General features: G+C 73.9%; 96 protein-coding genes, 5 tRNA genes, 1 pseudogene and 1 riboswitch (2 of these 103 cut by a window edge). Of the genes and pseudogenes, 48 read left to right on the plus strand and 54 right to left on the minus strand.

The window, feature by feature from the left end; translation table 11 throughout:
• Nucleotides 1–1,184: the 5' portion of an amidase gene (locus ACFCLZ_RS18150; protein ID WP_380285957.1), read on the minus strand. 265 nt of this gene lie to the left of the window's left edge; 1,184 of the gene's 1,449 nt are visible here — the first part of the coding sequence; the start codon lies at nt 1,182–1,184; the stop codon falls past the left edge of the window.
• Between the two features lie 288 nt (nt 1,185–1,472).
• Here ACFCLZ_RS18150 and ACFCLZ_RS18155 point away from each other — a divergent pair, with 288 nt between their 5' ends.
• The 4 genes from ACFCLZ_RS18155 (at nt 1,473) to ACFCLZ_RS18170 (ending at nt 5,082) form a co-directional block, all read left to right on the plus strand.
• A complete protein-coding gene (locus ACFCLZ_RS18155) occupies nt 1,473–1,895 on the plus strand; it encodes a MerR family transcriptional regulator (protein WP_380285958.1) in 423 nt (140 codons plus the stop codon).
• A 35-nt stretch (nt 1,896–1,930) separates the two neighbouring features.
• The gene (locus ACFCLZ_RS18160) at nt 1,931–2,764 is read left to right on the plus strand and encodes an alpha/beta fold hydrolase (RefSeq protein ID WP_380285959.1); all 834 of its coding nucleotides are present in this window, start codon (nt 1,931–1,933) and stop codon (nt 2,762–2,764) included.
• 479 nt (nt 2,765–3,243) lie between these two features.
• Nucleotides 3,244–3,645 carry a DUF5994 family protein gene (locus ACFCLZ_RS18165; protein WP_380285960.1) on the plus strand — a complete coding sequence of 134 codons (402 nt, stop codon included), beginning with the start codon at nt 3,244–3,246 and terminating at the stop codon, nt 3,643–3,645.
• Nucleotides 3,646–3,813: 168 nt separating this feature from the next.
• A complete protein-coding gene (locus ACFCLZ_RS18170) occupies nt 3,814–5,082 on the plus strand; it encodes an ATP-binding protein (protein ID WP_380285961.1) in 1,269 nt (422 codons plus the stop codon).
• A gap of 49 nt (nt 5,083–5,131) precedes the next feature.
• On the opposite strand, the gene ACFCLZ_RS18175 is transcribed toward ACFCLZ_RS18170, so the two are convergent.
• From ACFCLZ_RS18175 to ACFCLZ_RS18190, 4 genes are all read right to left on the minus strand, one after another.
• A complete protein-coding gene (locus tag ACFCLZ_RS18175; protein WP_380285962.1) occupies nt 5,132–5,383 on the minus strand; it encodes a hypothetical protein in 252 nt (83 codons plus the stop codon).
• Nucleotides 5,384–5,558: 175 nt separating this feature from the next.
• The gene (locus ACFCLZ_RS18180) at nt 5,559–5,804 is read right to left on the minus strand and encodes a hypothetical protein (protein WP_350564968.1); all 246 of its coding nucleotides are present in this window, start codon (nt 5,802–5,804) and stop codon (nt 5,559–5,561) included.
• A 264-nt stretch (nt 5,805–6,068) separates the two neighbouring features.
• Nucleotides 6,069–7,274, minus strand: coding sequence for a PP2C family protein-serine/threonine phosphatase (locus ACFCLZ_RS18185; protein WP_380285963.1), 1,206 nt, complete (start codon nt 7,272–7,274; stop codon nt 6,069–6,071).
• Nucleotides 7,275–8,181: 907 nt separating this feature from the next.
• Nucleotides 8,182–8,403, minus strand: a complete 222-nt coding sequence (locus ACFCLZ_RS18190; RefSeq protein ID WP_380285964.1) for a hypothetical protein — start codon at nt 8,401–8,403, stop codon at nt 8,182–8,184.
• 444 nt (nt 8,404–8,847) lie between these two features.
• Between ACFCLZ_RS18190 and ACFCLZ_RS18195 the strand changes: the two genes are divergently transcribed.
• The 3 genes from ACFCLZ_RS18195 (at nt 8,848) to ACFCLZ_RS18205 (ending at nt 11,730) form a co-directional block, all read left to right on the plus strand.
• Nucleotides 8,848–9,051 (plus strand): cold-shock protein, encoded by a 204-nt coding sequence (locus ACFCLZ_RS18195; RefSeq protein ID WP_030918248.1) that lies wholly within the window; start codon nt 8,848–8,850, stop codon nt 9,049–9,051.
• A 386-nt stretch (nt 9,052–9,437) separates the two neighbouring features.
• Nucleotides 9,438–10,874 (plus strand): DEAD/DEAH box helicase, encoded by a 1,437-nt coding sequence (locus ACFCLZ_RS18200; protein ID WP_380285965.1) that lies wholly within the window; start codon nt 9,438–9,440, stop codon nt 10,872–10,874.
• Between the two features lie 100 nt (nt 10,875–10,974).
• Complete coding sequence (locus tag ACFCLZ_RS18205) at nt 10,975–11,730, plus strand: hypothetical protein (protein ID WP_380285966.1); 756 nt, start codon at nt 10,975–10,977, stop codon at nt 11,728–11,730.
• A 461-nt stretch (nt 11,731–12,191) separates the two neighbouring features.
• Here the strand turns inward: ACFCLZ_RS18205 and ACFCLZ_RS18210 are convergent, their stop codons facing one another.
• Genes ACFCLZ_RS18210 through ACFCLZ_RS18220 form a run of 3 tightly spaced genes read right to left on the minus strand, consistent with a single transcriptional unit; the run spans nt 12,192 to nt 13,937 of the window.
• Nucleotides 12,192–12,473, minus strand: a complete 282-nt coding sequence (locus ACFCLZ_RS18210) for a helix-turn-helix domain-containing protein (RefSeq protein ID WP_380285967.1) — start codon at nt 12,471–12,473, stop codon at nt 12,192–12,194.
• Nucleotides 12,457–13,245, minus strand: a complete 789-nt coding sequence (locus ACFCLZ_RS18215) for a hypothetical protein (RefSeq protein WP_380285968.1) — start codon at nt 13,243–13,245, stop codon at nt 12,457–12,459. Before ACFCLZ_RS18215 ends, ACFCLZ_RS18210 begins: the two co-directional genes overlap by 17 nt.
• Nucleotides 13,242–13,937, minus strand: coding sequence for a toll/interleukin-1 receptor domain-containing protein (locus ACFCLZ_RS18220; RefSeq protein WP_380285969.1), 696 nt, complete (start codon nt 13,935–13,937; stop codon nt 13,242–13,244). Before ACFCLZ_RS18220 ends, ACFCLZ_RS18215 begins: the two co-directional genes overlap by 4 nt.
• Nucleotides 13,938–14,206: 269 nt before the next feature.
• Here ACFCLZ_RS18220 and ACFCLZ_RS18225 point away from each other — a divergent pair, with 269 nt between their 5' ends.
• Nucleotides 14,207–18,508: a hypothetical protein gene (locus ACFCLZ_RS18225; RefSeq protein ID WP_380285970.1), complete on the plus strand. Its 4,302-nt coding sequence runs from the start codon at nt 14,207–14,209 to the stop codon at nt 18,506–18,508.
• Nucleotides 18,509–18,600: 92 nt separating this feature from the next.
• On the opposite strand, the gene ACFCLZ_RS18230 is transcribed toward ACFCLZ_RS18225, so the two are convergent.
• Complete coding sequence (locus ACFCLZ_RS18230; RefSeq protein ID WP_380285971.1) at nt 18,601–20,793, minus strand: MMPL family transporter; 2,193 nt, start codon at nt 20,791–20,793, stop codon at nt 18,601–18,603.
• Between the two features lie 258 nt (nt 20,794–21,051).
• On the opposite strand from ACFCLZ_RS18230, the gene ACFCLZ_RS18235 reads away from it, so the two are divergent.
• Both ACFCLZ_RS18235 and ACFCLZ_RS18240 read left to right on the plus strand, forming a co-directional pair.
• Complete coding sequence (locus ACFCLZ_RS18235; protein ID WP_380285972.1) at nt 21,052–22,311, plus strand: sensor histidine kinase; 1,260 nt, start codon at nt 21,052–21,054, stop codon at nt 22,309–22,311.
• A gap of 5 nt (nt 22,312–22,316) precedes the next feature.
• The gene (locus tag ACFCLZ_RS18240; RefSeq protein ID WP_380286205.1) at nt 22,317–23,015 is read left to right on the plus strand and encodes a response regulator; all 699 of its coding nucleotides are present in this window, start codon (nt 22,317–22,319) and stop codon (nt 23,013–23,015) included.
• A 25-nt stretch (nt 23,016–23,040) separates the two neighbouring features.
• Here the strand turns inward: ACFCLZ_RS18240 and ACFCLZ_RS18245 are convergent, their stop codons facing one another.
• Both ACFCLZ_RS18245 and ACFCLZ_RS18250 read right to left on the minus strand, forming a co-directional pair.
• Nucleotides 23,041–23,457, minus strand: coding sequence for an RNHCP domain-containing protein (locus tag ACFCLZ_RS18245; protein ID WP_380285973.1), 417 nt, complete (start codon nt 23,455–23,457; stop codon nt 23,041–23,043).
• A 28-nt stretch (nt 23,458–23,485) separates the two neighbouring features.
• On the minus strand, nt 23,486–23,857 hold the full coding sequence (locus ACFCLZ_RS18250) for an RNHCP domain-containing protein (RefSeq protein WP_380285974.1): 372 nt from the start codon (nt 23,855–23,857) through the stop codon (nt 23,486–23,488).
• Nucleotides 23,858–24,152: 295 nt separating this feature from the next.
• On the opposite strand from ACFCLZ_RS18250, the gene ACFCLZ_RS18255 reads away from it, so the two are divergent.
• Entirely contained in the window at nt 24,153–25,145 is a 993-nt protein-coding gene (locus ACFCLZ_RS18255) for a restriction endonuclease (RefSeq protein WP_380285975.1), read from the plus strand.
• A 21-nt stretch (nt 25,146–25,166) separates the two neighbouring features.
• On the opposite strand, the gene ACFCLZ_RS18260 is transcribed toward ACFCLZ_RS18255, so the two are convergent.
• Nucleotides 25,167–26,726 carry a histidine decarboxylase gene (locus ACFCLZ_RS18260; RefSeq protein WP_380285976.1) on the minus strand — a complete coding sequence of 520 codons (1,560 nt, stop codon included), beginning with the start codon at nt 26,724–26,726 and terminating at the stop codon, nt 25,167–25,169.
• Nucleotides 26,727–26,888: 162 nt separating this feature from the next.
• On the opposite strand from ACFCLZ_RS18260, the gene ACFCLZ_RS18265 reads away from it, so the two are divergent.
• Entirely contained in the window at nt 26,889–27,377 is a 489-nt protein-coding gene (locus ACFCLZ_RS18265; RefSeq protein WP_380285977.1) for an Lrp/AsnC family transcriptional regulator, read from the plus strand.
• A 179-nt stretch (nt 27,378–27,556) separates the two neighbouring features.
• On the opposite strand, the gene ACFCLZ_RS18270 is transcribed toward ACFCLZ_RS18265, so the two are convergent.
• Together ACFCLZ_RS18270 and ACFCLZ_RS18275 are read right to left on the minus strand one after the other, a co-directional pair.
• Nucleotides 27,557–28,393: an isocitrate lyase/phosphoenolpyruvate mutase family protein gene (locus tag ACFCLZ_RS18270; RefSeq protein WP_380285978.1), complete on the minus strand. Its 837-nt coding sequence runs from the start codon at nt 28,391–28,393 to the stop codon at nt 27,557–27,559.
• Entirely contained in the window at nt 28,390–29,811 is a 1,422-nt protein-coding gene (locus ACFCLZ_RS18275; protein ID WP_380285979.1) for a hypothetical protein, read from the minus strand. Before ACFCLZ_RS18275 ends, ACFCLZ_RS18270 begins: the two co-directional genes overlap by 4 nt.
• Before the next feature lie 64 nt (nt 29,812–29,875).
• Between ACFCLZ_RS18275 and ACFCLZ_RS18280 the strand changes: the two genes are divergently transcribed.
• Nucleotides 29,876–30,580, plus strand: a complete 705-nt coding sequence (locus ACFCLZ_RS18280) for an ArsR/SmtB family transcription factor (protein WP_380285980.1) — start codon at nt 29,876–29,878, stop codon at nt 30,578–30,580.
• Between the two features lie 50 nt (nt 30,581–30,630).
• Here the strand turns inward: ACFCLZ_RS18280 and ACFCLZ_RS18285 are convergent, their stop codons facing one another.
• The 7 genes from ACFCLZ_RS18285 to ACFCLZ_RS18315 form a co-directional block, all read right to left on the minus strand.
• Nucleotides 30,631–31,167 carry a DinB family protein gene (locus ACFCLZ_RS18285; RefSeq protein ID WP_380285981.1) on the minus strand — a complete coding sequence of 179 codons (537 nt, stop codon included), beginning with the start codon at nt 31,165–31,167 and terminating at the stop codon, nt 30,631–30,633.
• Entirely contained in the window at nt 31,164–31,967 is an 804-nt protein-coding gene (locus ACFCLZ_RS18290) for a VOC family protein (protein WP_380285982.1), read from the minus strand. Before ACFCLZ_RS18290 ends, ACFCLZ_RS18285 begins: the two co-directional genes overlap by 4 nt.
• Nucleotides 31,968–32,132: 165 nt before the next feature.
• On the minus strand, nt 32,133–34,652 hold the full coding sequence (locus ACFCLZ_RS18295) for a germacradienol/geosmin synthase (RefSeq protein WP_380285983.1): 2,520 nt from the start codon (nt 34,650–34,652) through the stop codon (nt 32,133–32,135).
• Nucleotides 34,653–34,792: 140 nt separating this feature from the next.
• Nucleotides 34,793–36,013: a hypothetical protein gene (locus ACFCLZ_RS18300; protein WP_380285984.1), complete on the minus strand. Its 1,221-nt coding sequence runs from the start codon at nt 36,011–36,013 to the stop codon at nt 34,793–34,795.
• Nucleotides 36,014–36,339: 326 nt separating this feature from the next.
• On the minus strand, nt 36,340–38,283 hold the full coding sequence (locus ACFCLZ_RS18305) for a hypothetical protein (protein WP_380285985.1): 1,944 nt from the start codon (nt 38,281–38,283) through the stop codon (nt 36,340–36,342).
• Entirely contained in the window at nt 38,280–39,113 is an 834-nt protein-coding gene (locus ACFCLZ_RS18310) for a toll/interleukin-1 receptor domain-containing protein (protein WP_380285987.1), read from the minus strand. Before ACFCLZ_RS18310 ends, ACFCLZ_RS18305 begins: the two co-directional genes overlap by 4 nt.
• An 82-nt stretch (nt 39,114–39,195) precedes the next feature.
• A complete protein-coding gene (locus ACFCLZ_RS18315; protein ID WP_380285988.1) occupies nt 39,196–40,551 on the minus strand; it encodes a multiprotein-bridging factor 1 family protein in 1,356 nt (451 codons plus the stop codon).
• A gap of 364 nt (nt 40,552–40,915) precedes the next feature.
• Between ACFCLZ_RS18315 and cyaB the strand changes: the two genes are divergently transcribed.
• The 3 genes from cyaB (at nt 40,916) to ACFCLZ_RS18330 (ending at nt 42,944) form a co-directional block, all read left to right on the plus strand.
• Nucleotides 40,916–41,470 carry a class IV adenylate cyclase gene (cyaB, locus tag ACFCLZ_RS18320; RefSeq protein WP_380285989.1) on the plus strand — a complete coding sequence of 185 codons (555 nt, stop codon included), beginning with the start codon at nt 40,916–40,918 and terminating at the stop codon, nt 41,468–41,470.
• A gap of 401 nt (nt 41,471–41,871) precedes the next feature.
• Entirely contained in the window at nt 41,872–42,492 is a 621-nt protein-coding gene (locus ACFCLZ_RS18325; RefSeq protein ID WP_380285990.1) for an HhH-GPD-type base excision DNA repair protein, read from the plus strand.
• Between the two features lie 161 nt (nt 42,493–42,653).
• Nucleotides 42,654–42,944: a DUF2087 domain-containing protein gene (locus ACFCLZ_RS18330; RefSeq protein ID WP_380285991.1), complete on the plus strand. Its 291-nt coding sequence runs from the start codon at nt 42,654–42,656 to the stop codon at nt 42,942–42,944.
• Between the two features lie 31 nt (nt 42,945–42,975).
• Here ACFCLZ_RS18330 and ACFCLZ_RS18335 read toward each other — a convergent pair whose 3' ends face one another.
• Nucleotides 42,976–43,188, minus strand: a complete 213-nt coding sequence (locus tag ACFCLZ_RS18335; RefSeq protein ID WP_380285992.1) for a KTSC domain-containing protein — start codon at nt 43,186–43,188, stop codon at nt 42,976–42,978.
• 78 nt (nt 43,189–43,266) lie between these two features.
• Nucleotides 43,267–44,688, minus strand: a complete 1,422-nt coding sequence (locus ACFCLZ_RS18340; protein WP_380286206.1) for an MFS transporter — start codon at nt 44,686–44,688, stop codon at nt 43,267–43,269.
• Nucleotides 44,689–44,874: 186 nt separating this feature from the next.
• Here ACFCLZ_RS18340 and ACFCLZ_RS18345 point away from each other — a divergent pair, with 186 nt between their 5' ends.
• Nucleotides 44,875–45,855 (plus strand): helix-turn-helix transcriptional regulator, encoded by a 981-nt coding sequence (locus tag ACFCLZ_RS18345; RefSeq protein WP_380285993.1) that lies wholly within the window; start codon nt 44,875–44,877, stop codon nt 45,853–45,855.
• Here ACFCLZ_RS18345 and ACFCLZ_RS18350 read toward each other — a convergent pair.
• Together ACFCLZ_RS18350 and ACFCLZ_RS18355 are read right to left on the minus strand one after the other, a co-directional pair.
• Nucleotides 45,843–46,730, minus strand: a complete 888-nt coding sequence (locus ACFCLZ_RS18350) for a hypothetical protein (protein ID WP_380285994.1) — start codon at nt 46,728–46,730, stop codon at nt 45,843–45,845. The genes ACFCLZ_RS18345 and ACFCLZ_RS18350 overlap by 13 nt on opposite strands.
• A gap of 5 nt (nt 46,731–46,735) precedes the next feature.
• Nucleotides 46,736–47,254 (minus strand): YbhB/YbcL family Raf kinase inhibitor-like protein, encoded by a 519-nt coding sequence (locus ACFCLZ_RS18355; protein WP_380285995.1) that lies wholly within the window; start codon nt 47,252–47,254, stop codon nt 46,736–46,738.
• Nucleotides 47,255–47,370: 116 nt separating this feature from the next.
• Here ACFCLZ_RS18355 and ACFCLZ_RS18360 point away from each other — a divergent pair, with 116 nt between their 5' ends.
• Complete coding sequence (locus ACFCLZ_RS18360; RefSeq protein ID WP_380285996.1) at nt 47,371–48,060, plus strand: rhomboid family intramembrane serine protease; 690 nt, start codon at nt 47,371–47,373, stop codon at nt 48,058–48,060.
• A gap of 89 nt (nt 48,061–48,149) precedes the next feature.
• Nucleotides 48,150–49,313, plus strand: coding sequence for a hypothetical protein (locus ACFCLZ_RS18365; protein WP_380285997.1), 1,164 nt, complete (start codon nt 48,150–48,152; stop codon nt 49,311–49,313).
• Nucleotides 49,314–49,502: 189 nt separating this feature from the next.
• Here the strand turns inward: ACFCLZ_RS18365 and ACFCLZ_RS18370 are convergent, their stop codons facing one another.
• Complete coding sequence (locus ACFCLZ_RS18370; RefSeq protein ID WP_380285998.1) at nt 49,503–51,083, minus strand: helicase HerA-like domain-containing protein; 1,581 nt, start codon at nt 51,081–51,083, stop codon at nt 49,503–49,505.
• A 172-nt stretch (nt 51,084–51,255) separates the two neighbouring features.
• Here ACFCLZ_RS18370 and ACFCLZ_RS18375 point away from each other — a divergent pair, with 172 nt between their 5' ends.
• Both ACFCLZ_RS18375 and ACFCLZ_RS18380 read left to right on the plus strand, forming a co-directional pair.
• Nucleotides 51,256–51,552, plus strand: coding sequence for a type II toxin-antitoxin system VapB family antitoxin (locus ACFCLZ_RS18375; RefSeq protein WP_030061387.1), 297 nt, complete (start codon nt 51,256–51,258; stop codon nt 51,550–51,552).
• Between the two features lie 276 nt (nt 51,553–51,828).
• Complete coding sequence (locus tag ACFCLZ_RS18380) at nt 51,829–52,500, plus strand: LytR C-terminal domain-containing protein (protein ID WP_380286208.1); 672 nt, start codon at nt 51,829–51,831, stop codon at nt 52,498–52,500.
• Between the two features lie 71 nt (nt 52,501–52,571).
• Here the strand turns inward: ACFCLZ_RS18380 and upp are convergent, their stop codons facing one another.
• A complete protein-coding gene (gene upp / locus ACFCLZ_RS18385) occupies nt 52,572–53,207 on the minus strand; it encodes a uracil phosphoribosyltransferase (RefSeq protein WP_380285999.1) in 636 nt (211 codons plus the stop codon).
• A gap of 175 nt (nt 53,208–53,382) precedes the next feature.
• Here upp and ACFCLZ_RS18390 point away from each other — a divergent pair, with 175 nt between their 5' ends.
• The 8 genes from ACFCLZ_RS18390 to ACFCLZ_RS18425 all read left to right on the plus strand — a co-directional run bounded on the left by ACFCLZ_RS18390 (nt 53,383) and on the right by ACFCLZ_RS18425 (nt 58,327).
• Nucleotides 53,383–53,619, plus strand: a complete 237-nt coding sequence (locus ACFCLZ_RS18390) for a hypothetical protein (RefSeq protein WP_380286000.1) — start codon at nt 53,383–53,385, stop codon at nt 53,617–53,619.
• A 242-nt stretch (nt 53,620–53,861) separates the two neighbouring features.
• Complete coding sequence (locus ACFCLZ_RS18395; protein WP_380286001.1) at nt 53,862–54,410, plus strand: hypothetical protein; 549 nt, start codon at nt 53,862–53,864, stop codon at nt 54,408–54,410.
• Between the two features lie 57 nt (nt 54,411–54,467).
• Nucleotides 54,468–54,977, plus strand: coding sequence for a tRNA adenosine(34) deaminase TadA (gene tadA, locus ACFCLZ_RS18400; protein WP_380286002.1), 510 nt, complete (start codon nt 54,468–54,470; stop codon nt 54,975–54,977).
• Between the two features lie 81 nt (nt 54,978–55,058).
• Nucleotides 55,059–55,148 (plus strand) — tRNA-Ser (locus ACFCLZ_RS18405).
• Between the two features lie 460 nt (nt 55,149–55,608).
• Nucleotides 55,609–55,773, plus strand: coding sequence for a hypothetical protein (locus ACFCLZ_RS18410; protein ID WP_174315669.1), 165 nt, complete (start codon nt 55,609–55,611; stop codon nt 55,771–55,773).
• Nucleotides 55,774–55,833: 60 nt separating this feature from the next.
• On the plus strand, nt 55,834–56,127 hold the full coding sequence (locus ACFCLZ_RS18415) for a Dabb family protein (RefSeq protein WP_380286004.1): 294 nt from the start codon (nt 55,834–55,836) through the stop codon (nt 56,125–56,127).
• Between the two features lie 300 nt (nt 56,128–56,427).
• Nucleotides 56,428–57,297 (plus strand): RNA polymerase sigma factor SigF, encoded by an 870-nt coding sequence (locus ACFCLZ_RS18420; RefSeq protein WP_380286005.1) that lies wholly within the window; start codon nt 56,428–56,430, stop codon nt 57,295–57,297.
• Between the two features lie 175 nt (nt 57,298–57,472).
• Entirely contained in the window at nt 57,473–58,327 is an 855-nt protein-coding gene (locus ACFCLZ_RS18425) for an RNA polymerase sigma factor SigF (protein WP_380286006.1), read from the plus strand.
• 34 nt (nt 58,328–58,361) lie between these two features.
• Here the strand turns inward: ACFCLZ_RS18425 and ACFCLZ_RS18430 are convergent, their stop codons facing one another.
• The gene (locus ACFCLZ_RS18430; RefSeq protein WP_380286007.1) at nt 58,362–59,198 is read right to left on the minus strand and encodes a tyrosine-protein phosphatase; all 837 of its coding nucleotides are present in this window, start codon (nt 59,196–59,198) and stop codon (nt 58,362–58,364) included.
• Between the two features lie 411 nt (nt 59,199–59,609).
• On the opposite strand from ACFCLZ_RS18430, the gene ACFCLZ_RS18435 reads away from it, so the two are divergent.
• The 8 genes and pseudogenes from ACFCLZ_RS18435 (at nt 59,610) to ACFCLZ_RS18470 (ending at nt 70,014) form a co-directional block, all read left to right on the plus strand.
• Entirely contained in the window at nt 59,610–61,994 is a 2,385-nt protein-coding gene (locus tag ACFCLZ_RS18435) for a hypothetical protein (RefSeq protein ID WP_380286008.1), read from the plus strand.
• 104 nt (nt 61,995–62,098) lie between these two features.
• Nucleotides 62,099–63,607 (plus strand): GT4 family glycosyltransferase PelF, encoded by a 1,509-nt coding sequence (pelF, locus tag ACFCLZ_RS18440; RefSeq protein WP_380286009.1) that lies wholly within the window; start codon nt 62,099–62,101, stop codon nt 63,605–63,607.
• A gap of 73 nt (nt 63,608–63,680) precedes the next feature.
• A complete protein-coding gene (locus ACFCLZ_RS18445) occupies nt 63,681–65,195 on the plus strand; it encodes a hypothetical protein (protein WP_380286010.1) in 1,515 nt (504 codons plus the stop codon).
• 153 nt (nt 65,196–65,348) lie between these two features.
• Complete coding sequence (locus ACFCLZ_RS18450; protein WP_380286011.1) at nt 65,349–66,341, plus strand: SDR family NAD(P)-dependent oxidoreductase; 993 nt, start codon at nt 65,349–65,351, stop codon at nt 66,339–66,341.
• Between the two features lie 71 nt (nt 66,342–66,412).
• Nucleotides 66,413–67,120 (plus strand): annotated as a pseudogene (locus tag ACFCLZ_RS18455) (NDP-sugar synthase); the annotation flags it as partial.
• A gap of 155 nt (nt 67,121–67,275) precedes the next feature.
• Entirely contained in the window at nt 67,276–68,181 is a 906-nt protein-coding gene (locus tag ACFCLZ_RS18460) for an NAD-dependent epimerase/dehydratase family protein (RefSeq protein WP_380286012.1), read from the plus strand.
• Nucleotides 68,178–68,882 (plus strand): spherulation-specific family 4 protein, encoded by a 705-nt coding sequence (locus ACFCLZ_RS18465; protein ID WP_380286013.1) that lies wholly within the window; start codon nt 68,178–68,180, stop codon nt 68,880–68,882. The genes ACFCLZ_RS18460 and ACFCLZ_RS18465 overlap by 4 nt, the downstream gene beginning before the upstream one ends.
• Nucleotides 68,883–68,904: 22 nt before the next feature.
• The gene (locus tag ACFCLZ_RS18470) at nt 68,905–70,014 is read left to right on the plus strand and encodes an endo alpha-1,4 polygalactosaminidase (protein WP_380286015.1); all 1,110 of its coding nucleotides are present in this window, start codon (nt 68,905–68,907) and stop codon (nt 70,012–70,014) included.
• A gap of 57 nt (nt 70,015–70,071) precedes the next feature.
• Here the strand turns inward: ACFCLZ_RS18470 and ACFCLZ_RS18475 are convergent, their stop codons facing one another.
• Nucleotides 70,072–70,269, minus strand: a complete 198-nt coding sequence (locus ACFCLZ_RS18475) for a hypothetical protein (RefSeq protein WP_380286016.1) — start codon at nt 70,267–70,269, stop codon at nt 70,072–70,074.
• A gap of 127 nt (nt 70,270–70,396) precedes the next feature.
• On the opposite strand from ACFCLZ_RS18475, the gene ACFCLZ_RS18480 reads away from it, so the two are divergent.
• A complete protein-coding gene (locus ACFCLZ_RS18480) occupies nt 70,397–71,362 on the plus strand; it encodes an aldo/keto reductase (RefSeq protein ID WP_380286017.1) in 966 nt (321 codons plus the stop codon).
• Nucleotides 71,363–71,437: 75 nt separating this feature from the next.
• Here ACFCLZ_RS18480 and ACFCLZ_RS18485 read toward each other — a convergent pair whose 3' ends face one another.
• The 6 genes from ACFCLZ_RS18485 to ACFCLZ_RS18510 form a co-directional block, all read right to left on the minus strand.
• Complete coding sequence (locus tag ACFCLZ_RS18485) at nt 71,438–72,418, minus strand: C40 family peptidase (RefSeq protein ID WP_380286018.1); 981 nt, start codon at nt 72,416–72,418, stop codon at nt 71,438–71,440.
• Complete coding sequence (locus ACFCLZ_RS18490) at nt 72,415–73,707, minus strand: SPFH domain-containing protein (protein WP_380286019.1); 1,293 nt, start codon at nt 73,705–73,707, stop codon at nt 72,415–72,417. The genes ACFCLZ_RS18485 and ACFCLZ_RS18490 overlap by 4 nt, the downstream gene beginning before the upstream one ends.
• A gap of 185 nt (nt 73,708–73,892) precedes the next feature.
• A complete protein-coding gene (locus ACFCLZ_RS18495) occupies nt 73,893–76,280 on the minus strand; it encodes an Ig-like domain-containing protein (RefSeq protein WP_380286020.1) in 2,388 nt (795 codons plus the stop codon).
• Between the two features lie 273 nt (nt 76,281–76,553).
• Nucleotides 76,554–76,629 (minus strand) — tRNA-Arg (locus ACFCLZ_RS18500).
• Between the two features lie 31 nt (nt 76,630–76,660).
• A tRNA-Arg gene (locus tag ACFCLZ_RS18505) sits at nt 76,661–76,736 on the minus strand.
• A gap of 162 nt (nt 76,737–76,898) precedes the next feature.
• Nucleotides 76,899–76,992 (minus strand) — tRNA-Ser (locus ACFCLZ_RS18510).
• 179 nt (nt 76,993–77,171) lie between these two features.
• Between ACFCLZ_RS18510 and ACFCLZ_RS18515 the strand changes: the two genes are divergently transcribed.
• Nucleotides 77,172–80,936: a PAS domain-containing protein gene (locus tag ACFCLZ_RS18515; protein ID WP_380286021.1), complete on the plus strand. Its 3,765-nt coding sequence runs from the start codon at nt 77,172–77,174 to the stop codon at nt 80,934–80,936.
• 84 nt (nt 80,937–81,020) lie between these two features.
• Here the strand turns inward: ACFCLZ_RS18515 and ACFCLZ_RS18520 are convergent, their stop codons facing one another.
• Nucleotides 81,021–82,682, minus strand: coding sequence for a long-chain fatty acid--CoA ligase (locus ACFCLZ_RS18520; protein WP_380286022.1), 1,662 nt, complete (start codon nt 82,680–82,682; stop codon nt 81,021–81,023).
• Nucleotides 82,683–82,913: 231 nt separating this feature from the next.
• Here ACFCLZ_RS18520 and ACFCLZ_RS18525 point away from each other — a divergent pair, with 231 nt between their 5' ends.
• Nucleotides 82,914–83,111, plus strand: coding sequence for a hypothetical protein (locus tag ACFCLZ_RS18525; RefSeq protein ID WP_380286023.1), 198 nt, complete (start codon nt 82,914–82,916; stop codon nt 83,109–83,111).
• Nucleotides 83,112–83,190: 79 nt separating this feature from the next.
• On the opposite strand, the gene ACFCLZ_RS18530 is transcribed toward ACFCLZ_RS18525, so the two are convergent.
• Complete coding sequence (locus ACFCLZ_RS18530; RefSeq protein ID WP_380286024.1) at nt 83,191–84,072, minus strand: DUF1906 domain-containing protein; 882 nt, start codon at nt 84,070–84,072, stop codon at nt 83,191–83,193.
• A 362-nt stretch (nt 84,073–84,434) separates the two neighbouring features.
• Between ACFCLZ_RS18530 and ACFCLZ_RS18535 the strand changes: the two genes are divergently transcribed.
• The gene (locus tag ACFCLZ_RS18535; protein ID WP_380286025.1) at nt 84,435–85,319 is read left to right on the plus strand and encodes a DMT family transporter; all 885 of its coding nucleotides are present in this window, start codon (nt 84,435–84,437) and stop codon (nt 85,317–85,319) included.
• Between the two features lie 82 nt (nt 85,320–85,401).
• On the opposite strand, the gene ACFCLZ_RS18540 is transcribed toward ACFCLZ_RS18535, so the two are convergent.
• The 7 genes from ACFCLZ_RS18540 to ACFCLZ_RS18570 all read right to left on the minus strand — a co-directional run bounded on the left by ACFCLZ_RS18540 (nt 85,402) and on the right by ACFCLZ_RS18570 (nt 93,918).
• Nucleotides 85,402–86,163: a pyridoxal 5'-phosphate synthase gene (locus tag ACFCLZ_RS18540; RefSeq protein ID WP_380286026.1), complete on the minus strand. Its 762-nt coding sequence runs from the start codon at nt 86,161–86,163 to the stop codon at nt 85,402–85,404.
• 890 nt (nt 86,164–87,053) lie between these two features.
• The gene (locus ACFCLZ_RS18545; protein WP_380286027.1) at nt 87,054–88,418 is read right to left on the minus strand and encodes an FAD-binding oxidoreductase; all 1,365 of its coding nucleotides are present in this window, start codon (nt 88,416–88,418) and stop codon (nt 87,054–87,056) included.
• Complete coding sequence (locus ACFCLZ_RS18550; protein WP_380286029.1) at nt 88,411–89,820, minus strand: MFS transporter; 1,410 nt, start codon at nt 89,818–89,820, stop codon at nt 88,411–88,413. The genes ACFCLZ_RS18545 and ACFCLZ_RS18550 overlap by 8 nt, the downstream gene beginning before the upstream one ends.
• 62 nt (nt 89,821–89,882) lie before the next feature.
• Nucleotides 89,883–90,713 carry a MerR family transcriptional regulator gene (locus ACFCLZ_RS18555; protein ID WP_380286030.1) on the minus strand — a complete coding sequence of 277 codons (831 nt, stop codon included), beginning with the start codon at nt 90,711–90,713 and terminating at the stop codon, nt 89,883–89,885.
• 82 nt (nt 90,714–90,795) lie between these two features.
• Complete coding sequence (locus ACFCLZ_RS18560; protein ID WP_380286031.1) at nt 90,796–91,905, minus strand: peptidoglycan-binding protein; 1,110 nt, start codon at nt 91,903–91,905, stop codon at nt 90,796–90,798.
• Between the two features lie 232 nt (nt 91,906–92,137).
• Nucleotides 92,138–92,225: transfer RNA gene (locus ACFCLZ_RS18565), tRNA-Ser, on the minus strand.
• Between the two features lie 67 nt (nt 92,226–92,292).
• Nucleotides 92,293–93,918 (minus strand): S1C family serine protease, encoded by a 1,626-nt coding sequence (locus ACFCLZ_RS18570; RefSeq protein ID WP_380286032.1) that lies wholly within the window; start codon nt 93,916–93,918, stop codon nt 92,293–92,295.
• Nucleotides 93,919–94,244: 326 nt separating this feature from the next.
• A riboswitch (TPP riboswitch) is annotated at nt 94,245–94,392 on the plus strand.
• Between ACFCLZ_RS18570 and ACFCLZ_RS18575 the strand changes: the two genes are divergently transcribed.
• The 4 genes from ACFCLZ_RS18575 to ACFCLZ_RS18590 all read left to right on the plus strand — a co-directional run bounded on the left by ACFCLZ_RS18575 (nt 94,386) and on the right by ACFCLZ_RS18590 (nt 98,955).
• Nucleotides 94,386–95,846, plus strand: coding sequence for a purine-cytosine permease family protein (locus tag ACFCLZ_RS18575; protein WP_380286033.1), 1,461 nt, complete (start codon nt 94,386–94,388; stop codon nt 95,844–95,846). It overlaps the preceding riboswitch by 7 nt.
• A gap of 95 nt (nt 95,847–95,941) precedes the next feature.
• Nucleotides 95,942–96,862, plus strand: a complete 921-nt coding sequence (locus tag ACFCLZ_RS18580) for a glycerophosphodiester phosphodiesterase family protein (RefSeq protein WP_380286034.1) — start codon at nt 95,942–95,944, stop codon at nt 96,860–96,862.
• 483 nt (nt 96,863–97,345) lie between these two features.
• Nucleotides 97,346–97,807 carry a hypothetical protein gene (locus ACFCLZ_RS18585; protein WP_380286035.1) on the plus strand — a complete coding sequence of 154 codons (462 nt, stop codon included), beginning with the start codon at nt 97,346–97,348 and terminating at the stop codon, nt 97,805–97,807.
• Nucleotides 97,808–97,968: 161 nt separating this feature from the next.
• A complete protein-coding gene (locus ACFCLZ_RS18590) occupies nt 97,969–98,955 on the plus strand; it encodes a DUF5926 family protein (protein ID WP_380286036.1) in 987 nt (328 codons plus the stop codon).
• A 249-nt stretch (nt 98,956–99,204) separates the two neighbouring features.
• Here ACFCLZ_RS18590 and ACFCLZ_RS18595 read toward each other — a convergent pair whose 3' ends face one another.
• On the minus strand, nt 99,205–99,861 hold the full coding sequence (locus ACFCLZ_RS18595) for a bifunctional DNA primase/polymerase (protein WP_380286037.1): 657 nt from the start codon (nt 99,859–99,861) through the stop codon (nt 99,205–99,207).
• A 721-nt stretch (nt 99,862–100,582) separates the two neighbouring features.
• Here ACFCLZ_RS18595 and ACFCLZ_RS18600 point away from each other — a divergent pair.
• Together ACFCLZ_RS18600 and ACFCLZ_RS18605 are read left to right on the plus strand one after the other, a co-directional pair.
• Nucleotides 100,583–102,145, plus strand: coding sequence for a PP2C family protein-serine/threonine phosphatase (locus ACFCLZ_RS18600; RefSeq protein WP_380286038.1), 1,563 nt, complete (start codon nt 100,583–100,585; stop codon nt 102,143–102,145).
• Nucleotides 102,146–102,292: 147 nt separating this feature from the next.
• On the plus strand, nt 102,293–103,792 hold the full coding sequence (locus ACFCLZ_RS18605) for an aminopeptidase P family protein (RefSeq protein WP_380286040.1): 1,500 nt from the start codon (nt 102,293–102,295) through the stop codon (nt 103,790–103,792).
• Between the two features lie 94 nt (nt 103,793–103,886).
• On the opposite strand, the gene ACFCLZ_RS18610 is transcribed toward ACFCLZ_RS18605, so the two are convergent.
• The 9 genes from ACFCLZ_RS18610 to ACFCLZ_RS18650 all read right to left on the minus strand — a co-directional run bounded on the left by ACFCLZ_RS18610 (nt 103,887) and on the right by ACFCLZ_RS18650 (nt 113,620).
• On the minus strand, nt 103,887–105,332 hold the full coding sequence (locus tag ACFCLZ_RS18610; protein WP_380286041.1) for a hypothetical protein: 1,446 nt from the start codon (nt 105,330–105,332) through the stop codon (nt 103,887–103,889).
• Complete coding sequence (locus tag ACFCLZ_RS18615; RefSeq protein ID WP_380286042.1) at nt 105,329–106,015, minus strand: RNA polymerase sigma factor; 687 nt, start codon at nt 106,013–106,015, stop codon at nt 105,329–105,331. The genes ACFCLZ_RS18610 and ACFCLZ_RS18615 overlap by 4 nt, the downstream gene beginning before the upstream one ends.
• A 117-nt stretch (nt 106,016–106,132) precedes the next feature.
• Nucleotides 106,133–107,398, minus strand: a complete 1,266-nt coding sequence (locus ACFCLZ_RS18620; RefSeq protein WP_380286043.1) for a hypothetical protein — start codon at nt 107,396–107,398, stop codon at nt 106,133–106,135.
• A 265-nt stretch (nt 107,399–107,663) separates the two neighbouring features.
• On the minus strand, nt 107,664–108,446 hold the full coding sequence (locus tag ACFCLZ_RS18625) for a MerR family transcriptional regulator (RefSeq protein WP_380286044.1): 783 nt from the start codon (nt 108,444–108,446) through the stop codon (nt 107,664–107,666).
• Nucleotides 108,447–108,521: 75 nt separating this feature from the next.
• Nucleotides 108,522–109,745: a hypothetical protein gene (locus tag ACFCLZ_RS18630; protein ID WP_380286046.1), complete on the minus strand. Its 1,224-nt coding sequence runs from the start codon at nt 109,743–109,745 to the stop codon at nt 108,522–108,524.
• Nucleotides 109,746–109,917: 172 nt separating this feature from the next.
• Nucleotides 109,918–111,201, minus strand: coding sequence for an LPXTG cell wall anchor domain-containing protein (locus tag ACFCLZ_RS18635; RefSeq protein ID WP_380286047.1), 1,284 nt, complete (start codon nt 111,199–111,201; stop codon nt 109,918–109,920).
• Between the two features lie 244 nt (nt 111,202–111,445).
• Nucleotides 111,446–112,330, minus strand: a complete 885-nt coding sequence (locus ACFCLZ_RS18640) for an NAD(P)-dependent oxidoreductase (RefSeq protein WP_380286048.1) — start codon at nt 112,328–112,330, stop codon at nt 111,446–111,448.
• A 114-nt stretch (nt 112,331–112,444) separates the two neighbouring features.
• Nucleotides 112,445–112,858 carry a hypothetical protein gene (locus ACFCLZ_RS18645; RefSeq protein WP_380286049.1) on the minus strand — a complete coding sequence of 138 codons (414 nt, stop codon included), beginning with the start codon at nt 112,856–112,858 and terminating at the stop codon, nt 112,445–112,447.
• 198 nt (nt 112,859–113,056) lie between these two features.
• Nucleotides 113,057–113,620 carry a heme-binding protein gene (locus ACFCLZ_RS18650; protein ID WP_380286050.1) on the minus strand — a complete coding sequence of 188 codons (564 nt, stop codon included), beginning with the start codon at nt 113,618–113,620 and terminating at the stop codon, nt 113,057–113,059.
• A gap of 234 nt (nt 113,621–113,854) precedes the next feature.
• Here ACFCLZ_RS18650 and ACFCLZ_RS18655 point away from each other — a divergent pair, with 234 nt between their 5' ends.
• On the plus strand, nt 113,855–113,910 hold the beginning of the coding sequence (locus ACFCLZ_RS18655) for a sensor histidine kinase (RefSeq protein WP_380286051.1). It continues 1,249 nt past the right edge of the window; only the first 56 of its 1,305 coding nucleotides appear in the window; the start codon lies at nt 113,855–113,857; the stop codon falls past the right edge of the window.

Genomic DNA, 113,910 nt, shown 5'->3' on the forward strand with positions numbered 1-113,910 from the left:
TGGGGGAAGGCGGCCGTAGGGCTCACCGGGCAGATGAGCACGTCGACGTCGCGGAAGAACTCGGCCCAGCGGCGGCGGGAGTGCTGCCGGCGTTCGTCGAGCGCGTGCCAGTCACGGAAGCGGATCGTCAGGTCCGACGCGAACCCGCCCGCCGCCCCTTCCGCCGCGGCGCGTTCCACAAGCCCGGCATACGACTCGTCCGGCTCGACCAGCCCGCTCTGCGCCATCAGCAACGGCTGGTAGAGAGCCATCGTCTCTTCGAGCCCGACCGGTCCCTCGCCCTCGACCACGACAGCGCCCTCGGCCCGCACCGCCTCCAGCACCGTCCTCATGATCGCGACCAGCTCGCTGTCGACGGGGCAGAACGGGTCGTCGAGCCATGCCGCGACCCGGAACTCCCGCAGAGTGCTCGACCTGGCGGGGGGCAGCTCCAGCCGCCACGCCGGGGCGCGGTCGTGGTCTGCTCCCGCGAGGACGTCGAGGCCCAGGTCGAGGTCATCGGCGTGCCTGCCGAGCGGGCCGAGTACCGCCATGTCGAAATCCGCCAGCGTCCCAGGAGCATGTCCCGAGACGCTTCCGTACCTCGGCACGATCCCGAACGACGGGCGCAGCCCGTAGACGCCGCAGAAGTGGGCGGGCACCCGTATCGAGCCTGCCGAGTCGCCGCCGAGCTCCAGGCCGGTCAGCCCCGCGGCGAGTGCCGCGGCGGACCCACCGGACGAACCGCCGGGTCCGCGGGTCGGGTCCCACGGATTGTTCGTGGTCCCGTAGACCTCGTTGTAGGTCTGCCAGTCCCGGGCGTCGGGCGGCATGTTGGACTTGCCGAACACGATCGCTCCCGCGTTCCTGAGCCGCGCGACCGACTCGGCGTCGCTCGTCGAGACATGGTGTCCCCAGCGGGTCGACCCCCCGGTGGTCCGCATGCCCGCAACCTCGAGACTGTCCTTGATCGTCACGGGGACGCCGTGCAGGCGGCCGAGCGGCTCGCCGCGGGAGACCGCGCGGTCCGCCGCCAGTGCCGCGGCCCTCGCACCCTCCTCGTCCCGGGCGACGACGGCGTTCACCTTCGGATCGAGCCGCTCCACCCGGGCGAGGTAGTGGTCGAGAAGCTCGACGCTCGATACCTCCTTCGCCGCGACTGCGGCGGCGAGCTGACCTGCGGAGCGAAATGCCAGATCGGTCATGCAATTCTCCAGGAAAGGCCAGACCCGCGGCGGTCACATCGCTGTGGCCGACGCAAAATCCCTGTTCAGGGCGGATCTGAGTCGACCCTAACGGACGTGGGGGACCATGTCGGGGTGTGGCTTTCCTCACTTTCGGCGGCAGCTTCGCTCACACGAACGAGCGCCGCCCCGCCCCCGGGAAGGCGTGCCGTCGGCCGGTGAGGGCGGTGGCCAGGGCAGCGGCGAGGAGGACGAGGGCGGACCAGGGCAGGGCGGTCGGGCCGGCGTGGTCGAGGAGGAGGCCCCAGAGTGCGGCGGCCGCGTAGGCGGGCCGGCCGGACCCGGCGGGCGGAGACCACTCCGCGCCTGCTGCGCTACTACGAGAAGCAGGGGCTGATCACGCCGCGCCGCGAGGCGAACGGCTACCGCGCGTACGACGAGTACCTCGTGGACCGGGTGCTGCAGATCCGCGGACTGCTGGAAGCGGGGCTGCCGACCCGGATCATCAAGCAGGTCCTGCCCTGCCTGGGCACCCCGCGGACGATCCACTTCGCCGAAGCCACAGCGGAGATGCTCGCCACCCTGGAGTCCGAGACGGACCGGATGAGCCGCCGGATCCTGTGCCTGACGCGCAACCGGGACGCCATCCGGGAATACCTGGAGGTGGTCAAGGGCCTCTCCGATTCCGCCGAGGCTCCGCCGAGCATCCACCGCTCGAACTCCGCCGCTTGACCTTGCCACGGGTGTCATGGTTGGACGCTGTCGTCATGACCGACACGACCGGCACGACCGGCCCCGCGATCCACCACACCGCCTTCGGCGACGGCACCCCGATCGTCCTGATCCACGGCTACACCGTCGACCACCGCGTCCTGCTCCCACTGGAGGCCGCCTTCGCCGACCGCCCCGGCTGGCGGCGCCTCTACCTCGACCTCCCCGGCCACGGCGCCAGCCCCCGGCTGCCGGGCACCACCTCGGCGACCGCCCTGACGGAGGCCGTCTGTGGGTGGATCGAGGATCAGGTCGGCCGGCAGCCCTTCGCCGTCGTCGGGCAGTCCTTCGGCGGTCAGCCGGCCCGGGCGGTGACCGCGCGGTTCGGCGAGCAGGTGCTGGGCTCGGCACTGCTGGTGCCGGTGGTGCGCTGGGGTGCCGAGCGGGCCCTGCCCGAGGAGTCCGTGGTCGAGCGTGACGACGACCTCCTCGCCCGCCTCCCGGCCGCCGACCGCGAGCTGTTCCGGTACGTCATGGCCCGCCACACCGAGCCGAGCTGGGAGCTCTTCGAGCGGTACGTCCGGCCCGGCTGGCAGGCGCACGACCAGGCGGCCGCCGCCGAGCTCGAAACCGACTTCCTGCTGCCGCACTGGCCCGAGCACCGGGCCCCGCAGCACCGCGGCCACCACCTGCTGGTCACTACCCGGCAGGACGCCCTGGTCGGCTGGCGCGACCAGCTGGCCCTGCTCGACCACTACCCCCGGATGGCCGCCACCGTCCTCGACGGCGCCGGCCACAACCCCCAGATCGAGGCCGCCGAGGCCGTCCGCGCCCCGTTCGGCCACTGGCTCGACCGGCTCGCGAACGGACTCGGGAACGCCAACGCGTAGGAGGTGAGACGCCGACGGCCGAAGTAGGCCTCCCGGCCGCCCTGGGCTGCCACAGCCGGTCGCCCGGTCTCGGTTCCGGTCTCATTCACCCCCGTCCGGCCGGGTCCGGCTGCCACTCGGAGGTTCGCTCAAGCGTGTTGGGGGCAGCCCCCTCACGAGTTCGAATCTCGTATCCTCCGCCTCTGCCCAGCAGGGCACGTGGCGTCGGCGACCGTGAGGCCGTGGCCGGGCCGTGGCCGGGCCGTGCGGGCCGGGGGACCGGGATGCGGGATGCCCCGATGTCTCCGAGAACTGCTCCCGTGGTGGGCGGCCCGGGGAGGCTACGGCGGAGTAGCGTGGGAGGCAGCCGAGGACATTCCGCACACCGGCATCAGCGTCGACGTCGCCCTGGGTCATGACGGGTCCCTCGTGGACCGGACGGGCGGCTTCGCATGATGCCGATCCCCCTCCCCGTTCCTCTCTCCTCCGGGTCGTGGACCGTGCCCGGTGTCCCGCTGCTGCCGCGCCTGGAGCTGGAGCCGACGATGTCGCGGGAGGGCGTCTTCGACGGGGCCTGGTGGCCCCGCACGCATCACGTCCTCGCCGAACTGCCGGACCTGATCACCGCGCTCGGCGCCCACTACGGGCGCATCCTGCGGGTCGGCCTCGACACCTCGGCCTGGGACGGCGTGCCCCGCTCCGTCGCCGCTAACGGCCTGGTGATCAGGATCAACTGGTTCACCGGCAGCGACGCGACGATCAGCGTCACCCGGGGCCTCCAGGACCACTTCCTCCTGCTGGTGGTGCCGCCCGGCACCGACCCGGCAACGGCCGCCTCCGCCATGGCCGGCGCCTCCGCGACCGGAAACCACACCTCGGCCGCGGAACTCCTGGTCGGCTGAACGACCCCGGGCGCGTCGGCACGGCGCGCGCCGCAGCGGGGAGACGTCCGTCGCGCATGCCGGGCCTCCGGTGTGAACCGGCCGTCGTCGCTCGTCCGGGCAGGCGGCCGCACCGGGGTCGGCCGATGATGGGTCCAGGGGGCGCGCGACGTTCGATCGGGGCGGCGTATGGCTGTATGGCAGGTCCGGGACTTCACACCGGACGACCTCGAAGCGGTGGTCCGGCTCGACGCGGAGAGCGCCGCCACGGACCGCGCCGCCGTCTTCCGCCTCTCCGACGTGGTCGCCGCGTTGCAGGCTCGTGATCCGAGCGTCGTCGTGGTCGCCGACGGGCGTCTCGTGGGCGCGGCGGTGGGCCGGGTGGACGGGGACCGGGCATGGGTGCTGCGCATCGCCCTGCACCCCGGCTGGCGGAACCTGGGCGTCGGCACCGCCTTGCTGTCCGCACTGGAGCACCGTCTGCGGGACGCCGGTGCCAGGATCGTCGCAGCGGTGCTGCCCGAGGAGGAGACCGGCGCCACCGCACTGCTCGACTCCGGATTCCACCCCCACCGCGGGCTCACGTACTTCGAGAAGTCGGAGGTCGTCAGCCCCCAGATCCCGACGGTCCTGGCGATGCTGGGCGCGGTCATGCCCGAAGCCCACCTCTGGGAACGGCTCACGGGCATGGCGGACGAGAAGCGGCTCATCGAACGGCGGTTGGTGCTGCCGCTGGCGAACCCCGAGCTCGCGGACGCCCACGGGGTGGAACCACCCCGCGCGGTCGTGCTGTTCGGTCCGCCGGGCACGGGCAAGAGCACCTTCGCCAAGGCCGTGGCCGGTCGGCTCGGCTGGCCGTTCATCGAGCTCTTCCCCTCCCGGCTCACCTCCGAGGACGGGCTGGCCACCGAACTCGGCCGCCGCTTCGAGGAAGTGGCTCAACTCGACCACGTGCTGCTCTTCATCGACGAGGTCGAGGAGGTCGCCGGCACACGCAACCCCGCCGCCCCCTCGTCGGTCGGCGTGGTCAACGAACTCCTCAAGTCGATCGTGCGGTTCCGTGACCGCGACGGGCGGCTCCTCGTCTGCGCCACCAACTCGGTGGCCGCCCTGGACCCGGCGTTCCTGCGCCACGGCCGGTTCGACTACGTCCTACCGGTCGGGCCACCCGACTCCACCGCCCGTGACGCGCTGTGGGCCGGCTACACGGCGAAAACGGGTACCTCGGCCGACACGGCGGCCCTCGCCGAAGCCAGTGAGGGCTTCACCCCCGCCGACATCAGGCAGGTCGCCATGGCGGTCGCCCAGAACACCTTCGAACACACCCTCGACACGGGGAAGCGGACCCGACCCGGCACCCAGGACTATCTGGACGCCATCCACCGCACGCGTCCGACCGTTTCCGAGGAGATGGCCCGGGAACTCGCCGACCAGGCGGTCCGCTACGGGCGCGTCTGAGCAGCCGCCCCGCCCGTTCCGGCCGGTAGGGCAGGCGAACGGGCGGACGTCACTCGCGTGACCATTCGGTCTCGGCCTGGGGTCGGCCGGCGGCATCGGCCCCCTCCCAGAGGCGGATCCTGACCGCCCGGGGGCCGGGCGCGGGCCGGGAGAGCGTGCGCACGAACACGTCCCGCAGGTGGTTGGCCGCCCGCTGGGGCGTCCCGTCGTACTCCAGCGGATTCCGCATGGGAGCGCCGTCCTGCCGGGACCAGCGGCCGTCGTCGTCCTGCGTCTCCAGAACCCACCGGTAGTGCCGCATCCTGACCTCCCGTGCCGACGGTCCCGCCCCCGGACAACGACGGTATGGGCGGGGCGGGTCAACCGCGACCGGTGGACTCCGCGACCGGTGGACTCCGCCCCGGCCACCGCCGAGCAGCCGGGCAGCCGCCGCCGAGGGCCCGCGGTTCGCCCGGAACGGATCGCCGTCGGTGCCGTCAGTACTCGGCGCCGCTTCGCAGGTAGCTGCCCACGACCTGGAGCCACGCCCCGGGGCCGAAGCAGACCTCGATCCGGTACGGCGTGTCCTCGAAGACCCGCAGGACGCGCAGCGCACCGCTCGGGTGCAGGTCGTACTCGAAGGTGACGCCGTCCGCACCGTCCTCGTACTGCATGTCCAGCGGCCCCTTCGACGGTTCCGCCGGCGCCCGGGCGTCGGCCGAGAGTTTCACGTAGACGGACATCTCTCCGCCCCGCCTTTCCTGTCTGCCCGAGGAGCCCGGCCCACGAGGTCCAGGTGTTCGGTCAACGCCCCGACCGGACGAAGTCAGCGGCACCGGTTTCGTCCGACCTGGCTAGCCCCCTGTCCGCGGGCACAGGCCGGGCCCGCCGAGCGAGGGCCGACTTCCGGGGAGCGGCGGGATCGGGCCGCTCCGACATCCCCACCGTACTCCGGCCCTACGGCGCCGACCTGGCGGGTGACGAAAGCCGTGGTCGGGGCCGGTGCGTCAGCACCACTCGATCAGGAAAAGGGTGGCGTCATCGCTCGTGCGACCGCCCCGCTTCTCCTTCAGGACGTGGGAGAGCGCGCGCACCACCGCCCGCACCCCGGCCTGCGAACGCTCGACGCGGTTGACCCAGTCGATGAGCTGTTCCTCCCCGAACTGCTCCCCGCCGGGCTCGCGCTCCTCGACCAGGCCGTCGGTGAAGCACAGGACCCGGTCACCGTGCCGCAGTACCCGCTCGCTGATCACCGGCTCTTCGCCGCCGAAGCCGACCGGCAGGGTGGTCTCGCTCTCCAGCCGCTCGACGACGACGTGGTCGCGGATCAGCAGCGGCTGGGGATGGCCGGCGTTGACCCACTGCAGGTGGCCGGTCAGGGTGTCCAGTCGCATCATCTGAGCGGTGACGAAGTGGTCCGGACCGAACTGTTCGGCGATGGCCCGGTCCATGAACGCGTAGATCTCGGCCAGCCCGATGTCGGCGCGCCGGGCGTGCCGGTACGCGCCGATGGCGACGGTCGCCATGGTCGCGGCGTCGAGCCCGTGGCCCATGGCGTCGATCGTGGCCACGTGCAGGAGGTCGTCGTTGAGCGCGTAGTCGAAGCTGTCGCCGGCCACCTGGTAGGCGGGTTCGAGGATGCCGGCCACGGCAACCCGGTGGACGGTCATCGACAGCGGCGGCAGCAGCGACCACTGGATCTCGGCGGCCACGCTCATCGGTTCGAGGCGCCGGGCCTGGAAGATCCGGTCGGTGTAGCCGCTCTTGGTGATCAGCAGATCGGCGACCAGGGCGGCGAGGCGCCGCAAGAACCGCCGGTCCTCGTCATCGACGGCATCCAGCGTGAGGGCCAGTACCCCCGCCTCGTCACCGCCGTCCAGCAACGGCAGGTACACCCGCACCCCGTCGGCCCGCCGTTCCTCGACGGGGACACCCCTCAGGAAGGCCGCACCCGCCGGGGAACCGTCGATCGGCACCGGCTCCCCGGCCGCCAAACCCCGCCCGAGCAGCGGCACCAGCACCAGCTGGCCGTAGTCCTGCAGCAGGAGCGCCGGGTCATGGCCTCCGAGCCCGCGCACCACGTCGGCGACCAGCGGGGCGATCAGTTGGGGCGGCAGCTCATGGGCCCGATCGAGCAGCGCACCCAGCAGACGTTCGCCGCGCACCTCCGACCGGTCCGGCCCCGCTGCGCCGGACGACCGCTCACCGCTCATCCTCGCTCACCGCCGTCCTCCTCCGGTCGCGGCACTCGGCACCGGCTCGATCGGCCCCGACACCCCGCGCAGCCCGCCGGGGCGGGTCCTTCCATTACGCCCGACGGCAGTGCATTGCGCCCCCGCTCCGGTTGCGGTTCTGGTTGCGTCCGCCTCCGTCCATTGCCGTTCAGAGCCTTGGTGGCGGGACGCTCCGCCGCAGGCCAGGACACATGCGGACCATGCCGGACAGCCGGACAGCCGGACAGCCGGACGAACATGTGGAGAGCGCGTTGGGTTCACCCCCTCACGAGTTCGAATCTCATATCCTCCGCCTCTGCCCGGCAAGGCAGCCGAAGGCCCCGACCGGGTTCTTGGGTTCTCTTGGTCGTCGCAACACCCCGGCTGAAGGGATGCAATGGACTTCTAGATCCGCAGTGACCGGAAGCCGCAGGGCCGTAGGAAGCTCCGCGCCGAGCAGGAGGCGGGCGGGCGAGGCGGTGTGGCGGGCGTCATGGGGGCGGGCGTCATGGGCGGCCGTCGCGGACGCCGGCCTCGCGCAGCGCCCGCCGATGGCGCCCTGCGCGTGCCCGGCACACCGGGCCGGAGGAGGTCCCTTCTCTCCGTGCCTGCCGCCGGACCGTTTCAGCCACCACCCCCGTCGCCGGGTGAAGCCCCGGTGATGGCCTGCGTCTGCCGCCCGGTGTACGGGTAGATGTTCCAGCTGGCGCCGACACCGGGGTTGCCACCGCCGCGCCCGAACACCCACTGGCCATGGCCCCGAACGACGAACCGCTGTGGGGGATCCTGGCCCCGGTGAGCAACTCGGCAACCGGGCCGGCTCCGGCTTCGCGAGCAGCCGGAACCGATCCGGCGCCCGGGAGAACCCCCGGGTCCGACGGCCGGGTCCGCCCCGGCGGCGGCCGGATCAGAGGTTGAACATCCCGGTGTACGGCTGGGTGATGCGCTCCTGTCGTGATCCGAAGTCGACCAGTACAGCGGCGTCGCCTTCGACGCCGATGACCCGGCCGAGGCCGTAGGCGTCGTGGGTGACGCGGTCGCCGACGGCGAAGTGCTTGCGTGGCGCTTCGGCCCTGGCTTTGAAGGGGCTGGTGGGAAGGTGCCGACGGACTGCTTCAGGTTTTCTCATCCGTGCCAGTATGCGCCGCGGGGACCGGGGTTGGGTCTTCCGCAACACTCGAATTCCGAGGAGTCCGATATGCCGGGTGTGTCGCACGCCACCCCTCGGGGCGCGCGCACGGGAGACGGCCGCCGGGCGACCGCCGCACCGGGGGGACGGCCCGCAGCCAGATCAACTGCCCAGCCAGCGCCACCCGTTGACGGATCCGGCGGCCCAGGTCCGACGGCGCCGGGGACGGCCCCTCCGAAACTGGGACGAAATTTCCGCCCACAGCGGGCCCGGGGCTGCTACAGTCGAGGTAGTTGCAGTAGTGGTTCCCATGAACTTTGTGTGCGCCTGCTTGTCGCGGGCGCATTTTTGTTTTCCGGACATATTTCCGGGCGGGCGCTCATCGCGGCGACTCAGCGCCCGCATCGTGCGGGTGCCGGAAGGTCCTTGAAGGAGATTTTTCACATGGCTAACGGCACCGTGAAGTGGTTCAACGCGGAAAAGGGCTTCGGCTTCATCGAGCAGGAGGGTGGCGGTCCGGACGTGTTCGCCCACTACTCGAACATCAACGCCAATGGCTTCCGCGAGCTGCTCGAGGGCCAGAAGGTCGAGTTCGACGTCACGCAGGGCCAGAAGGGCCCGCAGGCCGAGAACATTCGCCCGCTGTAGTTCCCACTGCCACGGCACTCGCCTGGCAGCGAGAGGCCCGCACCGGATACCTGATGCCCGGTGCGGGCCTCTCGGCATTGCGCCACCATGCCTCCACGGTTGTTCCGGCCCCAGGCCGTCCGGCCCAGCGGCCCCGCCACCGAGGGCCCTCCCGCACGGGACGCACAGCGCCACGTCCGGATCCGCGCCTCGCCACGGCAGTCCATGGTTCGAGGTCTTCCGCTCCCGTCCTTTCGGTGAGTGCCGACCACACGTGACGTGCCGCACGGTTCCGACCGTCCACGCCGCACCCGTCACATCTCCGGCCCGTTCCCTGCGGTCTTCTGCGGTGCCCTGCGCCGCTGACGCCTCCCCCGCGACGCGCCGCCCCGAGGAAGGCCTCCCGCATGAACCGTTCCAGTCGCTCGCCGCGCCACGCCGGCTCCCGATCCGCGCCGGGCAGCAGCACGGGGTCCTCCTCCCGGCGGGAGTTCGCGGTGCCGGTGAGCGTCGTGCCGGCGCTGCCGGCCGTCGAGTCCTTCGACGAGCTGGACATGCCGAAGGAACTGCTGTCGGTACTCACCCGAAAGGGCGTCACCTCTCCCTTCCCGATCCAGGCCGCGACGCTGCCGAACTCACTGGCCGGACGCGACGTGCTCGGACGGGGCCGCACCGGCTCCGGCAAGACCATCGCGTTCGGTCTCGCCGTGCTGGCCCGCACCGCCGGGCAGCAGGCCGAGCCCCGGTGCCCGGTGGCGCTGATCCTGGTTCCCACCCGCGAGCTCGCGCTGCAGGTCACCGAAGCCCTCACCCCCTACGCCCACGCGTTGCGCCTGCGGATGACCGCCCTGGTCGGCGGGATGCCGGTCCGCCGCCAGGCGCAGGTGCTGAACCGCGGGGCGGAGATCGTGGTGGCCACGCCCGGCCGGCTCAAGGACCTGGTCGAGCGTGGGCTCTGCCGGCTGGACGGGGTCGGCGTCACCGTCCTCGACGAGGCCGACCAGATGGCCGACATGGGCTTCCTGCCGGAGGTCACCGAGTTCCTCGAACGGGTTGCCGAGGACGGCCAGACGATGTTGTTCTCCGCCACTCTGGACCGCAACGTCGACCGCCTGGTGCGGCGCTTCCTGAAGGACCCGGTCACCCACTCGGTGGACCCGTCCGCAGGAGCGGTCAGCACCATGGAGCACCACGTGCTGCACGTGCGGAACTCCGACAAGAACGCCACGATCGCCCACATCGCCGCCCGCGACGGCAGGGTGATCATGTTCATCGACACCAAGCACGGCGCGGACCGCCTGGTCGAGAACCTGCTGGCGAGCGGTGTGAAGGCCGCGGCCCTGCACGGCGGCAAGTCCCAACCGCAGCGCACCCGCACCCTGGAGCAGTTCCGCACCGGGCAGGTGGCCGCGCTCGTCGCGACCGACGTCGCCGCCCGGGGCATCCACGTCGACGGCCTCGACCTGGTCGTCAACCTGGACCCGCCCGGCGACCACAAGGACTACCTGCACCGCGGCGGACGCACCGCCCGGGCCGGCGAATCCGGCACCGTCGTCACCCTGGTCCTTCCCAGCCAGCGCCGCGGGATGAACCGGATGATGACCACGGCCGGCATCACCCCCGTCACCACCGAGGTCCGGGCCGGCGACGAGGAGCTCACCCGGATCACCGGTGCTCGCGTCCCCACCGGCGTGCCCGTCGTGATCCCCGACCCCGTCGTCGAGCGGCCGCGCCACAGCCGGCCGACCGGCCGGAACCGTCACAGCCGCCCCGCCCCCGCCGCCCGCGTCCGGCAGACCGCCGACGGCTCGCGCGGCACCTCCTCCCGGTCGCGCAACGGATAGTCGCGAACCACCCGGCGCGCCCCGTCATGGAGAGCAATCCGATGACGGAGCCATCACGAATCGGCGAACGTCCCTCTCGTCGGCGCAGCCCGAGGCTTTGATGTCCACCACCCCCGCCCGGGCCCCGGGCCGCGAGCCCGGCGGCCCGCCCCGTGCCGACCCGTTCTCCCAGAAGGGTGCCGCGCCCATGGCCTCCGGAGCAGTAGTCCTGACGAAGGCGTCCCCCACCGTCTCCCTGGACAAGCACGGCGTGACGTCCGGTCTCGTCCGGGTCAACCTGAACTGGACCTCGGCACAGGCCGCCGCACAGCGGGAGGCCGCAGAGGCGCGAGGCCTGTTCCGGAGGGTGCGGGCCTCGCTGCGGGCGGGAACGGCCAAGGACGTGGACCTCGATCTCGGCTGCATGATCAGGTTCACTGACGGCAGCAAGACCGTCGTCCAGGCACTGGGAAACTCGTTCGGCGCGGTGGAACACTTCCCCTACGTCGCGCTGGACGGGGACGACCGGACCGGCGCGCGGGCCACGGGCGAGAACCTCGTGATCAATCTGGATCACCAGGCCGAGTTCTCGAAGCTGCTGCTCTTCGTCTACATCTACGAGGGCTCCGGGGACTTCCGCGGCCTCGACGCGGTGGTGACCCTCAGCTCCGACCGCGGCGACCGGTTCGAGGTACGCCTCGACGAGTGCCCGCCGCAGGCACACGCGTGTGCGATCGCTCTGATCAAGCGCCAGAAGGGCGAACTCGTCGTCGGGCGCGAGGTGAGGTGGTTCACTCCGCAGGACGGCCCGGGCATCCAGGACGTGATCTCCCGGGCGTACCGGCTCGGCATGAAGTGGACGCCCGGACGCAAGTAGTCGGCCGACTGCAGATCCGAGCCCGCCGGGATCCGGCCCGGGTGGACGCCGAAGCGCAGGCCCGACGGCAGGTCGAGCGCGGCGGCGGCCATGCGGTCGGCGTCGCCCGTCTCCCGCGCCCGCTCGTTTGTGAGGTCCCGGCGTCACGGTGTGAGCTCACAGCCAGGACGATATGGACGAACCTTTCTCCATATCCCCCAATCCGCTCCGATTCCGGAATCAGCCGGGTCTGCCACCCGATCGTTTGCGGTGCGCCCCGATACCCCGCGGATCGCCGCTCGGGCCCTGAACGTCCGACCCGCCGACCCGCCGACCCGCCGACCCGCCGACCCGCAGGACACCTACCTCCGCGGGGGCGACACCGTCCACCGCCGGAACACCTACGGCGGCAACGGCGGGTTCCTGGAGACCAACGGCGTGACCACGGCAGGCGGCGGCCCGGGCCTTGGCCGTGTCCCTCGTCAGTCGTCGATCATCCCGCCGGCGAATCGTGCCCCCGCTTCGATGTCGTCGTGATGCACCCGTACGTCCTGGATGCGGAGCGCACGCATCAGGTCCACGGTCCGTATGACGTACGTCCGCCCGACCTTGCGCAGAGCACAGGGGAAGTCACCGCGTCGGATCCGCCGGTACGCGGTGGCCACGCTCAGGCCCAGTGCGTCCGCGGCGATCCGCAGCCCGACCTCCGACGGGAGGCCGAACAACACCGAGAACGGCACGGACTCGTCACGACAGCCCCTCACGGGCGGACCCTCCTGTCTCCGGCATCTCGAACAAGGCAGGCTGCTCGCCCAGCACACGACCGGCTCCACGGTGCGGCTGCCCGGCGCGGGACCGGCTGGACCGACGGACCTCGCGCACGTGCGGCAGGAGGCCCAGGCGATGGGCCAGCGCGCCCAGGCGTTCGCCCTGCGCCCGTTGGAGCAGCCTCCCGGACATCGCACCGACGGACACGACATCGTGGGCCGTACGGGCCGCGAACAGGGGCTCCGCCGCTTCCCCCACCGCTTCCCACTCCCCCACCGGAATCTCCTTGGACCCTCGCCGCCCGGTCCGCCATCCGGCGGCGAACGCCGCGTCCATCAGATCCTGCTCGATGTCCTCCGACCTCTCCCCGATGGTCCGCGCGCCTTCCAGGACCCCCACCAGAAGCGCGGATCCCACATCGGCACGTTCGGCCCCCGTCCGACGGACGATCGCGTACGCCGCTCCGCGCAGCCGGGGCGCGAGCAGCCACACGGCGGTCAGCGTCCAGATCCGTTCGCCGTCGGCCTCCGACTCCTCGCGGACGTGGTACCCGACATGACGCCAAGCGGCGATCCGGCCGGGGTCACCGGGCGTGCCGTCGCAGGCACGGCCCTTGAGGTCGTCCGGTGAAACGGGCACACCGGCCTCGCACGGTGTTGTCGGCCCGCACGGCAGCACCTTGTCGACGCGATATGCCTCGACGCGCCTGCGGACACCCGCGAGGACGTCGGAGGTCGGTGACACCTGGGAACAGCCGCGAGCAGTCATGGGTGCTCGTCACCGCTTCCGTCCTCACCGGCCGCGTAGAGGTGGCCGCTGCCCGTGTGGACCGGCCCCCGGGACTCCCCGACGAAGGTCCCGGAGAAGTCGCCGTTGACGTTCCCGATTCCCCCGTGCTGCAGGTGCTGGATCACCTGAACGCCCTCGGCCTGACGCCGGGCCTCCTGCGGCAGGGCCGGGGCCCGCCGGTACCCGTTGCTCCGCGCGGCCGCGGTGAGTTCGGGCAGCAGTTCCACGAGGTCACCGGCCAGCTTGCCGAGGTCCGCGTCCGCGTTCCGGTGGTCGAGCCTGCGGTACTGGCAGTCGGCGAGCTCCGCGATCTCCGCGGGAAGGTCCTCGCGTCGAAGCCGCTTCGCTCCGCCGACCAGCAGGGGAACGACGACGGCACCGGTTTCGAGGGCCTCGGAGATCTCCCGCCGGGTCCAGTCCTCCGCGTCCTCCAGCAGGCTCCGCCCACCGGAGTCCTCCGCCTCCAGCCACCGAGGACCGATCACCGCGAGCAGCACGCTGCTGCGCCGGACGGCCGTGAGCAGTTCCCGGGGGAAGCGGCTCCCCGCTCCGATCGACTTGCTCGCCCGGAAGACGTTCGCGGTGCCGAACACCCGCGACAACTCCCGGTCCACGAGTGTGGCGGTCGCCTCCTCGTCACTGGTCCGGTAATTCACAAAGATCAAAGGCATGCAGAATTCCGTCCTGCTCGCACAGCAGTGTCCTTATGGGCTGCCGACGTTCCCCCGGCCGCCCCTGTCGCACACTCTGGCACCGCCGGGCAGCGACCCGCAGGGTAATTCCGTGTTTCCCGTTTCCTTCTTCCCGGCAGCCGGTGATGTCCACCGGTCCACGGCCGCGACCACGGCAAACACCCCTCCCGCAAGCCGCGTTGAGGAGATGGCCGCAGTGGAGGGCGGTCTCGCCGAATTCCCTGCACCGACAGACCCGACCGGCTATCGTGACGACGACCGACCAAAGGGAAAGCATGCTTTCGGAAACCTTGCACGCAATCGCGACAGAGGCCGGTTTCGCCGTCGTGAAAACAGCTGGAACCGCCCACTGGCCGTCGTTTCTGCACCACCTGGCCTGCTGGCTCGCCCGGGAGGGCGGACAGGACGAACGGTCGGAGCGGGCCCGGCTGGCAGCGACCGCCGTCGAATTGCGGACGGCGGACGACACGGAGGCATGGGCCATCACCACGCGTCGCATCGTGGCCTGGCAAAACCGGTTCATCGACCTGCTGGAGCAGCTCGATGCCGGCGAGCGCGAGGCGGCGGCATCGCGTCTGCGGCGTCTTGTGCGCGACCACTCGGTGGGGAGCACCGGGGCGGCCGCCCGCCCCGCCGCCACCACGCGCCAGAACCTCCACCTGCAGGCCCACGGCAACCTGTTCGCCGTGGGCGCCGGCAACCTCACCGTCCATGTCCCTCCCGCCCCGGATCCGCCGGGCGGGCCGGGACATCCGGACCTGTTCCACCCGGACACCGCCGACAGGGACCGGCAGGCCGTTCACCGGGTCAAACGGCGCTTCCTGCGGCGCGCGGACCGGGAACGACCGGCGTTCGGACTGGCCACCAGCCCCCATGCGCAGGGCCTGTTCGGGCGGCTGGTCGCGCAAGACGCGCCGACGACCATCGTGTGCGAGGGCTCCGCGGGCATGGGGAAGTCGACCGTGGTGGGCGAAGTCGTCGCGCTGGCGGAGGATCAGGGCTGGCCCGTCCTGCCCTTCCGCATGGACGAAACAGAGGCGGACGACCGGACGGCCGAGGCGGTGGGACGGCGCCTGGGCCTCCCCGCTTCACCTGCCACGCTGATCGCCCGGGTGGCGAGCGGCGCTCCGGCGCTGCTCGTCGTGGACCAACTCGACGCGGCGAGCAGCTACAGCGGTCGCATGCCCGATGTCTTCGAGGCCGTGGACGAGATGCTGGAGACACTGGCCGAAGCACCCAACGTCAAGATCGTCCTGGTGGCCCGGACCGTCGACGTCGAGAACGACCCGCGCCTGACGAGCCTGGTCAGGCAGGAGAAGACGACCGAGCGCTTCCGACTGGGACTCCTCGATGACGAGGCCGTGCACACCGTCCTCGAAGCGGACGGCACATCACCGCAGACACTCGGCGGGGACACGCTGGAGCTCCTCCGCACCCCTCTGCACCTCGCGGTCTTCGGCAAACTCTCGAAGAACGCCCGAACGGCGCCCTATCAGAGCCTCCAGGGGCTCTACGCCACGTACACGGAGGAGACGCGCCGCGAGGTCGAACGGTCGCTTCCCGCCCAGGTCTGGTCGGACATCACTGGCCGGCTGGTCGACGAGATGAGCCGACGCGAGACCCTCACCGTCCCCTATCCGCTGCTGGACCGGTTCGCGAGGGGCGATCTGGCCGTACTCGTCTCGGCCGGAGTCCTGTTCCGAGCGGACAACGACCGCATCGGGTTCTTCCACGAGACGTACTTCGACTACCTCTTCGCCCGTTCCTTCGTCGGGTCCGGTCACGACCTCCACGACTTCCTCGCGGCGAGCGGCCAGGCCCTGTTCCGCCGGGCACAGACCCGGCAGGTGCTGGAGCACCTGCGGAACACCGACCGCGCGGAGTTCCGGCGCACGGTGGTCCGCCTGCTGACCTCGGGCCTGGTCCGACCGCATCTGCATTTCGTCGCCCTCTCCGTGCTCGAGGACCTCGACGCCACGAGCGAGGACTGGGCCGTCCTCGACCCGCTCGCGTGGGGCGAAGGAGTCACCGCGGAGCGGTTACGGGGCCTGCTGGGCCGGCCCGCGTGGTTCGACGCGGCCGATACGGGGAGGTGGGAACGGTGGCTCGCCGACCCGCGGACGGTCCCGCTGGTCTTCCGGCAGCTGGAATGGTGCACCGAGCGGCGACCCGAGCGCGTCCTGGAACTCCTCGAACCGTATGTGGATGCCGACGATGCGTGGCGTCAGCGGATCCGCGACTGGGTCGGCAAGTGGCCCTCACCGTGTTCCGTCGACCTGGTCCGCAGGCTCATCGACCGTGGCGACTTCGACGACGACACCGACTGGCGTTCGGGCACCGGTGTGCGGTTCTGGGACCTCTTCGAACAACTCGCCCAGCAGGACGCGGCCTCCGCAGTCCGGATCCTGGGGTCCTTCCTCACCCGGGCGCTCCGTCGGACCGCCGCTGCCGGCTACAGCGACCCGTTCGATTCCGGTCACCTGCCCACGCCCGGCGGATCCCGGGTGGGCGCCCTTGTCTCCGAGACGGCTGCGGCTGTTCCCAGAACGACGCTCGACCACGTGCTGCCGTTCGTGATCTCCGTTGTGGAATCGAGCCACGCCGCCGATCCGGAGGCAGAGATCCCGCAGTCCCGATGGACGCATCCGCCTTCCCCGTTCGAACCCGACATCAGCGATGCCCTGTACGCGGCAGCGCACGATGCCCTGCGGACGCTGGCTGAACAGGAACCCTCCGCCGTCGCGGAGGTGATGGGAGTCCTGGCGGCAGGTGAGGGGTGGGCCCTGAACTTCCTCGCCTGCCGGACCTATGCCAGGTGGAACCGGCCGGACGAGGCCCTGATGTGGTTGACGGCGGCCTCCGAACGCCTCCGTCTCGGGTGGCTGGACAGTCCCTACTGGGCTTCGCGTGAACTCATCGCCGCGGCAACTCAGCGCTGCCGGGACGAAACGCTGGTCCAACTGCTCCGGACCCTTCTCGGTCATTACCCGGAGCACGAACGCACCCTCAAGCACCGGGGCCTCTTCGGGCGCGCACAGTATGTGCTCCTCGAAGCCGTCGACGGGAGACGCCGGACCCCTGAGGCAACGAGACGCCTCGAGGAACTGAAGCGCAGATTCCCCCAGAATGCCCTGCGCGAGCCACGCCCGGTGGAGGCCGACTTTGTCGGGCCACCGATCGACTCCTCCGCCGGCAACCACATGACGGATACCCAGTGGCTCCGCGCGCTGAGGAAACACGTCCAGGAAGGCATCGACTGGAGCAGCGACCGTCCAAGGGGCGGGGCCACCGAGCTGGCTTCGCTGCTCGAGACCGCAGCCCGCCACCGGCCGCAACGGTTCGCCCGCCTGGGGTGCCGGTTCGACGGGAGCATCCCGCCTCCCGCGTTCGCCGCCGTCATCGACGGAGTCGCCGGAAAGGTGCAGCCCGGCCACCTGATGGATCTCTGCACGCATGCCCGCCTCCTCGTCGGCGAGTACGTGGGCCGGACGATCTGCAGGGCGATCCTCAACCGGGCGGCGGACGTAGCGAACCATCCTGCCTCGATCAGCCTCCTGGCCGATTGCGTCGATGACCCCGACCCCGCAGCTGAATCGGCCCGAACCGAGTCGTACCGCGGGAAGTACTACTACGGCGGAGACCTCCTGACAGCGGGGATGAACTCCACACGAGGGGCAGCCGCCCTTGCCGTCGGGGCGCTCCTCAGAACGACGGACGCACCGGTACAGGCTCTTCTACCACTACTGGACCAGCTCGTCCGCGACCCGATCACGGCCGTACGAGTATGCACAGCGGATGCGGTGACCGCGCTCCTGTGCCTCGCTCCAGCAGAGGCGTTGGAGTTCTCCGAACGTCTCTTCACCGGAGCCCCGGTGGATATCCACGGTGCTCTGACCACTCAGAAACTCCTCACCCGCGCCCTGCTCCACGACACCGAGCGCTTCGCGCCGGAGCTGATCCGGGCACTCGAAGGCCCTGAAGGAGCGGCCCGTCACGCCGGAGCCACCTGGTCTGTGCTGGCGATGCAAGGCCGTCTGCTCCCACGCCTGCCCCAAGGGCCGGCCGCTCTGACCCCTGCCGCCCGCCGGGGCGCCGCCGAGATGGCCGCCAGTGATCCGGCCAATGGCGCACCGCTGCTCCGACAGATGTTCCATGACGGCGATGCGGCGGTGCGTGAGGCGGCAGCGCGCTCGATGCGGGCTGCCGCCTCGTTGCCCCCGGAAGCCTCGGAGGAGCTGGTCGATTCGTTCCTCTCCAGCCCCGCTCTCTCCGAACACCCGGAGACCTTGGCCGTGTCACTCTCGCAATCGACTCTGCGTCTGCCTTCCTGGACGCTCCAAGCGTGTCAGGCGCTGGCAGCCGTCTCGGCGGAGGGCAGCAGGACAGGTCAACGCGGATACGCCCTGATCCAGCGGTACCTGATCAAGACGGTACTGCGCCTGTACCGCCAAGGCGGACCCGCGACCCGTGCCCAGTGCCTCGACATCATCGACGGCCTCTACCGCGTGAACGCGCACGACCTGAGCACCGCGCTCCACGGCGAACGCTGAGCTCACAGGCCGGAGGCCCGGCCCTCGGGGTGGGGGTCGGGCCTCCGTGGGCGCCCGGGGCAGGCGGGCGCCCGGTCGGGGGGGTGGGGTGGTCAGGGGGTGAGGACGCGGGAGGCGGTCGGGTCCGGGGAAGGGGACGCGGGCGGGGACGGGGTGGGGCGGAGGGGCCACCAGAGGGCGCGGCCGAGGAGGGTGGCCAGGGCGGGCACCAGGGCGAGGGAGAGGACGACGGCGGAGAGGAGGATGCCGAGCGTCAGCGCGAAGGCGATCTGTGCGCTGCCGGGGGTGGTGGCGAGGGTGGCGAAGGAGCCGGCCAGGACCAGGCCGGCGGTGGCGACGGCGGGGGTGGTGTGGCGGACGGCGCGGGCCACGGCGGCCCGGGCCGGGCCGGGGCGGTGCATCTCCTCGCGGATCCGGTCGGTGATGAGGATGTTGTAGTCGGTGCCCAGCGCCACGACGAACAGGAACAGCACCAGGGGGAGGGTGAAGTTGACGCCGGGCTCGTCCAGCACGTGCTGGAACAGCAGGGCGGCGGCGCCGAGGGTGGCGGCGAAGCCGAGCCCGACGGCGAGCATCAGCACCACCGGGGCGAGCACGCTGCGCAGCAGGAGCAACAGGATCAGGGCGATGAGGACGGCGGCGACCGGGAAGACGATCCTCAGGTCGTGGTCGACGGCGACGGAGATGTCGGCGAAGATCGCCGCCGTGCCGCCGACGTGGGCGCTCGTCCCGGCAGGCGTGTGGGCGGCGACGGCGGCGCGCACCGGGCCGGACACCAGCTCGCGGGCCCGTGCGCTCTGCGGGTCGGCGGTGAGGAAGAGGTCGATCCGGGCGGCGCGGCGACTCTCGTTCAGGACGGTGCCGCCCACCTGGCCGACGCCCTCGACCTCGGCGAGGGCGCGGGAGAGGCCGTCGAACCGGGCGGGGTCGAGGGTGCCGCCGTCGTCGGCGGTGACGTAGACGGTGGTCGGGTCGGACACGCCGGCCGGCAGGGCGCGGGAGATCTCCGCGGCGGTGGCCGCGGCCGCCGTCCCGGAGCCGCCGCCCTGGCCGTAGTCCATCCGGATCCCGGTCATCCCGGCGGCGAGGGCGCCGAGCAGCGCGACGGAGCCGAGCAGCAGGACCCCCGGACGCCGGGCGACGAAGGCGCCGTAGCGGGCGGCCGCGCCCGCGCGCGGCTCACGGTCCAGGCTGCGGGAGGGCCAGAACATCTTGCGGCCGCAGGCGGCGAGCAGGGCCGGCATCAGGGTGAGGCTGCCCAGCAGCATGACCAGGACGGCGACGGCGATCGCCGGGCCGAGCGAGCGGAACTGCCCGAAGCTCGCCACGCCCAGGGTGGCGAAGGCGGCCACGATGGTCAGCGCGGCCGAGGTGATCGCGGTGCCCACCCGGCCGGACACCTCGGCGGCCGCCTCGCGGGCGGGCTGGTCGGGCCGGGCGCGCAGGTGCTCGCGGAACCGGAAGAGCAGGAACAGCAGGTAGTCGACGCCGATGCCGAGCAGCACCACGGAGATCAGACTCGGGGTGGAGGTGTCCAGCTTGAGGCCGGTGAGCGCCGCGGCGCCGGCCACCGCTCCGGCGGCCACGCCTCCGATCAGGGAGACCGCGAGCAGCGGCAGCACGGCCGCGAGCACGCTGCGGAACACCAGCACGTTGAGCAGGACGATCAGCACGGCGACCAGGCTGCTGCCGACGAGCGCGGCGGTCCGGTTGTCGTCCGCGGTGTCGACGGCCTCGGCCAGACCGCCGGTGAACCCGGTGCGCATCCCGGCGTCGGCGAACCGCGCGCGGGCGGAGTCCCGGAAGGTCCGGTAGACCTCCTGGACGCCCTCGTCCGCGGCGCTGCCGGTCAGTTCGACAAAGAGCAGCTCGAAGGTCCGGTCGGGCGCCGTCATCGCCGGGGCCACCCGGGGCGTCTGCGAGCGGTCGGGCCGGAGGAACGCCGGCTCGTCCTTCTCCCTGGGCATGACGACCCGGTGCTTGCCGAGCTCCGCCGCCTCGGCCTCGACCCGCCGCCGGTCGCCGTCGGTGAGCGCCTTGCCGTCGCTCCGGGCGACCAGCACCGTGACCGTGGTGGCGTCGGGCTTCACCCCGAACTCCTCCTCGGCGATCCGCAGGGCGGCGGCCGAGTCGTAGCTCTTCGGCAGGAAGTCACCGGTCTGGGACTGGGTGACCGGGCCGAGCAGCATCGGGCTCAGCCCGGCCAGTGCCAGTCCCAGCACCGCCCAGAGGGCGATGACCTTCCACGCGTGTCTGGTGGAGAATCCGGTCAGTGCGCGGATCACGGTGCCCTCCGGCTGATGGACGCGAACGTCGGCCTTGTCGCCGGGGGTTCCCGGCAGGCTTCCAGACCATCAGGCGAAGGCGGTGCCGGGCGTCCGGGCAGCGGACGATCCGGGCCGGGGCCCCCGGTCCCCCCGGCGGTCCGGAACCGGGACCGTGCTCCTGGTCCGCCCGCCCGTCCTCGGCCGGAGGGAGCATCCGGGGCCGGGCGGGCCGGTGCCAGAATGGGGCGTCAACGCTGGTCGGCCGGGAGGACGAGGATGGACGGGCGTCAACACCCCGGCGCGGCGGTGGACGAGGCGCCGCCGAACCGGATGGGCGGCCTGCCGTGGACCCAGGCCGACGCGCTGGTGGCCGTCGGCGTCGGCACGCTGGACCTGCTCGCCCACCTGCTCGTCAGCGAGGTGTCGGGCACCCGGGGCGTCGGCGTGCCGGGCTTCGTCCTGCTCGTACTGTCCGGCGTGCCGCTGCTCGCCCGGCGCCGCCACCCGGTGCAGGCGCTCGCCGCCGTCCTGGTGCTCCAATCCGCGATCGACCTGTCGACCCCGATGGGCATCCACTTCGGCGCCGTCCTGACGGTGGCGGTGTACTCGGTCACCCGGAACCGCACCTGGCAGGTCGCCGCGGGCGCCGCCGCGGCGACGGCGCTGGTGACGATGCTGAGCCAGAGCGACTTCCCGGTGCCCTCCGCGGAGGCGGGCATCGCGGCCGTCGCCTCCACCGCGCTGGTGGCCGGCGCAGGCCTCGCGGTCGCCCGCTGGCAGCGCGAGGTGGACGCCAACCGCCGGCTGCTGGCCGACCGCGCGGTGGCCGAGGAGCGCCGCCGCATCGCCCGGGAGCTGCACGACATCGTGGCCCACCACATCACCACCATGCAGCTGATGGCCGGCGGCGCCCGGGCCAACCTCGCGAACCCGGAGGTGGTCCGGGAGGCCCTGGTCACCCTGGAGTCCTCCGGGCGGCTGGCCCTGCGCGAGATGCGCCAGCTGCTGGACGTCCTGCGGGCCGGTGACGAACCGGACGTCTCCCCGGCCTCGCCCCAGCCCGGGGCGGACGACCTCGGCCGGTTGGTGGACGAGTCCCGCCGGGCCGGGCTGCCGACCGCGTTCAGCGTGCACGGGCCCCGCCGGCCGCTGCCGCCGACCGTCGGCCTGACGGTGTTCCGGATCGTCCAGGAGAGCCTGACCAACGCCCGCAAGTACGCGGGGCCGGCCAACGCCTCCGTCCTGCTGACCTACCGCCCGGACGGGGTCACCGTCGAGGTGAGCGACGACGGCAGGGGCGCGCCGTCCCAGGGCGCCGAGCACGAGCCCGGCCGGGGCGGGTACGGCCTGATCGGCATGCGCGAGCGGGTCGCCCTGCACGGCGGCACCCTGGCGGCCGGCCCGCGGCCGGAGGGCGGCTTCGCCGTGGTGGCCGAGCTGCCGCTGGCGGCGGATGAGGCGGCGGAGGCGGCCGTCCAGCGCGGGGAGACCGCCGAGCGCGCCGGTGGGCTGCGCGGGGAGGCGGTGTACCGGTGACGGCCGTGACACCCGGGATCCGGGTCCTCATCGTGGACGACCAGCCGCTGGTCCGGCGCGGTCTGTCGCTGATCCTCTCGCCGGACCCCGCCTTCGAGGTGGTGGGCGAGGCCGGGGACGGGGAGCAGGCCGTCGCGCTCGCCCACCGGCTGAGCCCCGACGTCGTGGTGATGGACATCCGGATGCCCGTCCTGGACGGGGTCGCCGCGACCGAGGAGCTGGCCCGCACGCTGCCCGGGTGCCGGGTCCTCGCGCTGAGCACCTTCGACATGGACGAGTACGTGGTGGCCGCGCTGCGCGCCGGCGCGTACGGGTTCCTGCCCAAGGACGTCTCGCCGGAGGACCTCGCCGCCGCGATCCGCACCGTCCACACCGGGGAGGCGGTGGTCGCCCCGCGCCTGCTCACCCGGCTGATCTCCGCCTACGTCCGGACGCCGGTCGGCGCCCCGCCGCCGCCCGACGTCACGGCGGGGGAACTCACCCCCCGCGAGGTGGAGGTCTGGCGGCTGATGGCCACCGGCCTCGACAACACCGCGATCGCCCGGGCCATGGACATCAGCCACTCCACGGTGAAGAACCACATCACCAGCCTCTTCGGCAAGCTCGACGTGCGCGACCGCGCCCAGGCGGTCATCGCGGCGTACGAGTCCGGCCTGGTCACCGCCCGTTCGGTGGGCGGCGACCAGGCCGGCGGGAGGGGTTAGGGCGCGGCGCACCGCCTCCTCGGTGCTACAGGTCGCGCAGGGTGCGACGGGCGAAGCCCGCGTCCTGCAGCGGCTTGAGAGCGAGCCGCAGCAGCGGCAGCGGATTGTCGTCACCGGCGATCCGGTTGGTGCTCAACTCGCCGCAGGACAGGCACTGGTGGACGATCATCCACTCGCCGTCCGCGCGGACGGACATGCCCAGGGCCTCCATCCGCCCACGGCAGTCGGCGGCGCGGTCGCCGGGGACGCGGCGGTCCACATGGAGGCTGGCCAGGCAGTTCGGGCAGTGGTTGCGGTGCGCGGTCCCGGGGGCGTCCAACGGGACGTCCAGCCGGCAGCCGACGCACCGGAAGTCGTTCGCCCGGTGCCCGCCCCGGGCGTGCAGGACGTCCTTGGGCCGCTGCCGGCGCCGGTGGCCGTCGCGGTTCTTCTGTCGTGACACGGTCGCGTCCCCTTCTCGCACGGCCGGTTCAGAGCGATCCGAACGCTTCGAGCGGGAACGGCGGTTGTGCCAGCGGCCGCACGGCGATGCGCATCAGGATGAGCTGGTTGTCGTCCGGACAGACCGGATTGGACGTCAACTCGTCACAGCGCACGCAGCGGTGGACGACCATCCAGTCGCCGGTGCGCAGCACGGCGATGGCGATCGGCGTCATCCGCCCGCGGCACTCGCTCGGGCCGCCCTCGACATGGTCGGCGACGTGCTGCGAGTGCAGGCACGACGGGCAGTGGTTGCGCCGCGCGCCGTCGCCGGCGAACGTGGACACGGTCAGACCGCACCACGCACAGGGGAAGGTGGCGGTCTTCAGGGTGTTGCTGGTGCTGTTGGTGGTGCTGGACACCCGGGGTGCTCCTTGCTGGAGGTCAACGATGACAGCAAGAGCAGGCCGAGCGGCCTCGACGACGATCCGTCAGGCAGTGTGGCGAGGCGCACTCGGCGCGGTCCGGGACATCAAGACACCCTCTCGAAGGGCACGGCGGCCCAGAACGGACGGAAGCGAACGGAGCGGCGAGCGTAACAACCCGGCCGGCGCCCGGACCAGCGATTTTCTCCGCCCCGGACACGTGCGCGCCCTGGAGCCGGGACGGGCCGACGCCGGCGCCCGCTGTCGGTGTGGCCCGGTAGCCTCTGCCACCGTGGGTGACCCGACAATCGACCTGGTGAGCCGTCTGGCGGCTCTCGACGACCACGATGTACTCAACCGCTATGCGGCGGAGGCCGCAACGATCGCCAGACACGGTGAATTCCTGCCGCTGGTGCTGACCTTTCTCCACCGCGCCGCCGAGGGCGGTCCGAGCGCTCACTCGCCGTGGCAGTACCGCGAGAGAATCCACGCCGCTTCGGCGTCGATAGAGATGCTCCTCCAGATCATCGACGACACGAGGGGCCATATCGACCTCGTCCGCAAGGACGCCACTTCGGTGATGAGCGCATGCGCGATCCCCCTCGCGGACTGCCGAACGCTGCTCACCTACTTCCTGGCCAAGGAGGAACGAAGGCTCGTCGGCCTCCGCCGCGGGCTCGCCGAACTCGAGTGGGACTACTGGGACTCACGCCTCAGGCATTGCCCGGACGCGGCCGAGAACCAGCCTCCGCTGCGCAAGGCACCGCTGATCGAGCGGCCCAAGACACTCCACCGGATAGCCGCCGAGATCACCCACAGCTCCACAGAGATCGTCGATCTTCTCAAGAAGCAGCCTCCGGCCCTGTTCGAACCGACAAGCTCCGTGCCGATCGCACTGGTCGACAAGCTCGAACCGAAGCCCTTCGAGCGGCTCGTCTCCGCTCTGATGCAACGGGACGGCTTCAGCATCCTCCGGGCGAACGGCTTCAGCGGCGACCACGCCGCCGACGTCATCGCCCTCTGGCCGATCAACCAGCGCTTCGTGGTCCAGGTGAAGCACACCACCCGTGGCCGCAAGGTGGATCGCGGCGTGGTCATGGAGTTCGAGTCCGGCGCCAACCGCATCCACCACGCCGACTTCGCCGTCATCGTCACCAACGGCGACTTCACCCAGGGCGCGATCTCCACCGCCGAGGACCTGGAGGTGCTCATGGTGAACCGCATCGACCTGGTCCGCTGGGTCGAGCTCGGCGACTCACTGATCGACATCCTGACCAGTGACTGATCCCGGACGGGGATCGGCCGGTCAGGAGGGGGTGGCGAGGATGGCCGGGTCGTGGGCGAGGTCGGTCAGGAGGGCGTCCAGCTTGGCGCGGTCGACCGAGGGCATCAGGAAGACGTGCGCGTAGCCGCGCAGGCTCGTCGGGTCGCCGGGGGTGGTCAGGACGTTCTCGCAGGACAGCGACCACTTGGCGACCAGCGCGGCGCTGGGCTTGCGGAAGCGGACGGTGATGGCGCCGGGGGTGCGGGCCGGCCAGAGGGCGGCGCCGGTCTCCTCCTCCAGCTCGTGGAGGCGGCGGTCCAGGTAGCCGGCCAGCTCCTGGGAACGGCGGATCCGGTCGACCTGGTCGCGGTAGGAGTGCCGGGACAGGTGGTCCCAGAGCACCAGGGGCGAGAAGCCGTTGCGGGATCCGGCGAAGGTGCTGTCCGGTGCGCCGATGTACTCGGGCTGGGTCGGCGGTTCGAGCTGGTACTTGGCCTTCGTCATGAAGACGCCGCACGGCCACGGCACCCCGGCCCACTTGTGGCCGCTCATGGCGATCGACGCGACCATGTCGACGTCCCCGGACGCCCCGCCGGGCAGGGTGAGGCCGAAGTCGAACTCCGGGGAACCAGCGCCGGGTTGGGGCGCCCAGCCGTACGCCGCCGGGTCGTCGGCGGCCATCCGCAGGAACGGCGCGTAGCCGGCGCCGAGCGCGCCGTCGACGTGGATCCAGAAGCCCCGGCGCTCGCCGGTCCCGGCGCGCGGCAGCAGGCCGTGGCGTTCGAAGACCGGCAGCAGCCGCTCGCACGCGCCGCGGACGTCGTCGTGAGCGCCCTTGAAGGTGCTCCCGAGGTTGAAGTTGACGAAGACCGGGTGGCCCTTGGCCGCGAAGAACTCCACCAGGACCGCCAGCGCGTCCGCGTCGACCGCGCCGGGCCCGTCCCAGGAGTGGCCGGACGGCCCGGGCAGTGAGGGCACCTCGGCGGGCCAGTCGCCGCCGAGCGGGCACTCGCCCGGGTAGTCCGCCGTGCCCACCGCGTGGAAGGTGTCGACGCCCAGCACCCGGACGGCCTTGGCGAAGGAGTAGTGGGTGTCCTCGGAGTAGAACGCCACCGGGCGGGGCGCGCCGGGGCGGGTCAGGTAGTCGCGGGCGTTCCAGAGGGCGTACATGTTGCCCTCGGTCGAGCCCATGGAGAGCATGTAGCCCCAGTAGGACTCGGGGTCGGCCGGGTCGTACGGGCGCCCGGCGTGCCAGAGGCGCGCGTAGTAGTCGAGCACGGCGCGCTCGACGACCTTGGTGTTCGGCTTGTAGCCGCCGCTCTGGAACGGGTCGCCGAGGTTGTTGATGTTGCTCAGCATGAAGCGGGCGAGGTCGAGGGCGCTGCCCGCGAGCTCCTGGGTGGCCTGGTAGCCGACCAGGTGGCGGCGCTTGCGCGTCAGGTACCCGTCCATCCGGTCGAGGGCGCGCAGCCGCTCGCCGTCGGTGAGCCCCTCGGCGGGTATCGCGAAGTCCTCGCTCTCCGGCGCCGCATCGACGTGAGCCGGGGCGGTGTGGACCGGGGCGGCGTGAGCCGGGGCGGCGTGGACGGTCGTGGGGCTCATGAGGGGGCGGCGCTCCGGGTTCGCTGGGATGGGTCGGCCCAGGGCCGCTTCGCCCGTCAGGATGGAACTTTCCATCATGTGATGGAAAGACTTCCGCAGAAGATTCGGAGAGGAGTGTTTTCACCTTGCGAATCTGCTGGATGGTCGGGGACTCTGAGCGGCGTGCCGAATTTTCCGCAGGCCCACCGGGCGCCCATCGACGACACCGACCGCGCGATCCTGCGCGTCCTCGCCGAGAACGCCCGCACGCCGAACAACGCGCTCGCCGAGACCGTGGGCATCGCCCCCTCGACCTGTCTGGCCCGGGTGCGGGCGCTGCGCGATCGCGGCATCATCCGCGCCTTCCGCACCGAGATAGACCCCGCCGCCATCGGGCTGCCGCTGCAGGCGATGATCTCGGTCCGGCTCCGGGCGCACACCCGCGAGCAGAACGAGAGCTTCCGGAGCAGCGCCCCCGATCTGCCGGGTGTCCTCGCCGTGTTCCACATGGCCGGTTCCGACGACTACCTGCTGCACGTCGGCGTGGCCGGCCCGGAGGAGCTGCGCGACTTCGTGGTGGACCACCTCACCACCCACCCCGCGGTGGCGCAGACCCGGACCAACCTGATCTTCGAGCAGATCCCGGGCCGCCGTTACCTGACCGGCGGCTGACGTCGGCCGTCGACCGTCGGCCGTCGGCCAGGTGTCGGCGCCCGGGCGCGTCCTGCGAGGTGGTCTGTAGACCGGTCTACAGATTTCAGGCCTGAATTATGCAGACCGGTCTACTGATTTCAGTAGACCGGTCTGCATAGTTTCTGCCACTCGCCCCCCTCCCCCGCAGCCCGCCCTCCCTACCGCCCGTCGGCGTGCAGGGCCTGGACGGTGCCGTAGGCGGGGGTGTCCGCAGCCGCGCCGGCCACAGGGGCGCCGGCGCGGATGGCGAGGGCCGTGGAGACGGCGGCGGCGAGGGCGGTGCGGTAGAGGTAGGAGCCGAGGCTGACGCGGGCGACGCCCAGGGCCGCTAGCTCGGGGAGGGTGGGCCCGGTCGGGGTGTAGAGGATGTTCAGCGGGAGGTCCAGGCCGCCGCAGAGCCGCGCGATGGCGGCCGGATCGGCGAGGCCGGGGACGAACAGGCCGTCGGCGCCCGCCAGTTGGTACGCGGCGAGACGGCGGTCGGTCTCCTCGGCCGGGTCGGGCAGGGCCAGCCAGTAGGTGTCGGTGCGGGCGTTGACGAACAGGGCCGGGACGGCGGCCTTGATCGCGCCGATCTTGGCGGAGTGCACGGCGGCCGGGGTCAGCGTGCCGTCCGGACGGCCGTCCTCAAGATTGATGCCGACGACCCCGGCGGTCGCCAACTCGGCGGCGAACGAGGCCACTTCGTCCGGGTCGTCGCTGAAGCCGTTCTCCACGTCGACGGAGAGCAGACAGCGCCCGGAGCGACCGAGGCGGCGGGCCAGCCGGAGCGTCTCGTCGCGGGTCGCCGCGGCGCCGTCGGGCAGCCCGGCCGCCGCCGCGACACCGAGGCTGGTGGTGCCGATGGCGGCGAAGCCCTGCTCGGCGAGGACGGCGGCGGAGGCGTGGTCCCAGGCGTTGGGGAGCAGCAGCGGCTCACCGGAGCGGCGGTGCAGTGCAGCGAACGGCGTGTCGAGCGACGTGCCGAGCGGCGTGCCGAGCGGGGTGCGGCTCATCGAGCGGTGGTCCTCTCGTGCGGACGGAGGTCGCCGACGGCGTTCGCGTAGTACGCGGACTCGGCGACGTGGAAGGCGAGCTGACGGAACGACCAGCCGGTGCCGGGCGAGCGGTCGAGTTGCTCGGGGGTGAGCACGGCCAGGCGGACGGACCAGATCCGGGCCAGCCGGGTGAGCCGGCTGCGGGCCTCGTCCAGGTCGGCCGGGGTGAACGGCGCGAGGTCGGCGGGGGTCGTGGCGGCGGAGGCGTGCCAGTGGTCGGGCTGGGTCGGTTCGCCGGCCAGCCGGGCCTCCAACTCCGCAAGGTGGTCGAGGAGATGGTCGGTGACCCGGCGAACCGCCTTGTGCGGGGTGTACATACGGCCGTCGGTGGTGGCCGGATGGCCGTCCCACCCGGTCCAGGTCGCGGCGAGGGCGAGGACCTGCTCGACCATGGCGGGGACGAGCCCGGCGGGATCCCGGTCGTCGGTGGCCGGCGCGTCCTCGGTCGGGACGGACTCCGCCGACGCATCCTCGGCCGACGCGCCCTCCGCCGACGGCAGGACGCCCGAGGCTCCGTGCAGGACGCCGGCCGCGATGGCGAGCGCGTGCGTCCGCCCGGGGCAGAGCCTCGGCGCGGCCCCGAAGGTCAGCGGCGGCAGATCGGGACGGCCGGCCTGGGCGGCGGCGACGTCGAGCAGGACGGCCGTCCCGGCCACGACGGGCACCCCGCCCACCACGGTCGCCCGCACGGCGCGGCGGCGCATCACCCGCACCGGCGGGTCGTGCCGCAGAGCGGCGGCCACCGGATCCGCCCCGCCCACCCGGCGCGCGTGCTCCACCAGGGTGACGGTGGCGTCGCAGGCCTGGACGAGCAGGCCGATCCGGTTGGCGGCCCGTTCCACGTCCCCCGTGTCCCCCGCACGCCCCACGCCCCCCGCCCCGGCCGGTATCCCGGGAAGCATCCGGGGCAGCAGCCAGGCCACCGCCGCGTCGGCCTCCGGGTCCTCGGGCCGCTCCACGAAGTACGCCCGCGCGACCACCCCGACCGCCCGGGCCACCGCCCCCGGTTCCGCGAGCCCGAGCGCCTGCGCGAGGACGCGCACGGCCCGCACCCGCACATCCGCCTCGAACCCGGCCGCCGCCGCGAGCCGCAGCGCCTCCGGATCGAGCCCGGCGAGGTCCGCCTCGACGGACGCCCGCCGGGCGGCGTGCCGCTCGCCCGCGCTGAACCGGGCCACCGTGGCGCGCAGCCAGGCCATACCGCCGACCGGCCCGGCCCCGGCGGGCGGCGGCACCAGCGCCGGATCCGCGAGCGCGGCGGTGACGTCCTCGTACCGGTCGAAGGAGACCGCAGGAGCGGCGGCGCCAGTGGCATCGGCGCCGGTGGCATCGGTGGCGGTGGAATCGGTAGCGGTGGGACGGGTGGGATCGGCCATGGCCCCACGCTAGGACCGGAACGTTTCGGCGCCCGCCGAACCGTGTCCGCGGCACCATGGACACATGTCACTCGCCCACCTCGCCGGTCTGCTCGCCGACCCGACCCGCGCCGCGTTCTGCATGGCCCTGCTCGACGGCCGCGCCTGGACCGCCGGCGAGCTGGCCCGGCACGCGCGGGTGGCACCGTCCACGGCGAGCGAGCACCTCTCCCGGCTGATCGCCGGCGGCCTGCTGGCCGAGGAGCGCCAGGGCCGCCACCGGTACGTCCGGCTGGCCGGGCCGGACGTCGCCACCCTGATCGAGGACCTGGCCGCCTTCCCGGTCCCCGCCGCCCCCGACGACCGGCCGTCCGCCCCCGCCCCCGGTTCGCTGCGCGAAGCCACCCGGACGAGCGCCGAGGCCCGCGCCCGCACCTGCTACGACCACCTGGCCGGCCGCCTGGGCGTGGCCGTCCGCGACGCCGTCCTCGCCCGCGGCCTGGTGACGGACGAGGACGGCCCGGCTCTCACCGACCGCGGCCGGTCCTGGCTGGCCGAATTGGGCGCGGAACTGCCGCCCCAGACCGGACGCGCCGGCGGCCGCCCGGTGGTCCGCACCTGCCTGGACTGGACCGAGCGGCGCAGCCACCTGGGCGGCGCGTTCGGCGCGGCGCTCTGCCGGACGGCGCTGGAGCGGTCCTGGGTGGAGCGGATCGGCTCCGGCCGCGCCCTGCGGGTGACGCCGGACGGCGAGCGCGCCCTGCGCGACCTGCTCGGTCTCGCCCTCTAGGCGCGCCCGCCCCGCCCACGCTCAGCCCATCGTCCTCGCCCCGTCCACGCTCAGCCCATCGTCCTCGCCCCGTCCAGCGACTCCCGGATGATGTCCGCGTGCCCGGCGTGCTGCGCCGTCTCGGCGATGACGTGCAGCAGCACCCGCCGCACCGACCAGGTGGCCCCGGGCTCGAACCAGGGCGCCGCCGGCAGCGCGTGGGCCCGGTCGAGGTCCGGCAGGCTCGCCACCAGCGCGTCCGTCTCAGCGGCCACCCGCTCGTAGGCGGCGAGCAGCCCGGCCAGGGTCTCGCCCTCGGCCATCCGGAACTGAGCCGCCCAGTCCGCCGCGGCACCCGCCCCGCCACCCGGCTCGGCGGCCTCCATCGCGGCCGCGCCGCCGACCGCGAACCGCATCCAGCGCGCTTCCACCGCACTGACGTGCTTGATCAGCCCGCCCAGGCACAGTTCGCTGGCCGTGGTGCGCCGGGCGGCCTGCTCGTCGCCGAGGTCGCGGACGGTGTACCGCAGGAAGCCCCGGTGCGTGTCCAGCGTCTGCAGCAGGTCCGCCCGCTCCCCGTCCGGCAGCGCGGCGCCGCCCGAGGTCACTCCGCCTCCATGACCGGCATGTCCCCGGCCGTCTTCCCGAGGTCGATCACGCCGAACGCGGCCCCCTGCGGGTCGCCGACGGCCGCGAACCGGCCGAACGGGCTGTCCATCGGGCCGAAGTACAGCTTCCCGCCCCGCTCGGTGATCCGGGCGATCGTCGCGTCGCAGTCGTCCACCGCGAAGTACACGCTGAGGTAGTTCGGCGCCTCGGGCGGCAGGTCGGTCGGGCCCGCCTGCATCCGGCCGAGCACCGGCTGCTCCCGGACGCTGTAGATCTTGTAGTCGATCTGCCCGGAGTCCATCCGCTTCACGGCGTACGGGAAGACGGCGGGGAAGAAGCCGTCCGCGGCGGCCCCGTCGCGGGTGATCACCTCGGCCCAGGTGTACGAGCCCGGCGCGCCCTGCTTCTCGAAGCCCTCGTGGGTGCCGGCCTGCCAGACGCCGAAGACGACGCCCGCCGGGTCCTTGGCGATCACCATCGAGCCGAACTCGCCGACCGCCATCGGGCCCATCAGCACCTCGCCGCCGTTGCCGCGGATCTTCTCGGCGGTGCCGGCGGCGTCGGGCGAGGCGAGGTAGAGGCACCAGGCGGAGGTCACCTCGCCCTCCTGGTTCGGCATCGGCGGGACGATCGCGGCGACCGCCTTGCCGTCGGAGTAGGCCTGGGTGTAGTTGCCGTACTCGGTGGAGGACTCGCCGAAGGTCCAGCCCAGCACCTCGCCGTAGAACGTCTTGGCGCCCTCCAGGTCGGCGAACATCGCGTCGGCCCAGCAGGGCGTTCCCTCGGGTAGCACAGCCATGACGAAGCCCTCTCGTGTGACGATTTGCCCCAATTCGCCACCCTAGCCAGTCCCCCACCGGTCCGCGCGCGCAGAGCGGCGGCGGCCCGTCGGGGCCGGAACCCCCGGCGGACCGCCGCACACCGTCCGGCCGGCGGGCCCGCTACCCGACCGCCGACCCGACCGCTAGCCGACCGCCACCCGGCCGACGGCTCCCGCCGGCGAGGCCGCCGACGTCCCGAGCCCGGTCGGCCGCACCAGCAGGGCGCCCAGCACCCCGCCGCCCGGCTCGACGGCCTCCTCCGCGACGGCGCCCGGCACCCCGGCCGCCTCCCGCCCGAAGTGGCGCAGCAGATCCTCCTCCCGGTACCGCCGGCAGCCCTCGTGCCAGGCCAGGATCCCGGCGAGCCAGTTCTCCAGCTCCTTGACGTACCCGGCGAGCACCGCCCGGGCCGGCCCGTCCAGCCCGAAGTCCTCGAACAGCACCGGGAACTCCTCGGCCACCACGTGCCGGAACTGGTCCAGCCGGGCGTGCATGAGGTCGTCGACGATCCGCACCGCCGCCGGGTAGTCGCAGTCGAAGAAGTTCTGCACCACCAGGGCCGCGTTGTGCACCTCGCCCTCGAACTCGACTTCCTTCTGGTACGAGAACAGGTCGTTCATCAGGCAGGCGTAGTCGGCGGCCGCGTTCTCCAGCGAGCGCATCGGCCCGCTCGCGTAGACCTCCGGCGGCACGACGTTCCCGTGCGCCAGCCGGGAGAGGCTCATGGTGAGGTCGGAGCCGAAGGTGGCGCGGCGCATCTCCAGGTAGTCGACCGGGTCCGGGATCCGGTTCTGCGCCTGGTTGTGGAGCTCCCAGATCCAGCTCAGCGTCATCGCCACGACGGTCTCGCGGAGCTCTCCCCGCGCCTCGGTGGTCATCGGTCCGGCGGTCCGCTCCCAGAGGTCGGCCAGCCCGCGCTCCAGCGCGGTGAGCGGCTCCGCGCCCGGCTCGCCGTCGACCGGCATGAGCAGTTGGAACCGCGCGTGCATCGCCTTGGCGCCGGCCAGGTCGCCGGTCCGGCCGAACGCCACCGGGACGTAGTCGTCCGCGTACGTGCCCCAGGCCAACCAGTCGGTGGTGAGGTCGAGTTGGTCGGCGGAGGCGTCCGGGTGGATACCGGCCGCGCAGAGCGCGAGGTCGTAGTCGGCCATGCCCTCGACGGTCCACAGGCCCGCGGTCGGGTCGCCCGGCCGGGTCTCCAGCAGGCCCATCCGGCCCGCCCAGGCGAGGGTGTGCAGCCGGGACGCCTCCAGGTAGGGGCTCGGGTCGACGGTGAACGGCAGCCGGAACTCGGGCAGTCGGGACGGGCCGACGGCCTGGAACGGCACGTGCGCGTGCGACCGCGCCCGCCGCACCCCGGGATCGACGTCCCCGCGCGAACCGCCGACCAGGCCCGTCCCGGGCGACTCCAGCGACGCGCCCGGGGCCGCCGCCCCCACCCCGAGAGCGGCCGTCAGCGCGGCCACCGGCGACTCCCCGACGGTCGGCGCCCAGGCCTTGGTCACCGGCCCGGTCCGGCTCAACGAGCCCAGCTCGTCGGCCAGATCGCCCAGCGCGCCGCCCGACTTCAGCACGTCCAGCGCCGACGTGCCGACCCCGCCGATCGCGAACGGATCCCACCAGGAGGCCCCGCCCGCCGAACCGGCCGAACCGGTCGAACCCGCCGCCGCCCCACCGTCGTTCATGTACCGACTGGACCGCAGGTGCCACTCGTGCCCACCGGCCTGCCAGTCCTGCAGGCCCTTCACGTAGGCCAGTACCCTGGCACAGCCGTCCGGGTCCAGCCCGGTGTCCGCGAACAGCTGCGGCAGCTCGGTGACGACGGTGTTCTCGAACTGCTGGAGGCGCGAGGTGAGCAGGCCGTTGACGGCCTCGGCCGCCTCCTGCGTCGTGCATTCCAGGAACTTCTCCAACACCAGGACGCCGTTGCTGAGTTCGCCCTCGTCCTCGACCTCCCGCTGGTACGAGAACAGGTCGTTGCGCAGGTGCACGCCGTCCGAGAAGGCGTCCATCAGCACCCGCAGCGGCCGCGCACCCGACACCGCCGCCGGCACCTCAGCCCCGGCCGCGTACTCGATCAGCCCGGCCGACCAGGGCGCGCCGCCCACCTTGCGGCGCATCTCGATGTACTCGACGGGGTTGGCGACCCGGCCCGCGTTGATGTTGGCGAGCTCCCAGAGCGACTCGTTGAGCAGGTTCCGGGTGCTCTCCGCGAACCGCACCCGCCAGTCCTCGCCCATCGCCGGCACGGTCCGCCGCCACAGGTCCGCCAGCCCGGCCTCGACCGGGTTGGTCGGCTCGGGCAGGACCGCCTCCGGGTCGGCCGGCATGAACAGCGGCAACCGGTCCAGGTACGCCTTGCCGCCCTCCCGGTCGTTGGTCCGCTTGAAGATCTCCAGGAAGTGGTCGTCGAAGAAGAACACCCAGACGTACCAGTCGGTGACCAGCGACAACGCCGCGGCGGACGCGTCCGGATGGGTGTACGCGCAGAGCAACCCGTAGTCGTGGGCGTCCAGATCCGCCTGCGTCCAGATCCCCGACCCTTCCAGCATGCCCATCTCCCGGGCCCATCCGGAGGAATGGGCCCGGGCCTCGTCGAGATGCGGGTTGAGCCGCGCCGGGTGCGGCACGTAGAAGGACGGCAGTTCGAACGGCTGGGACACCGGGCGAGCCTTTCTGGACGCGTCGACAAGGCCGAATCAGCTTTACCCGAGTTCAACGATCTCAGCCGGAGAACCGGAACAGTCATATGAGATAGACCAGTCCACTCGAACACCTGCCCAACTTCCCACCCTCGACTAGCTCATTCGTGCGACTGGTCGGCCCCACCCCACCCTTCCCCGGTCCCGTCCCCCGTACCCCGCGGATCCCCGCTCCCCGACCCCCGCGGATCCCCGTCGACGGAACCGCGCAGCACCTCCCACGCCGACGTCACCGGCCCGGGCTCCGGCTCGCCCCCGTCCCGGGGCTGCACCGGACCCACCACGAACACCCGCTGCCCCGGCACGCCGTCGGGGGCGTCCGCCGGCGCCGCTTCCTGCGAAGGCGGCCCGGCCGGATTCCCGCCGCCTCCACCGACGCCGGGAATCCCGCGACCGACGCCCCCGCCGGAGGCTCCGTCGTCCCCGTCGTCTCCGTCGTCCCCGAGGCTCCGCCAGATCCGATCCGCGGCGTCGGGCCGCCCCGCCGCCTCGGTGAACCTGGCCACCCGATGGGCGTAGACGGTCCGATCGCCGTCCTCCCTGAGCTCGATGTCGTCCATCAGCTCGTTCAACGGACCGACCACCGACGGCCCCCGTTCCGGCCTCGCCGGCTCCGCCCACGGCCTTGCCGGCCCGAAAGGCCCCACGCCCCCCACGCCCCCCTCGTCCCCCACGTCCCCCACGTCCCCCACGTCCCTCATGCTCCCCCCGTTCCCCGTGGCGGCCTCGGGCACGACGGCATCAAAGAACGGCATGTCATCCACCGACCCCGCCTCCCCCGTTGCCACCAAGTGCCGGTACAACACATCCACCGCCTCGTCGTTCGCGGCCGCCGCGAGCTGCGCCAACGGCCCGATCATGTCCACCGCTCCCTGCACCTCCTCGTCGTTCCGCGCCAGCCACCACACCACCGCGCTACCAGGCGACTTGAGCACGTCCTCGCCGAGGTAGCTGCGCTTGCTCCGCTCGTACCTCCGCTCGTGATCCCAGATCTCCTCCGTCTTCCGGACCTCCGCCAGCTTGTCCAGCCGCGCACGGTCCGCCTCGGACAGCGCCAGACCGACCTGCCCGGCCATCGCCACCACGATCCCGGAGTTGTCCGGACTCAGGGTGCCCAGCAGTCCGTCGAGCCGATGCCGGACCAACTCCGGCCGCCCGGGGTGCTCGCGTTCGGTGATCGCCCTGGCGCGGGCCAGCACCGCATCGGTGGCCAGGGTGTCCGGCGCGATGTGGACGACGCCGCCGGGATTGGGCAGCTGCCGCCACCACACCGTGGCGGAGAAGACGAAGTCGTAGTCCGGCACCGCGCTCGGCAGGGCCACCCCCGTCACCGAGGTGGTCTGGAAGGGCTGCTCGACCGGCGGCTGCGGCGCCGGGGCAGGGTCAGGGTCAGGGGCGGGGGCGAAGACAGGGGCGGGAGCCGGGTCGGGGGCGAAGGAAGCGGCCCCGTAGACGCCCGGCTCGGGCGCAGGCCGCCGGTCCGCAGCAGGCCGGACCCGCGTCGTCGAGGTCAGCACCACCAACACCACCGCCGCGACCGAAGTCACCGCCCAGAGCCAGACCGGCCACTTCAGCCCCACCCCCAGGGCAACGGGCACCGCCCCGGCAGCGACGGCCAGCGCCGCCGTTCGGGTCTTCTCCATGGAACTCATCTCATCCTCTCTTCGGTTCGCAGCGCCTGAGCCGGTTCGATCCCCTGAGCGCTGTCGATCTTCTGCCAGAGCCGCGTTGCCACCTCGGTCCGACCGGTCCGCTCCTCGCGCGGGCCGTCGCCGACCCACTCGCGTCCGGTGAGGTACAGCGCGGTCAACAGTTCCGGTCGCGCCGTGGCCGCCGTCACCAGCACGTCCATCAGCCGGTCCCCGATCTGGGGCTGCCCCCGGGCCACCGACAGCCACCGGTGGACCGCCGCCGCCCACTGCTCCCGCCGGGCCACCGACAGGACCTTGGCCCAGGTGGCGGCCAGCGCGTCGTCCGGAACCGCGCGCCGGGGCGGCGGCTCGCCGACCAGCTCCAGGAAGAGCCGGATGTCCGCCGAGGCCTCCCCCCTGGCCGCCAGCCCGTCCCAGAAGCGGGACAGCAGTTTCAGGTACAGCCGCCGGTCCTGCCGCACGAGTTCGTAGAGCGTCTCGCGCACCTCCGCCGGGCCCTTCGCACCCGTCCGGCGCGCGAGGTGATGCAGCCGAACGAGGGCCTGGTCCGGATGAGTACGGGCCATGACCTCGCCACAGGCCCGGCCCAGCACCCTGGCGAGCGCCGGCGAGGGCTGGCCGATCGCCCACTCGTAGATCTTGGAGCGGAACCCGGCGCCGTACCGGTCGTGGTCGAGACCGAGCCGGAGCACGGCCAGCGCCTCCTCCGAGCGCTGCGGCTCGGCGGCCCACTCACCCGCGAGAACGTGCAGCGCCTTCCAGTCGGCCGCCCGCAAGCTCTGCTCCGTGAAGCGCTCGACCAGCCGCCGCCGGTCCTGCGCCACGAGTGCGGGGTGCGGCTCGTCCACGAGGTCCGCCACCCACTTGCGCAGCCACTGCCTCAGCCAGGGCAGGTAGGTCCAGAAGTGCGTGCGCACAGCCCCGTCGTACGCCAGGGAGGCGAAGCGGATCCGGCCGCGCGCGTCCATCTCCAGGGGCAGGGTCTTGAGCCGTTCGGCCAGATCGGACCGCTCCAACAGCGGCCGCTCGTCGGGTGTGTGGTCGACCATGCCGAGCAGCCGGTCCGTGTGGTGGAAGACCGCGTCCGCGGGCGCCCCGGCCAGCATGGCCGCCGCCAGCAGCAGCGCGCGCTGCGGCCCCGAGGAGAGGCCTGCGACCTTCAGGGCCACCTCCCCGGAGCGGTCGCTCAGCGCCCCCAGCGCCTGTTGGATCCATTCGGAGGCCTGCCCGGCCGGGTCGGCCGCCCTCGCCTGAGCCACCACATCGGCGAAGCGCTGCATGTCCCGCATCGCGAACCGGCGCAGCGTGGCGGCGAGTTCCTCGCCCCCCAGGTCGTCGGACGCCAGCCGGACCTGCTTGCCCTCCAGGTGCCGGCGGAGCACCGCCAGCTCCCTCGGCCGACCGATCGTGATCACCAGCTGCCGGAGGGCGGGAAGCAGCAACTCCTGGTCGGTGGCGGGGAGCACGGCCACCATCCGGGCGCCGGCCTGTTCGACCCTGCCCCAGTAGCCGTACAGCTGCTGCTGAGCCGCCTCGTAGTCCTCCTCGGCGATGCCGGAGAGATCCAGCAGCAGCCGGTCGCCCGCCTCCGGGGGCGTACTGTCCTCGTTCTCCGGGGAGAAGGACAGTTCCACGAACGAGGTCGTCGGGTCCTCCTGATCGTGCAGCAGCATCACCGCCGCCGTCCGCCGTCCGCTACCGGGCGGCCCGGCGAGCAGCACGGTGGTACCGGGCTTCGCGAGCCGGTTCCGCGCCTCTCCGAATCCGTGGGGCGGAACGAACCTCCCCTGCAGCCAGAGACGGTGCTCGAGGGCCACCCGGGAAGGGGCCACCTTGGGGCGGGGAGGCCGGAAGTCTCCCCCGAAGACGTTGTACTGCGGGCCCGGCCCGGTGTTGGTGGGTCCGCGGGCCTCGTCGATCCGGGTACCGCCGTCCGTCACCGGTCCTCGTCCTCGCGGTCGGCCCGGCGGCCGCCGAGCCACTGCTGCGCCGTCCCCCGCTCGACGTAGTTGCCGCTGAAGTCGCCGCCGTCGCCGTTGAACTGCACGCCGCCGCTGCGCAGGTCGTTGTGCTGCGCGCCGCTGCCGGTGTTCACCGGACCGGCGGCGTTGTTGATGAACGTCCCCACGTCCCCTCCGACGCTGCCGATGCCGCCGCTCTGGTGGTGCGTGTAGTCCCGGGCCTGGACGACGCTGCCGTCCACCCGGCCGACCCGGTTGCCGACGTCACCGCCGTCCCCGCCCGCACCGTCGCCCGCGTCGCCGGCCGCCGCCGCGCTGCGCGCGATCTCCCGCTCCGCCGCGGCGAGCCGGGGCACCGCCTCGGCGAGGTCGTCACCGAGGCGGGCGAGGTCGCCGTCCGCGTCGCGGGTGTCCAGCCGGCGGTACTGGCAGTCGGCCAACTCGGCCAGCTCCGGCGGCAGGTCGTGCCGGTTGAGCCGGGTGGCCCGGCCGATCAACACCGGGACGACGAGGGCGCCGCTCTCGAAGGCCTCGACGATCTCCCGCCGGGTCCAGTCCTCCGGGTCCTCCAGCGCCCGCGAGCCGTCGGCGGCGCGGGCGGCGGCCCAGCGCTCGCCGATGACGGCGACCAGCACGCTGCTGCGGCGTACGGCGGTGAGGAGCTCCTGCGGGAAGCGCCGGCCGACCTTGATCGACTTGCTGGCGCGGAACACCCGCTCGCTGCCGAACCGCCGGGAGAGCTCGCGTTCGATCAGGGTGGCGCCGGTGTCCTCGTCGCTGCTGCGGTAGTTCACGAAGATGTCGGGCATGGCGGAATCACCTCTCCGGTGGGTGGGTGCCGATGGTCGGCCGGGTCGGGGTCGGCGCCGGGGAAGCGCGACGGCGGGGTCCTCAGGACCTGGGGTGGAGCGCGGCGGCGAGCGCGGGCTGGAGGTCGCGCACGGCGGGGTTGGCCCGGAACCTGGACAGCTCGCGGTCCAACCGGGCGACGTCGGTCGCGATCGTCGCCGACCGCAGGCCGGGGACCAGCGGGAGCAGTTCGGCGGCGAGCGCGCACGCGTGCTCGACCTCGCCGGCCGCCGCGTGGGCGAGGGCGCGCCGCAGGCCGTACCGGGCGCGGGTGCGCACGGCGTGCGCGGGGATGGCGGCGCACTCGCGGTCGAGGACTTCGGCGGCCCGGGCGGGGCGACCGAGGTCGTACAGGCACCAGCCGGTGACCATCGCGGCCGGGTCGGCGAGGTTGCCGGTGCCGATCACCGGTCCGCCGCCACCCCCGTCGGCGGCGGACCGGGCGAACAGCTCGCGCGCCCGGTCGAGGCCGCGCAGGCTGGCGGTGTGGTCGCCGGCCAGCGCGTGCCCCTGGGCCTCCCGCTGGGCGGCGAGGCCGCGGATGCGCGGCGGCAGGCGGCCGTCCCGGGCGACGGGGCCGGCCAGGCCCACGGTGGCGGGGGCGTCGCCCGCGTAGAACGTGACGAGGGCGCGGCGGACGAGGGTGTACGAGCCGAGGTCCCGGTCGTCGCCGCCCTCGGCCAGCTCGACGGCGCGGGCGGTCCACCAGAGCGCGGACGGGTCGTCACCCGCCTCCTGGGCCATCCAGCCGGCGAACTCGGCGTACCGCGCGGCCAGGCCGAGCAGCCGGACGCGGGCCACCGTGTCGGCCTGGAGGGCGAGTTCGCGCAGGGTGTGGGTCTGCACGGTGAGCATCGGCAGCAGCAGGGCGGGGTCGGTGCTCTGGCCGAGCAGGCGCATGTGGTCGAACTGGGTGCGGAAGATCTCGACCGGCGAGGCGTCCACCCGGGCGACGCCTTCCGACCCCGGCCCCGACGCCGCTTCCGCCCTGCCCGCTCCGACCGCGCCCGCAACACCCATCCCCAGCACGGACGTTGCACCTGCCGCTAGCAGTTGGCGCCGCCCGAGGCCGCCGCCGGGCCAGCGGACGCCGTCGCGGTCGACCCGCAGGAGCACGGACTCCTCGTCGGCCGCGGCCTCGCCCACCCCCGTTCCGCGCCCGGCGGTCCCTTCGGGCGGCGCCAGTCTCTCCAGCTCGCCGCCGGCGCCGAGTCGGGCGTCGCAGCGGCGGGCCAGGTCGGGGGGCGGGACCTTCTGTCCGCGTTCGATCTTGCTGAGGTGGCCCTTGCTGTAGTTGAGCAGCTCGGCGAGCCGGGTGAGCGTCAGCCCGGCCGCGAGCCGCCGCCTGCGCAGCTCGGGGCCGAACTCAGCACCGCCGGGCGAAATGGATGTGCGCATGCCAACCCCCTGTCGGGAACCGTCCGGTCGCCTGGCTTCGTCCTGGGACCGGAAGCGGGTTCTCCCCTGCCTCCGCCGAGAATGGTGGCACGCGCTTCGACGGGCCGAGCCGAGAATGCGGGCGTTTCCCGTTTCCTCTTTTCCGGTGTGCCGACAAATTGGCTACTCGCCTTGCGGACAAACCGAGTTCGCCGGGTCACCCTCCCCTCCTCGACCGCCGGGCGCTTCGGCCGGACGCTCCGACACTCCGACGCCCCGACGCTCCGACCGGCCGGACAACCCGGGTTCGCAGCGGAGCCGACCACCCGTTGGTAAGGTCCGTCCGCAGCGGTGGCGTCGACAACCGACAAGGGGCCCGGGCACCATGGAGTACATCGAGGTCGAACAGAAGTTCCGGATCCTCGGCCCCTCCGCCGAGCTGAAGGAGCGGCTCACCGCCCTCGGCGCCACGCCGGGTCGGCCGACACGGCAGGTCGACACGTACTACAACGCCCCGCACCGGGACTTCCTCGACAACGACATCGTCTCCGAGTGGCTGCGGGTGCGGGTCGAGGACGGGGCGGCCTCGCTCAACTTCAAGCGGTTCCACCCGATCGCCTCGCCGGTCAAGACGCACTGCGACGAGTACGAGAGCACCGTCACCGACCCCGAGGCGGTCCGACGGCTGCTCGGTTCGCTCGACTTCGCCGAGCTGACCGTCGTCGACAAGACGCGCGAGGAGTGGCACGTCGACGGGATCGCGGTCGCCTTCGACACCGTGGCCGGCCTCGGCGACTTCGTCGAGTTCGAGTTCAAGGGCGACGCCGACACCGTCGAACAGGCCACCGCCCGCCTGGAGGCGTTCATCGCCGCCCTCGCCATCGAGCTCGGCGACCGGATCCGGCTCGGCTACCCCCACCTGACCCTCGGCCTGGGGTGAGGCGCCGCGCGGTGGGCGCGACGCCTCACTTACCGGCCTCCTCGGGCTCGTACCACTGGAGTGCCTGCCCGGCCACCTTCGCGATGCGCTCGAAGTCGTGATCCCGGTGCAGCAGTGTCAGCCCCCGCAGCTCCGCCGGACGTCCGCCGGCAGCTCGTCGTCCAGATCGATCACCGTCCGGCTCATCACACACCTCCGGATATCAACTCTGGTTTACATTAAATATTCGTAGATATCGAGAATTCCGGGACCCTGCAGCCGATTTCCGGCCAACAGTTCCGCCGACGAACCACCCCTTGACCCCAAGGAATCACCCGGTCATGGCGTGTTGACGCGGCCCCCTCACCGCCCGTCCAGCAGACTGGGCGCGCCCCGAGTCCACGCTCCGAGGAGGTCATCCCATGAACGTCACCGTGCGGCTCGCACAACAACCCGAGGCCGACGCGCTGCTCGGGCGGAGCCCGCTCGCCGCGCTCGTCGGGATGCTGCTGGACCAGCAGGTGCCCATGGAGTGGGCGTTCACCGGGCCGCTCACCATCGCGCAGCGGCTGGGGGAGCAGGACCTCGACGCGCACGAGATCGCCACCTACAACCCGGACGAGTTCGTCGCGCTGCTCTGCGAGAAGCCGGCCGTGCACCGGTATCCGGCGGCGATGGCGAAGCGGGTGCAGCAGCTCTGCCAGTTCCTGGTGGCGCAGTACGACGGGGACGCCGGCGCGCTCTGGAAGGACGTCGCCACCGGCCGTGAGCTGCTCAGCCGGCTCAACGCCCTTCCGGGGTTCGGGAAGCAGAAGTCGCAGATCTTCCTCGCGCTGCTCGGCAAGCAGTACGGCGTGCGGCCGCAGGGCTGGCGCGAGGCGGCCGGGCTGTACGGCGAGGAGGGGTCGTTCCGCTCGGTCGCGGACATCACCGGGCCGGAGTCGCTGGAGCAGGTGCGCGCCACCAAGCAGGAGGTGAAGCGCGCCGCCAAGGAGGAGAAGGCCGCGAAGGAGGCCCAGGCGAAGGGCAGGGTCCGGGTCTGAGCCCGGTCCTCACGCCACCGTCGGGCCGGCGTCCCCGGCCCCCGGGAGCTCTCCCGGGTGGGCCGCCGCTCGGGGTGGCCGTCGACGTCTTCGACGAGCGCGGCCGCGACGGCGCCGAAAACCCGTTGCCGGGCGCACGGCCCGCACGCGACGCTCGGCGCATGACCACCCCCGCCGCCCCCACCGCCCCCACCGCGTCCGCCGTGTCCGCGCTGTTCGCCCCCGACGGCCGCCTGATCGCCGTCCCCCGCCGCGCCGCCCGCCGCGAGCAGCTGCTCGACCACCTCGCCCGGACGCTCTTCGAGCCGGACCGCTCCTACACCGAGCGCGAGGTCAACGACGCGCTGCGGACGGTCCACGACGACTTCCCCGCCCTGCGCCGCTACCTCGTCGAGGGGCACCGCCTCACCCGCGCCAAGGACGGCAGCAGCTACCGGCGCGCCGCGGCGTAACGACCCTCACGCAGCCCCTCGGCGCAGCCCCTCAGCGCAGCCGCCGCCAGTCGTACCGGTCGCGGATCTCCCGGACGAAGTACCGCCCGCGGCTCTCGGCCGCCATCAGTTCGCGGTGCACCCGCCGCGGCACCGCCAGGTACGCGTACACGCCCCCGGCCGTGAACTCCAGCTCCAGAACGCGCCGCACGCGGTCGTAGCCGACCGAGCGCAGCGCCGAGGAGTCCACCGGCGTACGGTTCATGGCCCTCCCAGTGTGCGCGCGAAGGCCCCGGCCGCGCATGCCGCGCGACCGGGGCCCGACGCCCGCCACCGGGGGCGGCTACACCAGGACCGGCTCCCGCTCGGCCTCCTCGGCGGCGGCCGGAGCGGCGACCGCCGCCTTCCGCCGCCCGGGCAGCGCGAACATCAGCAGGAACACCACCGCCAGCACCCCGAGCACCCACCACATCGCGTGCTGGAACGCCCCGACGAACGGCTCGCCGGCCACCGTCCCGGTCGGCACCGCACCGAAGAACGCCACCGACACCAGGCCCAGGCCGAGCGCCAGGCCCACCTGGTTCACCGTGTTGATCAGCCCGGACGCCGACCCGGCGTGCTCCCGCGGGACCTCGGCCAGCACCGCGTCCGTGATCGGCGCGACGATCAGGCCCATCCCGGCGCCCATCACCACCAGCGGCAGCGCCATCTGCCAGGGCGCGATGCCGGTGCCGTACCGGTGCGCCTCCGCGATGTAGACGAGCACACCGGCCGCCATCACCAGCGCGCCCGTCTGGAGCACCTTGCGCCCGAACCGGGGGACGAGCTGCTGCACGGAGACGCCGGCCGCAGTCGAGCAGGCGATCGAGAACGGGATGCCGGTCGTGCCGGCCTTCAGCGGGCTCCAGCCGAGGCCCAGCTGCATGTAGAGGGTCCAGACCAGGAAGAAGATCCCGGTGACCACGCCGAAGGTCAGCTGGACGCCGATGCCCGCCGCGAAGGACTTCACCCGGAACAGCGACAGCTCCACCAGCGGCGAGCCGTCCCGACGCGTCTTCATCCGCTCGTAGGCGACGAACAGCGCGAACACGGGCAGGCTGCCGGCCATCACCAGGTGGCCCCAGAGCGGCCAGCCGGCCTCCCGGCCGTGGGTCAGCGGGTAGATCAGCATCAGCAGTCCGGCGCTGGCCAGCAGCACGCCCGGCAGGTCCAGCTTCAGTGCGCGCTCGGCCTTCGACTCGCCGATGAAGACCCGGCCGAGCAGCAGGCCGGCGATCCCGACCGGCAGGTTGATCAGGAAGATCGGACGCCAGCCGAGGCCGAGCACGTCCCACTCCGTCAGCACCGCGCCGATCAGCGGGCCGCTGACCGCGCCGAGCCCGACCACCGCGCCGAACAGGCCGAACACCTTGCCGCGCTCCTCCGCCGGGAAGGTCGCGTGGACGATCGACAGCACCTGCGGCACCATCAGCGCCGCCGTCCCGCCCTGAAGGATCCGCATCGCGACCAGCATCTCGGAGCCGCTCGCGAAGCCGCAGAGCGCCGAAGCGATCGTGAAACCCGCTATTCCGATCAGGAACAGCCGCTTCCGGCCGTAGATGTCGCCCAACCGGCCACCGGTGATCAACCCGATCGCGAAGGCCAGCGCATACCCGCCGGTCACCCACTGCACGGCGGAGAACGACGCGCCCGTGGACTCCTGGATGCTCGGGATCGCGATGTTCACGATCGTGACGTCCACCAGGTCCATGAAGGAGGCGGTCATCACGATCGCCAGCGCGATCCACCGCCGCCGGTCCGCCACCCGGTCCGCCACCGGACCCGCCACCGGATCCGCAACCCTGCCCTTGCCCACCACACGCTCCTCGTCGCCGTTCCTCGTCAGCACGTCGACGAAACTAACGAGCATCTAGGTCAGATCCTGACCGCGACTTCCGGCACCCTGGACCCCATGACCGACACCCCGGCACGACTCCTCAGCCTGCTCTCCCTCCTCCAGACCCCCCGCGAGTGGCCCGGCAGCGAGCTCGCCGAACGGCTCCAGGTCAGCCCGCGCACCATCCGCCGCGACATCGACCGGCTCCGCGACCTCGGCTACCCGGTCGAGGCCGCCATGGGGCCGGTCGGCGGCTACCGGCTGGTCGCGGGCACCGCGATGCCGCCGCTGCTGCTCGACGACGAGGAGGCCGTGGCCATCGCGGTCGGCCTGCGGGCGGCGGCCGGGCACGCCGTGGTCGGCATCGAGGAGGCCTCGGTGCGCGCCCTCGGCAAGCTGCTCCAGGTGCTGCCCGCCCGGCTCCGCCACCGGGTCGCCACCCTCGACCGGGCCACCCTCCCGCTGCTGAGCGGGGACGGCCCGACCGTCGCTCCGGAGGACCTCACCGTGCTGGCGGGCGCCGTCGCCAACCGCGAGCGGCTGCGCTTCGGCTACCGGGCCGGCGACGGCGCCCAGACCCGGCGCCGGGTCGAGCCGGACCGGCTGGTCTCGGCCGGCCGCCGCTGGTACCTGGTCGGCTTCGACCTCGACCGGGACGACTGGCGGCTGTTCCGGGTGGACCGGATCAGCGAGCCCTTCGCCACCGGCGCCCGCTTCACCCCGCGCCCGCTCCCCGCCGAGGACGCCGCCGCGTACGTCGCGAGCAAGCTCCGCCGCCAGTCGCCCACCCCGACCCTGGAGGCCACCCTCCACCTGTCCGCCGACGAGGCCCGCCACCGCCTGGGCGGCTACGGCGAAGCCGACCAGATCGAACCGATCGACGAGCACACCTGCCGCCTCCGCTCGCACACCGACGCCCTCGACTGGCTGGCCGTGCGGCTCCTCCTGCTCGGCTGCGACTTCGAGGTCCACTCACCGCCCGAGATGCGCACCCGCCTCCGCACCCTCGCCGCCCGCGCCACCCACGCCACCGGCCCGGCCGATCACACCGGCTGACGAGGGCCGGGGTCAGGCCTCCAGCCGGTACCAGGCGTCGCCCGCCCGGAACCACAGCACCCCGTCCCGGCCGTACGCGCGCTCGCGGTCGAGCGCCCCCGGGAGCCGGAGCACACCCCGTCGGCGCTCCGCCCGTACCTGGCCGACCCGCCCGCGCGGGTGAGGAAGACACCCCGGTCGCCGGTGATCGCGAAGCCCAGCGGTTCCGGGACCGGGGACGGCACGCTGCGCGAGGTCCCGTCGGCCGGGTCGACCCGGGTGAGGAGGCTGACCAAACTGTCCGGGTACCAGGCCGGCCAGGCCGCCATGCCCTCGGTCGCCGCCGCCAGGCCCTCCAACGGCCGACCGGGCAGCTCACCCTCCTGCGGCCGCCGGACCACCCGCCCGCCGGGGTCCGCCGCGGTCAGTCCGGGGTGGGCCACGGGGTGGTCGCCGTAGATGCCCTCGTCCCCGAAGGCCATCCAGATCCGGCCCGCGCGGTCCGTGGTGAGCACCAGGAGGTCGTCGCCGAGCGCGAGCTCGCGGACCGGCCGCCCCTCGCTGCCGAGGACGACCGCGTTCGGCGCCGCGTCACTCCCGCCCCGGCCGGCGCGGTGTGCGGCGACCAGGACCCGGCGGCCGGGCAGCAGGGCCGGATGGTCCGGTCGAACCGGCACCCGCACGAGCGACCGGCGCCGCTCGCCCCGGGCGGTCACGGTGACCAACTCACCGTCGAACGGCGGCAGCACGGACCGGCCGCTCCCGTCCATCAGCAGCACGGACGGCTCGCCTTCCGGGCCGACCGTCCAGGCCGTCGCCCGACGGCCGGCCCGGACGTCCTGCTCCGGCAGCCGCCGGACCTCGGTGGCCCGGACGGCGGCCGGACCGGTCGACATACGGGTCAGGCGCCGTACTCGGCGGTGATGACGGCGCGGGCCAGGGTGTGGAAGGTGATGTTGAAGCCGACCTGGGCCGGCGGGGTGTCGGCGGCGACGTCCAGGGCGTCCACGTCCAGGGCGTGGACGGCGAAGGCGTAGCGGTGCGCCGGGCCGGGCGGCGGGGCGGCGCCGTCGTACTTGTTGCTCGGGAAGTCGTTGCGAGCGTGGAAGGACCGCTCGCCCGGCAGGTCGGCGTCCGAGGCGCCGGCGCCGCGCGGCAGGCCGGTGGTGTCGGCGGGCAGGTTGAGGGCCAGCCAGTGCCACCAGCCGGAGCCGGTCGGGGCGTCCGGGTCGTAGCAGGTGACGACGATCGAGCGGGTGCCCTCCGGCAGGCCCGACCAGGCCAGCTGCGGCGAGAGGTTGTCCCCGCCGTAGATGAACTCCTTGGCCAGTGTCCCGCCGTCGGTGATGTCCTCGCTCGTCAGCGGGAAGGACGGCACCTGCGGCAGGAACTCGTACGGCAGCGGCGGACGCACACTCATGGAGGGTCACCTCTCGGCACGGTGGGAAAGGGGTGTCCGGGCCCGGACGCGGGCCGTCGGACAGGGTTCACCTTAGTGGGGTGACCAACCACCCACTCCGGCCCTACAGTCGGATCATGTCCCCGCGATTCGCCCGGCTGCTCCGTGACTCCCGCGCCGCGCTGTTCACGATGCTCGGCGCCCTGGCCGTCATCTGGGCGGTCCAGGTGGCCAACTGGCTCGACGACTACCGGCTCTCGTACGAGTACGGCATGAGCTCCGGGCAGTTGACCGAGCTGCCGGACATGCTCACCATGCCGCTGCTGCACTTCGGTTGGGACCACATCGAGGCCAACTCCTGGCCGCTGTTCGCGTTCGGCTTCCTGGCCGCGTACCGGGGCATGAAGCGGTTCCTGCTGGCGACGGTGCTGATCGTGGTGTCCAGCGGTCTGACGGTCTGGTTCTTCGAGCGGCCCGAGACCGTCACGGCGGGGGCCAGCGGAGTGGTCTACGGGTACTTCGGCTACGTGGTGCTGCGCGGGGTCTTCGACCGCAACCTGGTGGACACGGTGATCGGCGTGGTCGTCGCCGCCGTGTACTCGTACCTGCTGCTGGGCGTGCTCCCGAGCGCCCAGGGCGTCAGCTGGCTGGGCCATCTGGGCGGGCTGGTCGGCGGGCTGGCCGGTGCCTGGCTGCTGCGCGACCGCGGCGACCGGACCCGCGGGGCCGGTCCCGGGTCCGGTCCCGAGTCCGGCTCGAAGGCCGCCGCGAGCCCGGCCGGACCGGGCTCCGCGCTGCTCAAGGAGCTCGACGACCTGGGCATCTGAGGACGCCGCCGCCCCGGGCCAGGTATAGACCATTCCCTTCCCTGCGGTTAGCGTGAGCAGGCACCTGCCCCCTGCTCCGGAGCCGCACCGTGGAGTCGTCCGTCCTCGCCTTCGCCACCGACCTCCTCGACGAGGGTGGCGACACCTTCTTCGGCAACCTCGCCGACCGGGCCCAGGTCGGCGGCGTCACCCTGGCCTCGGTCTACCACGAGGCCCGCGACGTCTTCCCGCACAACCCCCGCCGGGTGATCCGCTACCTGGAGCCGGGTGCCGCCTACTTCCGCCCCGACCCGGCCCGCTGGTCCGGACGGCGGCTGCGGCCCGCGCCGTCCACCGCGATCGGCGAGCGCGACCCGTTCGCCGAGGCCGCCGAGGAGGCCCGCCGGCGCGGTCTGAAGCTGCACGCCTGGACGGTGTTCTGCCACAACGACCGGCTCGGCTTCGAGCACCCGGACTGCGCGCCCGCCAACGCCTTCGGCGACCGCCACCTCACCGAGCTGTGCCCGGCCCACCCGGAGGTCCGCGAGTACGCCCGCACCCTGGTGACGGAGCTGGCCCGGTACGGCGTGGACGCGATCCGGGCGGAGTCGCTGCACTTCCACGGCCTGCGCCACGGCTACCACCACGAGCGCTACTTCGAGGAGCTGGGCCCGGCCGCCGAAGCGCTGCTCGGCCTCTGCTTCTGCGCGCACTGCCGGGCGGAGGCCGTCCGCGCGGGCGTGCCGGCCGACGAGGCGGCCGCGGCGGTCCGCGCCGAGCTGCGCCGCCGACTGGCCGACGACGCGGCCGCCGCCGAGCCCGCCGCGCTGGACGAGCTGGCGGACGGCGCCGTCGCCGCCTACGTGGACGCCTCGGCCGCGACGGTGACCTCGCTGGCCGCCGAACTGGCCGAGGAGGCCGCGCGGCACGGCATGCGGCTGAGCTTCATGGACGGCGGCGGGCCGGGCACCGGCTGGCTGTCCGGGATCGACCTGCCGGGACTGGCGAAGGCCGCCCACCAGATCGAGACGCTCGGCTACGCCCGCACCCCGGAGGAGGTCCGCGAGAAGGTCGCCGCCTTCGCCCTGCACGGGGTGCGTCCGCAGGACATGGCGGTGATCCTGCGTCCGATGGCGTCGGACTGCGACGGCCCGGAGAACCTCGCGGCGAAGATCGCCGTGCTGCGCGCCCTGGGCGTGCCGGAGGTCGAGTTCTACCACTACGGCCTGATGCGCCTCTCCTCCCTCGACCGGATCGGCGCCGCGCTCGGCTGACCACCGCGAAGTCACATGATCGGAGCCGTTCGCCGATTGGCCGGATTCAGTCGATCAGCTGCGCGAAATGGTCCTGATCATGCCAACATACCTCCCTGAGCTCCCCCTCAGTCGTGATCGTCCGACGAGGGGGAGCACTCCATGCCCCCACCACGGATCACCCGCCGCGGCCGGCCGGCGGACGGCGCTTCACCGGCGCCGCCGGGACGTCCCGAACAGGCTCCGGGAGATCTCCCTCCCGAGCTGCGTCCCGGCGGAGCGGGCGAAGGACTTCAGCGCCGGGTTGCCCAGCAGCGAGCCGAGCAGCCCGGCCCCCTCCTTCTCCCGCCCGCGCTCCGGTTCCCGCCGGGGCCCGGGCTCCCGCCGCGCCGCCGCCTCCCCCGAGGACGCCGGCACCGGCTCCGCCTCCGGCCGGGCCGCCCGCGCCGCCAGCTTCTCGTACGCCGACTCCCGGTCGATCGCGTCCCGGTACTTCCCCACCAGCGCCGACCCGTCCACCGCCGCCCGCAGCGCCGCCGGATCCAGCGGCCCCATCAGCGACTGCGGCGCACGCAGCCGGGTCGCCGCGACCGGCGTCGGCGCGCCCTTCTCCGACAGCACCGTGACCACCGCCTCGCCCGTCCCCAGCGAGGTCAGCACCTCCCCCAGGTCGTACGCGGGCGACTTCGGGAAGGTCGACACGGTCGCCCTGAGCGCCTTGGCGTCGTCCGGGGTGAACGCCCGCAGCGCGTGCTGCACCCGGTTGCCCAGCTGCGCCAGCACGTCCCGGGGCACGTCCTTCGGCGTCTGGGTGACGAAGAAGATCCCCACCCCCTTCGAGCGGATCAGCCGCACGGTCTGGGTGATCGCCTCCAGGAAGGCCTTGGAGGCGCCCTTGAACAGCAGGTGCGCCTCGTCGAAGAAGAAGACCAGCTTCGGCCGGTCGAGGTCCCCGACCTCGGGCAGCTCCTGGTAGAGGTCGGCGAGCAGCCACATCAGGAAGGTCGAGAAGAGCCGCGGCCGGTCCTGCACCGCGGGCAGCTCCAGCACCGACACCACGCCCCGCCCGTCGTCGGCCCGCCGCAGCAGCTCGGCGGTGTCGAACTCCGGCTCGCCGAAGAACGCCCCGGCGCCCTCGCTCTCCAGCAGGGTGAGCGACCGCAGGATCACCCCGGCGGTGGCGGCGGAGAGCCCGCCGATCCCCTTCAGCTCCTCCTTGCCCTCGGGCGAGGCCAGGAAGGTGATCACCGCCGTGAGGTCCTTGAGGTCGTACAGCTCCAGGCCCTGCCGGTCGGCGTAGTGGAAGACCAGGCCGAGCGAGGACTCCTGGGTCTCGTTCAGCTCCAGCACCTTGGACAGCAGCAGCGGCCCGAAGCTGGTCACCGTCGCCCGCAGCGGGATGCCGGTGCCCTGGCCGCCGAGCGCGTAGAACTCGGCGGGGCAGCCGCGGGCCTGCCAGTCCTGGCCGACCTCGGCGGCCCGGGCCGCGGTCCGCCCGCCGGGCTCGCCGGGTGCGGCCACCCCGGAGACGTCGCCCTTGATGTCGGCGAGGAACACCGGCACGCCCTGGGCGGAGAGCTGTTCGGCGATCAGCTGGAGGGTCTTGGTCTTCCCGGTGCCGGTGGCGCCCGCCACCAGCCCGTGCCGATTGAGCACCCCGAGCGGCACCCGGACCGGCGCCCCGGCGTACGCGGTGCCGTCCAGCAGCACCGCGCCGAGGTCCAGCGCGGGCCCCGTGAAGGCGTACCCGTCGGCGATCTCCTGGACGGCGGACGGAACGGCAGGTGACATCGGACACCCTCCAAAGGGGTACGGCGGACCGGGCGAAGGGGCAACAGCCACCCGGGACCTACACGACATTTCCCATGAAACAGCCGCAATCCCCCGCCCGCAGCCCGTACCCGTGCGCGTGGCGGCGTCGCGGCTGCTGCGCCATCCGCCGCCCAAACGGTAGGCTTTCCGTGTGATCTTCAAGCGCATCGGCAATGGGCGGCCGTACCCGGATCACGGCCGTACCAGCACCCGCCAGTGGGCGGACGTCGCCCCGCGCCCGGTGCGACTCGACCAGTTGGTGACCACCAAGGGACAACTGGATCTGGAAACCCTCCTGGCGGAGGACTCCACCTTCTACGGGGACCTCTTCGCGCACGTCGTGAAGTGGCACGGTGACCTGTACCTGGAGGACGGACTGCACCGGGCGGTCCGCGCCGCGCTCCAGCAGCGCCAGGTGCTGCACGCCCGCGTCCTCGAAATGGAATGACCCGGGGACCGGCCGACCGGCCCCGCACGCGTTCGAACCGCCCTCCGGCCAGCCCGGCAGGGCGGTCCGTTCGTACCCGGGTACGGGCGCGGTGCCGCCATTCGGGTACCGGCGTACTCCTGATGATGATCGTTTAGTACCTTCACCGCTGTACGGCACTAATCTGCTGACTACGGCCGCGAGGGCGTTCGCGTGACACCGCGTTCGCGTGGCACCGCGCCCGGCCCACCGTCACCCGATCCCCGCCCCGGCACGAGGGGGAGACAAACCGTGAGCATGTTGACTCCCCAAGGCCTGAAGGGGAAGCAGTACCGGATCACCGGCAACTCCTACCCACGGCTGGGCCGCCCGCCGAAGAAGAGCCGCAAGGTGTTCGCGCTGATCGGCGCGCTGCTCGCACTGGCCCTGATCGGACTCGGCGGCGTCCAGCTCTGGGACATCTTCAGCGGCAAGGGCAAGAACGCCTCCGCCCAGGCCTGCGCCACCCCGTCCGGCAAGCCGCTGGCCGCCCCGGCCCCGGAGGCGGCGCCGACCGTGCCGGGCTCGGCCGCCGCGCCGATCGACCCGACGGCCGTGCCGCAGCCGGCCGCGGTCACCGTGAACGTCTACAACGCCACCGCCAAGGCCGGACTGGCCGCCCGCACCGCCGAGGAGCTGAAGAAGCGCGGCTTCACCATCGGCAAGGTCGGCAACGCCCCGGCCGAGCTGGACAAGAAGGTGCCCGGCACCGCCCAGGTGATCGCCGGCCCGGCCGGCGCCGGGGCGTCCACCCTGGTCGGCTCGACGATCGCGGGCGCGACCAGCACGGCCGACGCCCGCACCGACGGCACCGTGGACTTCGTCATCGGCGACAGCTACAACGCGCTGCTGGACGAGACCCAGGCCGCCGCCGCGCTCGCCCTGGCCACCAAGCCGGTCCCGGCCCCGAGCACCACCGGCAGCTGCTGACCTGCCCCCCGAGGACGGACGAAGCCCCCCGGCGGCGCGCCGGGGGGCTTCTCGTCGTCCGGAAGGGCGGCTCAGCCCGCCGTGCCGTACAGCCGGTCGCCCGCGTCGCCGAGGCCCGGGACGATGTAGCCGTTCTCGTTCAGCCGCTCGTCGACGGCCGCGGTGACCACGGTGACCGGCAGGCCGGCCAGCTCGCGCTCCATCACCACGACGCCCTCGGGGGAGGCCAGCAGCACCACGGCGGTGACGTCGGTGGCGCCGCGCTCGATCAGCATCCGGATCGCCGCGACCAGCGTGCCGCCGGTGGCCAGCATCGGGTCGAGCACGTACACCTGGCGGCCGGAGAGGTCGTCCGGCATCCGGGTGGCGTAGGTGGAGGCCTCCAGGGTCTCCTCGTTGCGCACCATGCCCAGGAAGCCGACCTCGGCGGTCGGCAGCAGCCGGGTCATGCCGTCCAGCATGCCGAGGCCGGCCCGCAGGATCGGCACCACCAGCGGGCGCGGGTAGGACAGCCGGGTGCCGGTGGTCACGGCCACCGGAGTGGTGATCTCCACCTCGTCGGTGCGGACGTCCCGGGTGGCCTCGTAGGCGAGGAGGGTCACCAGCTCGTCGGTCAGGCGACGGAAGGTCGGCGAGTCGGTGCGCTCGTCGCGCAGGGTGGAGAGCTTGTGGGCGACCAGGGGGTGGTCGACGACGTGGATCCGCATGCATCGAGGTTAGCCCGGGTCCGGACGCCCGTACGACACGCCGTGCCAGGCCGGGCCGCGGGCCGACCCGGGCGGGTGCCGGGTTCCACCGTGACGCGCCGTGACGTCGGGAGAATGTCCGGACGGATCGGCCTCCTGTGGTATCAATCCGGCCGATCTGGGAAAGTCACGTCCTATGACGAGCAACCCGAACCCCGGGAACGGCTCGGCGGACGGGGCCACGGCCCCGTCGGGCGGCCGCTCGGACCCGCCCCCGGACCGGCCGGAGACCGAGGCGGAGCGCCGCAGGCGCCGCGCCGTCTTCCTGCGCGAGCTCACCGAGGCCCGCGAACTGCGCGAGCGGGTGCAGCCCCGCCGGACCAAGGAGCGCCGGATGCGCGAGGCGATGCGGATGCGAACCTTCCGCTTCTGACAGGCCCTCCACGGCTTCTCCACACTCCCGCTGCCACCCGGTCGCCGTTCACCGTCCGGCGGCCAACCCTTCCGACACGACCTGCAAAGACGCGCTGCAGAACACCCCCCGCGGAGCCTTGCTTTCTGTCACGATTCCGATGGGACGGTCCGAACAGCGGACCGCCTCTGGCGCGGGGGCGGCCAGTTCCGCGCCGCCCGCGAGCGCCGACAGCCGAGACCGAGATCTTGGGAGTGTCCCTGGTGGCGTACTTCGCTGCAGTGCTTGCTCGCTCCGAGGACGGGTGGGATGTGAGCGAGACGGAGCTCGACGACGTCGAGACCCTCGCCGACCTGACCGACCTGGCCCGCGAAGCGGCCCAGGACGATGACAGCGTCCTGGTCTTCATCGAACAGGAGGACGCGTGGTTCGCCATCGTCCGGGTGGACGGCGAGGAGGACCCGCGGATCTTCGTGTCGGACGGCGCCACCGCCGCGCGCAGCTCCTACGGCTCCGTCCTCACCGACGAGCTGGTGGACCAGGCCGGTGAGAGCGAGTTCGGCGACCTCGACGACCTGGTCGCCGAGCTGGAGGACGGCGCCGAGGCCGAGGCGCAGGAGGACGACGAGGACGGCGACGGCCGCGGCGGCGTCCCGGTCGGCCCGCTCGGCGACGCCCACCTGCTGACCGAGTTCGGCCTCGCCGCCGAGGAGCTGCTCGCCCTCAGCGGCGAGGGCGCGGTGCCCGGCGACGCCCTGGAGGAGATCGCCGAGGCGCTCGGCTGTGGCGAGGTCCTGGAGGCCGTCCGGTAACGCACCGTGCTCGCCCTCCGGACGGCCGGGCCCCCGCCATGCCCGACACTGGATGCCATGCAGTCCGCCCGCCCGATCCCGCCGCTGCCCGCCCCCGTCCGCCCCGACCCGGTCCGCGACCGCTGGGCGGCGCCGATGCGCCTCGCCATCGCCGAGGCCGCCCTGGCGCCGGCCACCGGGGACGTCCCGGTCGGGGCGCTCGTCCTCGGCCCGGACGGCGAGGTCCTCGGCCGCGGCCACAACGAGCGCGAGGCCGTCGGCGACCCGACCGCCCACGCCGAGGTGGTCGCCATCCGCGAGGCGGCCGCGAAGCTCGGCGCGTGGCGGCTGAGCGGCTGCACGCTGGTCGTCACCCTGGAGCCCTGCACGATGTGCGCCGGCGCGATCGTGCTCTCCCGGATCGACCGCGTGGTCTACGGCGCCCTCGACGAGAAGGCCGGCGCGGCCGGCTCGCTCTTCGACGTGATGCGCGACCGGCGGCTCAACCACCGGCCCGAGGTGATCTGGGGCGTCCTCGCCGACGAGTGCGGCGAGCAGCTGCGCGCCTTCTTCGACACCCACCGCTGAACCCGCCGCCGAACCGCCCGCCGGATCCCCGGCGTGATACGGATTTCGTTCCCGCGCCACCCGTCCGGTAGAGTTCCCCTCGGTAGCGTGTCCGAGCGGCCAAAGGAGCACGCCTCGAAAGCGTGTGTGGGGGCAACTCCACCGTGGGTTCGAATCCCACCGCTACCGCCAGCAGGCCCGAAGGCCCGTCCGGTTCACCGGACGGGCCTTCGGCGTTCCCGCGCACCCTCGAACGCGGAAAGGGCTCCGTACTCGTCGGCCGATGACCACCAACGCCTGTCGAGTACGGAGCCTGGAAGAGGGGGAGCGGTTCGGGGGGACTGACCCGCTCCCCCGGGCGGAGTCCCACAACCGGGGCCGCGTCGGGGGGAAGTCGCGGCGCCCGGTCCCACAGCGGGGAGCTCCGGATCCACGTACCGGGGATTCCTGCCAGATCCTCGGTACATCAACCATCCTGCCGCCCGTCGCCGGCCGGGGCACCCGGAGAAAGGCCCCTGTCACGGGGACCTTCGTCCCGGCAGCTGAACGCGTCGCACACTTGATAGGCCGTCCGGGTGGATAAGCTGCCCGTTGCACCGGGCCGCTCGGGGACCGAATGACGACGGCCCACAGCAGGGAGGAAGGTCACCGGATGGCGCAGGCGAAGAAGATCGGAATGGTCCTCCTGCTCGTCTTCGTGCTCTACACGATCATCACTTCGCCCGCCCGCGCGGCCGAACTGGTCCAGTTGGGGTTCGAAGGCATCTCGAACGCCGCCAAGGCGATCGGCACCTTCATGACCGGCCTGGTGAAGTAGCCCGGACCCCACCGGCTACGGTGGGCCCGACACCCGACCCCGTCCGCGAGGAGCGGCACCGTGATCCGCCACCTGGTCCTGTTCAAGCTCAACGAAGGCGTCAGCAAGGACGACGAGCGCGCGCTCGCCGGCGCCAAGGCCTTCGCCGAGCTCGGCCCGGTCGTTCCCGAGCTGCGCGCGTGGGAGTGCGGCTGGAACACCACCGACCGCGACATCGCCCACGACTACGCCATCAACAGCCTGGTCGAGGACCGCGAGGCCCTCCAGGCGTACCTCACCCACCCGGCCCACCAGGCCGCGGCGGCGCAGTGGCGCGAGTTCGCCACCTGGGTGATCGCCGACATCGAGGTCTGAGCCCGGCGACCCGCCCGCGGAACGCCCGGCCGGCCCGGCGCGTCCCCCGGACGGCCTGCGGCGCCCCGCCCGACATCCGGGCGGGGCGCCGTGCTCTGTCCCAAGGCGATCCCTCCCCCGCACCGCCGCCACGACCGGACGGAGCCGGACGGCGTACCAACACACCTCCACGCGGTACTTGCCCGACGTGTGCCCGCCTTGTGATGCTATGACCGGTTTTGCCGGACATGGCGAGGGCGGTGAACGAGACGCGACACCCGGTCCGCAGGTCCCGCCGTTGTCGACTTTGGGAGGGGTGACGTGTCCGTGCGGACACCAGGGAGCGCGCCGGACGACGAAGTGCTGGCCGCCGTGATCAGCCCGGCCGGCGAGCTCCGCCCGGACCGCCTGCGCGGCCCCGGCGGCCGCCCCGCCGTCGACGTCCGCACCCTCACCCGGGTGCTCTTCGAGCGGCTCGCCGAGCTGCCCCCGGGCACCCCCGAGCGCGAGCGGGTCCGGGCCGCGCTGATCGAGGTCAACATCCCCCTCGTCCGGTACGCCGCCACCCGCTTCCGCAGCCGCAGCGAGCCGATGGAGGACGTCGTCCAGGTCGGCACCATCGGCCTGATCAACGCCATCGACCGGTTCGACCCGGGCCGCGGCGTGCAGTTCCCCACCTACGCGCTGCCGACCATCCTCGGCGAGATCAAGCGCTACTTCCGGGACAACGTCCGCACCATGCACGTCCCGCGCCGGCTCCAGGAGCTCTGGGTGCAGGTCAGCGGCGCGATGGAGGAGCTGACCGTGGTGCACGGCCGGGCCCCCAAGGTGCCGGAGATCGCCGCCAGCCTGCGGATCCCCGAGGAGGACGTCCGGGCCTGCCTGGACGCCGGGCGGGCGTACAACGCGGCCTCGCTGGAGGCCGCCCAGGAGCACGAGGGCGGGCTGGCGCTGCTCGACCGGCTCGGCTACGAGGACTCCGCGCTGGCCGAGGTCGAGCACCGGGACATGGTCCGCCACCTGCTGGTGCAGCTGCCCGAGCGGGAGCGCCGGATCGTCATGCTGCGGTTCTTCGCCAATCTGACCCAGTCGCAGATCAGCACCGAGCTGGGGATGTCCCAGATGCACGTCTCACGGCTGCTGTCGCGGATCCTGACCAGACTGCGGACCGGAAACTCCTGGGAGGACTGAGCCCCGGCACCGTTACCGCGCGATAGCCGCGCGTCACCGCCGTGTGACATCTTGCGACGCTCGGGTTTGCCGGGGACCGTGAGCCGGTATGGAGGGTGGGAGGGGGCCGGACACGAGCGCGGGAACGTTCCGACGACGGCACCCGTTGGACCGTCAGTCACAAGGGGGTGGGTGCATGTCCGGAGACGTGGGCACTGCGGAGATCCACGCTGCACCGGCCGGCGCCGCGGAGATCCCGCTCCAGCGCGCCGCGACCGCGCCGGACGCCGGGCTCGACACCCGGACGCTCTCCCGCTCCCTCTTCGGGCGGCTGGCCGCCCTCGACCCGGGAAGCGCCGAGCACACCTACGTCCGCGACACCCTGATCGAGCTCAACCTGCCGCTGGTCCGCTACGCCTCGGCGCGCTTCCGCAGCCGCAACGAGCCGATGGAGGACATCGTCCAGGTCGGCACGATCGGCCTGATCAAGGCGATCGACCGGTTCGACCCGGAGCGCGGGGTCGAGTTCCCGACCTTCGCGATGCCGACGGTGGTCGGCGAGATCAAGCGCTTCTTCCGGGACACCAGCTGGTCGGTGCGGGTGCCCCGGCGGCTCCAGGAGCTGCGGCTGGCGCTCACCAAGGCCGGCGACGAGCTCTCCCAGCGCCTCGACCGCTCCCCCACCGTGGCCGAGCTGGCCACCTGCCTCGGCGTCAGCGAGGAGGACGTGGTGGAGGGCCTGGCGGTCGGCAACGCCTACACCGCCAGCTCGCTGGACTCCAGCCCGAGCGAGGAGGACGGCGAGGGCCCGCTGGCCGAGCGGCTCGGCTACGAGGACCTCGCGCTGGAGGGCGTGGAGTACCGGGAGTCGCTCAAGCCGCTGCTGGCCAAGCTGCCGCCGCGCGAGCGCCGGATCATCATGCTGCGGTTCTTCGGCAACCTGACCCAGTCGCAGATCGGCGAGGAGATCGGCATCTCGCAGATGCACGTCTCGCGGCTGCTGACCAAGACCCTCACCCAGCTGCGCGAGGGCCTGACCGCCGAGGGCTGAGCACGGCGGCCGGGCCGGGAGCCCCGGGGTCGGCTCAGGGCGCCAGCAGGTTGGCCCGCAGACCCGCCAGGACGGCCCCGTCCAGCCCGAGGCCGTCGGCCCAGAACGCGCCGAAATCCGGCCAACCGGTCTCGACCTCCGCGAAGGCCGCCTCCAGGTACCGGCGTTCGGCCCGGAACACCGGCAGCAGCAGCTCGGGCTCGTGCATCAGGCCACGGGCCCGGAAACCCTCCAGGACCGCCTCGACGACGGCGGCCGACCGCTCGTTGGTGAGCAGGTAGTCCGTGACCACGGTCTCCCGGTCCACGCCGAGCGCGGTCAGCAGCACGGCCGCCGTCCAGCCGGTGCGGTCCTTTCCGGCCGAGCAGTGGAACAGCAGCGGCGCGCCGTCCGGATCGGCCAGCAGGCGCAGCACGCCGGCGAACCGTTCGCGTGCGATCCGGTCGGTGACGAACCATCGGTAGAGACCGGTCATCATGGCGTCGGCGCGGCCGCCGCCGAGCAGGGCGCGCTGCTTGTGCGGATCACGGTCGGCGAGCGCCTCGCGCAGCGTCGCGAAGATGTCGAAGTCGGCCGCGAACACCGGGAGCTGATGGAGCGCCACGCCGTCGGCGATCCGGTCCGCGCCGGCCTCGCGGACCTCGTCCGGGCTGCGCAGGTCGACGATCCGCCGCAGGCCCAGCCCGGTCAGCCGCCCGAGGTCCTCGTCGGTGAGCCGGTTGAGGCCGTCGCTGCGCAGGGCGACGCCGGCCCGGAGCACCAGCCCCTCGGCCGTCCGGTAGCCGCCGAGGTCGCGGGCGTTGACGGCGCCGAACAGGCCCAGGCTGCGGGCGGCCGGAATTGCGGCGGTTTCGGTCTGATGCTCGGTCACTCGACGGCCTCCATTGGATATTCGGACGGTGACGTTGCACAACCCTGAGCGATATTGCATGAACCTGCCCACCGAAACGGCAGGATGTGTAACAGTGTCATGGGCAACGCCGCCAGTGTAGGGTCCGGTTCATCCATCGGATCGCACGATGGGTGAGCAGCGGTAACGCTAGGTTCCGGGTTTTAATTCTTAATTCATTATTTGCGCAGCCGGTGCGGTTTCGGCCACAATCAGCGCCCTCATGGCCTGACCATGAACGTTGGTAACAGATTCGCTGCACTCCTGCCCATTTGGTCCCTCCTGCCACGGATGTTCCACCAGGATGGGCGCCGGGCAGCCTGCTGCCCGCGAACAGCTACAGGGCAGGTGGACGCCGGCAGCGGAGCGCCCTGCCCAGGGGAGGAAGACAACATGGGTCGAGCGACCCGAAGAGTCGCCGCCTGCGCGGCAGCCGTTCTGCTGGCCGGAGGCCTGCAGTCGTCCCTCGCACACGCCACCACCACCACGCCCCGGATCGATCTCACGGTCCTGGTGATCAGCGACGGCGGGCCGGCCACGGCCGCGATCGCCGCCGAGCTCAAGAGCCAGGGCACGCCGTACAAGCTCGTCGACCTCAACGACACCGGCCGGCCGGTGATCGACGCGGCCTTCCTCAGCGACACCCTGAACGGCCAGCCGCGCGGCAAGTACCAGGGCATCGTGCTGCCCAACGACAACCCGTTCGCGGCCGGCTCCGCCGAGATGGCCGCGATCGCCACGTACGAGGCCGCGTTCGGCGTCCGCCAGGTCGACGCGTACACCTACGCCCGCCCCGACGTCGGCCTCAACTGGGCGGTCAACCCCGGCTACATGGGGACCCTGGACGGTTTCCAGGGCCAGGTCACCACGGCCGGCCTGAGCGGGCCGTTCGACTACCTCAAGGGCAGCGTCCCGTTCGAGGACAACGACCCGACCGTCCCGGAGAGCTACGGCTACCTGGCCACCCCGCTGGCCACCCTGCCGGCCGGCTCCAGCTTCACCCCGCTGGTCGAGGTGCCGATCCCGAACAGCACCGCCAAGGGCTCGCTGGTCGGCGAGTACCAGCACGACGGCCGCAAGGAACTGGTCGTCACCTTCGTCTACAACCAGTACCAGCAGCAGTACCGCCTGCTGGCCCGCGGCATAGTCGACTGGATAACCCAGGGCGTCCACCTGGGCTACGACCGCAACTACTTCGCGGCCCACGTCGACGACGTCTTCCTCGCCGACGACCGCTGGGACACGGTGCTCAAGTGCACCCCCGGCGACGTCACCTGCCCGCCCGGCACCCCGGAGACGGCCAACCCGATCCGGATGACGGTCGCCGACGCGCAGTACGCCAAGCAGTGGCAGCTCGACCACGACTTCACCATGGACATGGTGTTCAACGGCGGCGGCAGCGAGGACTGGAAGACCGACCACGAGACCACCACCGACCCGGTGGTGGACCAGATGGTCGCCGACCAGACCAGCTACCGGTGGATCAACCACACCTACACCCACCCGTACCTGGGCTGCCTCCAGGACGTCTCGGTGGTCCCGTGGAAGTGCACCAAGACCACCTCCGGCAGCACCGTCTGGGTCGACCAGGCCACCATCACCTCCCAGATCAAGAACAACCTCGACTGGGCGGCCGCCCGGAGCCTGCAGCTGGACAAGACCGAGCTGGTCACCGGCGAGCACTCCGGCCTGCTGACGGCGCCCCAGGAGACCAGCGACAACCCGTACCTGGCCCCCTCGCTGGCCGCCAACGGGGTCAAGTGGACCGCCAGTGACGCCTCCCGCGAGCCCGCCCAGCGGGCCGTCGGCGCCGCGCTCACCGTGCCGCGCTACCCGATGAACATCTTCTACAACGCCGCCACGGCGAAGGAGGAGACGGACGAGTACAACTGGATCTACACCAGCGTCGCCAACGGCGGCAGCGGCGTCTGCCAGAACGCCAACTCCACCTGCCTGCCGACCCCGCTGGACGTCAACACCGGCTACCAGTCGTACATCGTGCCGCTGGAGGCCCGGATCGACCTCGGCCACGTGCTGAGCAACGACCCGCGGCCGCACTTCATCCACCAGTCGAACCTGTCCGAGGACCGGATCGTCTACCCGGTGCTGGAGAAGATCCTCTCCACCTACCGGTCGCTGCACGCCGACAACGCCCCGGTCGTGAACCTCCCGCAGAAGGAGATCGGCCAGGAGTTCCAGCGGCGGGCGGCCTGGAACAACGCCATCGCCTCCGGCCAGGTCACCGCCTACCGCACCGGCGACGCCGTCTTCGTGCACGCCCCGGCCGGTGTCCAGATCCAGGCCACCGTGCCGACCGGCACCGTCCAGCAGCTCGCCATCGGCACCGCCGCCTTCGGCACCGCCTACGCGGGCTCGCTCTCCGGCTGGGTCAAGCCCGGCCAGCTGCAGAGCGGCGTCCAGCTGACGCTGCCCGCCGCAGGCACCCCGGCCGCCCCGGCCGGCACCAGCCCGAGCGTCGCGGCCAAGTCCGTCCCGGCCCCGGCGCCGGCCGACACCAAGGTCGTCCCGCAGGGCACCGCGGACGCCGTCCCGGCCGGTCCGGGCGACACCGACCGCACCGACGCGCCGACCCTGGTCCCCGGGAGTGGGGCCCCGGTGGCGGGCAAGGACGTCGTTCCTGGTACGACTTCGGGTACGGCGAGCAGCACCGGCGGGAAGGCGGCCGGCCACGGCGGCGCCCCGCAGCAGCACGGCAAGGCCTCCGGGGGGAAGGCCGAACCCGCCAGGAAGACCGCCGGCTCGCCCGGCACCCGCTAGACAGGTGAACCCGGTGGCGGCCGCAGTGCGGCGGCCGTCACCGGCACCACCCGACCGGCCTGCTCGGCCGGGAGCTTGAGGCAAGAACAGGAGGGGGGACACAGATGCGCGTCACCCTGCTCACCGAGGGGACGTACCCGCACCAGCACGGCGGTGTGAGTGTCTGGTGCGACCAGCTCGTGCAAGGCATGCCGGACGTCGACTTCGACATCGTCGCCGTCACCGGCACCGGCCACGAACCACTGGCCTGGGAGCTGCCCGCCAACGTGCGGTCGGTCACCACCGCCCCGCTGTGGGGCCCGGCCTCGGAGGCGAAGGCCCCGCGCGGCAAGGAGATGCGCCGCTTCCTCAACACCTACGAACGGTTCCTGCACTCCCTCCTGGACCCGGTCTACACCACCCACTTCGGCACCGAGCTCTACGGCTTCGCCGACCTCGCCCGGCGCGGGCTGCTCAGCCCGGCGCTGCGCAGCGAGCGCGCCCTGCGCACCCTCCAGCACGTCTGGACCCGCGACTACCTCTCGACCGCCGTCTCCCGGCCCACCATGCACGACGCGCTGAACGCCACCGACCTGCTGGAGCACGCGCTGCGTCCGCTCGCGGTCGAGCCGCCGCGCGACGGAGTGGCGCATGCGGCGAGCGGCGGACTGGCCACGCTCCCGGGGCTGATAGCCGCTCAGCAGTTCGGCGTACCGTTTCTCCTCACCGAGCACGGCATCTATCTGCGCGAGCGCTACCTCGGCTACCGCACCGGCCCCTACCGCTGGCCGGTCAAGGCGCTGCTGCTCGGCTTCTACCGGATGCTCGCCGAGGAGAGCTACCGGCGGGCCGCGCTGGTCACCCCCGGCAACCGGTACAACCGGCGCTGGGAGGAGCGCGGCGGCACCCCCTCCACGCACATCCGCACCGTCTACAACGGCGTCGACCCGGCGGCCTTCCCGCCCGCCGGGCCGGAGCCCGGGACCCCGACGCTCAGCTGGGCCGGCCGGGTCGACCCGATCAAGGACCTGGAGACGCTGATCCGCGCGTTCGCGATCGTGCGGCGCGAGATACCCGACGCCCGGCTGCGGCTGTTCGGCGGCACCCCCAAGGGCGGCGAGGCCTACCGCGAGGCGTGCGAGGCGCTGGCCGCCGAACTCGGCACCGCCGACTCGGTGGTCTTCGAGGGCCGGGTCGCGGACATCACCGACGCCTACGCGGCCGGGAACGTGGTGATGCTCTCCTCGATCAGCGAGGGCTTCCCGTTCACCCTGATCGAGGCGATGTCCTGCGGCCGCGCCACCGTCTCGACCGACGTCGGCGGCGTGCGCGAGGCGGTCGGCGACACCGGCCTGGTCGTCCCGCCGCGCGAGCCCGAACCGATGGCCGCGGCGGCGATCGAGCTGCTGCGCGACCCGGAGCGCCGGGCCCGGCTCGGCGAGCAGGCCCGGCTGCGGGTGATCGAGCAGTTCACCCTCCGCCAGAACATCGACGGCTTCCGCAGCATCTACACCGAGCTGCTGGGCACCTCCCGCTGGCTGCCCGAGGGCGTGGTCGCCGTCACCGACGGGCCACCGGACCCGGACTGGGAGCAGCCGGCCGAGCAGGAGCGCAGCGAGGTGGTGGGCGCATGAGCGAGCGCAGCGAGCTCGTCATCGACAGGTGCGCGTCCCGCGAAGCGGCCGCCGAGCGCAGCGAGGTGGGCGCATGAGCGGGCCTTTGCGTCTGGTTCCGAACGAGGCCGACGAGACCGTCCAGCTGCGGGTCCTGCCGCTGAAGCGGCGCCGTCCGACGCTGCCCGCGCAGCGCCCCGGGCCGCAGGCGGACCAGCTCGACCTCTCCCCCGACCCGCTGGACGAACTCGCCGAGCGGCTGCAGGACATCTGCGCCGACGCCGTCCACCCGTACGAGATCGCGGCCTTCCTGGAGTCCGACGGCCTCTCCGACGAACAGGCGGGCCTGCTGTACGGCCGCCCCGACGCGTTCACCGTCGCCGAGGAGCTGTTCGAACGGGTCGAACGCCGTTACCCCGGGCCGAGCGCCGAGTTCGCCAACCCCTGGCGGGCCGACCCCTGGCGGTGCGTCGTACGCGGCCTGGTGTTCGCCCTGCCCGGCCTCGGCTACCTGCTCGGCGCCAACCTGTTCGCCGCCGACCGGATGCGCTTCGGCCTGCCCTCGGGCATGCTCGCGCTGTCCGTGGCGACCCTGGTCAGCTGGTCGTGGAACCAGGCACTGGCGCACCGCGCGTACGCCTGGCTCGGCCGCGGCCGGCGCCGGTCGGCCGCGGCCTGCCTGGCGATCGGGGCCCCGCTCGGCGCGCTGACCGCGGCCACCGCCGGATACGTGGTCGGCGGACCGCTGGGCGCGCTCTGCTTCGCCGCCGGGCAGTCCGTCTACCTGGCGGCGGCCACCGCGCTGCTGGTGCTCGGCCGGGAGAAGTTCCTGCTGCTGGCGCTGGCGCCGTCGGCGCTCGGCGCGGGCGTGGTGCTCGCCGTCGACGTGCCGCAGGCCGTCCGCACCGCGGTGCTGCTGGCCTCGCTCGGCCTGGCCGTCGGGCTCGCCGCCCGGGAACTGCTGCGCTGCCGGCGCGCCGAGGCGGAACCCGTCCCGCTGCGGCTGCCGCTGCACAAGGAGATCCCGCACCTGCTGTTCGGACTCGCGGTCGGGACCCTCACCCTGATCGCCGGACTCGGGGTCACCGTCCACCGGGCGGTGAGCACCGGCAGCGCCGAGGGCGCCTCGGCCAGCCCGACCGGGCCGGCCATGATCGCCCTGACGCTGAGCCTCGGCCTCGCCGAGTGGCTGCTCTTCCGCTACCGGGCGATGGCGGTGGCCGCGCTGCGCACCAGCCACACCCCGGTCGAGTTCGCCCGCCGCACCGGCGGCGTGCTGCTCGGCTGCCTGTTCATCTACCTCACCACCGTGGCCGCCCTCGACGCCGCCGCCACCGTGCTCTGGCCCGGCGCCCCCGCGCTGGGCGTCCCGGAGCTCGGCGCGCTGCTGCTGCTCGGCGGCTCGCTCTGGCTGGCGCTGCTGCTGAACGCCTTCGGGCTCAGCTGGAGCACCGCCCTCATCTGTCTGGCAGCCGCGGGCGCCGAGTGCGCCGGACTGCTGACCGGTGCGGACCCGACCGTCCTGCAGCTGATCGGCTGCGGGGCCGCGGCGGCCGTCCTCACCGCCACCGCCGGGCCCGTGCTCGGCCGCACCACCAAGCACCGCTGAAACCGGCACCGCGGAACAGCTGAACAGCGCACCACGGAACCAGCACGACGGAACAGCACCACCCGTACCGGGCCCCGGCCGGGTCACCACACCGTCGCTCACCCGGCCGGACCCGTACACCACGTCCCCTGAAGACACAGGAAGCGATTCACCATGAGCAGCGTCGCCGTCACCGGAGCCGAGGGATTCATCGGCTCCCACCTCGTCGAAACCCTGGTGGCCGACGGCCACCGGGTCCGCGCGATGGTCCAGTACAACTCGTTCTCGTCCTTCGGCTGGCTGGAGACCCTCCCGAAGGAGGTGCTGGACTCCGTCGAGATCGTCCTCGGCGACGTCCGCGACCCCGGCTCGGTCAACGGCCTGGTCAAGGGCACCGAGGCGGTCTACCACCTGGCCGCCCTGATCGCGATCCCGTACTCCTACCGGGCCCCGCACTCGTACGTGGACACCAACGTCACCGGCACCCTGAACGTCCTGGAGGCCGTGCGCCACCTGGAGATCCCCCGCCTGGTGCACACCTCGACCAGCGAGACCTACGGCACCGCGCAGACCGTGCCGATCAGCGAGGACCACCCGATCAACACCCAGTCCCCGTACGCCGCCTCCAAGGCCGGCGGGGACCGGCTGGCCGACAGCTACCACGCCAGCTTCGAGACCCCGGTCGTCACCCTGCGCCCGTTCAACACCTTCGGCCCGCGCCAGTCGATGCGCGCCGTCATCCCGACCGTGATCGCCCAGCTCGCCGCCGGCGAGACCGAGATCACCCTCGGCGACCTGCGCCCGACCCGCGACTTCATGTTCGTCAAGGACACCGCGCTGGCCTTCCGCACGGTCGGCACCGCCCCCGCGGAGACCGTGGTCGGCCGGACCTTCAACGCCGGCACCGGCGGCGAGATCTCGGTCGGCGACCTGGTCTCGCTGGTCGGCAAGCTGATGGGCGTCGACGTCGCCGTCAAGGAGGACGAGCAGCGCATCCGCCCGGCCAACTCCGAGGTCATGCGCCTGGTCGCGGACGCCACCCGGCTGCGCACCGCCACCGGCTGGGCCCCGCGGTACTCGCTGGAGGAGGGTCTGGAGCAGACCATCGAGTTCTTCCGCGACCCGGCGAACCTGGCCCGCTACAAGACCGACATCTACAACGTCTGACCCGGCTCCGCCTTCCGTCCGCTCCCGGCACCGAAGGCCCCTTGTCGAACCGACTTCCGTGGGGGAACCACATGCACGCAGTGATCCTGGCCGGCGGTAAGGGCGTACGCCTCCGCCCGTACACCACCGCGCTTCCCAAGCCACTCGTCCCGATCGGCGACCAGCACGCGATCCTGGAGATCGTGATGCGCCAGCTCGCCGCCGCGGGCTTCCAGACCGTCACCCTGGCCATCGGCCACCTCGGCCACATCATCCGCGCCTACGTCGGCAACGGCTCCCAGTGGGGGCTGCGGGTCGGGTACGCGGTCGAGGACAGCCCGCTCGGCACCCTCGGCCCGCTGCTCACCCTGCAGGACCGGCTGCCGGACAACTTCCTGGTGATGAACGGCGACGTCCTCACCGACCTGGACTTCGCCGGGGTGCTCAAGCACCACGAGGCGTCCGGGGCCCCGCTCACCATCGCGACCTACGCCCGCCAGGTGAAGATCGACTTCGGCGTGCTGACCTCCGAGGGCGGGGCGATCACCGGCTTCCAGGAGAAGCCGAGCATCGACTACCGGGTCTCGATGGGCGTCTACGGCGTCTCCCGCGCCGCGCTCGCCCGCTACACCCCGGGCCTGCCGCTGGGCTTCGACGAGCTGGTGCTGGACCTGCTGGCCGCCCAGACGCCGCCGTCCGCCTACGAGTTCGACGGCTACTGGCTGGACATCGGCCGCCCGGACGACTACGACCGCGCCAACGCCGAGTTCGCGCTCAACCGCTCGCTGCTGCTCCCGGGCGAACCGGCCGCCGCCCCCGCCGCCGGCGAGGGCCTGTACGCCGTGCCGAACGGCCAGGCGCTGCCGATCCCCGCCGCCAGAACCGCCCCCGAGGCCGCTGACGGGCAGCCGACGGCCACGGTCCCGGCCGGCCCCGAGAACGACGGACGGGCCGCGTGAGGATCCTGCTGCTCGGCGCCGACGGCTTCCTCGGCCGGCACGCCGCCACCGCCCTGCGGGCACTGCCCGGTGCCACCGTGCTGACCGCCGGGCGGCGGCCCGACCACGACCTGCGGCTCGACCTGGCCACCGCCCAGGCCGGCCCGGTCGGCGAGGAGCTGGCCGCGCTCGCCCCGGACGCGGTGGTGAACGTCGCCGGCGCCGTCTCCGGCAGCGCCGTCACCCTCGCCGAGGTGAACGCCCGCGGTCCGGCCGTGCTCGCCGAGGCGCTCGGCCGGGGCGCCCCGACGGCCCGGCTGGTGCACATCGGCTCGGCCGGCGAGTACGGCGTCTGCGCCCCCGGCAGCTCGCTCGCCGAGGACGCCGACGCCCGCCCGGTCGGCGTCTACGGCGCCACCAAGCTGGCCGGCTCCCTCGCGGTGGCCGACTCGCCGCTGGACGCCGTGGTGCTGCGGGTGTTCAACCCGGTCGGCCCCGGTGCCCCGGCCGGCTCGCTGCCCGGCCGGCTCGCCGCCGAGCTGCGCCGGGCCGCGTCCGAGGGCGCCGACGGGGTGGTGCGGGTCGGGGACCTCTCGGCCCACCGCGACTTCGTCGACGCCCGGGACGTCGCCCGCGCGGTCGCGCTCGCCGTCACCGCCCGGGGCCCGCTGCCCCGGGTGCTCAACCTGGCCTCCGGGCAGGCCCGGCCGGTCCGGGCGATCGCCGACGGTCTGGTCGCGGCGGCCGGCTTCGCCGGCCGGATCGACGAGAGCGGCGCCGGTTCGGAGCGCTCCGCGGCGGTCTCCTGGCAGCAGGCCGACGTGTCGGCCGCCGCCCGGGCGCTCGGCTGGCACCCGGAGAGCGGACTCGACGAGACGCTGCGCGACCTCTGGCTCTCCACCGAACCGCTGGTCACCGCATGACCGGGGGCCACCACCCCGACGGCCGCCTGCTGGTGCCGCTCTACGTCCACCCCGCGGTGGACCCGGCGGCCTGGCAGGCGGTCGCCGCCGCCGACCCGAAACGCGTCGCCGCCGTCGTGCTCAACCTCGCCGACGGGCCGGGCGAGCCCGACCACGTCTTCACCGAGGCCGCCGAGAAGCTCCGCAAGGCCGGCCTGCCGCTGCTCGGCTACGCCGACACCGACTACGGCCGGCGGCCGCACGCCGCCGTGGTGAACGACATCCTGACCTACCGTCAGCGCCACGGCATCTCCGGCGTCTACCTCGACCAGGTGTCCGCCGTGCCCGGCGCGCTGCCGCACTACCGGCGTCTGGCCACCGCGGCCCGGGCCGCCGGCTGCGCCACCGTGGTGTTCGGCCACGGCGACCACCCGGACCCCGGGTACGCCGAGGTCGGCCTGGCCGACCTGCTGGTCACCTTCGAGGGCGACTGGGCCGCCTACCAGGCGCTGGCCCTGCCGCTGTGGACCGGCCGGCACGCCGCCGCCCGGTTCTGCCACCTGGTCTACGGCGTCCCCGCCGAACGGGCCGGGGAGGCCGCCGCGTTGATCGCCGCCCGGCGGGCGGGGGTCGGCTGCGCGGTGCCGGGCGCCGGGGAGAACCCCTGGAGCACCCTGCCGCACCAGCTGACCGCCGGCCGGCCACTGCCCGAACCCATCTGACCCGATCCGGAGTCCGTGCACCGTGACCCGCCGTACCCGGCCCGTGTGGGCCGCCCTCGCCCTCGCCACCGCCACCGCGCTGCTGGCGACCTCGTGCAGCAGCTCCGGCTCGGACGACGAGGACGACCCCTCGGCCGACGCCACCGCGGCCCCGCCCCCGGCGGCCACCGCCGCCCCCGTTCCGGGGACTCCGACCGCACCGGCCACTCCGGACACGCCGGGCACCCCGGGAACACCGGGCACCCCGACCTCTCCCGACGGCCCGGGCTCACCGACCGCCCCCGGCCACCCGCCGGCCCCGTCCGGCACCCCGGGCACCCCCGCCGCTCCCGGCACCCCAGGGACCCCAGGCACCCCGGCGACCCCGGGGACCCCCAACACCCCCGCCGCTCCCGGCACTCCGGGAACCCCCGGCACGCCCGGCGCCGCCGGCGCCCGCTGGCAGCCCGCACCCGGCCTCGCCTGGCAGTGGCAACTCGGCGGCGGCGTCGACCAGTCCGTCGACGTCCCCGTCTACGACATCGACGGCTTCGAGACCGACGCCTCCGTGGTCGCCGCCCTGCACGCCAAGGGCCGCAAGGTGATCTGCTACATCAACGCCGGTTCCTGGGAGGACTTCCGCCCCGACTCCGCCGCCTTCGCCCAGGCCCTCCAGGGCTCGGGCAACGGCTGGAAGGGCGAGAAGTGGTTCGACATCCGCAAGATCGACCAGCTGAAGCCCCTCATGGCCGCCCGCTTCGACATGTGCCGGCAGAAGGGCTTCGACGCCGTCGAGCCCGACACCATCGAGGCCTACAACCAGAACAGCGGCTTCCCGCTGACCGCGGACGACCAGCTCCGCTACAACCGCATGCTCGCGGCGCTCGCCCACGAGCGCGGTCTGGCGATCGGCCTGAAGAACGACCTGGAGCAGGTCCCGGCGCTGCTGAACGACTTCGACTTCGCCGTGAACGAGGAGTGCGCGCAGTTCGACGAGTGCGCCCGCCTCTCCCCCTTCATCCAGGCGGGCAAGGCGGTCTTCCACGTCGAGTACAAACTGGGCACCGAGAAGTTCTGCGGCCGCACCAAGGCTTTGGGCTTCAGCTCGATGCAGAAGAAGCTCGAGCTGGACGCCTGGCGCAAGCCCTGCTGAGGAGGCGGGGTCCGGCACCCGGGGGCCGCCGGACCGCCAGGCCTTCCACCGCGAGGATTACTTGACGGCCAGCCAGATGACGGCGCCCAGCACCGCGAGGGCGACCACGGCGATCACCGCGATCTTGCCGGTACGGTTGCCGTTGTTGCCGCCGTAGGTGTTGACGGACCCCGGCGCCTGGGGCGCCGGGGTCTCCTCGACGAAGGCCCGGAACATCTGGGTGCTGCCGGCGGGGTCGTGCTCGTTGTCAGCCATGGCACGGACTCTAACGAATCCGCGGACCACCCCGACACCCGGTCTCCGCGCTGCGAACGTGCGACGGGCGTGTGAAGTCCGCCTCGTTCACGGAATGTCCACCCGGTCGATCGGGTTGACTCGGACCATGACCGATTCCCGCAGCGACGCCCCCCGTTACGTGCAGCTCGGCCACTCCGAGCTCGCGGTGTTCCCCCTCTCCCTCGGCGGCAACGTCTTCGGCTGGACCGCCGACGAGGCCGAGTCCTTCGCCGTCCTCGACGCCTACGCCGCGGCCGGCGGCAACTTCATCGACACCGCCGACACCTACTCCTCCTGGGTGCCGGGCAACACCGGCGGCGAGTCCGAGGCCATCATCGGGAAGTGGCTGCGCAGCCGCGGCAACCGCGACTCCGTCGTCATCGCCACCAAGGTCGGCCTGCACCCCGAGGCCCCCGGGCTGGCCGCCGCCAACATCAAGGCCTCCGCCGAGGGCTCACTGCGCCGCCTCGGCGTCGACCACATCGACCTCTACTACACCCACCAGGACGACGACACCCCGGTCGAGGAGTTCGTCACCGCCCTGGACGCGCTGGTGCGCGAGGGCAAGGTGCGCGCCGTCGCCGCCTCCAACATCGGCGCCGACCGGCTCGCCGAGGCGCTCGCCTTCGCCGAGCGCGAGGGCCTGACCGGCTACACCGCCGTCCAGCCGCACTACAACCTGGTCTCCCGCGGCACCTTCGAGGGCCCGCTGGCCGACGTGGTCGCCGCACACGGCCTCGCCACCCTGCCGTACTACGCGCTGGCCTCCGGCTTCCTCACCGGCAAGTACCGCCCGGGCGGCGCCGAGGTGGCCAGCGCCCGCGCCGAGGGCGCCGGCCGCTACCTGGACGACCCGCGCGGCCCCAAGGTGCTGGAGGCACTCGACACCGTGGCCGCCGAGCACGCCGTCGAGCCCGCCACCGTCGCCCTGGCCTGGCTCACCGCCCGGCCGACGGTCGCCGCCCCGATCGCCAGCGCCCGCACCGTCGGCCAGCTCCCGCCGCTGCTGGCCGCCGCCGCGCTGGAGCTCACCCCGACGCAGACCACCCTGCTGGACGACGCCTCCGCCTGAGGCCGTCACCCGCAAGGGCGCGCCGTCCACGGCTCGTGGACGGCGCGCCCCTTCGCACTCCCCGGTGCCGGACCCCTACGGCCGGCCGAAGTGGGTCGGGTAGAAGCCGCTGCTGATCGCCGACACCCGGACCGTCTTGCCCGGCCGGGGCGCCTCGACGAACTTGCCGCCGCCGAGGTAGATCCCCACGTGGTGGATGCCCGAGGCCCGGCCGCTGTCCGACCAGAACAGCAGGTCGCCGCGGCGCAGCTGCCCCGCGGTGATCGGCGTGGTCGCCGCGTACTGGTCGTCGGCCACCCGCGGCAGGCTGATCCCCGCCCGCTGGTAGGCCTGCTGCACCAGCCCCGAGCAGTCGTAGCCGGAGGGACCGTTGCCGCCCCACACGTACGGCTTGCCCTGCTGCGCGAGCGCGTACTCGATCGCCGACTCCAGGCGGCCGGCCGAGCGCGTCTCGGCCGGGGCGGGCGCGGTGCTGCCGGCCGACGCCGCCGAGCCGCCGCCGGACTGGCCGGTGCGGCTCAGGTAGACGTCGTAGTGGCTGGTGTAGCGCCACTCACCGCTGCCGTTCTTGAACCAGTACTTCGAACCGTCCCAGCCCTGCCGCATCCCGCCGGAGGCGGCCGAGCCGTTGGAGACGGCCTGCTGCGCGGTGGAGGAGGCGGAACCGCCGCCCCCCACGGCGCTGGAGTACACGGTGTAGTGGCTGGTGTAGCGCCACTCGCCGCTGCCGTTCTTGAACCAGTACTTCGAGCCGTCCCAGCCCTGCTTGCCCGGCGCGGCGTGCGCGGACCCGGCGCCCGCGGTCAGTCCGACCACCCCGGCACCGGCCAGCACCGTGGTGGCCAGGCAGGTACTTCGCACCGCCCGGTGTATTCGGCCCCCGCCGTACGGCTCCGCCGCGCGGGCGGTGCGCGGCCGGGCAGCGCAGTTCGGGCAGGCGCAGCCCGTGATCGCAGGGACGCTGCCGAGGCTCTCCTCGAAACCGATCAGCGCCGCGTCGTCCGCGTCCACGTCCGCGAACGCCGGGCCGGCGTCCGTACCGGTGGCTATCCTCATGCCGGTCGTCCTTCCTTCCGCCCGGCCCGGGTGGCCGGGGACGGTACCGAGGCGGCCACTCCGGCCGGGGCGACGAAGGCGACCAGCAACTGCTCCATCAACGCGCTCCGGGCGGCTTCGTCCAGCTCGTGCGCGGTGGCCCGCTCCAGTCGGCGCACGGCCAGCGCCGCCGCCTCCACCGCGTCGTCCACCAGCACCGTGCGCAGGCCCGCGTCCAGGTCGGCCAGCCGGCGGCGGCGCATCGACTCGGCCACCTCCGGCGCGTAGTCCAGCGCCAGCGGCTGCGCCGAGTAGACCTCCAGGCCGGCCGGCGCGACCTCGGCGGCCAGCGCCCGGGTCAGCTCGTCCGCGAACCACTGGCCGTCGCGCAGCGCGGGCCCGGGCGCCGCGTTGCTGTCGCACGGCAGGGTGGAGGCGGTCCGGGTGAGCACCGCCTGGACCTGCTCCCGCAGATAGCTCTCGTGGTCCTCGATCGCCAGCGTCGCGCGGGCGGTGTCCTTGACCCGCCAGACGATCAGCAGCCGCACGACGATCGGCGTCCCGGTGCGGTCGACCACCTTGACCGGCTCGCTGCGCCAGTGCCGCAGCCGGACGTCCACCCGGCGGCGGCGCAGCAGCGGGTTGACCCAGACCAGGCCGGTGCGGCGGACGGTGCCCCGGTAGCGGCCCCAGCGGGTGAGCACCCGGGTCTCGCCGCCCGCGTTGGCCAGCAGGCCCGCGAGCGAGAGGACGACGAGCAGTCCGGCGGCGGCCACGGCGGCCACCGAACGGCCGGTCACCTCAGCCTGGCCACTGGCCCTGGCGGCCCCCGAGCGCAGGTCGGGCAGCGCGTCCCAGTACGGGATGACGCCGTCGCGCGCCAGCACCAGCAGGACGGCGGCCGTGCCGAGCAGCAGTCCGAGCAGGGCGATCCAGCCGGGCAGGCCGGCCGCGGTGTGCTCGCGGAGCGCCTGGTCGGCGCGCGGGGGGCGGCGCGAGGTGACGGCGGTCGCCGCCGCGGCCGGCGCGCTCTCCGGCTCGTCCGCCACCGGGATCCTCGTGGTCACCGGCGGCATCGGGTCCGCCGTCTCCAGCGGATCGCGCAGGTCGACGGGGGTACCGACGGCCGGCCCGGGGACCACCGCGAGCGGGGTGGTGGCCGGGCCGTTGTCGGCCGACTTGGCGGGCCTGGGCGGCCTCGCCGCCCTGGCCAGCGGGCTGGAGCCGGAGGCGGAACGTTCCGGCAGCGCCGGGGGGAACGCCTTGGGCAGGTGGTCGGGTCGCTGCGAAGAATCGCGGGTGACGTCCATGCACGGATCCTCAGGTTCAGTGTGTCGCGCAACGGGCGGCCCGGATCTGACGGGCAGTGCCAGAGCCAGGCTAAGTTCATACGTCATCAAATGCGACATTTGAACCAGTGCGTGTCGACATTTCTTGACGAATCATCCGAAGCCGGGCCTGACGCGCAGACACATGAGCGGATTGGGGGAGCGGTTCAGCGCCGCCGGGGGCCGGATCCCCGGCCGATCACCCGGCGGGTGATCAGACCGATGCCGGTGAGCACCAGCAGGACCCCGGCGAGCGCTCCGCGCCAGCCGTCCGACCGGTGCCGGTCGGCGGCCGTCGGCGACGGCGGCTCCGCCTCGTCGGCCGGGCCGGCGGAGTCGGTCGCGGTGCCGGTGGTCCGGGCCGCCTGCCGCGACCCGCCCGGTGGCGGCGCGGCCGGCGCCCGGTCGGTCCGCTCCCGGTCCGAGGCGGCGGCCGGCCCGGTGGGCGCCGGGGTGACGGAGGGAGTGGCGGAGGGAGTGACGGTCGGGGTCGGGGTCGGAGTGGAACTCGGGCCGGAACTCGGACCCGGGGGCGTCGGGGCCGAGGAGGACGGGGCCGCGGAGGCGGGAGCCGGGGACGCGCTCCGGGTCGCGGTCGCGGTCGCGGTCGGCATCGGGGTCGGGCGCGCCGTCGCCGGGCCGGACGCCGCTCCGGTGACCGGCGGCACGACGACCGGCGGCAGCCCGGGCGGGAGGGGCGCCGGCACCACGGCGGGCACGGCCACTACGGCGGGCGCGGCCACGGGTACGGTCGGGGCCGGACGGGCCGGGGTGCTCGCCGAGGGCTTCGGCACCACCGGGGAGGTGATCGCCGGGGACGGGACGGCCACCGAGGGCGTGGGTACCGAGGGCGTGGGTACCGAAGGCGTGGGCACCGAGGACGGCACCGAGGGCCTGACCGTGGCCGGGCCGGCGACCGCGCTCGGCACCGCCGTGGTCGGCACCGCCGTGGTCGTGGCCGTCGCAGGCGTCGCAGGCGTCGACGCGACCGGGGCCGTGGGCGCGGCCACCGGCGGCGGCGTAGCGGCGACGGACGCGGGCGCGGGCGCGGACGCGGACGCGGTGGGCGTCGGCACGGCACCCCCCGTCGGCGCCTGCACCGGCGCCGGAGCCGCCGTCTGCCCCGCCGTCTCGACCCGGACCGCCACCGCGTCCGCCGCCGTCCCGTTCCCCGCCTGGTCGGTGGCCGTGACGACCAGCCACTGCTCCCCGTCCGTCAGATCCCGGTTGGCCGTGCAGGTCCAGCTGCCGTCGACGGCCGCCGTCGCGCCGCAGGCGACGATCCGCGCCGTCCCGGCGGCGCGCTGCGGCCCCGCGGTGACGAGCACCCGCGCCCCGGGTTCGGCCTTCCCGGCCAGCCGGGGCCGGGCGGCCCGGACGGTCTCCCCGGCGGCCGGCGCGGTCAGCACCGGGCGGTCCGGCGGCACGGTGTCCACCACCAGCTCGACCGGCTGCCCGGCGGTCCGGTTCCCGGCGAGGTCGGCGGCGGCCGGGGTGAGCCGGTGCCGCCCCTCGGCCAGGTTCTCCACCGGCAGGCAGGACCAGCCGCCGTCGGCCCGGACGGCGGTGCTGCAGAGGTCCTCCTCCGGGCCGTCGGACGGCCGGTCGGTGACGACGACGGTGCCGCCCGGCTCCCCCGTGCCGGTCAGCCGGATGCCGGGGTCGTTGGTGAACCCGGGCAGCGTGAGCACCGCCGTGCCCGGCGCCGCGGTCCGCACGGTGAGCCGGACCGGCTCGCCGCGCAGCACCGCACCGGCGCCGGTGGTCAGTACCGGGGTGAGGGCGTGCGGGCCCGCGGCCAGCGCCGTGTCCGGGCGGCAGGACCAGTCGCCGCCCCGGGCGACCTGCCCGTGGCAGAGCGCGGTGTCGCCCTCGCGGACCTCGACGGTGGCGCCGGCCGTCGCCCGCGTACCGGAGATCCGGGGGCGGGTCTCGGCGAGGGTGGTGCCGTCGGCCGGCTGGGAGATCTCCGGGCGGGCGGCCCCGACGGTCAGTCGGATCCGCTGGTCCAGGACCTGCCCGGACTCGGCGGCGCCGTCGGCCGGCACCACCTGGGCGGCGTCCCGGCCGATCCGCAGCCGGGCCCGGGTCTCGCCGGAGGAGGCTCCGGCGGGGACGGTCCACTCCAGGGTGGCGCTGCGTGCACCGGGGGCGATCTCGGTCTGCACCCGCTCGACCGGGTCGAACCGGCCGTTGCGGTCGAAGTCGACCCAGCCGGCCAGGACGGCGGGCGCGTCGCCGACCGCGACCGGCAGGGTGAGCCGGTAGCCGTGGCCGATCGCCGCCTCCTCGGGGAAGCCGACGGCCGGGTCGGCGCCCTGGTGCTCGTCACGGCCGGGCCGCAGTCGCGGCGCCGGGGTGGACCCGGTGCCGGGCTGCCGGACCGGCCGGGTGGGCCGGGCGTCGGCGGTGGCGCCCGGGGTGGCGTCGTCACCGCCCGGGGAGAGGTCGGAGAGCAGGGGGGAGGTGCTGCCGTAGCTCAGCGGGGCGCTGCCGCCGATCAACAGCCCGGCCGCCAGGACGGTGACGGCCGTAGCCGGGAACTGTCGGTTCATCCGGCTCTCCTTCGCATCGACTGCCGAGCGGCCTGGATGGCCGGGCAGGCTGGGCACAAGATCAGACAAAACGGAATCATGATCCTGAGCCGGTCATACCGCGACACTTGCGCCCTTGGCCGCATAACACCCGATTGGCGGCCCTCCGACCGGCAGGACGGGATGTACCCGAAAGAACCGCATTTCACCCATAGGGCGGCCAACCGGGCCGAACCCCCGAGCCCCGGCCCGGCAAACGCAGAGACCCCCGGCCGTCGGCCGGGGGTCTCTCGATGGTGCGCTCAGCAGGATTCGAACCTGCAACCTCTTGATCCGTAGTCAAGTGCTCTATCCGTTGAGCTATGAGCGCAAGTTCCGGGCGGACCCGGTCTTGCGGGATTTGGTGCGCTCAGCAGGATTCGAACCTGCAACCTCTTGATCCGTAGTCAAGTGCTCTATCCGTTGAGCTATGAGCGCTCGCCCTGGCGAACGTTCCTCCGGGGCGGTGCGGGGACAACATTACATGACCTGCGGCGCGGGACGAAATCGATTGATCCGGGCACCCCGGGCACCCCCCGCCGGCCCGTCCCCAGAGATGCGAAGAGCCCCGCCGACAAGATCGTCGGCGGGGCTCCCGGCTGGCGGAGGCTGAGGGATTTGAACCCTCGATCAGGAATAACCCCGAAACCGCATTAGCAGTGCGGCGCCATAGACCGGACTAGGCGAAGCCTCCTCCACATGGAGCAAGCCCGCGTGCGCGGACCCGTTCCTTGTGCCTGTGATGATGCCACAACCCGGGGGCCCGGCACCAACCGCCGCCAACGTTACTAGGCGGGTCGTCCCCGCCGCAAAGAAGAATGAGATACTGCCGTCTCCGGAGAGAGCTGCCCTGAGCCGAGGAGACCTGTCGACGTGAGCAGCAGGCCGATCCGAGGCGCTGCTCGCCTCGCCGCCATACTCGACGCCCTGCCCGACGCGCTGTTGCTGGTCAACAGCAACGGCACCGTCGTCGATGCCAACACCGCGGCCGTCCAAGCGCTGCAGGCGCCGGGCACCTCGCTGGTCGGCATGGGCGTGCTCGACCTGCTCCCGGAGTTCGACCCCAGCCGGATCCCCGGCTCGATGCGGCCCGCCGCCCGCGAGGACGAGGCGCTCGACCGCCCGGTGCGGATGACCGCCCGGCGCACCGACGGCACCACCTTCCCGGTCGAGGTCTCCGGCAACGACTTCGACGACGACGGATCCGGTTCCGGCTCCGGCTCCGGCTACGCGCCCCCGGTGCCCTACGACCCGTACCGCGAGGGCTCCCGCTCCTCCGACCTGCTCCTGCTGCTGGTCCGCGACCTGACCGGCCGGCTCGGCGTCGAGGCGGAGCTGCGCCGCCAGCACAAGCAGACCGAGATGATCCTGCGGGCCGCCGCCGAGGGCGTGCTCGGCGTCGACCTCGAAGGCCGCTGCGTGCTGGTCAACCCGGCCGCCGCGCACATCCTGGAGTACCGGGCCAGCGAGTTGGGCGGCCGCGAGCTGCACCCGCTGATCCAGCACTCCCGGGCCGACGGCACGCCGCTGGCGCTGGAGGAGTCCGCGCTGCTGGACACCCTGACCTCCGGACGCAAGCACCGGGTGCGCGGCACCGTGCTGTGGCGCAAGGACGGCCGCCCGGTCACCGTCGACCTCACCACCGCCCCGGTCCGGGACGGCGACCAGCTGGTCGGCGCCGTGATGACCTTCACCGACCGCAGCCGCGAGCTGGCGCTGGTCGCCCGCAACGAGCACCTCACCGCCGTCCTGGAGAGCGAGCTGGGCGGTGCGCTGACCGCGCTGCACCGGCGGATCGACGCCCTCGCCGCCGACCCGGCCGGGCAGCTCTGGCCGGAGGCCAACTGGACCCTGCGCCGACTGGCCGACGAGTGCCGCCGCTACGGCAAGCTGATCGAGGGCGTGCTCGACCACCAGCGCTCCGAGGCCGGCGAGGGCGGCGGCGGCTCCGACGGCAAGGGCGGCGGTGCGGACGGCAAGAACGCCGGTGCGGACGGCACGAGCGGGCGGAAGGCCGCCGAGCGGGTGCCCGTCGCGCTGGACAAGGTGGTCCGCCGGGCCGTCGAGCACGCGGGCGAGCTGGTCGGCGCCGGCCGGGTGCGGTTCTCCGTGCACGCCGCCGCCGTCGAGGTGATCGCCGACGAGCAGCGGCTCGCCCGGGCGCTGGCCCACCTGGTCGCCGACGTCAGCGGCGTCGGCCTCGCGCTGGACGACGCGGCCCCCGAACTCCCCTCCCCCGGACTCGCCGCCCCCGGCACGCCCGCCCTGCCCCCGGCCGGTGGCGACGCGCCGGCCGTGGTGCTCGCGGCCGCCCAGCGCGGCGAGGTCGCCCGGGTGGAGATCCGCGGCCCCGGGCGCGGCGGCAGCCCCGTCCACCTGCCGATAGCCCGCGCGGTGGTCGAGCGCCACGGCGGGGTGCTCCAGCCGCACGAGCTGCCGGGACGCGCCGGCACCACGTACGTCGTCGAGCTGCCGCTGGACCCGGCCGCCGCCAAGGCCGCCGCCGAGCGCGCGTCCGCCGAGGGCCGGTCGGACCGGCCGAAGGAGAGCGACAGCGCCGTCCTGCCCGACCTGCCGGGCATCCCGCAGCTGCCGAGCGCGGCCCCGGCCGAGGAGCCGGCCGCCGCCGAGGGCGCCACCGCGGACGGTCCGTCGGCCGGTCCGGCGGAGCGCTCCCGGGAGGGCGCGCCGGACGGTTCCGCCGACGCCCGGAGAGCCGAGGCCCAGGCCGACCCGGCGACGGCGGGCAGTGCCCCGGACGAGCCGCCGGCCGTCGAGCAGCGGCGCGGACGCCGCGGCCGGCCGGCCGTCGAGCTGCCGCCCGCCGCCCCGGAGCAGCCGGGTCGCGACGGTGCCGCACCCGCCGCCCCCGTCGGCGCCATAGCCCCGGACATCCCCGCCGACCAGTGGCCCAACGCCCCCGCCCGGATCGAACGGGCCGTTCCCGAGCAGTGGAACGGCACCGGCAACGACCCCGCGTACGGGCGCCAGGGCCTGGGCGGCCCGAGCGGCCCGCAGAACGACCCCTGGGGCAAGGACGACGGCCGCTCCGGCACCGCCTACGCCGTCCCGGTCGACGGCGGACGTCCGGACGAGCGCCCCGGTGGCGGCAACGCCGGGGCCGCCGGTACCGGCGAGCGCCGGGCCGCCGGCGGCGAGGGCGGCCCGCGCGCTGCGATCGCGCTCGGTCCGGGCGGCGGCGAGTCCGCCGCGGACGCCCCGGCCGGCCGCGACGGTGGCGGCGAGGCCGAGCCCCGGCCGTCCGGGCGCCGCCGCGCACTGCCCGGCGGTGAGGACTCCTCCGGCGGGTTCGCCCTGCCCGGCGTCACCGACACCCCCGTCTACCCGGGGCTGGAGCACGCCCTGCCGGCCGGTCCGGCGCCCGCTCCGCCCGAGCCCGCCGCGCCCACGCCGACCGGTCGGCGGCGCCGGCTGGCCGTCCCGCCCGGGCCGGGCGGCGAGGCCGGCGGCCCGTCCGCGCCCGACGGCGCCGCGGCGGGCGGCTCGGCGCTCCCCGCTCTGCCCGCGCTGCCGTCGGCCGCCCCGGCACTGCCCGGCGCCACCGGGTCCCCCGGGTCTCCCGGGTCTCCCGGTTCTCCCGGCGACCAGCCCGAGGGCGGCCCGCGCCCGGTCGGCACCGGCCTCGGCGAGCTGGCCCCGCCGCGCCCCTTCGGCGCACCCGGCGCCCCCGGCCCGGCCGCCCCGGTGGGACCGGCCGGTGCCGTCATGCCGGTGACGCCGGTGGCACCCGCCGCCGACGCCCGGCCGCGGGCCGCGCTGGAGCTGCCCGCCGCCCCCGTCCCGGCGGCCCCCGGTGCCCCGCAGGCCAACGCGCCGATCGCGCTGCCGGGCGGCCGCACCGACACCGGCGAGCACAGCGCACAGCCCGCCCCGGCCCCCGACGGCGGTCCGCGCCGGCTGCTGGTCTGGCCCGAGCCCGACCCCGCCACCCGGCAGGCGCTCCAGGACCGCGGCTACCACCCGGTGATCGTCCGCTCCCGCGAGGAGGTGGACGCTCAGGTCGCCGGCTTCCCCGCCGCGCTCTTCGTCGACCCGCTGACCGGCCCGATCACCCGCACCGCCCTGCAGTCGCTGCGCACGGCGGCGCTGAACAGCCGGGTCCCGGTGCTGGTCACCGCCGGCCTCGGACAGGCCACCCGGGACGCCGCGTACGGCGCCGACCCGGCCGTCCTGCTGCGCGCGCTCGCCCCGCGCGACGGCGAGAACCACGCTCCGCGCGTCCTGCTGGTCGAGGGCGACCCGGACATCGCCGCCGCGATGATCGGCAGCCTGGAACGGCGCGGCATGCACGTCGAGCACGCGGTGGACGAGAACGACGCCGTCGCCCGGGCCAGCAGCGTGCAGCCCAACCTGGTGGTGATGGACCTGCTCCAGATCCGCCGCCGCCGGGTCGGCCTGCTGGACTGGCTGCGTGCCAACGACCGGCTGCACCGCACCCCGCTCGTCGTCTACACCTCGGTGGACCTCGACCCGCGCGAACTGCCCCGGCTGCGCACCGGCGAGACGGTGCTCTTCCTCGTGGAGCGCTCGACCAGCGACGACGTGCAGTCCCGGATCGTCGACCTGCTCGGGCGGATCGGCGCCATGGGCGAGGCGGGCGTCGCCGCGGCGGGCTGACGGCCGTGAACGCCGAGGGCCGGCCACCGCCTCACGGGGTGGCCGGCCCTCGCCGTGCCGTCCTGCTCCTCGCCTGCTCCCCGCCTACTCCTTGCCGAGGCGGGTGACGTCCAGCTTCTGCGCCGCGTAGTCGGCCCGGATCACCTTCTTGTCGAACTTGCCGACCGAGGTCTTCGGCACCGCCTCGACGATCGCCCAGCGCTCCGGCAGCTGCCAGGAGGCGATCCGCCCGGCCAGGAACGCCCGCAGCTCGGGCAGCCCGGCGGTGGCGCCCGGCCGCAGCACGACGGTGGCCAGCGGCCGCTCGCCCCACTTCTCGTCCGGGACGGCCACCACGGCGGCCTCGGCGACCTCCGGGTGGGCCATCAGGTGGTTCTCCAGGTCCACCGAGGAGATCCACTCGCCGCCGGACTTGATCACGTCCTTGGCCCGGTCGGTGAGGGTCAGGTAGCCGTCCGCGGTGATGGTGCCGACGTCGCCGGTGCGCAGCCAGCCGTCCTCGGAGAACTTGTCTTCCGGGCGCTGCGGGTCCTGGCCCGCGCCCCCGTAGTACGCCCCCGCGATCCACGGGCCGCGCACCTCCAGCTCGCCCGCCGACACCCCGTCGTGCGGCATCCGCTCGCCGCCCGGGCCGATCAGCCGGGCCTCGACGGAGGCCGGGAAGACGCCCTGGGTGACCCGGTACGGCCACGCCTCCTCCGGGGTCAGCCCGCCCGGCGGCTGGGCGAAGGAGCCGAGCGGCGAGGTCTCGGTCATGCCCCAGGCGTGGATGACGGGGATGCCGTGGCGCTCCTCGTAGGCCTTCATCAGCGACGGCGGGCAGGCCGAGCCGCCGATCACCACCATGCGCAGGCTGGAGGTGTCGTAGTCGCCGGCGTCCAGCTCGTCCAGCAGGCCGCTCCAGATCGTCGGCACGGCCGCGCTGACGGTGGGCCGCACGGCGGCGATCATCTCGGCCATCGGCTTGGGCTGGAGGAAACGGTCCGGCATCAGCAGGTTGGCGCCGGACATGAAGGCGGCGTGCGGGATGCCCCAGGCGTTGACGTGGAACATCGGTACGACCGGCAGCGCGGTGTCGCGCGGGGTGAAGGCGAAGTTGTCGCCGGTGTTGACCTGGAGGCAGTGCAGGTAGACCGAGCGGTGGCTGTAGAGCACGCCCTTCGGGTCGCCGGTGGTGCCGGAGGTGTAGCAGAGCACGGCGGCCTGGCGCTCGTCGATGTCGGACTGCCAGGGGTAGGCGGTCGGCCGGTCCGCGATCAGCTCCTCGTAGTCGTGCACGCCGCCCGCGAAGCCGGCCAGCACCGACCGGTCGCCGGGGCCGCTGACCACGATGTGCCGGAGGGTCGGGGCCAGCTCGGGGAGGACCGCCGCCAGCAGCGGCAGGACGGTGCCGTCGACGATGACCACGCGGTCGGCGGCGTGGTTGACGATGAACGAGAGCTGGTTCGCCGGGAGCCGCAGGTTGAGGGTGTGCAGCACCGCGCCCATCGCCGGCACCGCGAGGTAGGCCTCCAGGTGCTCGGCGTTGTTCCACATCAGGGTGGCGACGCGGTCGTCCGCCGTCACCCCGAGCTCGTCCCGCAGCGCCCACGCCAGCCGGGCGGCCCGCGCCCCGGTCTCCGCGTACGTCCGGACCACCGGGCCGGTGCCGTCCCAGGTAGTGACGGTCGAGCGGCCGTGGATCGTGGACCCGTGCTCCAGGATCCGGGCGACGGTGAGCGGTACGTCCTGCATCGTGCTGAACACGGGTCCTCCTCGACCTGGGCGGCACTGCGGCGGCCCCTGCCCCGAACCCGGCCGAACACCGGCTACTGGGTGGTAATACGGGCCGTAGGGCCCGATTCTGCCGCGCCCGGTCCCGGATGTCAGCCTTCCGGCGGCGTTGCCCCGATCACGGCCCGGCCACGGCCGGCCACGTTCCCCCCGGTCGGGCGGGGCGGCCCGGGCGCCCGCCCCGGCGGCCGGGATACTGGGGCCATGGGCGACGCACACGGCGAACGGCGGATGGGGCGGGGGCCGGCCGGGTTCCGGCTGCCGTGCCCGTGCTGCTCCGGCGGGGTGCTGACGCAGGCGCGGATGGGCCTGCGGGCGGGCCGCACCGGCACCGGGTTCGTCTCGGAGACCTGCCGCTACTGCCAGGGCCGGGGCTGGCTGGGGCTCGCGCTGCGGGAGTGACGGCGCGGGGGTGACGGCGCGGGGACGACCTGCGCCGGGGTGGCCTGCGTGGGGTTGCCTGCGCGAAGGCGGCCGCCCGTCAACCGGCCAGCGGGGCGTCGACGTGGTTGCGGTCGACGGTGAGCGTCGCCCCGCCGTAGGTCTCCTCGACGTTGCCGCGGTACTGATGGATCCGCTGGTGCTCGGTCCAGAGCTCCTCGGTGAGCGGCCCGCCCCCGGCGGTGTCGGCGCGGTCGTCCCAGCGGGCGTACCAGAGGGTGTCGGGCAGCGGCGAGCTGCCGGCCCGCGCGGCCGCCGCGAGGTCGGCGATGCCGGAGTCGAGGCTGGAGTAGAAGCCGGAGCGGTGGCCGGCCTCGTGCAGCGCCTGGGTCCAGCCGACGGTGAAGTCGACGACGGCCTGGCCGCAGGAGGGGTCGCGCACCGGATAGGCCTCGATGTCCAGGAAGACCGGGCTGCCCTGGCCGAGCCCGACCGCCCGCAGGCCCTCGACCGCCTCGGCCGCCTCCTCGCGCCCCTGCTGGGCGGCCCGCGCGGGGTCGATCCGCTTCGGCTTGCGCTTCAGGTCGCTGCACGGCGCCTGGAGGCCGACGTGGACGGGCAGGAACAGCCACCCCATCGCCCGGGCCTGCCGCACCCAGTCGGCGGTGAGCCTCGGCTGGGCGCAGCCGCGCTGACCGCCGCTGGTGTAGATGCCGAGCGCCCCGTACGGCGAGGCGTCGCGCCAGGCCCGCAGGGTCTCCAGCGGGGGCGCGGTGCAGGCGTCGAAGGCCGCGCCGGCGTAGAGGTCGCGGGGCCGGGCGGGCGGCGGTCCGAGCCGGTCGGGCAGGACCGCGGCGCGGATGCGGGGGACGACGGCGGCCGCCGGAGCGGCGGCGTCGGCGCTCGCGCCCGGGCCGCCGGCGGCCAGCAGGAGGACGAGGGAGGCGGCGGCGGCGAGGGCCGCGGGGCAAAGATGGCGCACGCCGCCTTGATACTGACGGGCCGTCGGACACCGGAGGCCGCCGCGCCGCGTGCACCGTCGAAGCTCACCCTTTCGGGCGCACCCGTCCACATCCGTCCCGATTCCAGTAACGAGCTTGCTGCCCAGTGGCTCCTTACGGCAGACTCGCCACCATGCCCACGTCCCACCCCAGCGAAACCTCCGCCCCGACGCCGGCCGCCGCCGTCGCCGAGGCGCTTGCCATGCCGCCCGCCCCCAAGGGCGAGCCCGCCGGCGAGCGGGGCAGCCGGCGACGAGGCGGGGCGCCCGGCGGGGGACTGCCACCGGACGCACGACCCGGCCGAGCGACCGGCCGACGGTTCCAGAACCTCCTGCGGCGCCCGATGGGTGACCCCCCGGCCGAAGGCTGGGGGAGGATCCCGGCGCCGCTTCTCTGTGTCGCGGCGATGTTCCTGGTGCAGACCGGGATCGCGTTCTCCAAGCCGCTCTTCGGACCGCTCGGGGTGAGCGGCACCACCTTCCTGCGGCTGAGCTTCGCGGCGGTCATCCTGCTGGCCGTCACCCGGCCCCGGCTGCGCGGGCGCCGGCCGCGCGACCTGGCCGCCGCCGCCCTGCTCGGCATGGCCTCGGCCGGGATGACGCTGCTGTTCGCCGGGGCGATCGACCGGCTGCCGATGGGCACCGCCGCCACCATCGAGTTCCTCGGCCCGCTCGCGGTGGCCCTGGTCTTCGCCCGCAGCGCCAGTCACCTGCTCTGGGCGCTGCTCGCGGCCGGCGGCGTGGCGCTGCTCACCCTGCTCGGCGAGGGCGGGGAGGGCGGCGGGCTCGACCCGGTCGGCCTGCTGTACGCCTTCGGGGCGGCCGCCTGCTACGCCGCGTACATCCTGTTCACCGACAAGGTCGGCGCCGCGTTCCAGGGCTTCCAGGGGCTGGCCGTGTCGATGACGGTCGGCGCGCTGACGGTGGCGCCGTTCGGGCTCGGCCAGGCCTGGGACGGGCTGACCGCGCCCGGCGCCTCGCCGCTGATGCTGCTGCTCGCGGTGGCCGGGGTGTCGCTGCTGCTGCCGGTGATCCCGTACGCGCTGGAGATGACGGCGCTGCGGCGGATGCCGCAGCGGGTGTTCAGCGTGCTGGTCAGCCTGGAGCCGGCGGTCAGCGCGCTGGTCGGCCTGGTGGTGCTGGGTCAGCTGCTGGGCGCCGCGCAGCTGGCCGGCATCGGCTGCGTGGTGGCGGCGAGCGTCGGGGCCACGCTGACCGGGCGGCGCTGAGGCGCGGCGTTGCGGTGAGCCGGGGGCGCGCATCGGATCGATGCGCGCCCCTGCTGCTCTGCGGCTCTGCGGCGCTACGGCGCTACGGCCAGAGCAGGGTGCGCGACCACTCCGGCGTGCGGACCGGGCCGGTCCGGGTGTAGCGGAGCCGGACGTGGTGGCGCTCCGCGTCGCCCTGCCAGAACTCCACCTCGTTCGCCCAGAGCGTGTAGACGGCGTGCCCGGCGGCGACCGCGTCCGGGGTGGCCTCCAGTCGGCGGCGGGCGACCGCCACCGCCTCCTCGTACTCGGCCGACGAGGCCATCGGCTCGCTCTGCCGACCGACCAGCGCGCCGATCCGGGCGGCCGGGGAGCGGGTGGCGAACTCGGCCCCCGCCACCTGGTCGGCGGCCCGCTCGACGGTGCCGCGCACCCGTACCTGGCGGCCGAGCTGCGGCCAGTAGACGGTGAGCGCGGCGGCCGGGTGGTCGGCGAGCTGGCGGCCCTTGGGGCTGTCGGCGGCGGTCGAGAAGACCCAGCCGGTGCCGGCGGCGTCCACGTCGCGCAGCACCAGGACGCGGGCGTCCGGCATGCCGTCGGCGTCGACCGTGGAGAGGGTGAACACCTGCGGGTCCAGCACCCCGGCGTACAGGGCGGTGGCGAGCCAGTCCACGAAGAGCGGGCCGGGTTCGGCCGGGGCCGCCCCGGCGTCGAAGGTCGGCAACGGGCGGGCCATCGGCGGACGGCCGAGCATCAGCTCGGGCACGGACCGGGGTGCGGCCGGGGCCGGCTCCCCGCCGGGCCCGGGGCCCGGTGCGGGCCTGGTCTCGCCGGGGCCGCTCAGGCCCTCCTCCTCCGCTGCCATCGAGCCCTTCCTTCCGGTTGCCGCGGCCGCAGCCCGCGGCGAGCCGGTCTCGGGGCGGGCCGGGCGCGGGGTGCGCTGTCGGAGCGCAACCGTACCGCCGTGCGGTGACGACTCCGGGCGCGGGCCCTGGACTGGACCTGTTCCGGGCCCCGAACACGCCCGTGGGCGGCACCGACGTGCGGTGCCGCCCACGGGACCGGGGGCGCGGTGACCCTTTCCGCTGCCCGGTCGCGCCTTGTGCGATCCGTTCCGATCGCTCGGTTTCCGATCCGTTCCACGGTCCGTTTGGCCGGCTCCGGTCGTCCGTCGACGGCGCCCCCGCCGTCGACGGCACCCGGTCGGCGCCGGTTCCCGGACGCTCAGGTGCTCAGGTGCTCGGTTGTTCAGGTGCCTGGTTGCTCAGGAGAAGACCCGCCGCCCTGCGGGTTCGGATGCGAGCCATGAAAGCCTCCAAGAAACGGTAATCATGCCATGTGTGCGGGAGTTCACCGGCCAGGCGAACACCTACGGGCTGCGGCGCCGGGAGACAGACTTCCGCAACAAATCGACAAAGCACCACCTCCCGGCCGAATTTTCGCCCTTTAGCGTGATATTCGGCACCCCGGCGCATAACTGCCGGCGACACGGAAAACGCGCCCTTCGCACCACCGTCCACCTGCGGCGCAGTCGGATCGGCCAGCCACGGCCAATGCGCCCGGGACGGCGCGAGGAGAGCACACCGACGCCCCGGCGCACCACCAAGGCGCGCGATGAAAGCAAACACGCCCCCGGTCGGTGCGGTCGCGTTACCGAGTCGACAATTCAGACCGCCCGGCAGCAGTCCGAAAATCATCAGAACAATGCGCCAAAGCGGGGCAGAGGACCAGGGCAGGGAATCGGGCGATACCGGATCAGATCGCCTTGCCGGGATTGAGAATGCCCAGCGGGTCGAAGACCGCCTTCAACTGCCGCTGCAGGTCCATCGCCACCGGCCCGAGCTCTCGCGCCAGCCACTCCCGCTTGAGCAGCCCCACCCCGTGCTCGCCGGTGATCGTGCCGCCCAGCTCCAGCCCGAGCGCCATGATCTCGTCGAAGGAGCGCTGCGCCCGGGCCGACTGCTCGGCGTCCGCCGCGTCGAAGATGACGATCGGGTGGGTGTTGCCGTCGCCCGCGTGGCTCACCACCCCGATGGTCAGCCCGTGCCGCTCGGCGATCGCCGCGACGCCGTCCAGCATCTCGGCCAGCCGCGAGCGCGGCACCGCCACGTCGTCGATCATCGTGGTGCCCAGCCGGTCCAGCGCGGGCAGCGCCTGGCGGCGCGCCTCCAGCAGCAGTTCGGACTCGGCCTGGTCCTCGGCGGGCACCACCTCGCTCGCCCCCGCCGCCCGGCACAACTCCCCGACCGCGGCCAGCTCGGCGGCCCGGTCCGGGCCGTCGAAGGCGACCAGCAGCAGCGCCTGGGTGGACTCTGGCAGCCCCATCCGCCCCAGGTCGTTGACCGCGCGCACACTCACCGCGTCCATCAGCTCCATCAGCGACGGGGTGAAGCCGCGCGCCATCACCTCGCAGACCGCCGCACCCGCCGCGGCCGCGCTCGGGAACTCCGCCGCCAGCGCCAGCTGCGGCGCGGGGGCCGGCCGCAGCGCCAGCACCGCGCGGACCACCACGCCGAGCGTGCCCTCGGAGCCCACGAGCAGCCGGGTCAGGTCGTACCCGGCCACCCCCTTGGCCGTCCGGCGGCCGGTGGACAGCAGCCGGCCGTCGGCCAGCACCACGTCGAGGCCGAGCACGTACTCGCTCGTCACGCCGTACTTGACGCAGCAGAGGCCGCCCGCGCCGGTGCCGATGTTGCCGCCGATCGTGCAGGACTCCCAGCTCGACGGGTCGGGCGGGTAGACGAGCCCCGAGGCGGCGGCGGCCCGGGACAGCTCGGCGTTCACCACGCCCGGCTCGACCACCGCGAGCCGGTTCACCGGGTCGAGCTCCAGGATCCGGTTCATCTTCACCATCGACAGCACGATGCAGCCGTCGACGGCGTTGGCCGCGCCGGACAGCCCGGTCCGGGCGCCCTGCGGGACCACCGGCACGCGCAGCGCGGTGGCGGTCCGCAGGACGTGCTGCACCTGCTCGACCGTCTCCGGGAAGACCACCACCGCGGGGGTGCCGGCCGGGCAGAAGTCCGCCATGTCGTGCCGGTAGGCGGCCGTGACGTCCGGGTCCACCGCCAGGGCGCCGGGCGGGAGGCCCTCCGCCAGCCGGTCCGTCAGATCACTCATCGCCGCCTCCGCTCGCACCGCCCGTCCCGCCGCACCGCGGGGCGCCGTCCGTATCCGTCCGACCGCGCCCGGCTCTCGCACTCTGCCCGCCGCCCGTCCGCCCGGCAAGTACGCCGCCCCGGCGCAGGACGGGCGAGGCCGACGCGAGGATCCCGGCGGCGCCGGTGGCCGCCGCGCAGAGCGCCGTGGGCACCCGGGGGCCGACCGCGTCGGCGAGCAGGCCGAGCAGCCCGGTCGAGAGCACCAGTGCCGCACTCTGCACCAGGGTCAGCAGCGCCTGCACCCGGGAGAGGTGTCCGTCCGGCGCGGCCCCCAGCACCAGCGGACCGATCCGGCAGGCGAACAGCCCGGAACCCACGCCCGTCACCACCCCGCCGGTCACGGCCGCTCCCGGCCCCGGCGCCGCGGCCAGCAGCGCGACACCCACCGCGGCCACGCAGAGCCCGAGCGCGGCACCCATGCCGCCGTGCCCGCGCCCTCCGCCGTCCCGCCGCGATAGCAGGCCCGCCACCACCAGCACACCCGCCCCCTGGCCGCCCGCCACCAGACCGGCCGACCCCGCGCCCCACCCGTCGGCCCGTGCCAGCAGCGGCGCGAGGAGCGACACCACCGGCAGCAGGGCCCCGGCCGCCGCCCCGGTCAGCAGCAGGGCCGCCCGCAGCAGCCGGTCCCCCGCCGCCAGCCGGACCCCGGCGGCCGCCTCCGCCAACAGCCCGGTCGGGTGCTGCCCTCCGGGCCGCTCCCGGCGCTGCCGCAGGACCGGGAGCGCCACCGGGACCGGGACCGGCACCCGCAGCAGCACCAGCAGGACGACGGCGAAGCTCGCCGCGTCCACCAGCGCCACCCCGGGCAGCCCGCCCGCCGCGGCCAGCGCCCCGCCGAGCGGTGCCCCGAGCAGGGCGGCGAGCTGCCCGCCGGCCTGCCGCAGCGCCAGGGCCCGCGGCAGCTGCCCGGCGCCCACCAGCAGCCGCGGCATCGACCCGCTCGCAGGCAGGTAGAACGCGTCCACCACCCCGATCACCACCGCCGCGAGGACCAGCAGCCGCAGCGGGGTGCCCCAGCCGACGGCCGCCGCCGCCAGGGCGAGGGTCGCGGCCAGCATCACCGCGTCCCCGGCGAGCATCACCCGGCGGGCGCCCAGCCGGTCCGCCACCGCGCCGCCGACCAGCACCAGCGCCGTCCGCGACACCGTGATCGCGGTGAGCACCAGCCCGGCGGCGCCCCCGCCGTGCGCGGCGGCGGCCCAGCCCAGGGCGAAGGCGAGAGCGGCATCGCCCAGTGCCCCGAGCTGCGCCCCGGCGAGCCAGAGCAGGTAGGAGGCGGGCAGCGCCGCCCGCGCCGGGTGGGCCGGGCTCGCCGGGTGGGCCTCGCCGTCGGGCGCACGGGCCCCGGTGATCGTCATGCCGGCCGACGCTAGGACCCTCGACCTGCTTCAGGGCAAGCGCCGGCCGACCGCGGGCCCGGCTACGCCCGCACCACCGGCTCCTGCAGCTCCGTCACCCAGTCCGTCACCTCCTCCGGGCACTCCAGGTACAGCTCCCGGGCGTACCCGGTCGAGCGGTAGCCGTTCTCCTCGATGAACCGCGCCAGGGCCTGGACCGATCCCAGGGAGTCGTCCATGGAGCCGCGGTGCACCAGGGTCGCCGCCTCCTCGACCGCCGGCAGGTCGACCACCGAGAGGCCGTGCTCCCCGGCCGGGTCGACCGAGGTGGCGATCGGCACGGCCACCCGGATCCGCACCGAGCCGTCGCCGTCCCCGGTGTCCTCGTACCGGGCGACGGACGGACCGGTGTGCGCGATACCGGCCGCCGCCAGCCGTCCGCAGAGCTCGTCGAACAGCGGGCCGATCACCGGCGTGATGTCCTGCGGCTCGTAACTCGCCGCGAGCCCCGTCAGCTCGGCCACCCGCACCGCCGGCACCCGCTTCACCACAACGTCCTGCGTGGACATGGTCCCCTCGCTCTCGATCGTCCGGAGCCTCGCCTCGACCCGGGCCAGCCGTTCGCCGTCCGCCGCCATCGCCGCGGCGAGCTCGGCCCGCCGCAGCCGCAGCATCCCGCGCAGCTCGGCCGTGTCCACCTCCTCGTCCAGGACGGCCCGCACCTGTTGCAGCGTGAAGCCGAGGTCCTTGAGGGCGATGACCCGGTTGAGCCGGGCCAGTTGGGCCGCCTCGTAGCAGCGGTAGCCGCTGGCCGGGTCCACCCGGGCGGGCAGGAGCAGTCCGATGGCGTCGTAGTGGCGCAGCATGCGGACCGACACCCGGCCGTGCTTGGCGAAGTCTCCGATGTTCAACACAGTCCCTCCAGTGCAGACCCTCACACGGTGTCACGGTCAAGCACCGGCTTCGCCGCCCGTCCCTCCGCTCCCGGCGGCCCGCTCAGTCCGTCACGTCGAACCCCCTCCGCTGGCCCAGTGCCTGGAGGCTGCGCTGGCCGGGGATGCCGTTGGCGTCGTCGCCGCTGTAGCCGAGGCTGCGCTGGAACGCGGCGTACGCCTGCACGGTGCGCGTGCCGAGCGAGCCGTCCACCCAGCGCTGCTCCAGGAACCCCTCGTCCGCCAGGGCCTGTTCGACGATCCGCACCTCGCCGCCGTACGTCTGGTGGCCCTGCTCGGCCCCCGGGTCGGTGCGCGCCGCCGCGACCACGTGGGCGAGCGATACCCGCTGCGGCGAGGGCAGCCGGCCCAGCAGCCGGCGCAGCGACCCCTCGCCCGGAACGCCGTCGGCGTCCGATCCCGAGTACCCCAGACTGTGCTGGTAGTCCTGGTAGTTGAGGGTGTCGGCGTCCCGCCAGTCCTGGTCCGGGCCGGACTGGTAGTGCCGGCCGAAGCCCAGCCGGACGAGCGCCTCGCCCACCTCCTCGACCTGTGGCCCGTGCGCGCCGTAGCCGTACTCCAGCCCGTTGATGGTCACCCGGTACCGGGCGGGCCCGGACCCGCCGCTCGGCGGGGGCAGCGGCGCGCCGCCGGCCACCGCGACGATGCCGGGCATCACGACCTCGCGGAACTGCCGGGCCCGGGCGTCCCCCGGGCAGGCCGTGCCGCCGTCCGACCACTCGGGGAACATCCGGTGCACGCCGAAGCCGGGCTGGTCCCACTCGGAGCAGATCCGCAGCGGGATCCCGTGCCGCTGGTGCAGCCACACCCCGAGCGCGACGAGCGCCACGACCTGGGGGTCCGTCCACGGGTCGGTGCTCTGGTCGTCACTGGCCGACTCCACGCTCACCGCGCCGGTGCCGTCGGCCCTGCGGTTGGCGCGCATGTTGGCGTCGGCACGGGTCTCGGTGCCGACGAACTGCCCCACACTGCCGTCGTACCCGACCCCGAAGTGGGACTCCAGGTTGGTGGAGTCCCTCCAGTACTCGTACATCCGCCGCGGCGTCCACGGCGCCGCCACACTGTGGAAGATCACCTGCGTCGGCGTGATCGCCGGCTGCTCGTCCGACTCGGGTTCGAGCTCCATCTTCTCCGCACCGGGGTACCAGGCCATCCGTCTCTCCTTGCCGGGCCCAGGGCAGTTCGCCCCTTACGCCCTGAAAGACGGACCCCGACCCCTCACAGGACGACGCGTCCACCCCAAACCCCCCGTTCAGGTGAAACCGCGCCACCACCCCACCCCTCCACCGCCCCGAGCCCGCCCCGAGCCCGCCCCGCAAACGCACGAAGGCGGGTGCCGAACGATCTCGGCACCCGCCTCGAGCAGGTAATTCTTCTCCTACCGGCGGAGAGCGTGGGATTCGAACCCACGGTACGGGGTCACCGCACGACAGTTTTCAAGACTGTTCCCTTAGGCCGCTCGGGCAGCTCTCCAGGCGGAGGTCAGCCTAACGGGTCCGGCGGGGTTCGGTGCACCGGGTTTCCCGGGGCGGGTCGGGGGTCACTTGTCACCGACGCGGGTGCCAAGGGTGACCTTGGTGGTGGCGGTCTGGCCGTTGCGGGTGTACTCGACGTCGACGGTCTCGCCGGGCTTGTGCGTCCAGATCTTGCTGACCAGGGCGGGGCCGTTCTCGATCGGGCTGCCGCCGAGCTTGGTGATGACGTCGCCGGGCTTGAGGCCGGCCTGGTCGGCGGCGCCGCCGGGGGTGATGGGCGGCTGGCCCTGGACGTCGCGGGTCGAGATCTGCGCGCCGTCGCCCTTGTAGCTGTCGTCGCGCAGCACGTCGAGCTTGGCGTAGACGGGCTTGCCGGTCTTGATCAGGGTGTCGGCGACCCACTTGGCCTGGTTGATCGGGATCGCGAAGCCGAGGCCGATGGAGCCGGCCCGGCCGTTGCTGGAGGCGTTGGACTGGATCGCCGAGTTGATGCCGATCACCCCGCCGCCGGAGTCGAGCAGCGGGCCGCCGGAGTTGCCGGGGTTGATGGAGGCGTCGGTCTGCAGGGCGTTCATGTAGGAGGCCTGCGCGCCGGTCTCGTCGCCGGAGGCGACCGGGCGGTCCTTGGCACTGACGATGCCGGTGGTGACGGTGGACTCCAGGCCGTACGGGGCACCGATGGCGATGGTGGAGTCGCCGACGTTGACCTTGTCGGAGTCGGCCAGCGGAAGCGGCGTCAGCTTCTCCTTGGGCGGGTTGTCGAGCTTGATGACGGCGACGTCGTAGCCCTCGGCGCGGCCCAGCACGGAGGCGCTGTAGGAGGAGCCGTCGGCGAACTTGACGGTCAGCTTGCCTCCGCTGGAGGCGGGCGCGACCACGTGGTTGTTGGTGAGGATGTGGCCCTCGGTGTCGAAGACGAAGCCGGTGCCGGTGCCGGACTCGCCGTTGCCCTGGGCCTTGATGGTGACGACGCTGGGCAGCGCCTTCTGCGCGATGCCGGCGACCGAGCCCGGGGCGGGCTCGTTCTTCTGGGTGTTGTTGGCCTGGACCGTGGTGGAGCTGCGGTCGGCCTTGGCGCTCACCGATTTGCCGTCGCGGTCGGCGACGGACACGCCGACCGCGCCGCCGGCCACGCCAGCCACCAGGGCGACGGCCGCGACCAGGGCGATCAGGCCGCCGCGCTTCTTGCGCGGGCCGCCGGGGACGGGCGCGCCGGGGTACTCGCCCGGGTAGCCGAGCGGGCCGCCGGGGCCACCGGGGGCCCCGGGCGCGCCGGGGGTGATGTCGTGGGCGCCCCAGCCGCCGAGCGGCTGGCCGGCGCCGAACGGGTGCTGGTGCTGGTGCTGGCCGGTCGCACCCGGGCCCTGCGGGGCGCCCGGGGCGGCGAACGGGTCGTGCGCCGCGAGCGCCGGGGGAACCGGCGTGCCCGGGGCCGGGGTGGCGTACGGGTTGCCGCCCTGCGGGGCGGCCAACGGCGCGAGCGGCGCGGCGGGAGCGGCCGGGACCGGGACCGGAGCCGGAGCCGGGGGCACGGCGGGCGGCAGGACCGGCGGCGGGGCGTCGAGGTACCCGGACTCGGCGGCCGGGGCGGCGGCCGGCTCCGGCGCGCCGACCTTGCCGAACGCCAGCGTGGGCGTGAACCCGCCGGAGCCCCCCTCGGCGGCCGGGGCAAGCCCGGACGACCGGTCCACTGCGGACGTCGTTGCGGGGGCGGGGGCGGGGCCGGCCGCAGACTGCTGCGCCGGACCGTCAGAAGCGGAACCCACCACCCCCTGGCCGCCGGAGGGCTGCTCCCCCTGCGACCCGGTGGACCCAACCTCGCGCTCGGTGCTCACGGACGACCTCCATAGCTGACAGGACCTACAACCATAGTTTTTCGCACACCCGATTCGATTGCCGTAAGGACCCTTCTGAAGAACTCATAAGAATCCTTAGCCGGGCCCGACAGCCGCCGCAGCGCTGCGTCCCGCCCGGTCCGCCTTGGCGTTCCCCCCGACGACGACTAACCTGTCGCTCCGAACTGACACGCGGGAGCTTGGACCCACCAGGCTGAGAGTGCGCCGGTCGACCGTACGCCACGGACCCCGTGGACGGCCGTCGAGGGGGCGCAGACCGCCGGAACCTGTCCGGGTAATGCCGGCGTAGGGAGAAATCGGCCATGCCGTCTGCTTCGCCATCCTCGTCCTCGGGCGCGCCCGCGTCCGTCCCCCCGGCGCAGGACGCCGCGGGGACCGCCCCCGGTTCCCCCGCAGGCGGCACCGCGCCCACGGCCACCGCCGTGCTGGAGCCCCCGGCCCGGACCGAGGCACCGCTGGTGCTGGACACCGAACCGCCCCGCACCCTGCGCTTGCGCGACCACTTCGCGCTCTGGATGAACCTCGGCGTCTCGCTGATCGGCTTCACCACCGCCGCGACCGTGCTCGGCGCCAAGGGCGGCGAGCTGTCGCTGGCCGCCGCCGTGACCGCGATCGTGGCCGGCACCGCGGTCGGCACCGCGATGCTGGCTGTGGCCGCGCTGATCGGCGCGCGCACCGGCGCGCCCGCCATGGCGAACCTGCGCGGCCTGTTCGGCACCCGGCTGTCCTACGTGCCGACGGTGCTCAACATCGTCCAGTGCATCGGCTGGGGCGTCTACGAGCTGCTGACGATCGCGCTCGGCGCGCAGACCGTGGTCGGCACCGAGGGCTACCGCTGGGTCTTCGTGGTGCTGGCCGGCGCGCTGACCACCGCGCTGACCATCTGGCCGCTCGGCGCGATCGCGGTGCTGCGCCGCTTCGTCGCGGCCGCGGTGGCGGTCGCGATGGTGTACTTCACCGTCCAGCTCGGCCGGCACGGCGTCCCGGACCCGGGCGCGGGCAACTGGCACGGCTTCCTGCGGGCGACGGACTCGATGATCGCGGTGTCGATCTCCTTCGTCCCGCTCGCCGCCGACTACACCCGGCACTCGCGCACCCCGCGCTCGGCGTTCTGGGGCAGCTTCTCCGGCTACACGATGGCGCAGGTCTGGTGCTACGTGCTCGGGCTGATGGCGCTGCTGCAGGCGGACGGCGACCCCGCCCGGATCTTCGACTCCTTCCTCGGCGTCTGGGCCGGCTGGCTGTTCCTGCTGGTCCTGGTGCTGCGCGAGACCGACCAGTCCTTCGCGAACGTGTACTCGACCGCGATGTCGATCCACAACCTGCTGCCCAGGGTCGACCGCCGGGTGCTGACGGGCGGCACCGGCGTGCTGATCACCGTGCTCGCGCTGCAGATCACCGAGTTCACCGACTCCTACTACGCCTTCCTGGGGCTGATCGGCTCGGTCTTCGTGCCGATGTTCGCGGTGCTGGCGGTCGACTACTTCCTCGGCGCCGGGCGGCGCGGCTGGGACCTCTCCGCCGACGCGCCGTCCCGCTGGCTGATGCTGCTGCCGTGGGCGCTGGGCTTCGCCACCTACCAGCTGATCGCGCCGACCGCGGTGGCCGGCTGGTGGACGGACCTCTGGACCTCCGCGCAGGAGGCGCTGCACTTCACCCCGCAGGAGTGGACCTCGGCCTCGCTGTTCGGCTTCCTGGTGCCGGCCCTGGCCACCTGGGCGCTCACCCCGCTCACCCGGGGCCGGGGCGCCGCCGCGCGCTGACCCCGCCCCGGCGCCGCGGACGCGGAGGCGAGACGGCCCCCGGGGTTGGGGCGGTCTTCGCCTCCGCTTCACGTGCCCGGCCTATCGTGTAGGGCGTGACCAGCCCTGATGTCTCGCCCCCGACCGCCCGCACCGCACCGCCCGTCCAGGTGATCGCCCACCGCGGTTCCTCGTTCGCCCTGCCCGAGCACACCCTCGCCGCCTACCGCAGGGCGCTCACCGAGGGGGCGGACGCCCTGGAGTGCGATGTGCGGGTGACCGCCGACGGGCAGCTGGTCTGCGTGCACGACCGGCGGATCGGCCGGGTCTCGGACGGCCGGGGCACGGTGTCCGCGATGACGCTGGCGGAGCTGGAGGCGCACGACTTCGGCGCCTGGAAGACCGGCCGGCCGAGCGAGGACCCGGAGCTGCGCGGGGTGCTGCGGCTGGAGAGCCTGCTGGAGCTGGTGGTCGACTGCGGGCGCCCGGTGGACCTCGCGATCGAGACCAAGCACCCGGTGCGGTTCCGCGGCCGGGTGGAGTCCGAGCTGCTGCGGATGCTGGACCGGTTCGGGATCGGCGGCGGGGCGGGCGGCCGCGGGGCGGACGGCGGCAGCAGCGGCGGCAGCGGCGGCAGCGGCGGCAGCGGCGGCAGCGGCGGCAGCGGCGGCGGCGGGGCGGACGTCCGGGACCACGGGGTCAACGCCCGGATCATGAGCTTCTCCTCCCTCGCGCTCGCCCGGGTGGCGGCGGCCGCGCCGCAGTACCAGCGGGTCTTCCTGTTCGAGCGCGGCCTGGTGCTGCGCGGACGGCTGCGCCCGGGCGCGCCGCTCCCGGGCGGGGCGCGGATCGCCGGTCCGGGCATCGAGCTGGTGCGGGCCCGCCCGGGGCTGGTGACCAGGCTGCGCGAGCTGGGCCACCAGGTGCACGTGTGGACCGTGGACGAGCCGGCCGACGTCGAGCTCTGCCTGGAGCTCGGGGTGTCGGCGATCATCACCAACCGCCCGGCGGAGGTCCTGGCCCAGCTCGGCCGCTGAGCCGGCGGGCGGTCCCGGCCGGCGGTCCCGGCCACGGTCCCGGCCGCGGCGGATGGTGATCCCGTGGCGCGCGGTACCGCTGCGGTGAACCGTTCAACCACCATGGCCCGTTGATCGTCTTGGTAGGGACTCAAACCTTTCGACGACGATTTCTGCCGCAATTCATACAGTTTCACGACACAGGGTGAGCATCGAATCACCTCTCGCGTACCGACGGTGGACCGCCGTCAAATGTCCGCGCGGGATCGCCGCACGGTCGTTTCCGACGTATTGCCAAGGGGCATCCATCCCTCGGCATACGCTGAAGGAGGTCCGGGGGTGGCGTTGATGGTGGCGCGTGAAGTGCCGACTTCATCGACCATGGCGGTGCCGCACGGCCCAGCGAGTGTCGGGGTCGCGCGGCGCCGACTGCGTCGAGATCTGGGAGACCGCGAGATACCGGAACCGGTCATTGATGATGCCGTTCTGATCCTTTCCGAACTATTGAGCAACGCTTGTCGTTACGCCCGCCCGCTCGGGCCCCTGCCCGCGCTCGGCCGGGGCGCCCGCGCCGAGGTCGTCGGCCCCCTGCTGGTCGGCGGGTCGTCGCGAACCGGCGGGCCCACCGGGCCCGGCACACCGGCCGCCGCGCCGGGCGAGGCCGGCGAGGACACCGGCGGTGTCCTGGTCCGCTGGCAGATGCACGCCGACGGCGTGCTCACCCTGGAGGTCACCGACGGCGGGGCGCAGACCCGGCCGTCGCCGTCCAGCCCCTCGCTGACCTCGCACGGCGGCCGCGGGCTGAGCATCGTGGACCAGCTGGCCAGCGACTGGGGCGTGCGCGACGCCCCCGGCGAGGTGACCGTCTGGGCGGCCCTGCCGGCCCGGGCGCGGCACGCCCGGCGGACCGGCGGCGGTCACCACGGCGGCGGGCACCACACCGGCGGCCACCACCACGGCGCCTGAACGGCCGGCCACCGCGACGGCCGAACGGCGGGCCGGGCCTGCGCAGCGCCCGGGCAGCGGGCACCGCGGGCCCGCCCGCGCTCCGGCGCACGCCCACCCGCCCGGGGAACGTCAGTAGGCTGCCGGGAGCACAACACCACCGTTCCCGGGAGATCCGCACCATGGGCAAGAAGGCCGCCAAGAAGGCGCCGCAGCGCAGTCAGTCCACCCCCGCCGCCACGGGCGAGATCCCCGTGGTCGGGGCCCGCGAGAACTGCCCCTGCGGCTCGGGCCGCCGCTACAAGGCCTGTCACGGCCGGGAGGCCTCGCACGCCGTCCAGGAGCTGGTGCACCGCCCGTTCGAGGGCCTGCCGGGCGAGGCCGACTGGGTGGCGCTGCGCGAGCTGGTGCCCGCCGCCACCGTCCCGCTGACGCTGGCCGCCGGGGTGGCCGGCACGGCCGCCGGCGAGGTGCCGTCGGTCACCCTGGCCACCGTGCTGCCGCTGGCCTGGCCCGCGCTGCGCCGCCAGGACGGCTCGATCCTGCTGGGCCTGCAGACCCAGTCGTCCTCCGGCGACCTGAGCCGCGACCTCGCCGACGCCCTGGAGCTGGCGCTGGCCACCGAGCCCGGCACCCCGGTGCCGGCCCGCCGCACCGTGCCGAGCGGCCGCCGCCTGCAGGACCTGCTGGACGCCTCCGCCGCCTTCGAGCCGATTGTGCACACCGGCTTCGAGTTCTGGCTGGAGGACGCCGAGACCGCGACCGGCGAGGTGGCCGCCTCGCTGGAGCGCGCCAACGCCTCGGCGATCCCCACCGAGAAGCTCACCGGCGTCGACTCCGCCTACTGGTGCGGCACCCCGGACAAGAACCACCTGCGCTGGGTGATGACGGTGCCGGAGGAGCAGCTGCTGGACGCGCTGGCCCGGCTGACCGCCGCCGAGCGGTCCGCGATCGGCCCGGACACCCGCCTGGTCGGCTCGTTCCGGGCGCACGGCCTGACCGTGCCGGTCTGGGACCTGCCGCTCGGGATGACCGCGACCGACTGCGAGAAGCCGGCCGCGGAGTTCGCCGAGCGGCTCGCCGCGACGCTCGCCGATCCGGCCCCGCTGACCGCCGACGAGCGGCGGGCCCGCGCGAACCTGGTGAACCGTCAGGTCACCCTGAACTAAAGGCGGGACGGAACACCGGGGCCATGCCCGGCGGATCGACGTGATACGCGTCACATTGGCGCCCGTAACCCGCAATTTCCGGGCTACGAGGGCGTCTTGGAAATTGGCGCGGGCGCGGATCCTTGTTACTGTCTAAAGAGTCCGGTCGCTGGTGCATCCCCCGTCGCCAGCGGCCGGATCTTTTGTTTTCCGAACGCCCCACGCCGGGGCCGGTCGGCCGTGCCCGATCAGTACGTCGACGACGGATCGTCAGTACGCCGAGCGGCCGCTGTCCAGTTGGACCGCCGCCGCCACCAACTCGCCCAGCAGCGGCTCGACCTGCGGCAGCCAGACCCCGCCGTCGGCACCCTGGCGCGGCGGCAGCACCCAGCGCACCCGGTCGCCGTCCCCGCCCCCGGGCGGCAGCGGCAGGAAGCCGCCGACCCCGTGGTAGCGCAAGGATCCGGGCACCCAGGGGAGTTGGACGAGCATCTCGCCGAGCGCGTCGAGCGAGTAGGGGGCGACCAGCATCGCGTACCGGCCGGGCATCGCCACCACCGGGCCGAGCCGCAGCCGCAGGGCGGCCAGGTAGGCGAGCGCGCGGGCACCGGCCGCCGCCGGGAGGCTGACCGCGCAGACCGTCCGGCCGGTCGCGACCAGCACCGGGGCGTCCGGGCAGCGCCGCTCCCACCACCAGCGCACCATCCGGGCGTCGGTGGTGGCCGCGAGCAGCGGCGGGTCGTGCGGGTGGGCGCCCGGCACCGGGCAGTCCGGGTCGCCGCAGGAGCAGTGTCCGCCGGCGAGCAGGACGGCGCCGGGGACGACGGGCCAGCGGTGCCCGGCGGCCGTCGCCAGGGCCCCGGCCAGCCGGTCCGCCCGGGCCGCCGACCGGCGCTTCGGGTCGTCGCGCAGTGGGTTGTCGCGCATTGGCACCCGTTCCTTTCCGTGACCGCTCGGTGGCTCCGCCCCGCGGTCGCCGGACCGGCCGCCGCCGCGCGTCCGGGGAGGCCGGACCGGCCCGCGAACCGGAGGGAGGGAGCCGACCGGGATCCGGGTCGGAACGGACCGGGGCCGGACGGCGGGCGGGACGGACGGCGGTACGGACGGCGGTGCGACAACGGCGCGGGCCTGGAGCACGCGGTGGAGCACGATGTGAAAGGGCTGCGGAATAGAACAGCCCTTGGAACGAGAATCCCGTATGCGACCGGATGGACGCCGCCCGGCCGCGGTTGGTTCCACCGTACGAGTGAGTCGCTTCCGGCCGACCCGGCCGGCCGGCGCCAGGGGCATACGATCCGGACGGCCGCCGGAGCCGTCCCCCCGGTTCTGCCCGTTCACCGGCTGCTCCATGCCCGACCGACGGTTGCGCCGCGGCCCGCCGGACTGCAGCGCAACCGACCGGCGCGCGCGGAACGGAACGCGCCCCCCGACCGGGTCCGCGACGGCGCGGACCGGCCACCAGCCTTGTCATGGCTCTGGACATGCCCCGAATGGCCTGTGTAGAAGTGGTGGCATTGCTGTCGATCAATGACGAGTAGTAGCGAATCGAGGCGAAACGCGCCCTTTTGGCCGTGCTCGCTCCAAACGGCCGTACCTGGGGGTTCCGCATGATCCGCGTGACACGCACCACCGCGTCAGGAGTGGCGGCATGACCGAGTCCCACCCACCGTCGACGTCCTCCGAGCCGGCCGAGCCCGGCGGTACCAGCGGGCTCTCCGTGCTCGACCCGCCGGGCTTCCGCGATCCGGCCCCGCCCGTGGGCCGGCCCGCGGGCCAGGCGGAGAGCCAGCCGGAGAGCCAGCCGGACGGCCGAGCGCCCGGGGAGCTGCCGGGCTGCGGCGAGGGCGCGGGCCGCGCCGCGGGCGCCCCCGGCGCACCCGAGGGAGCGGACCCCACCGCGTCCGCCACCGGGGTGCAGGACCGTTTGGCCGGACGTCTGTCCGATTTCACCAGCCTGCACGAGCACACCGAGCGGCTCGCCCGCGCCCGCGGCCTGTCCGCCACGCTGGACGCCGTGCTCGCCTCCGGCGCCGCGCTGCTCGGCGCCGGCCGCGCCCTGCTGGTCACCTTGCTGCCCGGCGGCGGCCCCAGCCAGCCGGTCGGCCTCGGCCTGGACCGCGCCAGCCTCGGTTCGCTGGAGACCGTCCCGACCGACCAGAGCCTGCTCGCCCGGCTGCTGCGCGACCACGACCGGCCCGCCGAGCTGCACTCGCGCGACCTCGCCCGCGACCCCGCGATCGGCGCCCGGCTGCGCGAGCTGGCCGGCCACCTCGGCCTCGGCGGCTGCTACGGCCTGCCGCTCGCCACCGAGGAGGACGGCCCGCTGGCCGCCGCGCTCTGGTTCTACGACGAGCCCGCCGACCCGACCGAGCGCCGGCGCGAGCTGGCCCGCCGCTACTGCGAGGTGGCCGCCCCGCTGCTGGCCAAGCAGCTCGACGCGGAGAAGGTCCGGCGCACCACCGAGGCGCTGCGCCGCGGCCTGCTGCCCGACCGCCTCCTGCAGCCCGCCGGCCTGCGGCTGGCCGCCCGGCTCGTCCCGGCCGGCCTGGACCGCTCCTGCGGCAGCGACTGGTACGACGCCATCCCGCTGCCGGACGGCACGGTCGGCCTCACGGTCGGCTCGGTCTCCGGCGACGGGCCGGGCGCCGGACCGGGCTCCGCCCCCGGCGCGGCCGCCGCGATGGGCCGGGTGCGGGCCGCGCTGCGAGCGTACGCGGTGCTGGAGGGCGAGGACCCGGTGTCCGTCCTGGGCGACCTCGAACTGCTGCTCAAGACCACCGAGCCGGCCCGCACCGCCACCGCCGTCTACGCCTGGGTGGAGCCGGAGGGCCGGCGAATCACCCTGGCCGGGGCCGGCCACTGCCCGCCGGTGCTGGTCACCCGGTACGGCGCCGAGTTCGTGGAGACCTCGCTCTCCGCGCCGCTCGGCGTGCTCTCCTGCTGGGAGGCGCCCGGGGTCGAGTTCACCGCCGAGCGCGGCGACACCCTGCTCCTCTACACCGAGGGGCTGGCCCGCCGCTTCGGCCCGACCCTGCACGTCGGGCAGGCCAACCTGCGCCGGGCCGCCGCCGACGCCCCGCGCGACGTGCGGATCGACCCCGACCGGCTCGCCGCCCACCTGGTGGCGGCCGCGGCGGAGCACGACGCGGCCGGCGCCGCGGGCGGCCCGGCCACCGACGACCTGATGCTGCTCGCCGCGCGCTTCGAGTAGCCGGGGGCGCCCGCGCGGGTTCGAACGGACCGGGCGAAGGCCCGAACGGGTGAGCGGCCGGGCGTCCGTACCATGGACGCACGGCCGCCCACCTGTGTCGCGATCCGACGCGCCCCGGGCGGCACCACGCGCAAGGAGGCGACGTACGTGACCGAGGACCGCACCCCCGCGGTGGCCGAGAACCCCGAGGCCGTCGGCGGCGACGAGGAACCGCAGCAGTCCAAGGGCCGCAAGAACGGCCTCTACTCCGAGGTCTCCGACGAACTGGCCGCGTCGATGAAGTCCGGCTGGGCCGACACCGAGCTGCACGGTCTGGCCCCGGTCCCGCAGGCCCCGTACGCCGCCGAGCGCCGGGCCGAGCTGTCCGCCGCCTTCCCCGGCGAGCGCCTGGTCGTCCCGGCCGGCACCCTCAAGGTCCGCTCCAACGACTGCGACTACGCGTTCCGCGCCGCCAGCGAGTACGTGCACCTCACCGGTGACCAGACCGAGGACGCCGTGCTGGTCGCCGAGCCCGCCGGCGCCACCGGCCACACCTTCGCCCTCTACCTGCTGCCCCGCTCCGACCGCGAGAACGGCGAGTTCTGGCTGGACGGCTACGGCGAGCTGTGGGTCGGCCGCCGGCACAGCCTCACCGAGCAGGAGCAGCTGCTCGGCCTGCCGGTGCGCGACGTCCGCAAGGCCGCCGACGAACTGGCCGAGCGCGCCGGGGACGGCGTGCCGACCCGGATCGTGCGCGGCTACGACGCCGGCCTGGAGGCCGCGCTCGCCGCGGTGCTGGACGCCGACAAGGACGCCGGGTTCAAGGAGTTCCTGAGCGGCCTGCGGCTGGTCAAGGACGAGTGGGAGATCGGCGAGCTGCGCGCCGCGTGCACCGCCACCGTCAAGGGCTTCACCGACTGCGTGCGCGAGCTCGGCCAGGCCGTCGCCACCTCCGAGCGCTGGATCGAGGGCACCTTCTGGCGCCGTGCCCGGGTCGAGGGCAACGACGTCGGCTACGGCTCGATCTGCGCCGCCGGCCCGCACGCCACCACCCTGCACTGGGTGCGCAACGACGGCGAGGTCCGCCCCGGCGAGCTGCTGCTGCTGGACGCCGGCGTGGAGACCAGCACCCTCTACACCGCCGACGTCACCCGCACCCTGCCGATCAACGGCCGCTTCGACGCGCTCCAGCGGAAGATCTACGACGCCGTCCACGACGCGCAGGAGGCCGGCATCGCGGCCGTGAAGCCGGGCGCCCGGTTCCGCGACTTCCACGACGCCTCGCAGCGGGTGCTCGCCGAGCGGCTGCTCGCCTGGGGCCTGCTGGACGCCTCGGCGTACGACGTCGAGAAGGTCCTGGAGCTGGGCCTGCAGCGCCGCTGGACCCTGCACGGCACCGGCCACATGCTCGGCCTGGACGTCCACGACTGCGCCCACTCGCGCACCGAGGAGCACGTCGACGCGCTGCTGGTGCCGGGCATGGTGCTCACCGTCGAGCCCGGCCTGTACTTCCAGCAGGACGACCTGACCGTCCCCGAGGAGTACCGCGGCATCGGCGTGCGGATCGAGGACGACATCCTGGTCACCGCCGACGGCAACGAGAACCTCTCGGCCGGCCTGCCGCGCCGGGCCGAGGACGTCGAGGCGTGGATGGCCTCGCTCGCCTGAGCCACCGGGCCGGTGCGCCCGAGCCGCCGGCGGTCCGGCCCCCGAGCAGTGGGGGCCGGACCGCCGGCGTGTTCTCGGCGGGCGGCCGGGGCGGTCACCGGCCTTCCAGGTGGTATCCCGGGTAGATGACGTCCGGTGCGGCGTCCCGGCCGTCCCCCTTGGCCCCCACGAACACGGCGAAGCTGCCGACGTCGGGCCGCCAGTCGTCCGGGACGCTCAGCGAGAACGTGAAGGACGTCGAGTCGAACGGCCGCAGCAGCCGTTCCAGCAGCGTGGTGTCGACCACCAGCTGTCCGCTCGCGTCCGGTGCGACCGGCAGCGTGCGCAGTCCCTCGGCGCCCGAGCCGTACCGGGCCCGGACCACGATGCCGGCCGAGGACGCCGACCTGCTCAGCATGATCGTCGGGATCACCGAGGCCAGCGGCGCCGCCCCCGGATTGCGGACGGTCATCGTGAACGTGCCGGCCTCCGTCGTGCTGATCACGGTCCCGATCTCCGGTGCCTTCTGCGCGTCGGCGGGGGCCTTTGACAGCCGCAGGGCCGTCATCCTCGACCCCGCCACGGTCCGTTGCGGCAGCGACGGCAGCAGCGCCAGGCCCTCGATCAGCAGCTTCCCCTCCGCGCTGTCGATCGCGGGGACCAGCCGGTAGCGGACCGTCCGGGCGGCCCCCGGGGCCAGCGGGAACGCCACCGCGTCGCCCGAGGCCAGGTAGTTGCCCGACGCCTCGGTCAGCGGCACCGTCGTCCAGACGCCGTCCCCGTCCTCGCGCTGCAGCTGGCCCTGCACCGACTTGCCGGGGCCGACCGGGTCGACGAGCTCCCGGACCGCCACCACCGGAGCCACCGTCTCGTAGGGCTGGTCACCGATGTTCCGCCAGGTCACCGAGAAGGTCACCTCCTTGCCGCCGACGATCGCCTCCGCCCCCGCCAGACCGTCGAAGCTCGGCACGATGCCCTGGGCCGGGCGGACTCCCCCGTCGCCGACGGTCGCGGACGGCACCGTCCCGGACGGTGCTCCGCCGGGCGGGGAGAGCGTTTCGCCACCCGGCCGGATGCCCCCGTTGCCGTCCCCCGCGCCGCCGTCCCCCGGGCTGCCGGTGGTGGCCGTCGCGGAGGCGGCCGCCGGGCTCCGCGACGACCCCACGGGCGGCGCCCCGACCGGGCGGCCGAGCGGGTCGGTGGGCCGCGCGCTCGGGGAGAGCGGGTCCACACCCCGGGCCGGATCGGGGCCGTGGCTCATCGTCGCCGCCGGCGCGCCGTCCTTCCTGTCCGCGAGGGTGTCGCTGGGGACGGTGAGCAGACCGACGATCGTCGCCGCGGCCATCCCCATCAGCGGCAGGCCCACCAGGTAGGCGGGCCGGCGACGCGAACGGGGGCCCGCGGGCGGATCGGCCGGGCGCAGGTCCTGGGAGGTGATCCGGGCGGCACGGGCCGCCATGGCTTCGCGGAGCAGTCGCTCCACGGGCGACTCGCCGACGGGACCCAGGCCGCGGCCACTGCTGCGATCCCCGTCGGCCCCGGGGCGCCACTCGTCGCTCATCGGGCGTCCTCCAGCTTCTTCTCCAGGGCGTCCAGGGCCCGACTGGCGGTGGACTTCACGGTGCCGCGGGACACCGCGAGGATCTCCGCGATCTCCGACTCGGACAGGTCGGACCAGTAGCGCAGCACCAGCACCTCGCGCTGGCGCGCGGTCAGTTCCTGCATGGCCACCAGGACCCGGCGGTGCTCGTCGTGGAGGACCGCGTGGTCCTCCGCCGACGGCGCGTCGGCCTCGTGCGGCGGCACGTACTCGCGGGCCGTGCGGCGGCGGCGCAGCACCGACCGGGAGCCGTTGACCACGGCGGTGCGCAGATAGGCCAGCGCGTTGTCCAGGTCGTCCAGCTGCTCGCCGTACCGCTGGTAGAGCTTGGCGAAGGCCTCCTGCACGACGTCCTCGGCCTGGTCCTGGTGGTCGACCAGCAGCACCGCGAGGCGGACCAGGCTGAGCCGGTGGGTGAGGTAGAGCTCGGTCAGCGTCGGACCGGCCTCCCGCGTGCGGCCGCCACCGGGCAGCAGGCGGAACCCGGCGCGGCGCCGGGTCGCCGACTGCGCGGCGACGGGCAGGTCGAACACCTCGCCCGCGCCCTGCGCCTCCTGGGCGCCGAACAGCAGCGTCACCAGCCCGCGCAGGGGCGTCCCCCACGCCTGGGTCGCCCGCGCGGCCGGCCCGGTGGCCATGGACATCCGTCTTCGCTTTCCCCCCGACGGCGTTCCGGTTCCGCACCGGTGCGTCGAGACATCGTCATCGGATGACCGGGCCCGCCGGGCCCGGCCGGATCGTCGCCGGCTGCCGACCGGTCGTCAGTAGTCGGCGAACAGCGGCACGCGGGCCCTCCGGAAGGGCTGGGCCCGGCCGTCGACGCTGTGGCCGACCATCAGTTCGAGACCGGCCCCGGCCCGCCACCCCTGCGGGAGGTTGACCCGGAACCGGTAGACCGTGCTCTCCCCCGGAGCGAGCACCTGGGAGAGCCCCGAGGTGTCCAGCCGGACCAGGCCCTCCGCGTCGAGGGTGCCCTGCAGGCGGCGCCACTCGCCGTCCACCAGCACCTCGGCGGTCAGGTCCTGCGGCACCAGGCCGTGCGGGGCGTTCCGGCCGACCGGGTCGGTCGCCGCCAGGTCGGGGGTGACGGTGTGGCTGGCGAAGCCGTCCGCGTTGGCCAGTTCCACCCGCAGCTCGGACGGGACCAGGCCCATGGTCCCGTCGGTGGGCCTGCCCAGCGACATCCCGACCGGCTGGGCCACCGTCACGTCCACCCGGGTCACCGCGGCGCCGGCCCGGACCGCCTTGGCGCCGCTGCCGATCCAGCCCTCGGCCGCGATCGGCAGCCGGCCCGACATCCCGCCGGCGGCCAGGGTCAGCCGGTAGCGGACCGTCCGGCTCTCCCCTGGGTCGAGCGAGAACGTGCCCTGCTGGGGGCCGCTGCCCACGCCCGGCTGGTTCATCTTGACCTCGCGCCACTGGTCGAGGTCCTTGCGGTCCAGCATCCCCTTGGCCGTCGTGCCGGGGCGGGCGACGGCGGCCGGGTAGTCGTACGGGAGCACCCGCACCACCGGGACGACCTCGTCGTAGCGCCGCTCGATGCGGTTGGTCCAGGTCACCTCGAAGTCGAGGTAGCTGCCGTCGGCCGGGGTCTGCCAGACGCCGGTGAGCGAGCGGACCGAGACGTCGATCTGCTCGGCGACCGCGTTGGGCATCTCCTCCGGCCAGCTCGCGGAGCCGCCGGCCGCGAGGGCGGGCCGGTACGCCTCACCGGGGGCGGGGTCGGGGTCGGACGCCCGGAGGAGGGCCGGCCCGGAGCCCTGCCCCGAGCCCGGCCCGGCCGCCGCGAGCCCGCCGGAGAACCCGCCCGGGAGCACCGCGGCGGGCGCCGGTGCGGGCGCCCCGGTGACCGGCGCGGCCAGCGCCGACCGCATCGAGGCCGCCCCCGCCGGCGCCGGCCCCGCCGCCCGGATCGGGCGGACGTCCTCGTCGGCCTCGACGGGAAGCAACGCGTAGCCGGCCACACCGGCGACGACGGCCGCCAGCGGAACGGTCCTGACGAGACGCCGAACAGTAGACGGGCGCATGGTGGGTTCCCCGTGGTAGTCGGACTCTGCCTGTGCGGCGAGGCCCGGCACCGGCTCGGTCGGAGCCGCGCCGGATCGGCCCTCACCCTTTCAGACGCCCGAGTCCCCGAGGGGTTGCGGGGTGTTCGAAGAAAATTTCGCAGTGGCCGGAATCAATACATTCATTGGTATCCCTCCGACACGTTCTCGGCGGAATGCCCCGGCGCCGCTCCGGCCACCGCGCCCGACCACCACTACATCCGGCCTCCGCTACGCCCGGCCTCCGCTACGCCTGCCCGCCGATGCGCCGGTCCGCGTTGGCGAGCATGGCGTCGTGCAGCCACCGCGCGAGACCCGGGGCGAGGTCCTCGTACACCTGCGTGAAGCGCGGGTCGGCGAGGTACATCCCCGCGATGCCGCGGTGGATCTCGAAGGTGCAGTCGTAGAAGTTGTCGCGGATGTGCCGCCGGTGCTCTTCGGCGAGGTCCGTGGCCGGGCCGCCGTCGGCGGGCTCGCCGGCGGTGAAGGCCTCCACCAGGCGGGCGTTGAGCGCGTCCGTCTCGGTCTTGATCCGCTCCCAGTCGGCCTTGTCGTAGCCCCCGGTGCGGCGCTGGGACTCCGCCCAGGCCGCGGTGTCGCCCCAGCGCTGCTCGGCCTCGGTCTCCCACTCCTCTCGGTAGTGCTCGCCGAAGAGCTCGAACTTCTCCTCCGGGGTCAGCTGGATACCCATCTTCTCTGCCTCCATGGCGTGTTCGACGGCCGCGGCCAGTTGCTGGAGATGGGCGATGCGGTCGGTCAGCAGCCGGTGCTGGCGCCGCAGGTGCTCGCTCGGGCTCACCGAGTCGTCGTCCAGAATGGCCGCGATCTCCTCGAGGGGGAACCCGAGTTCGCGGTAGAACAGGATCCGCTGCAACCGGCCGAGGTCGGCCTCGTCGTACCGGCGGTAGCCGGCCGGCGTGCGGCCCCGGGGGGACAGCAGGCCGATCTCGTCGTAGTGGTGCAGGGTGCGGACGGTCACCTTGGCGATCCTCGCCACCGCGCCGACCGCGTACCCGTCTGCGGTGTTCATCCGGGTTCTCCCTCCGTGCTGACCACTACCCTCCGTCCTCCCGTTGCGTGAGGGTCAAGCCGGTGGCGGCGCGGGTCAGACGGCGGCCGGCTCGCGTTCGGTGCGCCGCCGCGCGCCGTCCTGACCGGCGACCCGCCGGGAGCCGCCGCCGCGCCCGCGCCTCCGCCGGGTGGGCCAGAGCAGGACGTACCCCGCCGAGACCACCACGAAAGCGAGCCGGACGAAGCCGCGCGCCGGGTCGGACGGGAGGAACAGCGTGCCGCCGTACAGGGCGGCCAGCGCGATCCAGCTCCACCACGGCACCAGCCGCCGCTGCCCGACGGTGTCCCAGAGCAGCGTGCCGAGCAGGATCGACGCGGAGTAGTACGTGTAGACGCTCGGGTCGAGCAGGATCCTGGCGTCCGCCCCCAGCAGGACGACGGCCGGCCAGCGGCCGCGCCAGACCGCCAGAGCGCCCAGGGACAGGCCGAGGGCGAACTGCGCCGGGCGGTCCCACCACGGCGTCGCCGGATCGCTCACCCCGAACCAGCGCAGCGCCGAGGCGGGCTGGTTGGGGATGGTGAACTTCGCGGCCGCCATGGTGTCCAGGTCGCCCAGGTAGAACGGCAGCCAGGCGAGGGCCACCAGTCCGACGAACCAGAGCACCGTCCGCAACCACCTGACCCGGGGCAGCGCGAGGATCAGCGGCGCGAAGGCCAGCGCCCACGGCTTGGAGTCCACCGCCAGCGCCAGGTACACGCCGACCAGGGCGGCCCGGCCGCGGCTGACCTCGTACGCGGCGAGGGTGGTGAAGAACAGCGCCAGCACGTCGTCCAGGTGCGCGAAGCGCACGGACACCTCGACCCACATCGGGATGAAGGCCAGGCCGGCGATCAGCAGCCGCTGCTGGAGCCGGCGGTGGTTGGTACCGGTGCCCAGGTAGTGGCGGGCGGCGGTGCGGCCGACCAGGACCAGCATCGCCAGGCCCAGTCCGGACATCACCGCCTCGGCCAGCAGTTCGCCGGTGTGCGGCGGGAAGGGGTCGAAGAGCCGCGCCACCGCCAGGCTGACCGGGCCGATCTGCAGCTCGGGGTGGTGGGCGTAGAGCGCGAGGCCGCCGTCCGGCCGGTCGCTGAAGAGCAGTTCCTCGCCCTGGCGCAGGTAGTGCCAGGAGAAGCCGCCGCTCGGCTCGACCAGCAGGAACCACAGGACGGTCCAGGCGAGCAGCAGCACGTGGTGTCTGCGGACCGGCAGACCGACGATCCGGCCGGCGGCGGCCTCGTAGTCCGTACCGGCCCGCGCCGCGCGCCTCGACCGCACCGGCCCCGTCGAGCGCTCCGCGCCCCGTACCCGCACCCCGTACCTCGCCTGCCCTGTGTCGGCCCCCTCGGACGGTCATCCTAGGCACCGCCGGGCGGCCCGACGCACGCCGCCCGTGTCCCCGGTGGGCCGGGAACACGGGCGGCGTGCGTCGTGGTGCGCGGTCGGCGGGTCAGCCGTGCTGCGCGGCGCGACGGCGGCGGAGCACGAACAGGGTGCCGACACCGGCCGCGAGGACGGCGCCACCGGCGACCGCGATGGCCGTGGTGTCGTCACCGCCACCGGTGGTGGCCAGGGCCTTGTCCGCGTTGGCGCGCGCCTGGGCGACGGCCTCCGGGGTGATCGGCAGCGGCGCGATGGCCGGGACCTTCACCGGGAAGTCGATCGGCTGGCGGGCACCGGTCCCGTCGTCGCCCTCGGTGTCCTCGGGGGCCGGGGTCGCCGGGGCAGTGGTGGCGGGGGCGCTCGGCGAGGCGCTCGTGCCGGACGTCGTGGTCGCACTCGGCGACGCGCTGCCCGACGGCGTCGTGCTCGACGTCGCGGTCGGCGTCGTGGTCGCGGACGGCGAACCGCCTTCCGACGGCAGCGCGGTGGCCGACGGGCTGGTGCTCGTGCTCGGCGCAGCCGTGGCGCTCGACGTGGCGGTCGGCGTCGCGGTGGCGGACGGCGAGGTGGTCGCCGACGGCGAGGTGGTGGCCGACGGGCTGCCGGTCGGCTTCGTCGTCGGGCTGGCGCTCGGGCTGGTCGGCTTGGTGGTGCTCGGCTTCGCGGTGGGGCTCGGCTTTCCGCCGCCCCCGGCCACGATCTTGAAGCGGTCGCCGCACGAACCGTCACCGAGGAACTCGCCCTGCCCGATCGGGTCGTTGCCCTCCGCCTTCCCGGCGAAGACCACCGGGACGACGCCGGCCGTGCCGAGCGGCGCGGCCTTGTCGACCGTGACCCGCACGGTGATGGTGAGGCTGCTGCCCTTGTTGACCGCGAGCAGCGAGTTCTTGGCGTCGGGCAGGCGTCCGTCGATGAGCTTGGCGAGCAGGAACAGCACGCCGTCGTCGTCGCCGTCGCCGCCGCCCGGCGCCGGCTTGGCCGGCAGCCAGGTCTTCGTCTTGTCCAACCCGTCGGGCAGCTGGTACTCGACCTTGAGGTGCTCGCCGCGCAGCGTGCCCTTGGGGTTCTTGAACTTGAGCAGCGGGTAGTAGACGAAGTCCTGCTTGGTGTTGTTGTCGACGGTGAAGTTGAACAGCTTGCTGTCGCCGCCGGCGACGAAGGTCCGCGGCACCCCGTCCAGGGACAGGTCGAGCGAGCGGGCCCTGGCCTTCTCGGCCTGCGGCGTGGCGGCGGCGGAGGTGGGTCCGGTGGTGGCGGCGGCCACCGCGCTCTGGGCACCGGTCAGGGCCATCGAGGCGGCGAGCGCTGCGGCGCCGGCCAGGGCGAGACTGCGAGGTATGGAGATGGACAAGGGAAACCTCACGAGAGTGTCCGGGCGCGGCCCGGGGGAGCGGGAGGACCAGGCGGCTGTCCGAGCCGCGATCCCCCCGCGAAGCTGAAAGTCCGACGGAGACTACCGAAGTCTTCGGCCGTACCGTGAGGCGGGTGCCGGTTTTCTTCGGGCGTGGGACGATTTCTGTCCGATTGGCCCAACTCTGCCCCGGGGAAGGGCTTTTGCACCTGCGACGCCCGTGCCGCCCTTGCCGTCCGCCCCGCTACTCCGGCAGCCCGGCCCGCCGCCGCGCGACGGCCGCGACCGCGGCCCAGTCCTTCTCGCCGTCCCCGTGCGCCAGCGCGTCCAGGAACGCGTCCCGCAGCACGCTGCCGAAGGGCAGCGGCACGCGCGCCGCCGCGCCGGCGGAGAGCGCGAGGTCGACGTCCTTGAGCCCGAGCGGAAGCTTGAACCCGGCGGGCTCGTAACGGCGTTCGGCCACCATCGAGCCGTATCCGGAGTAGACCGGCCCCGGGAAGAGGGTGCCGCTGAGCATCTCGATCAGATCGGTCGGGCGGACGCCGTTGGCCTCGGCCAGGCTGCACGCCTCGGCCATCGACTCGATCGCGCAGGCCAGCAGGAAGTTGGTGCTGATCTTGGCGGTGTTGGCCTGGCCCGGACGCTCGCCGAAGTGCCAGACGCGCCGGCCCATCGCGGCGAACAGCGGCTCGACCGCGGCCAGCGACTCCGCGCTCCCGGCGGCCAGGATGTTGAGCTCCCCGGCCTCGGCCACCGGCGGGCGGCCGAGCACCGGCGCGGCGACGTACCCGATGCCGTACTCGGCGTGCAGGGCCTCGGCGCGCTCGGCCAGGGCGACCGAGACGGTCGCCATGTTGACGTGGGTGCCGGCCGTGGCGGCCTCCAGCAGGGCCGGGTCGAGCAGCAGCCGCTCCACGGCGGTGTCGTTGGCGAGCATCGAGACGACCGCGTCGGCGGCGAAGACGTCGGCCAGTCCGTCGGCGGCCAGGGCGCCCCGGGCGACCATGGCGGCCACCGGTTCGGGCGAGCGGTTCCAGACCCGGACGGTGTGCCCGGCCTTCACCAGGTTGGCGGCCATGCCCTGGCCCATCGCGCCCAGTCCGACGAAGCCGACGGTCATCCCGCTCATCGCACACTCCCGCTGTCACCCGGCGGCCGGACCGGTCGTCCGGCCACGATCAGCCGACTGTACGTCAGCCCGGCGGGGCGTCGGGCCGTCGTTCCGGAGGAGCCGCCGCCGCGGTCAGGCCGCCGCGGCGTGCCGCCCGTCCGCCGAACCGGCCTCCAGGTGCGCGCGGACCCGGTGGCGCAGCAGCTGGTACTGGGCCTGCAGCCGCCCCGGGCGCAGCGGGCGGGCGACCGGCCGGCCGGGACCGACCCGCTCGTCCGGGCCGAAGCGCGAGCGGGTCATGTCCACCTCGGCGCCGGCCGCGGAGCGGTTCCACCAGTGCAGGTCCGTCCGGACCCCGCCGGTGTACACCTCGCCCATCATCAGCTCGCCGCCGAGCAGGTCGTGCACCACCAGGGCGGTCGCCCGGCACTGGCCGTGGGCGGGATTGTCGGGATGCCAGTGGGCCTGGTCCTCGGGCGCGCAGGTGTCGACACCCCAGGAGGAGCGGATCGCACGTTCGATGTCGTTGAGGGTCCACGCCGTCATAGCGGGAAGCCTGCCACGCGGCACCGACAGCGGCAGCGGCTTTTCGGCCGGCGACCCCGTGTTCTGCGGTGACCCGCGCGACCTTCACCCGTACGGGGAGCCCGCCGGGGCGGTGGAGTGCGCCGGGGCGGTCGGGGTCCGCCCCGGCGCACGGGCCGACCGCACGCCCTCGGCGCGGGCCGGGGTTCCTCGGCCGGGCTACTTGGTGAGCGCCTCGACGCCCGCCTGCGCGAACTGCTCGTCCAGGTCGCCGCTCGGCGCGCCCGCGACACCGATGCCCGCCACCGGCGCGCCCTTGGACTGCACCGGGGCGCCGCCGGCCAGGAACAGGGTGTTCGGGATGTCCTTGAGGTTCGGGGCCTGCGCCAGTCGCTTGGCCAGCTCGGAGGTGGGCGCGTTCCAGGAGACCGCCGTGAACGCCTTCCGGACCGCCGACTCCGGCGACTGCGGGCCGGCGCCGTCGCCCTTGAGCAGCACCCGGGTGACGCCGTCGCGGTCGACGACCGCCACCGAGACGCGCTGGCCGGCCTTGGCGGCCGCGTCCAGGGTGGCCTGGGCGGCCTTGGTGGCGGCCTCGATGGTCAGACCGGTGCTCTGGGCGAGGTTCTTGTTCTGGGCGTCGGTCCTGACCGCGGCGGCGGCGACGGCCGGGGTGTCGGTGGCCTCGGCGCTGGCCGAGACGGCGCCGAGGGTGGCGGCGGCCAGCGCGGCGGCGGCGACGGTGCCGGTCAGCACCTTGGCGCGAACGGAGGTCTTCTTCATGGTCCGGCTCCTCGTCGGATGGGCGGTGGTGGGGACGGGTTCGATCCTCCGTTCCGGGGCCCCGGCGCCACATCGGCGGTCCGGACACCGCGCCCGGGCATGATGGACGACGGAGCCGTCAACCGATCGGTCGATGCGGCCCCGGGCCGGCCGGGTCACCATCGAAGGATCGCCGCAGCCCGAACGGCCCGAGCGAACCGACCGGACAGAGCGGACAGAGCGAGGAGCGGCCCCGTGCACCACCCCGGCCCCCGGTCCGCGTCCCCGGCGTCCCCGGCGTCCCCGGCCCC

The organism is Kitasatospora purpeofusca (genome assembly GCF_042691725.1).
GTDB lineage: Bacteria > Actinomycetota > Actinomycetes > Streptomycetales > Streptomycetaceae > Kitasatospora > Kitasatospora purpeofusca_B.

Excerpts from the sequence above, each read along its gene's own strand:
- ACFCLZ_RS18160 (WP_380285959.1), top strand. The coding sequence starts at position 1,931 with ATGACCGACACGACCGGCACGACCGGCCCCGCGATCCACCACACCGCC.
- ACFCLZ_RS18170 (WP_380285961.1), top strand. The coding sequence starts at position 3,814 with ATGGCTGTATGGCAGGTCCGGGACTTCACACCGGACGACCTCGAAGCG.
- ACFCLZ_RS18175 (WP_380285962.1), bottom strand. The coding sequence starts at position 5,383 with ATGCGGCACTACCGGTGGGTTCTGGAGACGCAGGACGACGACGGCCGC.
- ACFCLZ_RS18180 (WP_350564968.1), bottom strand. The coding sequence starts at position 5,804 with ATGTCCGTCTACGTGAAACTCTCGGCCGACGCCCGGGCGCCGGCGGAA.
- ACFCLZ_RS18185 (WP_380285963.1), bottom strand. The coding sequence starts at position 7,274 with ATGAGCGGTGAGCGGTCGTCCGGCGCAGCGGGGCCGGACCGGTCGGAG.
- ACFCLZ_RS18190 (WP_380285964.1), bottom strand. The coding sequence starts at position 8,403 with ATGAGAAAACCTGAAGCAGTCCGTCGGCACCTTCCCACCAGCCCCTTC.
- ACFCLZ_RS18195 (WP_030918248.1), top strand. The coding sequence starts at position 8,848 with ATGGCTAACGGCACCGTGAAGTGGTTCAACGCGGAAAAGGGCTTCGGC.
- ACFCLZ_RS18200 (WP_380285965.1), top strand. The coding sequence starts at position 9,438 with ATGAACCGTTCCAGTCGCTCGCCGCGCCACGCCGGCTCCCGATCCGCG.
- ACFCLZ_RS18205 (WP_380285966.1), top strand. The coding sequence starts at position 10,975 with ATGTCCACCACCCCCGCCCGGGCCCCGGGCCGCGAGCCCGGCGGCCCG.
- ACFCLZ_RS18215 (WP_380285968.1), bottom strand. The coding sequence starts at position 13,245 with ATGACTGCTCGCGGCTGTTCCCAGGTGTCACCGACCTCCGACGTCCTC.
- ACFCLZ_RS18220 (WP_380285969.1), bottom strand. The coding sequence starts at position 13,937 with ATGCCTTTGATCTTTGTGAATTACCGGACCAGTGACGAGGAGGCGACC.
- ACFCLZ_RS18235 (WP_380285972.1), top strand. The coding sequence starts at position 21,052 with ATGGACGGGCGTCAACACCCCGGCGCGGCGGTGGACGAGGCGCCGCCG.
- ACFCLZ_RS18260 (WP_380285976.1), bottom strand. The coding sequence starts at position 26,726 with ATGAGCCCCACGACCGTCCACGCCGCCCCGGCTCACGCCGCCCCGGTC.
- ACFCLZ_RS18270 (WP_380285978.1), bottom strand. The coding sequence starts at position 28,393 with ATGAGCCGCACCCCGCTCGGCACGCCGCTCGGCACGTCGCTCGACACG.
- ACFCLZ_RS18275 (WP_380285979.1), bottom strand. The coding sequence starts at position 29,811 with ATGGCCGATCCCACCCGTCCCACCGCTACCGATTCCACCGCCACCGAT.
- ACFCLZ_RS18280 (WP_380285980.1), top strand. The coding sequence starts at position 29,876 with ATGTCACTCGCCCACCTCGCCGGTCTGCTCGCCGACCCGACCCGCGCC.
- ACFCLZ_RS18290 (WP_380285982.1), bottom strand. The coding sequence starts at position 31,967 with ATGGCTGTGCTACCCGAGGGAACGCCCTGCTGGGCCGACGCGATGTTC.
- ACFCLZ_RS18310 (WP_380285987.1), bottom strand. The coding sequence starts at position 39,113 with ATGCCCGACATCTTCGTGAACTACCGCAGCAGCGACGAGGACACCGGC.
- ACFCLZ_RS18315 (WP_380285988.1), bottom strand. The coding sequence starts at position 40,551 with ATGCGCACATCCATTTCGCCCGGCGGTGCTGAGTTCGGCCCCGAGCTG.
- cyaB (WP_380285989.1), top strand. The coding sequence starts at position 40,916 with ATGGAGTACATCGAGGTCGAACAGAAGTTCCGGATCCTCGGCCCCTCC.
- ACFCLZ_RS18325 (WP_380285990.1), top strand. The coding sequence starts at position 41,872 with ATGAACGTCACCGTGCGGCTCGCACAACAACCCGAGGCCGACGCGCTG.
- ACFCLZ_RS18330 (WP_380285991.1), top strand. The coding sequence starts at position 42,654 with ATGACCACCCCCGCCGCCCCCACCGCCCCCACCGCGTCCGCCGTGTCC.
- ACFCLZ_RS18335 (WP_380285992.1), bottom strand. The coding sequence starts at position 43,188 with ATGAACCGTACGCCGGTGGACTCCTCGGCGCTGCGCTCGGTCGGCTAC.
- ACFCLZ_RS18340 (WP_380286206.1), bottom strand. The coding sequence starts at position 44,688 with ATGACCGCCTCCTTCATGGACCTGGTGGACGTCACGATCGTGAACATC.
- ACFCLZ_RS18345 (WP_380285993.1), top strand. The coding sequence starts at position 44,875 with ATGACCGACACCCCGGCACGACTCCTCAGCCTGCTCTCCCTCCTCCAG.
- ACFCLZ_RS18350 (WP_380285994.1), bottom strand. The coding sequence starts at position 46,730 with ATGTCGACCGGTCCGGCCGCCGTCCGGGCCACCGAGGTCCGGCGGCTG.
- ACFCLZ_RS18355 (WP_380285995.1), bottom strand. The coding sequence starts at position 47,254 with ATGAGTGTGCGTCCGCCGCTGCCGTACGAGTTCCTGCCGCAGGTGCCG.
- ACFCLZ_RS18360 (WP_380285996.1), top strand. The coding sequence starts at position 47,371 with ATGTCCCCGCGATTCGCCCGGCTGCTCCGTGACTCCCGCGCCGCGCTG.
- ACFCLZ_RS18370 (WP_380285998.1), bottom strand. The coding sequence starts at position 51,083 with ATGTCACCTGCCGTTCCGTCCGCCGTCCAGGAGATCGCCGACGGGTAC.
- ACFCLZ_RS18380 (WP_380286208.1), top strand. The coding sequence starts at position 51,829 with ATGTTGACTCCCCAAGGCCTGAAGGGGAAGCAGTACCGGATCACCGGC.
- upp (WP_380285999.1), bottom strand. The coding sequence starts at position 53,207 with ATGCGGATCCACGTCGTCGACCACCCCCTGGTCGCCCACAAGCTCTCC.
- ACFCLZ_RS18390 (WP_380286000.1), top strand. The coding sequence starts at position 53,383 with ATGACGAGCAACCCGAACCCCGGGAACGGCTCGGCGGACGGGGCCACG.
- tadA (WP_380286002.1), top strand. The coding sequence starts at position 54,468 with ATGCAGTCCGCCCGCCCGATCCCGCCGCTGCCCGCCCCCGTCCGCCCC.
- ACFCLZ_RS18410 (WP_174315669.1), top strand. The coding sequence starts at position 55,609 with ATGGCGCAGGCGAAGAAGATCGGAATGGTCCTCCTGCTCGTCTTCGTG.
- ACFCLZ_RS18425 (WP_380286006.1), top strand. The coding sequence starts at position 57,473 with ATGTCCGGAGACGTGGGCACTGCGGAGATCCACGCTGCACCGGCCGGC.
- ACFCLZ_RS18435 (WP_380286008.1), top strand. The coding sequence starts at position 59,610 with ATGGGTCGAGCGACCCGAAGAGTCGCCGCCTGCGCGGCAGCCGTTCTG.
- pelF (WP_380286009.1), top strand. The coding sequence starts at position 62,099 with ATGCGCGTCACCCTGCTCACCGAGGGGACGTACCCGCACCAGCACGGC.
- ACFCLZ_RS18445 (WP_380286010.1), top strand. The coding sequence starts at position 63,681 with ATGAGCGGGCCTTTGCGTCTGGTTCCGAACGAGGCCGACGAGACCGTC.
- ACFCLZ_RS18450 (WP_380286011.1), top strand. The coding sequence starts at position 65,349 with ATGAGCAGCGTCGCCGTCACCGGAGCCGAGGGATTCATCGGCTCCCAC.
- ACFCLZ_RS18465 (WP_380286013.1), top strand. The coding sequence starts at position 68,178 with ATGACCGGGGGCCACCACCCCGACGGCCGCCTGCTGGTGCCGCTCTAC.
- ACFCLZ_RS18475 (WP_380286016.1), bottom strand. The coding sequence starts at position 70,269 with ATGGCTGACAACGAGCACGACCCCGCCGGCAGCACCCAGATGTTCCGG.
- ACFCLZ_RS18480 (WP_380286017.1), top strand. The coding sequence starts at position 70,397 with ATGACCGATTCCCGCAGCGACGCCCCCCGTTACGTGCAGCTCGGCCAC.
- ACFCLZ_RS18485 (WP_380286018.1), bottom strand. The coding sequence starts at position 72,418 with ATGAGGATAGCCACCGGTACGGACGCCGGCCCGGCGTTCGCGGACGTG.
- ACFCLZ_RS18490 (WP_380286019.1), bottom strand. The coding sequence starts at position 73,707 with ATGGACGTCACCCGCGATTCTTCGCAGCGACCCGACCACCTGCCCAAG.
- ACFCLZ_RS18495 (WP_380286020.1), bottom strand. The coding sequence starts at position 76,280 with ATGAACCGACAGTTCCCGGCTACGGCCGTCACCGTCCTGGCGGCCGGG.
- ACFCLZ_RS18525 (WP_380286023.1), top strand. The coding sequence starts at position 82,914 with ATGGGCGACGCACACGGCGAACGGCGGATGGGGCGGGGGCCGGCCGGG.
- ACFCLZ_RS18535 (WP_380286025.1), top strand. The coding sequence starts at position 84,435 with ATGGGTGACCCCCCGGCCGAAGGCTGGGGGAGGATCCCGGCGCCGCTT.
- ACFCLZ_RS18540 (WP_380286026.1), bottom strand. The coding sequence starts at position 86,163 with ATGGCAGCGGAGGAGGAGGGCCTGAGCGGCCCCGGCGAGACCAGGCCC.
- ACFCLZ_RS18545 (WP_380286027.1), bottom strand. The coding sequence starts at position 88,418 with ATGAGTGATCTGACGGACCGGCTGGCGGAGGGCCTCCCGCCCGGCGCC.
- ACFCLZ_RS18550 (WP_380286029.1), bottom strand. The coding sequence starts at position 89,820 with ATGACGATCACCGGGGCCCGTGCGCCCGACGGCGAGGCCCACCCGGCG.
- ACFCLZ_RS18560 (WP_380286031.1), bottom strand. The coding sequence starts at position 91,905 with ATGGCCTGGTACCCCGGTGCGGAGAAGATGGAGCTCGAACCCGAGTCG.
- ACFCLZ_RS18575 (WP_380286033.1), top strand. The coding sequence starts at position 94,386 with ATGCCGTCTGCTTCGCCATCCTCGTCCTCGGGCGCGCCCGCGTCCGTC.
- ACFCLZ_RS18590 (WP_380286036.1), top strand. The coding sequence starts at position 97,969 with ATGGGCAAGAAGGCCGCCAAGAAGGCGCCGCAGCGCAGTCAGTCCACC.
- ACFCLZ_RS18595 (WP_380286037.1), bottom strand. The coding sequence starts at position 99,861 with ATGCGCGACAACCCACTGCGCGACGACCCGAAGCGCCGGTCGGCGGCC.
- ACFCLZ_RS18600 (WP_380286038.1), top strand. The coding sequence starts at position 100,583 with ATGACCGAGTCCCACCCACCGTCGACGTCCTCCGAGCCGGCCGAGCCC.
- ACFCLZ_RS18610 (WP_380286041.1), bottom strand. The coding sequence starts at position 105,332 with ATGAGCGACGAGTGGCGCCCCGGGGCCGACGGGGATCGCAGCAGTGGC.
- ACFCLZ_RS18615 (WP_380286042.1), bottom strand. The coding sequence starts at position 106,015 with ATGTCCATGGCCACCGGGCCGGCCGCGCGGGCGACCCAGGCGTGGGGG.
- ACFCLZ_RS18620 (WP_380286043.1), bottom strand. The coding sequence starts at position 107,398 with ATGCGCCCGTCTACTGTTCGGCGTCTCGTCAGGACCGTTCCGCTGGCG.
- ACFCLZ_RS18625 (WP_380286044.1), bottom strand. The coding sequence starts at position 108,446 with ATGAACACCGCAGACGGGTACGCGGTCGGCGCGGTGGCGAGGATCGCC.
- ACFCLZ_RS18640 (WP_380286048.1), bottom strand. The coding sequence starts at position 112,330 with ATGAGCGGGATGACCGTCGGCTTCGTCGGACTGGGCGCGATGGGCCAG.
- ACFCLZ_RS18645 (WP_380286049.1), bottom strand. The coding sequence starts at position 112,858 with ATGACGGCGTGGACCCTCAACGACATCGAACGTGCGATCCGCTCCTCC.
- ACFCLZ_RS18650 (WP_380286050.1), bottom strand. The coding sequence starts at position 113,620 with ATGAAGAAGACCTCCGTTCGCGCCAAGGTGCTGACCGGCACCGTCGCC.